Source organism: Massilia sp. Root351 (assembly GCF_001425045.1).
In the GTDB taxonomy this organism is placed as follows: domain Bacteria; phylum Pseudomonadota; class Gammaproteobacteria; order Burkholderiales; family Burkholderiaceae_D; genus Rugamonas.
This window is the reverse complement of the sequence record NZ_LMDJ01000032.1, coordinates 170765-286107: the sequence shown is the minus strand read 5'-3', so window position 1 is coordinate 286107 and position 115343 is coordinate 170765. Positions and strand designations below refer to the sequence as shown.

The window sequence follows — 115343 nt, the reverse complement described above, 5'->3', positions numbered from 1 at the left end:
AAGTTGTGGTGCACGTCCAGCACCGGCAAGGCCTGGCAGCGCAGCCGCTGCCGCACGCGCAGCGCTATCATTTTCCGGTTCAGGCGGGCGAACGCCAGCGCCGCGTCGTGCTGCAGCAGGTAAGCCTGCGCGGCCGGCGTATCCTGCTCCAGGCCGGCATGGCCGTGCACGTCCACGTGCGCGCGCAGCACCGCGCCGCCCAAGCCGCGCGAACCGCTGTGCACCACCAGCTGCAAGGCCCGGCCCACCAGCCCGGCGCCTTCGAACAGCGCCGGTTCGTCCACCTGCACCACCGCCTGCAGTTCGACGAAATGGTTGCCCAGGCCGATGGTGCCCAGCGCGCGCATGCAGGCCGGGTCCAGGCCCGCCAGCCGCAGCCGGCCCGCCAGCGCAGCCAGTTCAGCGACCAGCCAGGGCGCCACCACCTGCAGCCGGTCCAGCTCGTCCGCAGCGGGCGGCGCGTCCAGGCTGCCGATCTGCTTGTCGAGCTTGTCGAGGCTGACCTTGCCGACCGCCAGATCGGTCTGCCACAGCCCCACACCGCAGCCGATGTCGCCGCCGCACAAGGCAGGATAAAACCGTCCCACCGAGAAAAATGCCGCGCCGACCGGGTAACCGCGCCCCGGATGCAGGTCAGGCAGGCCCACTGCGCGGCGCATGCCGGGCAGCTGGGAAGTGATGGCCAGTTGCTGCAGTGCAGCATCCTCCAGCCACAGTTTGTCCGACGCGACCACGGCGGCGCGGTCGGATACCACACGAATGTATTTGCCCATTCTGTATTTCCATAAAAGATGCTCAGGAAATGGGCTGCTGGCGATGACTAGCGCGTGACGCGGAGGGATGCCAGGCCCATCGGGAAAGTATCGAGTTGTGCATGAATCATAAAAACTCCTTTCTGGGGGATAAGGGCACTGGTTGAAGGGAAGTCAATATTACCCTAGCCGCATGTGTTTGACACACCGCAGCAAAAATATTTAACAGTGTTTCATTTCCTGCCTGCCCTGACATTTTTACAAAGTTGCCCTTGTGAGTGCCGGTATTTCTTACACTGACGTCGCGAAGTTTTCCCCCGATGAACTTAACTTGATGATTATCAACATCAATTTATTTCTGGCACGGCGATTGCATAGAGTTCCGTACCCCCAACAACTGTTAATGGAACGGAACATGAAAAAACTACTCACCACCAGTGTATTGGCCGCCATCGGTTTGTTGGCTGCCCTGCCCGCATCGGCCACGACGATCGCCTACACCAGCACGGTCGCTACGACCAACACGACTTACGCGAAGACCCTGACCTTCGACATCAACAACCACGCCTTCCTCGGCAGCGGCGTGCTGGACTGGACTTTCCTGTTCAATCCAAGCTTCAGCCTGCTGGGCACCAGCATCAGTGAAGCCAAACTGTACGTCTCGGCGCGCCAGGCCACCGGCGCCAACGACTTCATGTCGGTCAACAGTTCGCCGCTGGTCGGCGCGCTGCTGGCAGGAAACGGCAACAATCCGATCGAGACCGAATACAACTTGCTCTCGCTGTTCAACACCAACAATACCTGGTCCGCCGGCAACCCGCTGTCGCTGGCGATGCAGCTGAACTATGCCCAGCCGGCCTCGCCGGACAACAAGGCGATGACGCTGGAATATGCGCGCGTCAGCCTGAAGTTCGCCGACATCACCAACAACACCAATAACAACGGCGGTGGAGGCGGCAGCGGCAACGCCGTGCCGGAACCCGGCACCGCCGCCCTGTTCGGCCTGGGCCTGGCCGGCGCCCTGCTGGCACAGCGCCGCCGCCGTCAGGCATAAGCACCTCAAGCTTGAGCGCCAAGGCCAGGCACCAGGCCTGGCACGCAGCGCTGCTGCCGCGGGAGAGGATTGTGTACAATATGCTACCCAAGTCCTCAACCTCAGCAGCAGCCCTGCGCGCAACCATGAACCAACTCGAACAGCTCAAGCAATACACCACCGTTGTTGCCGACACCGGCGATTTCCAGTCGATCAAGGCCTACACCCCGCGCGACGCCACCACCAATCCGTCGCTGATCCTGAAAGCCGTTCAGAAAGACGAGTACAAGCCGCTGCTGCAAAAAGCGGTGCAGGACAATCCGAACGCTGCCACCGGCGACATCATCGACCACCTGCTGATCGCCTTCGGCACCGAAATCCTGAAGATCATCCCGGGCCGCGTCTCCACCGAGATCGACGCCAAGCTGTCCTTCGACACCGAAGGCAATGTGGCCAAGGGCCGCGAGCTGATCGCGCTGTACGAGAAGGCCGGCATCCCGCGCGAGCGCGTGCTGATCAAGATCGCCTCCACCTGGGAAGGCATCCAGGCCGCCCGCATCCTGGAACAGGAAGGCATCCGCTGCAACATGACGCTGCTGTTCTCGCTGAGCCAGGCCATCGCCTGTGCCGAAGCGGGCGCCCAGCTGATTTCGCCTTTCGTCGGCCGCATCTACGACTGGTACAAGAAGAGCACCGGCATCGACTACGCGGGCGCGGAAGACCCGGGCGTGCAATCGGTCAAGCGCATCTACAACTACTACCGCAAGTTCGGCTACGACACCGAAGTGATGGGCGCGAGCTTCCGCAACACCGGCCAGATCCTGGAACTGGCCGGCTGCGACCTGCTGACCATCAGCCCGGACCTGCTGCAAGCGCTGGCCGACGCCAATGCACCGGTGGAGCGCAAGCTGAGCGCGGACGCCAGCGCCAACGCCACCGTCGGCAAGATCGCCGTCGATGAAAAAACCTTCCGCTTCATGATGAACGAAGACGCGATGGCCACCGAGAAGCTGGCAGAAGGCATCCGCGCCTTCTGCGCCGACTCGGGCAAACTGAAGCAGATCATTTCCGGCATGCGCTGATCGCGCGCGGCGCAATACGGCGAAAAAAGGCCAGGCCCACCGACGTGCGCCTGGCCTTTTGTATCTTTCAACGCGGAAATTTGTACAAAACGTTACATTTGACACTGTTATACAATGGCCGGCACTGCCTTTGTAAATAGAACAAGCTAAGGGCACGCACCTAGAAAACCTCAACATTACCTCCAGAGACATCTATGAGATCAGTCCCACGCTGCACTCCCGTCGCCGCCGCCATCATCACTCTCTCCATGCTGGCTGCCTGCGGAAAGAAAGATGACAAAGCCGGCGCCGCCCCACCGCCACCGCAAGTCGCCGTCTACACAGTCGCCCCCGCCACCCTCACCCTCTCCACCGAACTGCCAGGCCGCCTCGAAGCATCGCGCGTGGCGCAGGTGCGCGCGCGCACGCCCGGCATCGTGCTGCAGCGCGTGTACAAGGAGGGTTCGGACGTGAAGGCCGGCGAGATCCTGTTCCGCATCGACCCGGCGCAATTCCAGGCGTCCTACGACAGCGCTCAAGCGGCCGTGGCCAAAGCCGAAGCCAACCTGGCGCAGGCCGAGCTGAAAGTGAAACGCTACAAGCCGCTGCTGGCCGCGCAGGCCGTCAGCAACCAGGAATACGACGACGCGGTCACGGCGCAGAAACAGGCCGCCGCCGACCTGGCCACCACGCGCGCCGCCCGCACCACCGCCGGCCTGACGCTGGGCTACGCCACCGTGACCTCGCCGATCTCCGGCCGCGTGGGCCGCGCGCTGGTGACCGAGGGCGCGCTGGTGGGCCAGGGTGAAGCGACGCCGATGGCGACCGTACAGACGCTCGATCCGATCTACGTGACCATCACCCAGTCGTCCACCGAAGTGCTGCGCCTGCAGCGCGCGCTGGCGGCCGGCAAGCTCAAAGGCGCAGGCAACGGCGCCGCCAAAGTGACCCTGGTGACCGAGGACGGCCAGCCTTATCCGCAGTCGGGCAAGCTGCTGTTCTCGGACGTGGCGGTGGACGAAACCACCGGTTCGGTGGCCATGCGCGCCGAGTTCCCGAACCCCAACCGCACCCTGCTGCCGGGCATGTACGTGCGCGCGCGCCTGGAACAGGCGGTCAACGAAGCCGCGCTGCAAGTGCCGCAGCAGGCCGTGGTGCGCGGCCCGGAAGGCGCCACCGTGATGGTGGTCGGTGCGGACAACAAGGTCACCGCCGTGCCGGTCAAAGCCGATGCGGCGCAGAACGGCAGCTGGATCGTCAGCTCCGGCCTGAAAGGCGGCGAGCGCGTGATCGTGGAAGGCTTCCAGAAGACCAAGCCGGGCGGCACCGTTACGCCGGCGCCGTGGCAAGGCCCGGTTGCCGCCACGCCGGGCGGCGCGCCTGCGGCGCCAGCGCCGGCATCCGCGCCGGCAGCTGCCGCCGCGCCTGCCGCCTCCGCACCGGCCGCAGCAGCGCCGGCCGCCGGCAAGTAACCGGGAGCTCAGATGGCAAAATTCTTCATCGACCGCCCCGTCTTCGCGTGGGTGATCGCCCTGTTCATCCTGCTGGGTGGCGCACTGGCGATTACCATGCTGCCGGTGGCGCAGTACCCCACCATCGCGCCGCCGTCCATCGTCATCAGCGCCAACTACCCGGGCGCCACCGCCCAGGTGCTGGACGACGCGGTCACCAGCGTGATCGAGCAGGAAATGAACGGCGCCGACGGCTTGCAATACGTCGAATCGCAGAGCGAAGCCAATGGCTCGGTCTCGATCACCGTCACCTTCCTGCCCGGCACCAACCCCGACCTGGCCGCCGTGGACGTGCAGAACCGCATCAAGCGCGTCGAATCGCGCCTGCCGCAGGCAGTCACCCAGCAGGGCGTGCAGGTCAACAAGTCGCGCTCCAACATCCTGATGTTCGTGGGCGCCTCGTCCAGCGATGGCAAGATGGATACCGCCGCCATCGGCGACTACCTGGCGCGCAACGTGGTCAACGAGATCAAGCGCCTGCCCGGCGTGGGCCAGGCCCAGCTGTTCGGCACCGAGCGTGCCATGCGCGTGTGGGTCGATCCGGCCAAGCTGGTGGGCTACAAGCTGACCATGGCCGACGTCACCGCCGCCATCCGCGCGCAGAACGCGCAGGTCACCGCCGGTACCTTGGGCGACCTGCCTGCGCCGCGCTTCCAGACCTACTCCGCGCCCGTGGTGGTGCAGGGCCAGCTCACCTCGCCCGAGGAATTCGGCAAGGTGGTGCTGCGCGCCAGCGGCACCGGCGCCACCGTGCGCCTGTCGGACGTGGCCCGCATTGAAATGGCCGGCGCCAACTTCAACATCAGCGCGCGCCTGAACGGCAAGCCCTTCGTCGCCATCGCCGTGCAGCAGTCGCTGACCGGCAACGCGCTGGCCACTGCGGAACTGGTGCGCAACAAGATGGAAGAGCTGTCCAAGTTTTTCCCGCCCGGCCTGACCTACACCGTGCCGTACGACACCTCGCTGTTCGTCAAGATCTCGATCGAGGAAGTGGTCAAGACGCTGCTGGAAGCGGTGCTGCTGGTGTTCATCGTGATGTACGTGTTCCTGCAGAACTTCCGCTACACCCTGATCCCCACCATCGTGGTGCCGGTGGCCCTGCTGGGCACCTTCGCCGTGATGCAGCTGGCCGGCTTCTCCATCAACGTGCTGACCATGTTCGGCATGGTGCTGGCGATCGGCATCCTGGTCGATGACGCCATCGTGGTGGTCGAGAACGTGGAACGCATCATGAGCGAGGAAGGCCTGTCGCCGCGCGACGCCACGCGCAAGGCCATGTCGCAGATCACCGGCGCCATCATCGGCATCACGCTGGTGCTGATCGCCGTGTTCATCCCGATGGCCTTCTTCGGCGGCGCCGTGGGCGCGATCTACCGCCAGTTCTCGCTGTCCATGGTGTCGTCCATGGTGTTCTCGGCGCTGATGGCGCTGACGCTCACGCCGGCGCTGTGCGCCACCATCCTGAAACCGGTGGAAGCGGGCCACCACCACGAGAAGAAAGGCTTCTTCGGCTGGTTCAACCGCGGCTTCGCCAGGACCGCCACCGGCTACCAGGGCGTGATCGCGCGCATGCTGGGCCGCACCGGCCGCTACATGGTGATCTTCCTGTTGATCTGCGGCGTGGTGGGCTGGCTGTACGCGCGCCTGCCGTCGTCCTTCCTGCCGAACGAAGACCAGGGCTACATCATCACCAACGTGCAGCTGCCGCCTGGCGCTTCCAAGAGCCGCACCGAGGCGGTGCTGGCCAAGGTGGAAGAGTACATGGCCAAGCAGCCCGGCGTGGCGCGCACCATCGCCGTGGCAGGTTTCAGCTTCTCGGGCAACGGCCAGAACGCCGGCCTGGTGTTCGTGCCGCTGAAGGACTGGAGCGAGCGCGGCGCGGAAGACTCGGCCGACAAGATCGCCGGCCGCGCCTTCGGCGCGCTGTCCGGCATCGCCGACGCCATTGTCTTCCCGCTCAGCCCTCCGCCGATCCGCGAACTGGGCAACGCCACCGGCATCACGGCGCGCCTGCAGGACCGCAGTTCGCAAGGCCACGCGGCGCTGGTGGCCGCGCGCAACCAGCTGCTCGGCCTGGCCGGCAAGAGCCCCATCCTGGCCGGGGTGCGCCCCGAGGGCCTGGAAGACGCCCCGCAGCTGCAGGTGGACGTCGACCGCGACAAGGCCAACGCCCTCGGCGTGGCCTTCGCCGACATCAACAGCGCGCTGTCGGTGGCCTTTGGCTCCAGCTACGTCAACGATTTCACCAGCAGCGGGCGCCAGCAGCGCGTGGTGGTGCAGGCCGACGCGCCGCAGCGCCTGCAGCCGGAAGACCTGCTGCGCCTGAACGTGCGCTCGGCGTCCGGCTCCATGGTGCCGCTGTCCTCGTTCGCCACCTCGCGCTGGATCAACGGTCCGGTGCAGCTGGTGCGCTACAACGGCTATCCGGCCATCAAGCTGACCGGCAACGCGGCTCCCGGCCGCAGCACCGGCGAGGCGATGGACGAGCTGGAACGCCTGGCGCAGCAGCTGCCGCCCGGCTTCGGCATCGAATGGACCGGCCAGTCGCTGGAGGAAAAAACCTCCGGCTCGCAGGCGCCGGCGCTGTTCGCGCTGTCCATGCTGGCGGCCTTCCTGGTGCTGGCCGCGCTGTACGAGAGCGAATCGATCCCGGTGGCGGTGCTGCTGGTGGTGCCGCTGGGCGTGCTGGGCGCGCTGCTGGGCGCCACCATCCGCGACCTGCCGAACGACGTGTACTTCAAGGTGGGCCTGATCGCGATTATCGGGCTCTCGGCCAAGAACGCGATCCTGATCATCGAGTTCGCCAAGGACCTGCAGGCGCAGGGCAAGGGCCTGGTGGAAGCGACGCTGGAAGCGGTGCACCTGCGCTTCCGTCCCATCATCATGACCTCGCTGGCCTTCATCCTCGGCGTGCTGCCGCTGGTGGTGGCCTCCGGCGCCGGTTCGGCCAGCCAGCGCGCCATCGGCACCGGCGTGATGGGCGGCATGATCACCGCCACGGTGCTGGCGGTGTTCCTGGTGCCGGTGTTCTTCGTCGTGGTGCGCAAGATATTCAAGGGAAGCGAACGCCAGCGCCGCCTGGCCGCGCATGAACTCGACCTTCCGGAGAAAAAAGCATGATGAAAACCAAACACAAGCAAAGCGTCCTGGCTGCCGCAGCCGCGCTGCTGCTGTCGGGCTGCTCGCTGGCGCCGACCTACCAGCGCCCCGCGGCGCCGGTAGCGGCGGCCTACCCTGCCGTGCCGGCGGCCGCCGGCGCCACGGCCAACGCAGCCGCGCCGGCCAGCGCGGGCAAGCCCGCCGCCGACACCGGCTGGCGCGAGTACTTCCCCGACCAGCGCCTGCAGCAGCTGATCGCTACCGCGCTGGAATACAACCGCGACCTGCGCACGGCCGCGCTGCGCATCGAAGAGGCGCGCGCAGCCTACAATATCCAGTCGGCCGACCGCCTGCCCACCCTGAACGGCACGCTGGGCGGCACCCGCGCCCGCACCCCGCGCTCGGTGTCCGCCACCGGCCAGGACATCACCAGCAGCCGCTTCGACGCCGGCCTGGGCATTTCCGCCTTCGAGCTGGACTTCTTCGGCCGCGTGAAAAGCCTGAACGACGCCGCCCTGGCCAGCTACCTGGCCAGCGACGAAGCGCGCCAGGCGGCGCAGATCAGCGTGGTGGCCGAAGTGGCGAAGGCCTACTTCACCGAGCGCGCCTTCGCCGAGCAGTACCGGCTGGCACAGCAGACCTATGAAGCGCGCGCCCGCACCTACAAGCTCACCCAGCAGCGCATGGAAGTGGGCGCGTCCTCGCGCCTGGACCTGCGTTCGAACGAAACGCTGATGGAAACGGCGCGCGTGGCCGCGCTCACCTTGGCGCGCCAGCGCGCGCAGGCTCAAAACGCGCTGACGCTGCTGGTGGGCCGGGCCCCTGCCGCCGATGCCACCGCTGCCGGCGCCATGGCCAGCGACGCCGACATCGACGCCATGAGCGCGGTGCCGGAAGGCCTGCCGTCCGAGCTGGTGGCGCGCCGTCCCGACATCCGCGCCGCCGAGCAGCGCCTGCTGGCGGCCAACGCCAACATCGGCGCGGCGCGCGCGGCCTTCTTCCCGCGCATCAGCCTGACCGCCGCCATCGGCAGCAGCAGCCCGGACATCTCCGGCCTGTTCGACAGCGGCACCGGCAGCTGGTCCTTCGTGCCGCAGCTGGTGCTGCCCATCTTCGACGCCGGCCGCAACCGCGCCAACCTGAACCTGAGCGAAGTGCGCAAGAACATCGCCGTGGCCGACTACGAGAAGACCATCCAGACCGCCTTCCGCGAAGTGGCCGACGCGCTGGCCGCGCGCAGCTACCTGGGCGACCAGGTGGCGGCGCAGCGCGCCGTGCAGGATGCGCAGGCGGACCGCCTGAAGCTGCTGCAGCTGCGCTTCGAGAACGGCGTGGCCAGTTCGCTCGACGTGCTCGACGCGCAGCGCGAACTGTTCAGCGCCGAGCAGTCGCTGGTGCAGGCGCGCCTGCTGCGCACCACCAGCGCCATCGACCTGTACCGCGCGCTGGGAGGCGGGTTGAAATAATGGCGTCGCCCATCATCATCCGCCTCGGCGGGCGGGCGCGCCTGCGCATCGCCGCCGAAGGCATGCAGGCGGCCGACGTGGCCATCGTCCCGGCGGCGGCGGGCGGGCCGAAAGGCCTGATCCTGCACGGCCTGGACCGCTGGCTGTTCGGCGACTTCCTGAAACGGGCGCCGCGCCAGCGCCGCCTGATCGGCGCCTCCATCGGCGCCTGGCGCATGGCCGCCGCCGCCTTCGACGATCCGGACACGGCGCACAAGCGCCTGGCCCATCTGTATGCGCACCAGCGCTACCCGGCCAAGGTGGATGCGGCCTACGTCAGCAACACCTGCCGCGCCCTGCTCGACGAACTGCTGGACGGGCGCGGCGCCGAAGCGCTCGACAGCCCGCGCTACTCGCTGTCCATCATCACCGCGCGCGGCGCCGGACCGCTGGCGCAGGCGGCCGGCAGCCGCTGGCGCGAGCTGGCCGGCTTCCTGCGCGCCGCCGCCGGCAACGCCGTCTCGCGCAGCCGCCTGGCCAGCGCCATGGAACGCGTGATCTTCCACGACGCGCGCGACGGCCAGGACTGGCTGCGCCAGCGGTTCGACGCCTTCGCCAACCACTTCGTCGGCCTGTCCGAACACAACCTGCGCGACGCGCTGCTGGCCTCGGGCTCGATTCCCATGGTGCTGCAGGCGGTCTCCGGCATCGCCGGCGCACCGGCGGGCGCCTACTGGGACGGCGGCCTGATCGACTACCACCTGCACCTGCCCTACCAGCGCGACCCCGGCCTGGTGCTGTACCCGCACTTCAGCGACTACATCGTGCCCGGCTGGCTGGACAAGTCGATGCCGTGGCGCCGCGCCCGCGACGCCGCGCTGGAGAACGTGATCCTGGTCTCGCCATCGCCGGCCTTCCTGGCCACACTGCCGAACCGGAAAATGCCGGACCGCGCCGACTTCAAGTTCTACGGCCAGAACCACGACACCCGCATCCGCGACTGGACCCGCTCCATCGGCGAAAGCGAACGCATGGCCGAAGCGTTCGCGCGCTGGAGCGAGAAGCCGGACTTGTCGCAAACGTCAGCATTCTAAAAAGGCCACCCGCGCTGTTGTAAAAAGCGGCTGCGCCAGTGCGCAACAGTTGCCCCCGGCGCGGCTATCGGCGCATACTCGTCGGTGCCGGTTGGCAAGAGACACGAGGGAGCGTCCAATGAATTTCCTGACCAATATGCGTATTGCCACCCGGCTCGCGGCCGGCTTCACCATCGTGCTGGCGCTGTCGGTGGTGGCCACCGGCTACGCCCTGGTGCACGCCCGCGCCAACGCCGAGGCGACCAAGCAGATGATGGCCAACCCGCTGGCCACCGAGCGCCTGGTATCGGACTGGTACGTGCTGATCTACTCGGCCATCGCGCGCACCGCGCTGTTTTCCCGCACCACCGACGAGCAGTTGCCCGTGGTGTTCGCCGACGTGGTGGCCGACAGCACCAAGCGCGGCTCGGCACTGATCAAGAAAATCGAAGAGCTCCTCGACACCGACGAGGAACGCGAAATCATGAAGACCATCGTCGGCCTGCGCAATCAGTACCAGGACGCCAAGAACAAGGTGATGGACGCCAAGAAGGCCGGCAACGCCGCCGAGTCCGAGCGCGCCTTCAAGGAAGTGTTCTCGCCGGCGGCCGATGCCTACCAGAAGCGCGTGCTGTTCCTGCTGGAGCACCAGCGCAAGGACATCGACGACACCGCCAAGGCCATCGACGCGGCCAACAGCCGCAGCACCATGCTGATGTCCCTGATGGGCGTGCTGCTGGTGGCGGCCGGCGCCGTGGCCGCCTACATCATCTCGCGCAGCATCACCCAGCCGCTGCGCTCGGCGCTGGCGGTGGCCTCGACCGTGGCGCAGGGCGACCTGACCACCAGCTTCAGCCAGGACAAGGCGCGCGACGAAATCGGCGAGCTGATGACGGCGCTGCACACCATGAACGACGCGCTGCGCAACGTGGTCAGCCAGGTGCAGACCGGCACCAACGCCATCGCCAGCGCCTCCAGCGAGATCGCCTCCGGCAATATGGACCTGTCGACCCGCACCGAAGAACAAGCCAGCTCGCTGGAGGAAACCGCGTCGTCGATGGAGCAACTGAACGCCACCGTGCGCCAGAACGCCGACAGCGCGCGCCAGGCCAACCAGCTGGCGCAGGCCGCCTCCGAAGTGGCGGTGAAAAGCGGCGTCATCGTCGGCCAGGTGGTCGACACCATGGGCGCCATCGACGCTTCGGCGCGCAAGATCGTCGACATCATCGGCGTCATCGACGGCATCGCCTTCCAGACCAACATCCTGGCCCTGAACGCGGCGGTGGAGGCGGCGCGCGCCGGCGAGCAAGGGCGCGGCTTCGCGGTGGTGGCGTCGGAAGTGCGGCAGCTGGCGCAGCGCAGCGCGGCGGCGGCCAAGGAAATCAAGGAATTGATCGGCAACTCGGTGCAGCAGGTGAACGCCGGCACCACGCTGGTTCAGCAGGCCGGCGCCACCATGGACGAAGTGGTGTCCAGCGTGCGCCGCGTCAACGACATCATGGCCGAGATGAGCTCATCGAGCAGCGAGCAAAGCAGCGGCATCGAACAGGTGAACCGCGCCATCACGCAAATGGACCAGGTGACGCAGCAGAACGCCGCGCTGGTGGAGCAGGCCGCTGCGGCGGCGGCCAGCATGCAGGAGCAGGCCGCCAGCCTGGCCGGCGTGGCAGCGTCCTTCAAGCTGGGCAACGAGCAGCCCCGCCTCAGGATGGCAGGAACATCTGCTGCAGGTCGTTCAAGAAGCGCTGCCCTAATTCCGTCGGCTTGATCAGCTTGTAGTCGCGGTACAGCAAGCCCTTGGCCTCGGCCGCGTTAAGCTGCTGGTCGATGGCGTTGATCGGCAAGCCGGTGCGCTCGGCGAACAGGTTGGGCTCGAAGCCCTCGTGCAGGCGCAAGGTGTTGAGCATGAATTCGAAGCCCATCTCGTCGCGCCCGATCTCATATTCTTCCTGTACCGGGTTGCCGCCCCTGACCGCCTCCATGTAGGCCTTGGGCTGCTTGTAGCGCGCCTGGCGCAGCACGCGGTGCGGGAACGAGATTTTCGAGTGCGCGCCGGCGCCGATGCCGAGGTAGTCGCCGAAGTGCCAGTAGTTCAGGTTGTGTTTGGCGCGGTGGCCCGGTTGCGCATAGGCCGACACCTCGTACTGGCCGTAGCCGCCGGCGGCGGTCAGCTCGGCGATCATGTCCTGCATGTCCGCGCTGGCGTCGTCGTCCGGCAGCACCGGCGGGTACTTGGCGAACAGCGTGTTAGGCTCCATCGTCAGGTGGTACAGCGACAGGTGCGGCGGCTTGAACGACATCGCCGTTTCGATATCCTGGCGTGCCTGTTCCAGCGTCTGCGTCGGCAGCGCGTACATCAGATCGAGGTTGAAGTTGTCGAAGTTGGCCAGCGCGATTTCCACCGCGCGGCGCGCCTCGCCGCCGTCGTGGATGCGCCCCAGCGCCGACAGGTGCTCCGCGTTGAAACTCTGGATGCCGATCGACAGGCGGTTGATGCCGCTGGCGCGGTAGGACTTGAACTTCTCGGCCTCGAAGGTGCCGGGGTTGGCCTCCATCGTGATCTCGGTGTCCGCGTCCATCGGCAGCAGCGTGCGCACGTCCGACAGCAAGCGGTCCAGGCCCGCCGCCGACATCAGGCTGGGCGTGCCGCCGCCGATGAAGATGGTGTGGATGCGGCGGCCCCAGATCAGCGGCAGCGCCATTTCCAGGTCGCTGCGCAGGGAAGCGAGGTACTCCTGCTCCGGGAAACCGCCGCCCTTGGCCTCGTGCGAATTGAAGTCGCAATACGGGCACTTGCGCACGCACCACGGGAAGTGGATGTACAGCGACAGCGGCGGCAGCGCGGTCAGGTTCAGCGCGCCGGGCTGCAGGTAATGCAGCGCGCTGCCGGCGGCGGCCGCGTTGTTGGAAGCGGCGCGAGTCGCTGCCGGCTTGGCGCCGACGACCTTGATCGGGATCATTTCAGTTTCTCTACCAGTGCGCGCAGGGCCTGGCCGCGGTGGGACAGCTTGTTCTTCTCATCGGCCGTGAGCTCGGCTGCGCACTTGCCCAGTTCGGGGATGAAGAAATGCGGGTCGTAGCCGAAGCCGCCGTTGCCGCGCGCCTCGGCGATGATTTGCCCGTTCCAGCGGCCGTCCGCGATCACCGGCTGCGGATCGTCCGCATGGCGCACGAACACCAGCACACAGTAATAGTACGCCGATTTATCGGCATGGGCGGCCAGGTCGGCAATCAGCTTGGCGCTGTTGGCCGCGTCCGATTTCGGCTCGCCGGCGTAGCGCGCCGAGTAGACGCCCGGCGCGTTGCCCAGCGCCGTCACGCACACGCCCGAATCGTCAGCCAGCGCCGGCAGCCCGGTCAGGCGGGCCGCGTGGCGCGCCTTTTGCAGTGCATTTTCGACAAAAGTATGGTGCGGCTCATCCGCCTCGGGGACGTTGTACTCGCCCTGGGCGCGCACGTCGTAGCCGACCGTGGCGAGCAGTTCGTTGAATTCCTTGAGCTTGCCCGCGTTGTTCGAGGCGAGGATGAGGCGTTGGGTCATGGCGATGTCGGCTGGATTTCTGGAGCCGACATTGTAAACCAACCGCAGGATCGGGGCTCAGACCCGGCGGGCCTGCCCCCCGCGGTATCAGGCCTGCAGGCCGAGCGCCTGCTTCTGCAGCGCCACCAGCTCCTGGATGCCGCCCTCGGCCAGGTCCAGCAGGCGGTTCATGCCGGCGCGGTCGAAGGCGGCGCCCTCGGCCGTGCCTTGCACTTCGATGAAGTGGCCGGCGTCGGTCATCACCACGTTCATGTCGGTGTCGCAGTCCGAGTCCTCCACATAGTCCAGGTCCAGCACCGGCATGCCCTTGTACACGCCGACCGAGATGGCGGCCACGAAGTGCTTGACCGGCACGGCCGCGATGGCGCCGCGCGCCACCAGCGTAGAGAAGGCGTCGTAGGCGGCCACCATGGCGCCGGTGATGGCGGCGGTGCGGGTGCCGCCGTCGGCCTGGATCACGTCGCAGTCCAGGTTCAGGGTGCGCTCGCCGAACGCTTCCAGGTCGAAGGCGGCGCGCAGCGAGCGGCCGATCAGGCGCTGGATCTCCTGCGTGCGGCCGCTCTGCTTGCCGCGCGCCGCTTCGCGGTCCATGCGGCTGTGGGTCGAACGCGGCAGCATGCCATATTCCGCCGTCAGCCAGCCCTGGCCCTTGCCCTTCAGGAAGCCGGGCACCTTCTCCTCGATGCTGGCGGTGCAGATCACCTTGGTGTCGCCGCATTCGATCAGCACCGAGCCCTCGGCGTGCTTGGTATAGTGGCGCGTCAGGCGGATGGCGCGCAGCGCGTCGACCGGGCGGCCGCTGGGGCGGGATTCAAAAGTCATGGGTCAGTCTTTCCGGGTAAGTAATTGGGAGGATTTCTCGATCGCGCCGCGTATTTCCGCAATCGCGCGCTCGATCTCGTCGTCGTCGAAGGCGTCCACCGGGCCCGCCGCCCCTTCGGATGGCGCGCCGCGGCCGATGGTGGTGTTGACCTGGTCTTCGGGCAGCATTTCGGTCGAGATGATACTGGACATGCCGGCCGCCGTGGTGGGCGCCGCGTCGGCAACCGAACTGCCCTGCCACATGATGGCCAGCGCGGTGGCGTTGTCGCCGCTGGGGCCGCCGATGGCCACGGCCGCCTGCAGCATGTCCGGCACCGCCCGCACCACGGTCTGCGTGGCCAGGCGCTGCGCCAGGTCGGCGTCGCCCAGCACCGACCACAGGCCGTCCGAGCACAGCAGCATCACGTCGCCCGGCAACATGCTGGCGCGGCGCGACAGCTCCACCTTGGGCAAACTGGTCGCGCCCAGGCAGTTATACAGCTTGTTGCGGTCCGGGTGGGTGGCCCGTTCGGAAGCCGGCACCAGGCCCTTGGCGATCAGGTTCTCCACGTGCGAATGGTCGCGCGTGCGCGCCAGCACCTCGCCGCTGCGCATCCAGTACAGGCGCGAGTCGCCGCAATGCGCCCACACCGCGATATTGTGCTGGATCAGGCAGGCCACCACGGTGGTGCGCGGCGTCTCCGGCAGGTTGTGCATGGCCTTGTAGCGGTGGATCTCCTGGTGCGCGGCCATGAAGGCCTCCTCCAGGAAGCGCTCCGGCTTCTTCACATAGGGCGTGGCCTGCTGCTGGAACAGGGTGGAGATGGTCTGCATGGCGAGGGTGGCGGCCACCTCGCCGCGCAAATGGCCGCCCATGCCGTCGGCCAGCACCAGCAGCAAGGCGTCGCGCGTGAAGCTGTAGCCCATGCGGTCCTGGTTGACCTTGCGGCCGCCGATGTGGCTTTCCTGATATACGGAGAATTGCATGGTGGTCCCTGGATTGTCGTTACCGGTCAGGATTGCGTGGTCTGCGCCACGTCTTTCATACCACGGCCAAAACGGCCGAATTGCCCCAGCAGGCCGCGCACCTGCCCGCCCAGCTTTTCCAGCGCACCCGGCGCGGCCGGCGGCAGCACGGGGGTTTGCAGCACTTTCTGCATCTCAAACAGGCTTTGCGGCCGCGCCAGCGGGTCCAGCAGCAGCGCGCGGCGCACCAGCGCCACCAGTTCCGGCGTGTACATGCCGTCCAGCTTGGCGAAATGCCCCGCCATTTTATCCTCCTTGCGGCGCTGGTCGGCCGGCTGCGGCGGCGAGCCGACCATGCAGGCGAAGATCGACGCGCCGATGCTGTAGACGTCGGTCCACGGCCCCAGCGGCTCGGTCTTGACGTACAGCTCGGGCGGCGCGAAGCCGGGGGTGTACATCGGCGTCAGCTTGGGCAGGTCGCTGTTGACGGTCTGGCGCGCCGCGCCGAAATCCAGCAGCATGGGCGTGCCGTCGGTGCGCAAATAGATATTGGCCGGTTTCAGGTCCAGGTGCAGCAGCTGGTTGGCATGCACTTCGCGCAGCCCCTTGAGCACCTGGATGAAGATCTGGCGGATGAAAGCCTCGCCCGCCCGGCTGCCCCTGGCGCGCTGCCGCTGGATGTGTTCCTGCAGCGAATGGCCCGATTCGTAAGCCATTACCATGTAGACAGTCTCGTTGGCGCGGAAGAAATTCAACACTCTTACAACATTTGGATGCGAAATGCGTGCCAGCGCCCGTCCCTCCTCGAAGAAGCATTTCAGGCCGATGCGGAACACCGGCAGATTGGCTTTCGCTATGGAAGGGGCCAGTTCTCCGGGCTGGCGCAGCGCCAGCGCACTTGGCAGGTACTCCTTGAGCGCCACCGCATGGCCTTCCGCGTCATACGCCAGGTAAACAATACTGAACCCACCGGACGCAATTTTCTTTACAATGCGATATCCAGCTATTTCCAGCCCATCCGGCAGTGGAGCGTTGTTCTGTGCAGCCATAGGATTTCCTTGCTTCAACACCCGGATTGTGTGGATAAATCACTGTTTTGTAAAGTTTAAATCGGGGACATCCATTGAGCATTTCCAGCATGACAGGCTACGCGGTTGCCACCAGCGAAAGCGCGGCCGGGACACTGACAATAGAAATCAAGAGCGTCAATTCACGTTTTCTTGACTTGCAGTTTCGAATTAACGACGATTTGCGCGCGCTGGAACCCGATTTGCGCACTGCCATCATGGCGGCCATCACCCGAGGCAAAGTCGAGCTGCGCCTGAGCTTTGGCCGCAAGGCCGCCGGCGCCGGCGCCACCGCCCTGAACACCTCGCTGCTGGAGGAATTGTCCCGTTTACAAGCCGAAGTCGGCAAACATTTCGTCGCTGCCCCGGTGATGAGTGTGGCTGAATTGCTGCGCTGGCCGGGCGTGGTGGAAGAAGCCCAGATCGGCCAGGAAACCCTGCAGGCCGACGTGGCCGCGCTCACCGCGCGCACCGTGGCCGCCTTCGTCACCAGCCGCCAGCGCGAAGGCGCGGCGCTGGAGGCGATGCTGGTGTCCCGCATCGAATCCATGGAAGCGATCGTCAAGCGCATCACGCCGCTGATCCCGCAGGTGGTGGCCGCCTTCCAGCAGAAAGCCGTCGAGCGCATGCAGGAAGCGCTGGGCCTGGCCTGCCAGGGCTCGAACACCAGCCTGTCGCGCCAGGACGCGATGGAGCGCATCCGCCAGGAAGTGATCCTGTACGGCATCCGCATCGACGTGGCCGAGGAACTGGGCCGCCTGTCGGCGCACCTGACCGAAACCCGCCACATCCTGAAAAAAGGCGGCCAGGTCGGCAAGCGCCTGGACTTCATGATGCAGGAACTGAACCGCGAAGCGAACACGCTGGGCGCCAAGGCGTCCGTCAAGGAACTGGCGGACGCGTCGATGGAACTGAAGCTGCTCATCGAGCAGATGCGAGAACAGGTCCAGAACCTCGAATAAAAGTTACACGCCAAACAAATGGGGTCAGGGTTAATTATTCAGTTAATTCACCCTGGCCCCATTGTTTTGGCCCCCACCGTGCTGGCCCATTCTCTTATAATTCGGAATCCAACTACCGTTTTCTGAGCCATGTCCAAGATTCCATCCTTGAAGCTGCCTGCCGCCGCCCTGCCGGCCGAACCGAGCCAGGCCCGCAGCCGGCAGGCGCTGGAACGCTTGCTGGCCACCGGCGAGCAGCTGCTGGCGGAGAACCGCTTTGAGGAAATCGGCGTGGCCGACCTGGCGCGCCAGGCGCAAAGCTCGGTCGGCACGTTTTACCGCCTGCTGGGCGACAAGGAAACCCTGAGCCGCCTGCTGCTGGACCGCTTCTTCGGCGACCTGGTGCAGCAACTGGAAGCGCTGACCGCGCCTGCCCGCTGGGACGGCCTGCCGCTGGAGGACTTCGTGCGCGCCACCGTGGCCATGTTCGTGGCCATCAACCGCGGCCGCCAGGGCGTGCTGCGGGCCCTCATCATCCGCTCCTCGCGCGACGCGGACTTCCGCGACCGCGTGCACCAGATTAACCACCTGGTCAGCCAGCGCATCATCGCCGTGCTCCACACCAAGGCCGGCGCCATCCAGCATCCCGATCCGGCCCAGGCCATGCGCGTGCTGCCGCCGGTGCTGCTGGGGGTGCTGAACCAGCACACGCTGACCGGCTCGCTGGCCTTCCTGCCACCCGCCGAGCTGGAACAAGAGCTCACCCGCCTTGCGCTGCGCTACCTGACCTAATATTTTTTTCAAAACTATTGAAATCGGAATTCAGATTCCGTAATATGACTCCTGGACGCGGCGCAAAGCCGCGCGCGAACCGCTCCCCGGTTCGCCATAACAGGAGACGGCATGCACGAGCACGCGGCACAGGGTGACTGGCATTTCTTCGACGGCGGCCACGGCAGCATCGTACTGCTGCTGCACGGACTCGGTTCCTGCGGCGCGGACTGGGCGCCCCAGATCCAGGCGTTATTGCCGCACCACCGGGTGATCGCCCCCGACCTGCGCGGCCATGGCGCCAGCCCCGGCGCCCCCGGCCCCTGGCGCATGGCCGACCTGGCAAACGACATGCTGCGCCTGCTGGAGCGCCTCGCGCCCGGGGGCCCGGTGCACGTGGTCGGCTTTTCGCTGGGCGGCATGGTGGCGCTGGAACTGGCGCGCCGCGCGCCGCAGCGCGTGGCCTCGCTCTGCCTGATCAACTCCCTGCCGCTGCCGGCCGCCAAGCCGCCGGCCCTGCTGCTCACCTACTGGCTGCGGCGCGCCATGATCGCGCTGTTCGGCCTGGAAACGCTGGGCCGCATGCTGGGCAAAAAACTTTTTCCCCTGCCCGCCCAGCAAGATCTGCGCGAACGCTTCGCGCAGCGCATGGGCGCCATGTCGCAGACCGCCTATCTGGCCACGCTGGACGCCATCTTCCACTGGCACGGCCCCGAGCCGTCCACCCTGGCCATGCCGGTGCTGGTACTGGCCGCCGACGGCGACTACACGCCGGTGGAGCTGAAGCGCCGCTTCGCCGCCGGCCTGCCGCGCGGCCGCCTGGCCGTCATCGCCGGCTCGCGCCACGCCTCCACGCTGGACCAGCCCGCCCTGGTGAACCAATTGCTGCACGACTTTCTTACAACAAGGTGAAAAACCAAGAAGGAGACGTAATGAAGCTGACACCGATCGCCCTCGCCATCGCGGGCACGCTGTACCTGGCAAGCGCAGCACGGGCGGCCCCCGCAGAGCAGGCCGAGGCCGGGGCCGACGCCAGGGCCGAAGCGCCCCCGCCCATGGACACCGTGGTGGTTTCCGCGCGCCGCCGCGAAGAGCGCCTGCAGGACGTGCCGCTGGCGGTGACGGCCTTCGGCGCCAAGGAGCTGGAACGGCAGAACGTGCAGAACCTGGGCGACCTGCAGCAGCGCGTGCCCAACCTGACCGCCTACGCCTCGCGCGGCACCAATACCACACTGACCGCCTTCATCCGCGGCGTGGGCCAGGCCGACCCGGTGTGGGGCTCCGATCCCGGCGTCGGCATCTACATGGACGACGTCTACCTGGCGCGCCCGCAAGGCGCCCTGCTGGAGGTGTTCGACGTGCAGCGCATCGAAGTGCTGCGCGGGCCGCAGGGCACGCTGTACGGCAAGAACACCATCGGCGGCGCCATCAAATACGTGTCGCGCCCGCTCGCGCCAAGCAACGGCGGCAGCGCCGAGATCGGCATGGGCAACTACGCCCAGCGCAGCGCCAAGGCCGCGCTGAACGCCGCCAGCGAGGGCGGCGAGTGGCGCGCCCGCGTGGCGCTGGCGGCGCTGCGGCGCGACGGCTTCGGCCGCAACCTCACCACCGGCGCCGACGTCAGCGACCAGCACACCGACGCGGCGCGCGTCTCGCTCGGCTACTACGCCTCGCAGCTGCCGCTCACCGTGCTGCTCTCGGCCGACGGCGCCGACGACGATTCCCACATGCGCGGCTTCCAGCGCATGGCGCCGAACGCCTTCGATCCGCTCAAGCGCCCCGCCAGCGGCAGCCGCTACGACATCGCCAGCGGCATGCCGGACCGCAACCTGACCTACAACCGCGGCGCGGCGCTGAACGCCACCTACGCCCCGGCCGGCGCCTGGACCTGGAAAGCGATCGCCGCCAAGCGCCGCTCGCGCTCGGCCCAGACCATCGACTTCGACGGCCTGCCGCTGCCCATCGCCGACGTCTACGGCGACTCCAGCGACAGGCAGCGCAGCCTGGAACTGCAGGCGCTGCGCCAGGGCGAACTGGCCTCGGGCGTGATCGGCCTGTACCGCTTCAGCGGCTCGGCCGGCGGCCGCATTTTCAACAACTTCCTGGCGCGCCAGTTCACCGCCACCGACAGCACGGTGGACACGCGCAGCACCGCCATCTACACCGACTGGAGCGCGCGCCTGGGCGCGGACTGGGAGCTGAGCGGCGGCCTGCGCCACACGCGCGAGGAGAAGCACGCCGTGGTGCTGAACCGCGCCTTCAGCGACGCCGCCTTCCGCATCCCGGTGATGACGCTGGCCGACTTCGACAAGTCGCTCTCGGTCAGCAACACCTCGCCGCGCCTGGCGCTGGGCTACCGGGCGGCCAGCGCGGTGCGGCTGTACGCCAGCGCCTCGCGCGGCTTCAAGTCCGGCGGCTACAACGTGCGCGCCAACAACCTGGCGGTGCCCGACGCGTCCCATCCCTACCGCGACGAGAAGCTCGATGCGCTGGAACTGGGCGCCAAGTACGCCGCCGCCAGCGGCGCGCTGGACGTCAACCTGGCGCTGTTCTCCAACCGCTACCGCGACATCCAGCTGTCCGTGTTTACCAGCTACACGCAGGCCAACGGCACGCCCGGCTTCTACGGCGACTTCACCAACGCCGGGCGCGGCAAGGTGCGCGGCGCGGAGCTGGAGTTCGCCTGGCGCCCGGCGCCGCAATGGCGCGTGAACGGCTTCGCCGCCTGGATGGACGCCGGCTACGATGAATACCTCAGCGGCGGCAAGAACGTCGCCGCCCAGCAGCGCTTCTCCAACACGCCGCGCGCGCAGCTGGGCCTGAACCTCACCCACACCGCGCGCCAGGTGTTCGGCGGCGAACTGCGCACCATGCTGGGCTACGGCTACCGCAGCAAGGTCTACCCGACCACCGACCTGAGCGAGACCATCGCCCAGCCCGGCTACGGCCTGTGGCAGGCGGGCCTGACGTGGGAAGCGGGCCGCTGGAGCGTGGGCTTGCACGGCAGCAACCTGACCGACGTGCACTACCGCACGGACGGCTACAACATTCCCGCCGTGTCCGTGCTGAACGGCTTCTATGGCCCGCCACGCCAGGTGGGGGCGCGCCTCGGCTACCGCTTCTGAACCCCACTCGTCCGCCCATCCACTCATCGCCACACTCAAGGAGAACACCATGCTGCTATCGCCATTGCGTACACGCTGTATCCGCCTGCTAGCCGTGCTGGCCCTGGCGCTCCCGGCCGCCGCGCCGGCCTGGGCCGGCCAATGGGACTTCGGCGTCTATGCCAACCTGTGGGGTATCCGCGAATACCAGGTCTGGCTGCCCACCGGCTACAGCCCCGGCACGCCGCTGCCGGTGGTGCTGATGCTGCACGGCTGCGGTTCCGAGCCGAACAGCATGGCGGCCGTCAGCCGCTACAACGAACTGGCCGACCGCGAACGCTTCATCGTGCTGTATCCGCGCCAGAACGCCAGCGCCAACCCGAGCCGCTGCTGGAATTTCATGCTGGAGATTAACCAGCAGCGCGGCAGCGGCGAACCGTCGCAGCTGATGGGCATGCTGAACGCGGTCAAGGGAAGGTATAGCGTGGACGGCAGCCGCGTCTACGTCACCGGCATCTCGGCCGGCGGCGCCATGGCCGCCATCATGGCGGCCTGCTACTCGGACGTGTTTGCCGCCGTGATGGTGCATTCGGGCGGCATGTACAAGGGCGCCACCGGCCTGCTGACGGCGGCCGAATCGCTGCTGCAGGCCAGCCCCTACGATCCGGCACTGCGCGGCAAGGATGCCTGGCGCTGCTCCGGTTCGCCACGCCGGCTGATGCCGGCCATGGTGTTCCACGGCACCGCCGACATCGTCGTCAACCCGGCCAACGGCGACCAGACCATCGAACAGTTCCTGCAAACCAGCGACTGGGGCGACGACGGCGCCGACAACGACAGCGTGGCCTACCGCGCCAGCAGCATCGGGCGCTACACGGTGCCGTACGGCCGCAGCTATACGGTGGACAGCTACACCGCCAACGGCGTGCTGGTGGCGCAAAAATACACGGTGGCCGGCATGAACCACGCGTGGAGCGGCGGCCCGCCCGGCTGGCCCTTCAGCGACGAACTGGGACCGGACGCCACCGCCATCAGCTGGGCGTTCTTCAGGAACTACCGCCGCTAGCAGGGAGCGGAAGTCGACGCTTGCAAATGAGAAGTGTTATCATTCTCATTTATTTGCTATCTCCTAGCGCTCGTGCCGGCTTCCAACATGTCCAAAAATTCAACTTCCGCCCTCCCCTTCCGCCGCTCGCTGATCGCCGCCGCCGTGGCGTCGCTGTCGCTGGCGGCCCACGCGCAGCAGGCCGACAGCGCCGCCGCCCCGCTGGAATCGATCCAGATCACCGGCAGCTGGCTCGGCTCGGGCCTGCAGAACAGCGTGAAGAACTTCGCCGGCGCGCGCACCGTGCTGCAGAAGGAAGACATCGACCACACCGGCGCGGCCAGCATCGGCGACGTGCTGCGCCGCATTCCGGGCGTGCAGAGCACCGACAACTCCGGCACCGCCGGCAGCACCATCTCGCTCAACATCGGCGTGCGCGGCCTGACCGGGCGCTACTCGCCGCGCTCCACCGTGCTGCTGGACGGCATTCCGCTGGCCGTGGCGCCCTACGGCCAGCCGCAGCTGTCGTTCGCGCCGGTCAGCCTGAACAACATCGAATCGGTGGACGTGGTGCGCGGCGGCGGCGCGGTGCGCTACGGCCCGCAGAACGTGGGCGGCATCATCAACTTCCGCAGCCGCGCGGTGCCGGACGCGCCGGGGCTGACCGGCGACGCCTCGGTGCGCTACAACCACTTCGGCGAAGGCGGCCACAATACCCAGTACAGCGCCTACCTCGGCACCCAGCTGGACAACGGCCTGGGCCTGGCGCTGCTGTACTCCGGCATGGACGGCACCGAATGGCGCGCCGGCAGCGACGAGAAGGTCAACGACCTGGCGCTGAAGTTCCGCTACAAGCTGGACCCGCGCAGCGAGGTGTACGGCAAGCTGTCCTACTTCGACGTCACTTCGCGCACCCCGGGCGGCCTGACCGTGGCGCAGTACAACGCCAACCCGTTCCAGAACACCCGTCCCACCGACTTCTGGGACGGCGACCGCAAAAGCGCGGACGTGGGCTATCTGAACGCGCTGTCGGCCACCCAGGAATTCGAGATCAAGGCCTATTACAACGAGAGCGCGCGGCGCAGCGCGCTGATCAACGCGGCCAAGACCCAGATCACCTACCAGCCGCGCAACTACCAGGTGCTGGGCATCGAGCCGCGCTACACGCAGCGCTTCGCGCAAGCGATCGGCACCGGCCTGACGCACGACCTGACCGTGGGCTACCGCTTCCTGCGCGAGCGCGGCGACGACAACAACTACGTGCAGACCGTGGCCACCGGCGTGAACGGCGCCACCGCCACCTTCGTCAACGCCACCGACGCGCACTCGCTCTACATCGACGACCGCATCGCCTACGGCGCCTGGCGCGTCACCCCGGGCGTGCGCTTCGAGCGCATCAGCTCGGACCGCCTCGACGTGAGCGCCAAGCGCAGCTTCGTCACCGACAACGACAAGGCGCTGCCGTCGCTCAACGTGGCCTACCTGGTCAACCGCGCGCTGACCGTGTTCGCCAACTACCAGACTTCCTTCGGTTCGGTGCAGAACACCCAGCTCAATTCGCAGACCGCCGCCAATCCGCTCCAGCCGGAAGAGGCGAAAACGCAGGAACTGGGCGCGCGCTGGAAAAACGGCGCCATCAGCGCCGAAGCGACAGCCTTCCGCCTGAAGTTCGACAACCAGATCATCCAGGTGCCGGGCAGCACGCCGCCGGTGTTCCAGAACATCGGCGCCACCAAGCACGACGGCGTGGAAACCGCCATCGACTACACCTTTGACGAAGCCAGCGCGCTGGCCGGCCTGAACCTGTTCGCCAACTACAGCTACACCAAGGCGATCCAGGAGTCCGGCGCCACCGCCGGCAAGGACGTGCCGTTCTACTCGCGCAACACCGATACCGTGGGCGCGCGTTACCGCATCGGCGCCTGGACCATGAATCTGTCCAGCACCCACCAGGGCAAGCAGTTCTCCGACGCGGCCAACACCGTGGCCGAGGCGGCCAACGGCGGCGTGGGCCAGATCCCCGGCTTCCGCCTGTGGAACGCGCAGCTGAACTGGAAGCTGCCGGGCAAACCCGGATATGAAGTGATGGCCGGCGTGAACAACCTGGCCGACAAGCGCTACTACACCCGCAACGTGGACGGCAACCTCGGCCGCATGGTGGGCGCGCCGCGCATGGCTTACGTGCAGCTGCGCGTGGCCTACTAAACGCCGCATGCGCTGGCCGGGCGCAATGCCGGCAGTGCAGCTGCGCGACACCGCAGGTATCGGATTTCGATACTCCGTTCGGATTGATTCGGAAAAGTGACAGGGCATGGCAGCATGCGGCCATCCTTTCTCCCGGAGAATTCCATGCGCCATCTGGCAATTGCCTGCGCCGTCCTGCTGCTCAGCGCCTGCAGCACTTCCACCGTCCAGGACTACCCGGCCGCGTGGCCGCCGCTGAGCGGCATGTCGGCCGACTGCCGCGAAGTGGCGGGCGCTTACATCGATCTGAACGCGCGCCCGTGGGAGCCGGTCGATGCGGCCGGCAAGCAGCCGAACCTGTATGCCGCCTGGGCCACCTTGGGCTTTATCGAGCAGGGCAATGCGCCGGGACGCAAGCGCTCCTTCGCCCTCGCCTTCATCGACGCCGACACGCTGTTGATCAGCTATCTGATGGATAACCAGCCCGTCGCCAGCCGCCGGCTGGCGCGGAACAAATGGCGCTGCGACGCCGGCGGCCTGCACGTGACCACCATGGAACGCAGTGGCGCGCTGGTCGACAAGGTGCCCAACCACGGCGAGCTGCAGCGCACCGCGACACTGTACCGTGTCGGCAACACGCTCTACGTGCGAAGGGCCACCGACGCCCGCATCATGATGCTGCACGTGCTGCCCGAGCAGCGCTTCCGCAGCCAGTGGGAGCGCTTCCAGGCCGACTGATATGTGCTGACCTGTCAAATGCTGTCTGAATGTGTCATACACTGCGCCGGCAGCAGAACGGAGCGCGTTCCGACGGTTGATCAGTCTGCCATGCGCGGATTGGAAGCTTAATCCACGTCGCTTGAGGTCCGGCAGGTCAACCCATGATGTCTAGGCCAGCAGCGCCCGGTAAGCCAGGCGCTTGAACTCGAAGGTATAGGGATTCCAGAAGCCCATCTGGCGCTGCGCCATCAGCACGCCGGCGATGTGGTGGCGCGGATTGATCCACCACTGGGTGCCGGCGATGCCGCCCCATTCGAATTCGCCCGCGCTGTCCGGCGGATCGCCCTCGCCAGGGCGCAGCGTGACGGCGCCGCCCAGCCCGTAGCCTTTGCCGGACACCGCGCCCACCGTGGGAAAACCGATGCTCACGCCGGACGGCAGCTGGTTGCTCATCATGCCAGCCACCGTGTCCGGCCGCAGCAGTGCGGAGGAAGAGCCCGGCATCAGGCTGCGCAGCAAGGCCACCATGTCCGGCAGGCTGGACACCAGGCCGCCGCCGCCCGAATAGCGCGCCACCGGCGTCAGGTAAGCGCCCGGGTAGGGCGAGCCGGCCAGGCGGCGCAGACCGGGCGCCGTGGGGTCGCCCCGGCTGGCGCCGGCATAGTAGGCCGTCAGGCGCTCCTGTTTTTCCGGCGGGATGACGAAATACGTGTCCACCATGCCCAGCGGCGCGAACACCTCTTGCGCCAGGTAGCGGTCGAAGCGCTGGCCGCCGGCCACTTCCACCAGCCGCGCCAGCACGTCCGAGGCGATCGAATATTCCCACTGCTCGCCCGGGTGGAACGTCAGCGGCAGCGGCGCCAGCGATTCGATCAAGCCTTCCAGCGAACTGTCGGCGTGCATCACGCGGCGCGCGCTGTAGGCCTGGTAGATCAGGCTGCCAGGATCGAGGAAGCCGTAGCTCAGGCCGGAACTGTGGCACAGCAGGTGGCGCGCGGTGATGGAGCGGCGCGCCGCTTCGCTGTCATCCAGGCGGGTGGCGCCCGGCCGCAGCACGCGGCGCCGGCCCAGCGCGGGCAGATAGGTTTCCAGCGGCGCATCCAGCTGCAGGCTGCCGCGCTCCACCAGCTGCATCACCGCCACACTGGTGACCAGCTTGGTGTTCGAGAAAACGCGGAACAAATGGTCCTCGCGCAAGGGGACGCCGGCCTCCTTGTCGGCCCAGCCGGCGCAGTGGCGATCCACCACCCGGGTGCCGGACAGCAGCGCGCACGAGGCGCCCGCCAGGATTTCCGCGTCCACCCAGGCCTGCATGGCGCCGTGTACTGCCTTGAATTGTGTGCTCATGGCTGCACGGTAGCGCATGCCGGCCGCAAGCTCAAGCCTGGCCTGCTACACCGGCGGATGCGGCTGGGCCCGTTCGCGGCCGATGCCGTCGAACCAGTCCAGCGCGGCGCCCCACAGGGCTTGCGCTTGCGGGCGGAAGTAGCCCATGTGGCCGATCTTGCCGAGGCCGGACGCGGCCGGGTCGATGGTGATGCCAAACCACGGCGCGTTGCGGTAGCCGCGCATGAAGGCGTCGCGCGAGTTGGGCGGCGCCCACAAGTCGTCGATCGCGTTGACCGCCATGATGGGCGCGCGCACTGTGCCGAAACCGGCCGCCACCTGGCGCATTTGCGGGTCGTCGAAGAAGTAGTGCGGGAAGCGGCACCAGTGCTTCCACTGGCGGTACACGTCCAGCGGCAAGTCCTCGCCCATGCCCAGCTTGCTCCACGCCAGGCAGCCCTTCCAGCGCGTGAGCAGCGGGCCGATGATGTTCCACATGACCTTGACGCGCAGCCGCTCCGCCAGCGGCATCCAGCCGTGCCAGCCGGCGCCGGTGGCGAAGGTGTACAGGCCGTCCACCTTGTCGTGGTTGGGCAGCAGGCCGAAGGCATGGCCGCCGTAGGAATGGCCCACCATGTACAGCGGCACAGCCTGGCCGGGTCCGGCACCGCCCCCAACGCCATCGCCGGCCGCCACGGCTTCCACCGCCGCCGCCAGGTCGAGCCGGCCCCAGTCCAGGTAATCCATGCGGAAGCCGCGCAAGGTCGCCGGCTTGGACAGGCCGATGCCGCGGTAGTCCAGCGTCAGCACCGTGTAGCCGTTGGCGGCGGCGTACTCGGCGAAGCGGCGGTAAAAGCCCTGCGGCACGCCGGTGGCGCCGGCCACGATCAGGCGCGCCCGCTCGGGGCCGTGGCTGCGGTAGCGCAGCGCCGTCAGCGGGTAGCCGTCGGCGGCGTGCAGGGCGACACGCTCGGGCTGGCCGGCCGGGACCGGGGACACGGCCGCGACGGCGGCAGCCTGCGTCGCCTGAGCTGCGCCGGCGACATCGATGGCGGCAAGCTTGGCCTGCACGGTGCTTGGGGCGGGTACGGAGTTCATGGCTGTCCTCGTTGCAGTCAGGGTTGGGCGTCCAGCAGGGACAACAGGGCATCGGTGGCTTGCAGCATGGGCGTGGCGTCGTGCGCGACGCGCGCCTGCAGCAGGCCGCCTTCGTAGGCGGCCACGATCAGCGCGGCGAAGCCTTGCGCGCGCACTTCGCCGTGACCGGCCGCCACCAGCGCGGACCCGATGCGGGCGCGGATGGCGGCAAAACCGTCGGCCAGCGCCTGGCGCAGCGCCACGTCGGCCGCCGTCGATTCCAGCGCCACCGCCGCCAGCGGACAGCCGCGCTCGAAGCCGCTGCCGTCCAGGCCGCTCAGCGCGCGCCCGATCCACGCCTTCAAGGCGGCGCGCGCGTCCGGCTCGCTGAGCATCAGCTTGTCGAGCATGCCGCACATATAGGCCACCGTGCTTTCGATGGCGGCCACCGCCAGTTCGTTCTTACCACCCGGAAAGTGGTGGTACAGCACCCCCTTGGGCGCCTGCGCCTTGGCCAGGATGTCGCTCAGGCCGGCGCCGTGCAGGCCCGTGTAGCGCAGGGTATGGATCATGGCGCCGATCAGGCGGTCGCGGGTGGCAGGCGTTGTCATGATTGAATTCTATAGACCGGTCGGTCTAGCAGTCAAGCGCTATCTGTGGTTATCATCCATGCAAGGCGGCTAACGATCGGGGGCGGGCATGGTCAAACGGATCCGGGTGGGCATAGGCGGCTGGGACTTCGCGCCGTGGCGCGCAAGCTTCTACCCTGCCGGGCTGGCGCAAAAGCGCGCGCTGGAATACGCCAGCAGCCAGGTCACCAGCATCGAAATCAACGGCACCTATTACCGCAACGCCAAGCCGGCCCACTTCGCCAGCTGGGCCGCGCAGACGCCGGACGATTTCATGTTCGCCGTCAAAGCCAGCCGCTACTGCACCAACCGCAAGGCCCTGGGCGAGGCCGGCGAGTCCATCGGGCGTTTCATGGACAGCGGGCTGAGCGAGCTGGGCGCCAAGCTCGGCCCCATCCTGTGGCAGCTGGCGCCGACCAAGCGTTTCGACCCGGAAGAGATGGCGGCGTTCTTCCAGCTGCTGCCGGCCAAGCTGGGCACGCGCAAGCTGCGCCACGTGCTCGACACCCGGCACGCCAGCTTCATGTGCGCGGACTACCTGAAGCTGGCGCGCCAGCACAAGGTGGCCACCGTGTTTACCGATTCGGACAAATACCCGTCCTACGCCGACGCGACCGCCGATTTCGTCTACGCGCGGCTGATGTGCGCGCGCAGCGAGATCGCCACCGGCTACGGCAAGCCGGAACTGAAGCAGTGGGCCGCGCGCGCGGCGCAGTGGCAGGCCGGCGGGCAGCCGGATGACCTGCCGTACGCCGGCGCCGCCAAGACCAGGGCCGCCGGGCGCGACGTGTTCATCTACTTCATCAATGGCGCCAAGGAGCGCGCGCCGGCGGCGGCGCTCGGACTGCTGGCGGCCCTGGGGTAAAGCTGGCGCCGCCACGCGGAACGTGACTGATGGCAATGGGTATTGGTAGAATACGCCTTTGGGCGATGGAATTTGCCTCCCGCCCGCATTCGTTTTCGAAAGAACAACATGAGCCACACTACCGCCTTCTCCGGCAGCCTGTTCATGGTGGCCGCGCCCTCCGGCGCCGGCAAGTCGACGCTGGTCAACGCGCTGCTGGCGCAGGAACCCACCATCAAGCTGTCGATTTCGACCACCACCCGCGCCCCGCGTCCGGGCGAGGAACACGGCCGCGAGTATTTCTTCACCACGCCGGAAGACTTCGTGGCGCGCGCGCAAGCGGGCGAATTTCTGGAGTGGGCCGAGGTGCACGGCAATTACTACGGCACCTCGCGCATTTTCGTGGAAGAGCAAATGCGCACCGGCACCGACATCCTGCTGGAAATCGACTGGCAGGGCGCGCGCCAGGTCAAGAAGCAGTTCCCGCAGGCGGCCGGCATCTTCATCCTGCCGCCGTCCATCGCGGCGCTGGAAGAGCGCCTGCACAAGCGCGGCCAGGACGAACCGCACGTGATCACGCGCCGCCTGCTGGCGGCCGGCGGCGAAATCGCACACGCTCCGGAGTTCGAGTATGTTATTATCAATCAGGATTTTCCGGTCGCCTTGTCAGAATTGAGCGCGATTGTGAGAGCGGCCCGTTGCCGGTTTGCGCAACAAGCGGCCCGCAGTGCATCACTCTTCGCCCAGTTGGGCATCCATGCCGACCACGCTGAATAAACCGCTGAACAAGCACACGCTGTATTTTTAGGAGTTAAGATGGCCCGTATTACGATTGAAGATTGCCTGAAGAATGTACCGAACCGCTTCCAGCTGACCCTGGCCGCAACCTACCGCGCGCGCCAGCTGCTGCAAGGCCACACCCCCAAGGTGGAAGCCAAGGACAAGCCGACCGTGGTCGCACTGCGTGAAATCGCCGCCGGCAAAGTCGGCCTGGAAATGCTGAAAAAGGTTCCCATGTAAGTTGGGAGCCTGCGCTTCCTGCCCAGTGTAGTACGAGGTTCAAGCCCAAGCACACCGACACTGGACATGTATGGACCTGACTGACACCGATGTTACAGGCAAGCCCGCCAGCCGGGCCCGGCGCCCGGCCAAGATTGAGCCGGGCGTTCCCACATCTGCACCTTCCGCACCGCCACCTGTGACCTCTTCGCCACTCGCTACTCCTACTTTGACGGCGGGCGTTGCGTCCGTCACCCACCTGACTGAAAAACTGTCCGAATACATGACGGCGGCCGACCTGAAAAAGGTCAAGGAAGCCTACCGTTTCTCGGACGAGATGCACCTGGGCCAGGTGCGCAAATCCGGCGAGCCCTACATTTCGCACCCGATCGCCGTGGCCGAGATCTGCGCCGACTGGAAGCTGGACGCGCAAGCCATCATGGCCGCGCTGCTGCACGACGTGATGGAAGACCAGGACGTCAAGAAGGACGAGCTGATCGAGCGCTTCGGCGCGCCGGTGGCCAACCTGGTCGATGGCCTGTCCAAGCTGGAGAAGATCGAGTTCCAGAGCCAGATCGAGGCGCAGGCGGAAAACTTCCGCAAGATGCTGCTGGCCATGGCCTCGGACGTGCGCGTGATCCTCATCAAGCTGGCCGACCGCCTGCACAATATGCGCACGCTGGACGTGATGACGCCGGCCAAGAAGCGCCGCATCGCCAGCGAAACGATGGAAGTGTACGTGCCCATCGCGCACCGCCTGGGCCTGAACAACATCTATCGCGAACTGCAGGAAATCTCCTTCTCGCACCTGTACCCGCTGCGCTACCACGTGCTGGCCAAGGCCGTGAAGGCGGCGCGCGGCAACCGCCGCGAAGTGGTCAAGAAGATCCTCGAGTCGGTCAAGAACACGCTGGCCATGGCCGAGATCGAAGCCGAAGTGTACGGCCGCGAGAAGACCCTGTACGGCATCTACAAGAAAATGCGCAGCAAGCACCTGTCGTTCTCGCAGGTGCTGGACGTGTACGGCTTCCGCGTGGTGGTCGACAGCTTCCCCAACTGCTACGTGGCGCTGGGCACCCTGCACTCGCTGTACAAGCCGATGCCGGGCAAGTTCAAGGACTACATAGCAATCCGCAAGCTGAACGGCTACCAGTCGCTGCACACCACCCTGATCGGCCCCTACGGCACGCCGGTGGAATTTCAGATCCGCACCCAGGAAATGCACCGCACCGCCGAATCCGGCGTGGCCGCGCACTGGCTGTACAAGACCGGCGACATCAATTTGAGCGACATGCAGCAGCGTACCCACGCCTGGCTGCAGTCGCTGCTCGACATCCAGCAGCAGACCGGCGACTCGGCCGAGTTCCTGGAACACGTGAAGGTCGACCTGTTCCCGGACTCGGTGTACGTGTTCACGCCGAAATCGAAAATCATCGCGCTGCCGCGCGGCGCCACGCCGATCGATTTCGCCTATGCCATCCACACCGGCATCGGCGACCACACGGTCTCGGTCACCATCAACGGCGAGCCGTCCACCTTGCGCAGCGAACTGCGCAACGGCGACATCGTGGAAATCGTCACCGACGCGTCGTCGCGGCCGAGCCCGAGCTGGCTGTCGTTCGTGCGCACCGGCAAGGCGCGCTCGGCCATCCGCCACCACCTGCGCACCATCAACCTGCCGGAATCGATCGCGCTGGGCCGCCAGTTGCTGGCGCAGGCGCTGTCCACCGTCAACGTCGATCCGAACCTGCCGGGGCCGCTGGCCGAGCGCCTGCTGAACGAATCGAGCGCCAAATCGATGGACGAGCTGTACGCCGACATCGGCATCGGCAAGCGCATGGCCGCGCTGGTGGCGCGCCACATCTTCGGCCTGCTGGGCGGCGAATCGGCGGCGGCGCCGGTGGACCACAACAGCGCAGCCGAGCTGGACCCGGTGACCATTTGCGGCAGCGAGGGCGTGTCGGTACAGCTGGCCCAGTGCTGCCTGCCGATCCCGGGCGACGGCATCATCGGCCAGCTGCGGCGCGACCAGGGCCTGCAGGTGCACACGCTGGACTGCTCGCTGGCCAAGCGCCAGCGCCAGAAGGAGCCGGAGCGCTGGATCGCCGTCAAGTGGGGCGCGGACATCAACCGCCGCTTCGACAGCCGCATCAAGCTGCTCATCAACAATGAAAAAGGCATTCTGGCGCGGGTGGCGGCCGAAATCGGCGAGTCCGACGGCAACATCACCTTTGTCGGCATGGACGAGGACAAGGAACACGTGCTGCACCAGCTGCGCTTCACCATCCAGGTGAAGGACCGTGTGCACCTGGCCGGCCTGATGCGCAACGTGCGCCGCGTGGCCGGCGTCAACCGCATCCTGCGCGAGCGCTCGTAGTCCTGCGGCGCGGCGGCGTTACCCGTCGACGTCCTGCATGAAGCGCTCCAGCACCTGCCGGGTTTGCGTCAGCTTCGCCGCCTTCTGATCGACCAGGCGGATCTGCGCGCGCAGCGTCTCGCGCAGTTCGTCGCAGGGTTCGAAGATCCGCCCTTCCCCCCTGATGCAGGCAGAGAATTGCCGGATGGTGGCCAGCGTCATGCCGGCCGAGCCAAGCAGCTTGATCCGCTCGACAGCCTGCTCGTCCACCGGACCGTAATCGCGGTATCCCGTGCCGGTGCGGCGCGGCTTGAGCAGGCCTTGCGCTTCGTAATAGCGCAGCATGCGGATGCTCACATCGCAGCGCCTGGATAGTTCTCCGATCCTCATTTTCCCCTTGACCCTGACAGCGCTGTCAGCTTCTAGACTGCACGTTCCTTACCAACCGCAGGAGCATGCAATGTCGATTCAAGCCGCCACTAATCCAACCCTGATCAACGCCCAGCCGGCACGCGCGGCCGACCTGGCGCCCCTGGCTTTCGCCGGTTTCGCGCATTTTACCGCGCTGCAGGTCCGCGACCGCAAGGTCAAGGCAATCGACCTGCATCTGGCGCGGCTAAGGACAGCGTCCCTCAAGCTGTTCGGGGCCGCGCTGCCCGATGAGCAAGTCCTGCACAGGATCCGGCAGGCCATTGCCGCCGGTCCTGCCGATATGTCGCTGACGGCCACGGTCTACTCGCCGGACGGCGAGTTCACCGCCCGGACCGCGGGGACGGAGCCCGGCATACTGATCCGTACCGGCGCGCCCGCCGATGGCCCTGCCGGCCCGGTGCGGCTTGCCGCCGTCGCGCACGAGCGGCACCTGCCCGCGATCAAACATGTCGGCGAAGGGGCCAAGACCTACTACTTGCACCGCGCCCTGGAACAGGGGTTCGACGATGCCGCCTTCGTCGACCGGCACGGCAGGCTGGGCGAGGCGACCATCTGGAACCTGGCCTTCTGGGACGGGCATGCCGTCGTCTGGCCCCGCGCGGCAATCCTGGCCGGGACCATGATGGGCATGGTTCAGCGGCAATTGCAGCGCCTGGGCGTGCCGCAGCATCGCCGGGACATCACGCTCGCCGATCTGGCCAGCTTCTCCGGCGCCGCAATCATGAACTCCTGGACACCCGGCATTGCCGTCACCGCCCTTGGCGCGCATGCGCTGGCGGAAGCCGCGCCTTTCATGGCGCTGCTGAACAAGGCCTGCGACGCCGAACCCGCGCTGGCTGTTTAGCTATCGATTTTCCAGCGGCTCGTACCAGTAGGCCCGGTTGGCCAGCGGCGTTTGCGGCGACAGCAGCCGGTTCTCCAGCCGGAACAGGCGCCGCTTGCGCAAGCCCACTTGTGCGATCAGGCCGTCGTAAAACTGGTGGAAGATGCGGTCGAAGCTACCGTCGGCGATCATCGCGCGCAGGCCCGCCTCGATGCGCTCGGCCAGGCGCGGCTGGTCGGGCGCCACGAAGAAGTAGCGCGGCAGCGGCATATAGATGACGAAGCTGCGCTCCAGCGCCAGTTCCGGGAAAGCGCCGACGTAGGCAGCCTGCTCGTACACCGCCTCCTCCATCGAGCGCGGGAAATGCTGGAAGCGGTCGGCCGCCAGCATGCTGTGCAGGCCGGCGGTCGAATTGCCCAGCGCGACGGAAAAGCCGTCGTCCTGGAACACGGCCGTCGAACTCCACTGCCGCCCGGTTCCCAGCGGTATCCGCTTCAGCTGCGCCAGCGTGCGCACCGCGCTGAAAAACGACTGCCGGCGGCCGTCGATCAGCGAAATGCGGTAGCCGGACAGCCCCTTGTCCACCGGGATGCGGATCGGGATCAGTTTCTGCTCCCATTCGGCCGAGCTGATCTGCGCGCTGACGCCGATGCGCTTGCCATGCAGCATTTCCTGCAGCAGGCGGTCGCGCTCCATGGCCAGCGGCGCGGTGCGCAACGCGTAGGGCCCGTACTGCGCGCTGGACGCCGCCAGCGCCGCCTTCAGCACATGGTAGCTGTAGCGGTCGCGCAGGTCGGCGCGGCCGAAGTTGTGGTCGATGGTGTAGACGTCGGGCCCGCCCGCCCGGGCCAACGGCAGCGGCGGCATCAGCAGCGTGCCGAGTGCCGCCGCCAGCACACGGCGCCGTCTATTCGCTCGCAGGCGCAGGATAGCTCACCTTCAGGATGTCCAGTTCCTCCACCCCGTTCGGCGTGTGCAGCGTCACGGCGTCGCCTTCGCGCGCCTTGGTCAGCGTGCGCGCCACCGGCGAGATCCAGCTGATCTTGCCTTTCAGCGGATCGAGCTCATCGATGCCGACGATGGTGACGGTGCGCTCCTCGCCGCTGGGGTTGCTGTACGTAACGGTGGCGCCGAAAAACACCTGGTCGCTGCCGTGGTGCACGCTGGGGTTGACCACTTCAGCCAGGTCCATGCGCTTGGTCAGGAAGCGGATGCGGCGGTCGATTTCACGCAGCCGTTTCTTGCCGTAGATATAGTCGCCGTTCTCCGAGCGGTCGCCGTTGGAAGCGGCCCAGTGCACCACCCGCACCACTTCCGGCCGGTCGACGTCGATCAGCTGCAGCAGCTCGTCCTTGATGCGCTGGTAGCCGGCCGGCGTGATGTAGTTCTTGGAACCGGGCGGGATGGCCAGCGCCAGCGCCGCTGCTTCGTCGTCATCGTCGTTGTCGGTTTCTTTGGTAAATGCTTTACTCATGACTTCCACTACTTTCACGTATCATTGCCGCATGAAGCGATTGTACACACTCAAGCGCCGTTTGCCGCGCCGCCGCGCGCCATGAGCGAACAACCCGCCATCGCAGCGGCCCTGCAGCTGGCCCAGGCGCGCTTCGACGCCATCGTGCGCAACATGCCGGGCCTGGTGTACCAGTTCGAGCGCCACGCCGACGGCAGCGTGGCCTTTCCCTACCTGAGCGACGGCTGCCAGGCCCTGCTGGGCGTGACGGCCGCCGAGCTGCACGCGCAGCCGCAGCGCTTCTTCGAACTGATCCTGGAGGAAGACCGCAAGTCCTACCTGGACGCCATGCAAGCCTCGGCCGCCTCGCTGTGGAGCTGGAACTGGGAGGGCCGCATCTGGGTGGACGCCTGGAAGGACGTCAAGTGGATCAACCTGCGCTGCACGCCGCACGTGCTGCCCGGCGCCGGCACGGTGCGCTGGGAAGGCATCATGACCAATATCACGGAGAGCAAGCTGGAGCAGCTGGAGGTGCGCCAGAGCCGCGCCCGCCTGGCCGAGCTGACCGCGCACATTGAAAACGTGAAGGAGCAGGAGCGCACCCGCATCGCGCGCGAAATCCACGACGACCTGGGCGGCAACCTGACCGCCATCAAGATGGCGCTGGCCATGCTGAGCCGCCGCCTGCCGCCGGACGACGCCGCGCTGCAGGACAAGGCCGCCTACGTCGATGCGCTGGTGGACCGCACCATCGACGCGGTGCACCGCATTTCGCTCGACCTGCGCCCGTCCATCCTGGACTTCGGCCTGGTGGCGGCGCTGGAATGGCAGGCCAAGGAATTTGGCACCCAGGCCGGCATCGAGGTGGTGTTCGACAGCGCGCTGCGCGAGATCGAGCTGGACCCGGACCGCGCCAGCGCGCTGTTCCGCATCGTGCAGGAGGCGCTCAACAATATCGCCAAGCACGCGCGCGCCAGCAGGGTGGCGCTGCAGCTAAGCCGCACGCGCCAGTACATCATCCTGAAAATCAGCGACAACGGACGCGGCATTGCCCCGGCCGACCGCGCCAAGCCGCAGTCCTTCGGCCTGCGCGGCATGGCCGAGCGTGCCCGCGCGCTGGGCGGCACCCTGACACTGGGCCACGCGCCCGGCGGCGGCACGGTGGTCGCGATCAAGATAAAACGCGAAAATATGCACGCCGGTAACGGTGCACCCTCGTCCGCAACGCCCGGCGGCGCTACAATAGGGAAATGACACTTATTGCCGCAATGAAATAGTTCGGCCGCGCTTACGCCCCATGACAGACAAAGCCCTCATCAAAGTCTTCATTGCCGACGATCACGCCATTGTGCGCGAAGGCTTGAAGCAAATTTTGGCCGACACCCGCGACATCGTGGTGGCCGGCGAAGCGGAAAACGGCCTCGACGCCGTCAAGCTGTTCCGCAAATCGGGCTGCCACGTGATGCTGCTCGACATCTCCATGCCCGACCGCAGCGGCATCGAGGTGCTCAAGCAGGTAAAAAAGGACAAGCCCGAGCTGGCTGTGCTGATGCTGTCCATGCACCGCGAGGACCAGTACGCGATCCGCTCGCTCAAGGCGGGCGCGGCCGGCTACCTGACCAAACAAAGCGCTCCTAAAGAGCTAGTCACTGCGATCCGCCAGGTCGCCGGTGGGTTAAAATACATCAGTCCGGCGCTGGCGCAGGAACTGGCCAACCACGTGGGCGAGGACCACGAGGCGCCGCCGCACGAAACGCTGTCCGACCGCGAATACCAGACCCTGACCATGATCGCCTCCGGCAAGACGGTGGGCACCATCGCCAAGGAACTGTCGCTGTCGGTCAAGACCGTCAGCGAGTACCGCGCCCGCCTGCTGGCCAAGATGAAGCTGAAGAACAGCGCGGAGCTGACCCACTATGCGATCAAGAACCAGCTGATCGAATAGCGCTGAACGGAATGCAGGTTGTTGCTGGTTCGATATTGTTTCATGCTAAAAAGTAAGTGCTGTTCTGCCCGCTTATCCCCGCATCGGCGGCAACCGGCCTGAACTATCATGGAGCCAGTCAGTAAACCTAGATAAGAGGCCGTGCGTCACATGTCCAGTAAATCGTCCCCTCCCGCAGCGACCGAGCAGAACCCGGCCGAGATAGCGCGCGAAGCCTTCCGCCGCCTGGCCACGCGCCGCATTGCGCCCACGCCGGAGGCCTACCGCGACATCTACCACGAGATCGCCGGGGTCCGGCCATCCGGCACCGCGGTGCCGCCAGCCGGCCCGGTGCTGGCCGGCAGCGCCGCGCCGGCCGATCCCGGCCCCGAATTGATGCTGTACCAGTTCGCCAGCCGCCTGGGCGACCAGCCGGGCGACCTGGCCGAATTCGGCCGCCGCCTGAGCCGCGCCGTCAAGGCGCGCGACTGGGAAGGCTATGCCCGCACCCTGACCCAGCTGGCCGAGCGGCCCGCCGCGGCCAAGCGCGGCATCGACGTGGCCGACATCCCGGACGGCGAACACACCAAGGCGCTGCGCGAAATGCTCAGCCGCACGCTGAGTTTCGCGGTGGCCTCGCTGCTGAGCGGCACGCCGGCCCTGGTGGCCGAGGCCGAAGCGCTGGGCGCGGCCACCAAGGAAGCCCACACCGAGGCGGCGCTGTCGGAAATCGCGCTGCGCCTCAAGCAGCTGTGCTACCAGATCGAACTGAAGAGCGGCGACACGGCCGAGCAGCAGGAGCTGCTGCTGCGCCTGTTCCGCCTGCTGCTGGAAAACGTCAGCGAACTGCTGGACGACGATTCCTGGCTGCGCGGCCAGATCGACGCGGTGCAGGCGCTGATTTCCGGGCCGCTGGACCAGCGCGCGCTGGAGGACGCCACCCGCAGCCTGAAGGACGTGATCTACAAGCAAAGCCAGCTCAAGCACAGCCTGTCGGACGTCAAGCTCACCGTCAAGAACATGATGATGACCTTTATCGACCGCCTGGGCCAGGTGGCCGCCTCGACCGGCGACTTCCACGAGAAGATCGGCGGCTACTCGGCCAAGATCAGCCAGGCCGAGAACATCACCGAGCTGAACCAGATCCTGGACGAGGTGCTGAAGGAAACCCGCATCGTGCAAGGCGAGGCGCTCAAGGCGCGCGACAACATGGTGATGGCGCGCCAGGAAGTGCAGGACGCCGAAGCCCGCATCCACCAGCTGGAGGCGAAGCTGCAGCACATGAGCGAGCTGGTGCGCGAAGACCAGCTGACCGGCAGCCTGAACCGCCGTGGCCTGGACGACGTGTTCGAGCGCGAAACGGCGCGCGCGGACCGGCGCGGCACCCCGCTGTGCATCGCCGTGCTGGACCTGGACGATTTCAAGAAGCTGAACGACACCTACGGCCACATCGCCGGCGACGCCGCGCTCAAGCACCTGGTCAAGATCGTCAAGGACACCTTGCGCTCGATGGACGTGATCGCCCGCTTCGGCGGCGAGGAATTCCTGATCCTGCTGCCGGAGACGTCCATCGAGGCGGCCTCGCAGACCATGACGCGCCTGCAGCGCGAACTGACCCGCCACTTCTTCATGCACGACAACGAGAAAGTGCTGATCACCTTCTCGGCCGGGGTGGCGCTGCGCCGCCCGCACGAAGACCAGACCGCGCTGGTGCAGCGCGCCGACAAGGCCATGTACCAGGCCAAGCAGACCGGCAAGAACCGTGTCGTGGTTGCCGATTAATTAATTTCCCAGCTCCAACACCCCGGGCCCGCCACTGTGCGGGCTTTTTTTATGCCCGAAATAAATTATTTTTAGCCCTAAAGTTCGGCTCAAACGCGCCGCTTAAGCGTGTACTGCTGGGTGAATTTGAGGGTGAAACGAAAAAATTTAGCGTCTTTTCCTCCCTTAATTTTCCCATGGGGCAACCGTTACCAGTTACAACAGCGGCTTGATCGTCTCGGAACAGCGAGGCGGGCCAAAGTGAAATGAGCATGTAGCCCAACTAGCAGTACAAGTTTCGGAGAAACACATCATGGCACAAACCATCAACACCAACATTGCCTCGCTGAACTCGCAACGTAACCTGAATTCGTCGCAAGCCGCTCTGGGCACCTCCCTGCAACGCCTGTCGTCCGGCCTGCGCATCAACAGCGCCAAAGACGACGCTGCCGGTCTGGCAATTTCGGAACGCTTCACTTCGCAAGTTCGCGGCAACAACCAGGCAGCCCGCAACGCCAACGACGGCATCTCGCTGGCGCAAACGGCTGAAGGTGGTTTGAGCACCGCCGGCGACCTGCTGCAGCGTATCCGCGAACTGGCCGTGCAGTCGGCCAACGGCTCGAACTCCGCGTCGGACCGCAAGTCGATCCAGAACGAGGTGTCGGCCCTGTCGAAAGAACTGGACCGCGTTGCCACCAGCACCCAGTTCAACGGCCAGAACGTGCTGGACGGCTCCCTGACCAGCACCCAGTTCCAGGTTGGCGCGAACTCGAACCAGGTCATCAACATCGGCGTGCAGAGCGCCAAGGCTTCGGACATCGGCAACAACACCATCAAACCAACCGAGACCGCCACCTCGCTGTCGCAAGCGGTGGCTACCACCGCCACCAACCTGGACGACGATGTCACCACCGGTCTGGCCGACGACACGCTGTCGATCAGCTCGGGTGCCGGTGTAAAAACCGACATCTTCGTCAAAACGGCCGCCCCGACCGCGACTCCGCCTGTCATCGGCGACACCGCAAAATCGATCGCTGCGAAAGTGAACGCCACCACCCAGACCAGCGGCGTGTCGGCACAAGCCAAGACCGTTGCCACCATCTCCGACATCGAAGACGGTGCAGTGAACTTCCAGCTGCGCGGCGCGAACTCGAAAGCCAACGACGCCAACTCGAAGGCCGTGACGATTACCGCCAAAGTGGTAGGCGGCGACCTGTCTGCCCTGGCCCAGGCGGTGAATGCCCAAAGCAACACCACCAACATCACCGCAACCGTGAAGATCGACTCGGCCGGTAAGAAAGAACTGGAACTGACCGACATCACCGGTAACGACATCCAGATCGCTGCCCAAAGCGGCGATGCGGCCCTGCAAGGCACCGCACGTATCCGCGGCGCCGACGTGGGTGGCGCTCCCGGCGCCGGCCAGGTCCTGACCAGCACCGCCTCCGCCGTAGTTGGCGGCCGCGTGGAATTCTCGTCGGATTCGGGCTTCTCGATCTCCAGCACCAACAATGCAGTGACCGGCGGCACCAACGTGGGTAGCGACCTGCAAGCGGTATCGGGTCTGGACGTTAGCACCGTGGAAGGCTCGAACGCCGCGCTGCTGACCATCGACTCCGCGCTGAACGCCATCAACAGCAACCGTGCAGCACTGGGTGCGATCCAGAACCGTTTCGCGTCGACCATCTCGAACCTGCAAACGACCACGGAAAACCTGTCGGCTTCCCGTAGCCGCATCCAGGATACCGACTTCGCAGCGGAAACGGCCAGCCTGACCCGTGGCCAGATCCTGCAGCAAGCCGGCACCGCGATTCTGGCGCAAGCCAACTCGCTGCCGAACGGCGTGCTGTCCCTGCTGCGTGGCTAATCGCCGCATCAGCCGGTAATGCAATGATGGGCAACCATCATTGCCGACCAGCACCCTGGCTGACTCGTTCAGCCAGGGTTTTTTCGTAAAGGAAGCATCATGACTATCGATTCCATCAGCGCAGCTTCGCCGCTGCGCGGCACGGAGCGTCCGGTCAGTGGCGCGGAAAGCGTGGCGCCGCAGCCGGCTAGCCGCGCGCCCGCCGCCACGGTGCTGGAAACGGCGGCAGCCGTGCGCGGCGCCGAGCCGGCGCCCACGCTGGAGCAGGTCAACCAGGCAGTGTCGGACCTGAACAAGTCGCCGCTGGCCAAGTCGCAAGGCTTGGAGTTTTCCATCGACAACGACAGCAAGCGCACCATCGTCAAGGTGATCGACCAGACCACCAAGGAAGTGCTGCGCCAGATGCCCTCGCCCGAAGCATTGCAAATCGCCAAAGCGCTGGACAACACAAAAAGCCTGCTAATCAGCCAGACCGCCTGAATACGGCGCGCCGCAGAGCGCGCCGTTTTTTTTCGCACCATGCCATCATAGAGGCGGGCCGTATCGTGAACTGGCCGGTAAATCCCCTTCTCAAGTCCTCTTTGATTGTGCCGATAATGACTTAATCTATCGTTTTCACCAGGAGTACAACGTGGGCCTCTCATCACCCGGCATCGGTTCCAATCTGAACGTCAACGACATCATCAGCAGGCTGATGGCGGTCGAAGCCGCGCCGATTGCCACCCTGGACAAGAAATCGGCCAGCTACCTGGCCAAAGTGACCGCCTTCGGCACGCTCTCGGGTGCGCTGGGCACGTTCCAGAGCTCGCTCTCCAGCCTGACCTCGCTGGCCAGCTTCCAGACGCTCAGCACCAATTCCAGCAACAGCGACATCCTGACCGGCACTGCCAGCAGCAAGGCCCAGCCCGGCACATACAAAGTTGACATTACGCAAATTGCGCAAGCGCAAACGCTGGCCTCTGGCGGCTACAAGAGCACCAAGTCGGCCATCGGCCTGGGCGGAAAGACCACCATCAACATCCAGCTCGGCACGGTGGCCGGCGGCACTTTCGGCATGAGCGGCACGGCGCTGCCGAACACGGTAGTCACCGGCGGCATCACACCGGGCGGCCTGAGCATCAACAACACGGCCATCGCCACCGACAGCAGTACCCGCAGCGCGAAACTGCTGGCCGATGCCATCAATGCCAAGAGCACCACCACCGGGGTATCAGCCTCGGCCGCGCCCACCGTGACCAGCGCCACGTTGTTTGGAGGCACCGGTGCGTCCAATTACGGCGCGGTAGACACCTCCGGGGGCGGCACCTACAGCCTGAGCGTGGGCGGCGTGGAAATCGCTGCGCAGGCCAGCGGCTTGCTTCCCGGCGACGCCGGCGCAATTGACGCAGCCACGCTGGACGCGGTGCTAAGCGGCAGCAACAGCGTGACCCAGGCCCTCGCCAACGCCAACATCACGGTCCAGGGCACTGCAGCCGGCGGCGACCTGCGCTTCACCAACGCCGACGGATCCAACATCAGCATCACCGAAGCGGTAACCGGCACCGTCACCGGCGGCATCAACAATGCCGGAACGGCCAATACCGGCTACAGCAGCACCACCACCAGCTCGATCTCGCTGCAGTCGTCCAACGGCAGCCAGATCACCATAGGCGGCAGCAACCCGGCCGCCGCCGGTCTGACGGCTGGCGTTGGCGGCAGCTACCAAAACGCCACCTTCACCCAGGATGGAAGCCGCAGCAGCGGCAACATCGTGATCGACAGCAGCAACAACACGCTGCAAGGCATCCGCGACGCCATCAACAAGGCCAACTTCGGCGTCACCGCCAGCATTGTCTCGGACGGCAGCGCCAATACCCCGAACCACCTGGTGCTGACTTCCAGCGCCACCGGCGCCAACTCGAACATGCGCATCAACGTCAGCGGCGACGGCGCCGATCCGGCCGACACCGAAATTGCCAACCTGCTGAGCTATGATCCGGGCGGCGTGCAGAAGCTGAGCCAGAAGACCGCCGCGCAGGACACACTGGCCTCCGTCAACGGTATCGCCGTGCAAAGCAGCAGCACCGGCATTTCCGGCGCCGTCGAAGGCCTGACCCTGACCGCCGTCAAAGTCGGTTCGGCCAGCATTACCGTGGCCAAGGACACCGCCGGCCTGACCGCCAACATCCAGGGCTTCGTCAAGGCGTACAACGACTTGAGCAGCCAGATCAAGGCCCTCAGCGGCTACAACGAGGAAACCAAGGTCGGCGGCGATCTGCTGGGCGACTCCACCGTGCAAAACCTGCAGGCGTCGCTGCGCCGGCAGCTGACCGGCACCATCACCGGCTTGCAGGGCACCAAGCTGACCTCGTTGTCCCAGATCGGCGTCGCCTTCCAAAAGGACGGTTCGCTGACCTTGGACCAGTCCAAGCTGGGCAAAGCCATCAGCAATAACTTCAGCGACATCGCCGGCCTGTTCGCGGCGGTTGGCCGCAGTAACGACGCCGACGTCACCTTCATGAGCTCGTCAGCCGCCACCAAGGCCGGCGACTACATCGTCGATATCACGCAGCTGGCCAGCCAGGGCACTTTGACCAGTTCCGCTCCCGTGCCCGGCAGCACGGTGATTGCGGAAGACACGGTGTGGACCGTCAAGCTGAACGACTCGGTTCCCACCAACAGCAGCAACACCGCTTCAGTCAAACTGACGGCCGGCACCTATACGCCGGATGCGCTGGCCACGTTGCTGCAGGCATCGATCAACGGCGCCAGCAACTTCACCGACGCCGGCTCCACCGTCTCGGTCAGCATCAACGACGACGGCACGCTGAAACTGAATTCGACCAAGTACGGCGACAAGTCCAACATTACGCTCACCAGCGACACCGGTACCGCCGTCAGCGACGTGTTCGGCGCCGCCACGTCGGTAGATGGCGTCAACGTGGCAGGCACCATAGGCGGCTATTCGGCCGTGGGCGACGGCCAGACGCTGACCGGCGGTCCGGGCGCGCCAACCGACGGGCTGAAGCTGGAAATCAAGGGCGACACCATCGGCAGCCGTGGCACGCTGGGCTTTTCACAGGGCTACGCCTACCAGCTGAACAATCTGGCCAAGAGCTACCTGGGCGCGCAAGGCGTGCTCACCGGGCGCACCAAGGGCCTGAACGACTCGGTGAAAGACATCGCCAAGCAGAAAGACGCGTTCAATGCCAAACTGGTGGATATCGAAGCGCGCTACCGCAAGCAGTACACGGCGCTCGATACGGCGCTGTCGAGCCTGTCCACCACGGCCGCGTTCCTGACGCAGCAATTCGCAGCACTGAACAAATAAGCAACGGGAAGAGGGAGAAATAGTATGTTCGGATCAAGGCAAACCGGCGTCAATGCCTATGCAAAAGTGGGCATGGAGACTGGTGTAGTCGCAGCCAGCCCCCACAAGCTGATCGTCATGCTGTTTGACGGCGCGCTGGTGTCCATCGCCACCGCCCTGATGAATATGCGCTCTGGCAACATCGGCGAAAAGGGCAAGGCTATTTCCAAGGCCATCATGATTATCGACAGCGGCCTGCGCGCCGCGCTCGACAAGAAGGTGGGAGGGGAGATCGCCGAAGGCCTGGATGCACTGTACGAATACATGAGCAGCCGCCTGCTGACGGCCAATCTGAAGAACGACCCGGCCATCCTGGAAGAAGTGCAGCGCCTGCTGACGGAACTGCGCGACGCCTGGAACCAGATCGGCGACACCCCGGCTGTGCAAGCGCCCGCGCCCGCCGCCAACGCCAACGCCACCAAACTGATTAATAAATACGCGAGCGCCTGATCCATGATGACGAATCAAGAAGTTTTATCCGTGTACGCCGACATGGCAGCGCTGACCGAGCAGATGCTGGCGCATGCCACCCGTGGCGAATGGGACGAGCTGGTCGCGCTGGAACAGCGCTGCGCCGGCCACGTGCGCACGCTGCAGGGCCAGGAAGACCCGCGCCCGCTGCAAGGCGCCGAACGCGAGCGCAAGGTCGAGCTGATCCGCCAGATGCTGACCGCCGACCGCCAGATCCGCGACCTGGCCATGCCGTGGATGGCGCAGCTGTCCGCCCTGATCAACAGCACCGGCGCCGAGCGGCGCCTGGTGAACGCTTACGGCAGCGTCTGAAGCCGGGATAGGACCACATCATGCTGCCGCCGCGTCTGGACGCCACCGGCGTCAGGCCAGTCGGCGCATTATCGCCCGCGCCGGCGGCCATCCCTGTCAGCGACGCACGCCAGGCCGCCCTCCAGCGCTCGCTGAGCGGCCTGGTCGGCCAGCCGCTGAAGGGCGAAGTGCTGTCCAAGTATGACGACGGCAGCTACCTGGTGCGCGTGGCGGGCAATTCGGCCCGCATGGTGCTGCCCGGCGGCGCCCAGGTCGGCGCCGAAGTGCCGCTGACACTGCTCACCGTCACGCCGCGCCCCACCTTCCAGGTCGGCACCGGCACCCAGGCCCAGACCGCCCAGCTCTACACCGAGGCAGGCCTGCCGCCCGGCGACAGCCCAGACAGCGTGCCGCAAGGCCGCCTGCCCTCGCAAGACACCACCACGCTGTCGGGCCGCCAGCCGGGCGCCGGCAATCCGGCCGCCAACGCAGCCGGCGCTGGCGCCAATGCCGCAGCCAATTCCGCCGCAGGGTCGGCCGCCGGGTCCGCAGCCAGCACCGCCGCCCATCCAGCCAATGCAGCGCCTGGCTCGGCGGCCAACGCCGCGGCCAATGCGGCAGCCAACGCTGCCGCCAGCGCCGCCGTGGCCAACGCTGCCCAGGCCCGCGCCACGCTGGCAACCCAGCTGGGCGCCAGCGGGCCGGCAGGCGCCCAGGGCGCGGCACAGGCGGCGGCCGAGTCCGTCAACCAGGCCGCCGGCCAGCCCGCCGCGCAGGTCCGCCCGCACAGCCTGGCCGCCGCCCTGCTCGGGCGCGCCCCGCTGACGCCCTCCGAACAACTGCCCGATCTCGGCCGCGACGCCCCCGCCGCGACGCTGAGCCAGGCCGCCCGCACCATCGCCAGCGCCCTGGCCACCGCCTACCTGCCCCCGGGCGTGCCCGTCATCATTAACGGCAAAGCCTCGCTGATAGCGGCCGGCGTGCCCGATACCGACAAGCTGACGCACCAGCTGAAGAACGCGCTCGGCGAAAGCGGCCTGTTTTACGAATCGCATGTGGCCGAATGGGCCGAAGGCAGGCGGCCGCTGCAGGAACTGATGCGCGAGCCGCAAAACCAGCGCGCGCTCTCCATGGCGCACGCCCAGGCCGGCGGTCCGCAGACCAGCGAATCGCTGGTCCGCGCCGCCCTCGCCGGCCCGGACCTGAGCGCGGCGCAGATGATCAACCAGCAGCTGCACACGCACGAACAGCAGCGCGTGCAGTGGAACGGCCAGGCCTGGCCCGGCCAGCCCATCCAGTGGGAAGTGCAGCGCGACCAGCGCGAAGGCAGCCAGCAGCAGGCCGACGGCCGCGAACCGGACCCGGTGTGGCGCAGCGGCGTGCGCTTCCGCCTGCCGCTGCTGGGCAAGATCTCGGCGGCGGTGACGCTGGTGGGCGAACAGGTCCACATCCAGGTGCAGACCGGCGACGACGCCAGTGCCGCCACCCTGCGCGCCTGGTCCGGCCAGCTGCAGCTGGCAATGGAAGCGGCCGGCTCGCCGCTGGCCTCGCTCACCATTGCGCCCGAAGGGGACGCAGCGGTGCCGGCCGGCGCCGGCGCGGATGGCGCCGTCGCGGCCGCGGCCGCCCTGCCCGGGGGCAGCCATGGCGCATGAGGCCCCGCGCCGCCCGCTGCAAAGCGCGGTCGCCCTCACCTACCAGAACGATGCCCCAGCCCCCAAGGTGGTGGCCAAGGGGCGCGGCCTGGTGGCCGAGCAGATCATCCATGTGGCCAACGAGCACGGCGTGCACATCCACGAATCGAAGGAACTGGTGTCGCTGCTGATGGAGGTGGACCTGGACCGGCAAATTCCGCCGGCGCTCTACCGGACAATTGCGGAACTCCTAGCGTGGCTATATCATATTGAATCAGCGCAAAAATCCGGCCAGCCCCCGCCCCCGGCCCCGGACACCAGCTCTCCACATAGAGATCCAGAAGAATAATGCACCCAAACATACAAGACGCGGACCTGGAAAACTGGCACGACTTCGAAGTGGTATCGCGCAGGGAAATCATTGCGCTGCTGCGCAGCATAGGCGAAAAAAACCAGCTGATCCGCATGCTGGTGCACGGCGAGGCGGACGTGTGCGTCACCTCCATCCTGGAAGTCGACGCCGACAGCAACAGCGTCATCCTGGACTGCTCCATCAACACCGAGCAAAACCAGCGCATCCTGTCGGCCAAGTCGCTGTCCTATGAAACCACGCTGGACAAGATCCGCATCCTGTTTTCCAGCGAGCGGGTGGAGAAATGCACTTTCGAAGGCGCGCAAGCGCTGAAGATCGCCCTGCCGGCCACCCTGATCCGCCTGCAGCGGCGCGAGTATTACCGTATGAGCACGCCGGTCAGCAACCCGGTGCGGGTGGTCATCCCGCTGCCGGCCGAACTGGGCGGCGGCAGCACCAGCTTCCCGCTGGCCGACATCAGCTGCGGCGGCATCGCCATCCTGGACAACAAGCTGCTGCTGGGCGACAGCATCGGCAAGCAGTACGCGGACTGCCGCATCGAGCTGCCGGAAGTGGGTCCCATCGTCACCGGCCTGCAGATCCGCAACTGCATCGACATGACCCTGCTCAACAACAAATCCAACCGCCGCCTCGGCTGCCAGTTCACCGACATCGCGCGCGGCGCGCTCAATTCGGTGCAGCGCTACATCACCCGCCTCGAGCGCGAACGCAACGCCCGCATCGCCGGGCTGGGCTGAACCTGGCGGCTTACGCACGCCGTGCCAACCCGCCCGACGGCGTGCGACGGTGGCACGTCCGGCATCACACCTGCATATTCATGATGTCCTGGTAAGCCGACACCAGCTTGTTGCGCACCTGGATGGTGGCCTGGAAGTTGATGCTGGCTTTTTGCATCGACACCATCACGTCCGACAGGCTGACCGAATCGTCCCCCAGCTGGAAGCGCTTGCCCAGCTCCTGCGACTTGGTCTGGCTGGCCGAGACGGCGTCCAGCGCGTCCTTCAGCGCATCCGAGAACTGCACCTTGGCCGCCGGCGCCTCGGTCTGGATGGCTGGAACGCTGGACTGCGGCTTGGCCGCGTGCGCCTTCAGCTGCTCCATCATCGCTTGTATCCTGCTGCTATCTATGCCCAGGCCGCTTGTTTTCATGTGAACTCCAAATTTGTTGCTTCCGCGGAACAGTCATGCGGTGGCGCCGCGCTACAATAGGCGGCGCAATGATCAGTGCTGCCAGAATACCTGTCCGTATAGCAAGCTGCTGCCAGAAGCAGGCCGGTAAACAGCCTGCTTTTCCCGAGATGGGCCAGCGCCGCCACCGACGATAATGTGCAACAGGCCGAGACCCGGCCGACAACCGGTCCCATCCACCAACCAACGAATACACACCAGCCATGGCAGCAGCAGCCGAACAAATCGACATCGACGACGCAGCGGTCCCGGCGCAGGCCGAACCGAAGCCGCCGTTCTTCCAGACGCCGCTGGGCCGACGGGTGATGATGGGCGCCGGCGCGGCCGGCGTGGTGGCCGTCATCGTCGCGCTGTGGCTGTGGAATCAGCCGCCCGCCTACGGCGTGCTGTTTTCCAACTATACCGACCGCGACGGCGGCGCCATCACGGCGGCGCTGGACCAGATGCAGATCAAGCACAAGTTCTCGGAGGGCGGCACGGCCATCCTGGTGCCGACCGAGCAGGTGCACGACGCGCGCCTGAAGCTGGCCGCGCAGGGCTTGCCCAAGGGTGGCAATGTCGGCTTCGAGCTGATGGAGAACCAGAAGCTGGGCGTGTCCCAGTTCCTCGAGCAGGTCAATTACCAGCGCGCGCTGGAAGGCGAACTGGCGCGCTCGATCCAGTCGATCGCGGCGGTCGATTCGGCCCGTGTGCACCTGGCCATGCCGAAAGACAGCGTGTTCGTGCGCGAACAGCAGAAGCCGACCGCGTCGGTGATGCTGCACCTGCACCCCAACCGCCAGATCGAGCCGGCCCAGGTGCAGGCCATCGTGCACCTGGTGGCCTCCTCGGTGCCGCAGCTGATGCCGTCCAACGTGACGGTGGTGGACCAGGCCGGCAACCTGGTGTCGGACACCAACAAGAATGGCGCCGGCAGCAACAAGAGCCTGGACGCCAGCCAGCTGAAATACGTGCAGGAACTGCAAAAGCAGGTCATCAAGCAGGTCGAATCCATCGTGCTGCCCATCGTCGGCGAAGGCAATGTGCGCGCGGAAGCGGTGGCCGACGTGGACTTCGCCGCCGTCGAGCAGGCGGCCGAATCGTACAAGCCGAATTCGCCGCCGGAAGCGTCCGCCATCCGCAGCCAGCAAAGCAGCGAGACCAACGGCGCCGGCAACGCCAATCCGAACGGCGTGCCGGGCGCGCTGTCGAACCAGCCGCCCGGCACGGCCACCGCGCCGCTGACCACCACGCCGCCGGGTACCGCCCCCGCGCCGGGCACGCCGCCGGGCGCCGTGGCCGGCGGCGCCAACGGCTTGCCGAACCACAAGGAATCGACCACCAATTACGAAGTCGACAAGACCGTGCGCTACGAGCAGAAGGCCATGGCCGGCCTGAAGCGCATGACGGTGGGCGTGGTCATCAATTACCGCCGCATCGTCGACGCCAAGACCGGCAAGGTCACCGTCAAGCCGTTCACGCCGGAGGAAATGGCCAAGATCAACAGCCTGGTCAAGGAAGCCATGGGCTACAACCAGGAACGCGGCGACTCGCTGAGCGTGGCCAACGCGCCGTTCGACGGCGTCGACAAGCCGTTCGAGGCGCCGGTGGTGCTGGACTGGTGGCGCGATCCGGCCAACTTGCCGCTGGCCAAGGAGCTGGCCAAGTTCCTGATCACCGCGCTGATCCTGCTGTACATCCTGCTGCGCATCGTGCGGCCGATGATGCGGCCGGTGTTCAAGAAGATCGACGAGATCAACGAGCCCGAGCCTGAACCGGAAGAGCCGGTCATCGAGGAACCGGTGGGCCCGACGCCGGAAGAGATCATGGCGGAAGAACTCGCTAAAATGGAAGAAAATACCGCGCGGACATACCGCGACAACCTGGCGCTGGCGAAGAAACTGGCCGCGGACGATCCGCGCATCGTCGCCAACGTCATCAAAGCATGGATAGGCGCAAATGACTGATTCGACCGGACTGCAAAAAGCCGCCATCCTGATGCTGGCAATGGGCGAGAGCGAAGCTGCCGAGGTGATGAAATTCCTCGGCCCGCGCGAAGTGCTGAAACTGGGCGCGGCCATGGCGACAATGAAAAACGTGCCGCACGAGCAAGTGGTCGACACCCTGGACGACTTCCGCGACCAGGTGGCGGCCGCCTCCACCGTGGGCCTCGATTCGGACGAGTACATCCGCCAGGTGCTGACCAAGGCGCTGGGCGACGACAAGGCCTCGGTGCTGCTGTCGCGCATCCTGGGCGGCAAGGACGCGTCCGGCATCGAATCGCTGAAGTGGATGGATTCGCAGTCGGTGGCCGAACTGATACGCAACGAGCACCCGCAGATCATCGCCACCATCCTGGTGCACCTGGAGCGCGACCAGGCCTGCGAAATCCTGGGACACTTCACCGACCGCTTGCGCAACGACGCGGTGCTGCGCATCGCCACGCTGGACGGCGTGCAGCCGGCCGCGCTGCGCGAGCTGAACGACGTGCTGACCAAGCTGCTGTCTGGCAATGAAAACATCAAGAAATCGACGCTGGGCGGCGTGCGCGCGGCGGCCGAGATCCTGAACTTCATGAGCGGCGAGCAGGAAAATTCGGTGATGGACAACATCAAGAACTACGACAACGACATGGCGCAGAAGATCATGGACGAGATGTTCGTGTTCGACAACCTGATCGATATCGACGACCGCGGCATCCAGCTGCTGCTGCGCGAAGTGCAGTCGGAAATGCTGATCATTGCCCTGAAGGGCGCGTCGCAGGACTTGCGCGACAAGATCTTCAAGAACATGTCGGCGCGCGCCAGCGAAATGATGCGCGAGGACCTGGAATCGAAGGGGCCGGTACGCCTGTCCGAAGTGGAAACGCAGCAGAAGCAGATCCTGCAGATCGTGCGCCGGCTGGCGGACGAAGGCCAGATCGTGCTGGGCGGCAAAGGCGAAGATTCCTTCGTCTAAGTTGATAGAGTTACATGGCACATATACCCAAAGAGCAGCAAACCGCCTTCCAGCGCTGGGAAATGAAGTCCTTCGGCGACTTCCGCCCCAGCGCGGTGGCCGCGCGCGAGGCTGAAGCGGCCGCGCAAGCGGCCCTGGCACCGCCGCCGCAGCTGGAAGCGGACGAAGGACACTATCTGGAGCAGGAACCGCCTGCCCCCGCCTACCCGACCGAGGAAGAACTGGCGGCCATCCGCGAGCAGGCCCGCATCGACGGCTACGACAAGGGCTACGCGGCCGGCCACGCCGAAGGCCATGCGGACGCCATTGCCCTGGGCAAGGAAGCCACCGACCTGGAGCTGGCGCCGCTGCGCGAACTGGCCGGCAACTTCAGCACCGCGCTGCAGGACGCCGACCAGCTGATCTCGGCCGACGTGCTGGAACTGGCGCTGCAGCTGGCCAAGGGCATGCTCAAGCAGTCGCTGCAGGTCAAGCCCGAGCTGATCCTGCCCATCGTGCGCGAAGCCATCGAATACCTGCCGGTGCTGCAGCAGCCGGCGCTGCTGATGCTGAACCCGGACGACGCGAAAACCGTGCGCGAAGGCATAGGCGAGGAGCTCGACAAGGGCGGCTGGCGCGTCATCGAGGACGCGCAGATCGAACGCGGCGGCTGCAAGATCGACACCGCCAGCAACCAGATCGACGCCCAGGCGTCGGCCCGCTGGCAGCGCCTGACCTACGCGCTGGGCAAAGACGTGAGCTGGCTGGACTGACATGGCCGACGCTGCCCCATCCAACCTGCACGCCGGCCGCTGGCGCGCCTACCTGAACGACTGCGCCGCGCTGACCGAGTTCGTGGAGCCGATGCAGGTGTCGGGCCGCGTCACGCGCGTGGCCGGGCTGGTAATGGAAGCGGTGGGCCTGCGCCTGGCCGTGGGCGCGGCCTGCACCGTGCCGCTGCCGTCCGGCGGCAAGGTGGAGGCCGAAGTGGTCGGTTTTGAAGGCGACCGCCTGTTCCTGATGCCGCAAAGCGATGTCGAGGGCATCGTGCCCGGCACCCGCGTGTTCCCGATCGAACCGACGATACCGCGCCCGGGCAGCGTCACGCACCCGCGCCGCCGCCCCAGCGACCGCGCGCGCCACCTGCCGGTCGGCCCCGAACTGCTGGGCCGGGTGCTGGACGGCGCTGGCCGTCCGCTGGACAACCTGGGCCCGCTGCACACCACGGAAAGCGCGCCCATCAACGTGCGCCCGGCCAACCCGCTGGGCCGCGCGCCCATCGTGGAAACGCTGGACGTGGGCGTGCGCTCCATCAACGCCATGCTGACCGTGGGACGCGGCCAGCGCATGGGCCTGTTCGCCGGCTCCGGCGTCGGCAAGTCGGTGCTGCTGGGCATGATGGCGCGCTACACCGAGGCCGATGTGATCGTGGTCGGCCTGATCGGCGAACGGGGCCGCGAGGTCAAAGAGTTCATCGAGCAGATCCTGGGCGAGGAAGGCCTGGCGCGCTCGGTTGTCGTGGCGGCCCCGGCCGACACGCCGCCGCTGATGCGCATGCAGGGCGCGGCCTACTCCACCGCGATTGCCGAGTATTTCCGCGACCAGGGCCAGAATGTGCTGCTGATCATGGATTCGCTGACCCGCTACGCCATGGCGCAGCGCGAGATCGCACTGGCCATCGGCGAGCCGCCCGCCACCAAGGGATATCCGCCTTCCGTGTTCGCCAAGCTGCCCATCCTGGTCGAACGCGCCGGCAACGGCGAAATGGGCGGCGGCTCGATCACGGCGTTCTACACCGTGCTGACCGAGGGCGACGACCAGCAAGACCCGATCGCCGATTCGGCGCGCGCCATTTTGGACGGCCACATCGTGCTGAACCGGCGCCTGGCCGAAGCCGGCCACTACCCCGCCATCGACATCGAACAGTCGATCAGCCGCGCCATGCATTCGATCACCTCGCACGAGCACCAGACCCGCGCCCGCCACCTCAAGCAGCTGTTTTCACGCTACGAGCGCAGCCGCGACCTGATTGCCGTGGGCGCCTACAGCCCGGGCAGCGATCCGGTGCTCGACCAGGCCATCAGCTTGCATGAAAATATCGAGCATTTCCTGCAACAGCAGATCACGGAGCGGGTGGACATGCTCGAGAGTTTGGGGCAATTGTCCGCTCTGTTCGATTGATTGACCGCCGTCCAGGACGCCTATAATGAACCATCATGGCCTCCCAATCTCAACTTGAAACACTGATCGAACTGGCCCGCCGGGAAACCGACGACGCCGCCAAGCGCCTGGGCATGGCCCTGAAGGCGGTGGCGGATGCCGAGGAAAAACTGAACATGCTGGTGGGCTACCGCGACGAATACGGCAAGCGCTTCGAGGCCAGCCAGCTGGCGGGCATCACGCCGATGGCGTACCGCAACTTCCAGGCTTTCATGGAAAAACTGGACAGCGCCATCAAGGGCCAGGAAGAAGTGTTGCGCCACAGCCAGCGCAAGGGCGAGCAGGAAAAAAGCATCTGGCAGGACGCGGAACGCAAGCGCATGTCCTATTCCACGCTGAACGACCGCGCGCAGGCGCAGGCGCTCAGGCTGGAAGCCAAGCGCGACCAGAAGTCCATGGACGAACACGCCGCAAGGCAAGCATTCTATAAACGCTAATATCGGATACGGCACCATCATGCAGACACCGCTCATCAACACCACCACGGGCGCAGGCGCCAACGCCGGCACGCAGGCGGGCAAGGGCGCGTCCGCGGCGCCGGACAGCCAGTTCCAGCAGGCGCTGACGCGCCAGATCGAGCAACGCCAGGCATGGACCCGTCCGGCCGCGCCCGCCGGCGCGGCGGCCTCTTCCGCCAACCAGGCCAGCCGTGCCAGCCAGGCCAAGCCGGCTGCGCCCCAAGCCGCCGCGCGCCCCGCGCCAGCCAGCCAGAACCAGGCCGCCTCCGCAAGCGAGCAAGCCAAGCCCGCGCCGGCACACAAACCCGCCAACGCTGCCGCCGCCAGCCGCGGCGAGGATGGCAAACCGGCCGGCGCGCCTGACAAGGCCGCGCCGGCCGCCGGGGGCGCGCCCGCCCCCACCGCCGGCAGCGCCGACACCCAATCCAGCGCCGATGCCGGCACAGGCGGCGGCGCTGCCGATGCCGCCGCCTCCGCCTCCGATGCGGCCGCCGCAGCGGCCGCCGCCGCGCAGGCCGCCGATCCCATGGCCGCCATGCTGGCCCTGATGGCCGCCTTCAACCAGCCGGCCGCCGCAGCCGGCACGGTTGCCGCCGCCGGCCTGCCCGACGACACGGCCAGCCAGGCCGGCGATGGCCTCGCCGCCCTGCTGCCGGGCCCGGGTCCGGCCGCCGACCCGGACCCCGCTGCGGCCCTTGCCGCCGGCGCTGCAGCCGGTGCCACGCCCGCCACGGACGGCGCCATCGCCCTGGACGGCGAGAGCGCCGGTACTGCCGGCGCAGCCGATCCGGATGCCGCAACGCTGAAAGCGGCGCTCGATGCCGCCGCCCAGGCCATGCAGAAGCACCAGTCCGGCGCGCAAGCGCAAGCCGGCCCCGCCGCCAGCGGCCAGGCGGCAGAAGACACCGGCGCCGGCCGCGCACCGGCCGTGCTGGACGCCAGCCAGGCGCAAGCCGGCCGCGCCCAGCCCGACGCGGACGCCCAGCTGGCCGCCGCGCGCGACGCCAGGACGGACTTCGCCGCCCTGCTCAAGGAAGCCGCACCGTCCGCGCCCGCCGCCGTGGCGCCCGCCGCGCAAGCCCAGCTGGCCACGGTCCAGGCCGCCAACGCCGCCGCCGGCAACCAGCTGCAGGCGCGCGTCGGCACCGCCGCCTGGGACCAGCAAGTGGGCCAGAAGGTGGTGTGGATGGTGGGCGGCGGCGAGCAGAGCGCCACGCTGGAACTGAACCCGCCCGACCTGGGCCCGCTGCAGGTGGTGCTGAACGTGTCGAACGATGCCGCCAGCGCCAGCTTCACCTCGGCCCAGCCGGAAGTGCGCGCCGCGCTGGAAGCGGCCATGCCGCGCCTGCGTGAAATGATGAGCGAAGCCGGCATCCAGCTGGGCGAGGCCACCGTCTCGGCCGGCATGTCGGATCAAAACAACGGCTTCGACCAGGCCCGCGCTGCGCAGCAGGGCGGCGGCCGTGACGGCCGCAACGGCGGAGGCGGTGACGGCGGCGGCGACGACAGCGCCGCTGTTGCGCCGGCGCCGCGCCAGCGCGCGCTCGGCATGGTCGATACCTTCGCCTGACCATTCTGACCGGCACGCAAGGCGTGCCATAATGGCGACATGATCCACTTCAGCTGCAAGGGTAACTTTGAAAGCGAATCCTAAATTAAAAGCGGAACCGAAAGCAGAGGCTGCCGCTCCGGCCAACTCCAAGAAATTGGTGTTGATCCTCGGCCTGGTAGCCGTGCTGGCCGCTGCCGGCGGCGGCGGCGCATGGTTCATGCTGAAGGGCGGCGGCGATCACGAAGCGCCGGCCAAGCAGAAGAAGTCCGCGCCCAAGTCCGGCCCGCCAGTGTACGTGACGATAGAACCGTTCACCGTCAACCTGCAGCCGGAAAACGGCGAGCAGTACCTGCAGCTGGCCTTTACGCTGCAGGTGAGCGGCCTGGAGGAAGTGGAAGTGATCAAGAACAATATGCCCAAGGTGCGCAGCCGCCTGCTGCTGCTGCTGTCGAGCAAGAAGGCGTCGGAGATCAACACGCCGGAAGGCAAGCAGCAGCTGAGCGCCGAGATCATGGAACAGGTGCGCGCACCGTTCGAGGATCGCGGCCCGCAGCAGGATGTGACCGAGGTGCTGTTTACCTCCTTCATTATTCAGTGACCCTAGTAAAGCCCAACCAGTAGAAAGCCATGGCTGATAATTTTCTCTCCCAGGAAGAAGTTGATGCCCTTTTAAAGGGCGTCAATGGCGACCAGGACGACGCCGCGGCGCCGGAAGAAGTCGCGGGAGTCAGAACCTATAACCTGGCGACCCAGGAGCGCATCGTCCGGGGCCGGATGCCGACGCTCGAGATCATCAACGAGCGCTTCGCGCGCCTGCTGCGCGTCGGCCTGTTCAATTTCCTGCGCCGCAGCGCCGAAGTGTCGGTGGGCTCGGTGCGGGTGTCCAAGTACAGCGAATTCATCCGCAACCTGGTGGTGCCGACCAATTTGAACCTGGTGCACATGAAGCCGCTGCGCGGCACCGCGCTGATGGTGTTCGATCCGGGCCTGGTGTTCCTGCTGGTGGACAACCTGTTCGGCGGCGACGGCCGCTTCCACACCCGGGTCGAGGGCCGCGACTTCACGCAGACCGAGCAGCGCATCATCTTGCGCATTCTCGATATCGTGTTCGAGGCCTACACCAAGTCCTGGGAGCCGGTGTACCCGGTGGAGTTCGAGTACATCCGCTCGGAAATGAATACGCAGTTCGCCAACATCGCCACGCCGAACGAGGTGGTGGTGGCGTCCACCTTCACGGTGGAGCTCGGTTCGGTGTCGGGCCAGATCCACTTCTGCATGCCGTACTCGATGATCGAACCGATCCGCGACGCGCTGACCTCCTCGCTGCAGGGCGAGGCGCTGGAAGTGGACAAGCGCTGGATCCGCCTGATGACGCAGCAGATCCAGATCGCCGAGGTGGAACTGGTGGCGTCGCTGGGCACGGCCAAGGTGTCCTTCGACGAGATCCTGAACATGCGGGTGGGCGACATCATCCCGCTGAACATTCCGGCCAGCATCGAGGCGACCGTGGATGGCGTGCCCGTGCTGGACTGCACCTATGGCGTGCTGAACGGACAATACGCGTTAAAAGTAGAGAAATTGCTGGCGAACGCCGATAACACGAAGTAATACAGCGAAGTAACTGGAGAGAAATATGTCGGATAATCAAGACGATCAAAGCTTGGATGATGATTGGGGCGCTGCGATCGCCGAGCAGGCCAAGGCGGAAGCCGAAGCGCTGCAAAACCAGCAGGCCGCGCAGGCCGCCGTGTTCCAGGACTTTTCCAAGCAGCCGTCCAAGACCGAGACCCACAACGATATCGATTTCATCCTCGATATCCCGGTGCAGCTGACGGTGGAACTGGGACGTACCAAGATTGCCATCAAAAACCTGCTGCAGCTGGCGCAGGGCTCGGTGGTCGAACTGGACGGCCTGGCCGGCGAGCCGATGGACGTGCTGGTGAACGGCTGCCTGATCGCCCAGGGCGAGGTGGTGGTGGTGAACGACAAGTTCGGTATCCGCCTGACCGATATCATTACGCCTTCCGAACGCATCCGAAAACTGAATAAATGAAGCCTGCTTTCCCGTTTGCCGCGCCAGCGGCGGTCCTGGCCGCGCTGGCCGCAGCCGCCATGTTCGCCGGCGCCCCGGCGCTGGCGGCGCAAACCGCCTCCGGTTCGATTTCCTCCGCCAGCAAGCCTGCGGCCCAGCCCGACCCCGCCGCCTTGCCGGCCGCCGCAGCCCAGGCTGCGGGCGCCGCCGCCGTGGCGACCGCCGGCGTGGCGCCGCCGGCCGCTGCCGGCTCCGCCGCGCCCGCGCCTGACAGCGCCGCGGCCCCCGCATCCGCCCCTGCCGCAGTCCCAGCCACTACCGCGCCGACCGCCACGCCCGAGCAGCAGGCCGCGCTGGCCGGCGCCCGGCCGGCCCCGGCCACCGCCATCGATCCGGCGCAAGCGCCCACCGCCACCGGCAGCCTGCTGACCACCATCTTCTCGCTGATCCTGGTGCTGGGCCTGCTGATCGGCCTGGCCTGGCTGCTGAAGCGCTTCGGCCCGAAAACCATCACCGGCGGCGCGCACGTCAAGCTGGTCGGTGCGCTCAGCGTCGGCGCGCGCGAGCGCATCCTGGTGGTGGAAGTGGGCGGGCAATGGATAGTCGTGGGCGCCTCCCCCGGCCGCATGAACGCGCTGGCCACGCTGCCGCGCCCGGACGGCGCCGACGGCTTCGATGCCGGCACGGCTGCAGGCAACGCGGCATCCGGCGCGGCGCCAGGCGCCCTGCCCGGCGCCAACTTCGCCGAATGGTTCAAACAGACGATAGAAAAACGTAATGGCAAATAAGCAAGGCAAGTCCGCCGCTGTGCTGAAGTGCCTGCTTGCGGCGGGCCTGGCGGCCGTGCCGCTATGGGCCGGCGCCGACCCGACCGTTCCGGCCTTCACGGCCACCCCGGCCCCGGGCGGCGGCACCAACTACGGCCTGTCGCTGCAGACGCTGATCCTGATGACGGCGCTGACCTTCATCCCGGCCGCGCTGCTGATGATGACCAGCTTCACCCGCATCATCATCGTGCTGTCGCTGCTGCGCCAGGCCATGGGCACCCAGTCGGCGCCGCCCAACCAGGTGATGGTGGGGCTGGCGCTGTTCCTGACCCTGTTCGTGATGGGCCCGGTGCTCGACAAGATTTACGGCGAAGCCTATCTGCCGCTGCAGGAAAGCAAGATCACCATGCAGCAGGCGCTGGAAAAAGGCGCCGCGCCGCTCAAGTCCTTCATGCTCAAGCAGACCCGCCAGGCCGACCTGGCGCTGTTCGTCAAGCTGTCGCGCACGCCCGCGCTGCAGGGGCCGGAGGACGTCCCGCTGCGCGTGCTGATTCCTGCCTTCGTGACCAGCGAACTGAAGACCGCGTTCCAGATCGGCTTCGCCATCTTCATCCCCTTCCTCATCATCGACATGGTGGTGGCCTCGGTGCTGATGTCGATGGGTATGATGATGATGTCGCCGGCCGTCATTTCGCTGCCCTTCAAGCTGATGCTGTTCGTGCTGGTGGACGGCTGGCAGCTGCTGATCGGCTCGCTGGCCCAGAGTTTCTACTAGTGAAGGAGCGCCCATGACACCCGAAAGCGTCATGACGATGGGCCGCATCGCCATGGAGGTGACGCTGATGGTGGCCGCCCCCATGCTGCTGGTGGCGCTGGTGATCGGCCTGGTGGTGTCCATCTTCCAGGCCGCCACCCAGATCAACGAAGCCACGCTGTCCTTCATCCCCAAACTGGTGGGCGTGTTCGTGGCGCTGGTGGTGGCCGGGCCGTGGATGCTGTCGGTCATGCTGGACTATATGCGCAACGTCTTCACAGGCATTCCCGGCCTGGTCAACTGATGGCGGCGCACCCGTGATCACGCTGTCCACCGTCGAGATCAACACATGGATCGCTTCCCTGCTGTGGCCGCTCACCCGCATCCTCGGCCTGATTGCCGCCGCGCCCATCTTCGGCAACCGCAGCACGCCGCGCAGCGTCAAGCTGGCGCTGGGCGTGCTGCTGGCCATGGTGATCGCGCCCACCGTGCCGGCCGTGCCCGCCGCCGACCCCATGTCCTACGCCGGCCTGCTGATCCTGGCGCAGGAATTGCTGATCGGGGTGGCCATGGGCTTTACCCTGCGCATCGTGTTCGCCGCTGTCGAGATGGCCGGCGAAATCAGCAGCCTGACCATGGGCCTGGGCTTCGCCACCTTCTTCGACCCCAACACCCAGGGCCGCTCGTCGGCCATCAGCCAGTTCCTGGCGCTGCTGGCCACGCTGGCCTTCCTGTCGGTGAACGGCCACCTGGTGCTGCTGTCGGCGCTGGCCGAAAGCTTCCAGACGCTGCCGGTGTCCGGCATTCCGATTGCCGGCAGCGGCTTCAAGCACGTGGCGGACTGGGGCGGACGGGTGTTCAGCGCCGGCATGCAGCTGGCATTGCCCATCGTGGCGGCGCTGCTGATCATCAACGTGGCCTTGGGCATCCTGACCAGGGCGGCGCCGCAGCTGAACCTGTTCGGCATCGGCTTCCCGATCACGCTGGGCATCGGCTTCCTGGTGCTGGCCATGGTCCTGCCCTATATGGCCACGCCGCTGCAGAAGCTGTTCAACCAGGGCATAGAGAGCGCGCGGCAGTTTCCACGCAACTGGGCCGACCGCGAGCCGCGGCCGCCGGCGCCGCCGGCGCCGTTAAAACAAGCGCCGGGGCCGGCTGTCAATTCGCTGCCGGGTTGATTAGCTGATGAAGTTAAACAGCGACAAGCCCGTCAGCGTCTTGTAGGACTTCTGCGCCGCTTCCAGGTTGATCTGCTGCTGGGTGAACAGGGAAATGGCCTGGATGGTGTCCACTTCCATCAGGTTGGACAGGGTGGTGGCGTACTGGATGTTCAAGTCCTCGCCCGAGCTGTCCAGGTAGTCCAGCTCCTTCATGCGCGCGCCCACCGAGGCGCGCACCGCCAGCAGGTTGTCCGTCGCATTGTCGATGTTCGAGTTGGCCTGGTTCAGCGCATTGGTCAGCCGCGCCTGGCCCGCCGCGCCCTCGCCGTTCACGCGCAGCGCCTTCAGCATGTCCTGCATGGTCTCGAACACGGACTTCTTGTCGCTCGGGTCGACCGTGAAGCTGTCCAGGTCGGCCGGGTCGCCCTTGATCTCGAACTGCAGGCCGTCGAAGTTGATGCTCTTGCCGCTGGTGTAGGGAATCGGGTCGGCCGGGTCCGGCGCCGGCGGCACCGGCACGCCCAGCGTCAAGTCCATCACCGTGTAGGTGGTCACCTTGGGCACGCCCGGCGTGGCGGGCACCACCGTGAAGTTGATGGCGTACTGGTGGCCGGTGAGCGCGCTGGGGTCCGTTACCGCGCCCGGGGAAATGATGCCGGTGCCGCCACGGTCGTAATTGGCGGGATCGACGCCGGTCTGGAACTTGCTGTTGCCGGTGACGTTGTTCTCGAAGATGGCGCTGCCCGAATCGCTGATGCTGACCTTGCGCGACGAACCGATCTGCAAGGTGCGCTCGCCCTGGTCGCCCTGGTAGGTGGCGCCGGTGCCGTTCAGCGTGAACGGAATGCTGTCCTTGAAACCGGAGAAGATGTAGCCGCCCGAGCCGTCCGCCGTGTTGGCCATGCCCAGCAAGTCCTGCAAGCGCCCTTCCAGCTCCACCGCCAGCGATTCGCGGTCCTTGTTGGTCAGCGAACCGGCGCCGGCCTTGACGGCCAGCTCCTTGATGTCCTGGTACAGCGAAGTGACCGAGGTCAGCGCCACTTCCTCCTGCGACAGCGAAGCGCGCGCGTTGGCGCGGTTGGTGGCCAGCTGGGTGTTGATCGATTGCGACTGCGTCACTTCCAGCGCGCGCGCCGAGGCGATCGGGTCGTCGGCCGGGGTCAGCACGCGGCGCCCGGTGGCCAGCTGCTGCTGGGTCTTGGCGATGGCCGACTGCAGCGTGCCCAGCTGGCCCACGCCGTTGTCGAAGATGGTCTTGGAACTGATGCGCATGCTCATGATTGCATTTCCTTGCGATGTCTTTAGCGGCCCAGGCCCAGCAGCGTGTCAAACAGCGTGCTGGCGATCTGCATCACCTTGCCGGACGCCTGGTAAGCCTGCTGGTAGCGCAGCAGGTTGGCCGCTTCCTCGTCCAGGTTGACGCCGGAAACGGCTTGCTGCGCGTTCGAGGCTTGCTTGACCGCCGCCTCCGCCGCGCTGGCGCCTATCATCGTTTCGCTGGTCTTGTTGCCGACGAAGTTGACCATGGACGCGTAGGCGCTCTGGAACGTGGTCTTGCCCCCGTTCAGGATGTTCTTGGCCTGCAGGTCGCCCAGCAGCGCGCCGTTGCGGTTGTCGCGCGTGCCGCCGGTATTGGGCGCCACCGAGAAAGTGTCGCCGTTGCCCGGCGCGCCGCTGATGGCGATGTTGATGCCGCCGAAACTGATGCTGGCGCCGTCGGTGTAGGGCACGTTGGTGCCGGCCGGATAGGTGGTGCTCACGCCGTTGGCCGTCACCACCACGTCCTGCGTGGCCGGGAAACCGCTCAGCTCGCCGGTCGCCGAATCGTAGGTCAGCGTCACCGGCGCGGTCAGCGGATTGCCGGGCGTCAGGTAGTTGGCGTCGACCGTGCCGGGCGTGATCTTGCCGTTGCCGGTGTTGGCCAGCGGCGCGTTGGTGACGATGGGCGCGGCCAGCGCGATCTTGCCGACGTCGGTCAGCGCCACCTTGAAGTCGGACGCGGCCTGGAAGGTCGGGCGCACCTGGAAGTGGTCGCCCGTCTCGGGCGTGCCGGTCAGCGTATACTCCACGCCGTCCACCATTTGCGGACCGGTGGTCTGCGGGAAAGTCAGGATCGTGGCCTGGCCGTCCGAGGCGCGCGTCAGCACGTAGTTGGTGCCGTCATAGTTGAGGTCGTAGTCGCTCGAGGTCAGCGCGCTGGCGTCCTTGACCACGCCGCTTACCACCGCCGTGCTGAGCTCGGAGTTGCGGCTGTCGACGCCGATGTAGGCGTTGATGTCGGCAAAGAAATTGCCGCCCAGGTCGCCATTGCGGTCCTGGCCCAGCTTGTGCTGCGCATTGAAGCTGGCGGCCAGCCCGGCGGCCACCTGGCCCAGTTCGTTCTGCGCGCGGTCCAGCGCGCCGCTGCGGAATTCCAGCAGCCCGCCCAGCTGGCCGCCGCTCAGCGCGCCTTCCGGCAGCGGGGAAATCTGGTTGCCGGTGCTGTAGCCAACCGTCACGCGGCTGACGTCGGTCAGCGAGGTGGTGGTGGCCAGTTCGAAGTTGCGGTTGCCGATCACCAGCGGCTGGCCGGTGCCGATCGACACGGTCAGCGTGTTGGAATCGCCCTTGACCACGTTGACCTTGACCAGCTTGTTCAGTTCGCTGATCAGCTGGTCGCGCTGGTCCAGCAGGTCGTTGGGCGCCTTGGACGGGTCCACCGTCAGGCCGGCGATGTCGTTGTTCAGCTTGCCGATCTGCTCGGCATAGGAATTGATCTGCGTGACGGTGGCCGTGATCTGGCTGTTGACGCCGGCGCTGATCTCGTTGAGGCGGTCATTCAAGCCCTGGAAGCGCGCCGCCAGCGTGTTGGCGGTCGACAGCATGGCGCTGCGCGAGGCGTCGGTGGCGGCGTTGGCGGTGGCGTCCTGCACCCCCTTGAAGAAGTCCTGCAGCGCCGGCGACAGGCCGGAGGTGCTGTCGGCCAGCAAGTTGTCGATCTGGCTGATCTGGGCGTAAAAGCCGTTCAGGCTGGCCGCCTTGGTTTCCGCGCCCAGCAACTGCTTGGTCAGGAAATCGTCGTACTGGCGCTTGATCTGGGTGACCTCGGTGCCGGTGCCGATGAAATAGCCGCCGCTGCCCTGGGGCTGGGTGTTGGACTGGACCACGGTCTGGCGGCTGTAGCCGGGCACGTTGGCATTGGCGATATTGTGCCCGGTCGTGGACAAACCGACCTGCGCTGCCAATAAACCGCTTTTGCCGATGCTGAGAAGACTCATGGTGAAATACTTTCGTTATATGGTTAGTCTACGGCAGCGGCCGCCAAAACTTGAAATACGCCCCGGCAACAGTGCGCCATTTGTTGTTCTTTAGCATTCCTTGCGTATTCATTAAGCAAGGGATTGCTTGATAATCCGGGTCAGCTTGCTGGCGTATTGCGGGTCGGTGGCATAGCCGGCCTTCTGCAGACCGTGCGCGAACTTGCTGGCGTCGCCGGCGCTGGCCAGCACTTTTTCATAACGGGGGTTATTGGTCAGCAACTTCGCGTAATCCTTGAAGCTGTCGGCATAGCTGTCGTAGGCGCGGAAGCGTTCGACGCGCTGCTGCGGCTTGCCGTTGACGTACTCGGTGGTGACGGCCTCGACCGTTTTGCCTTTCCAGCCCGGCCCGGCCTTGATGCCGAACAGGTTGTTGCTGTTGCTGCCGTCGCGGCCCTTGATCTCGCGCTTGCCCCAGCCGCTCTCCAGCGCCGCCTGGCCCAGCATGAACTTGGCCGGAATGCCGGTGGCCTTGCTGGCCTCGTCCGCGTGGCTGCCCAGCTTGGACTGGAAGGCGCGCACATGGGCCGCCTGCGAACCCTTGCCGCTGTCCATGGCGGCGGCGCTGCCGCCCGGCACGTCGGCCTGGCTGGCGGCCCGGTTGGCCGCCGCCGTGCCGCCGGCCGCCTCGATGGCGCGCTGCAGCCTGGCCGCCGCCGCCGCGCTGGCCAGGTTGCCGGCGTTGGGAATGTCGGACGCGTCCGACGCGGCCGGCTCGGCGCCTAGCGCCAGCGCCTGCTCGTTCTGTTGCGACAGCTGCCGCACCAGCACGTCGGACAGGCCGATGCCCTTTTTGGCCAGGTTCTGGCTGGTCTGCTGGTCCAGCATGGAGGTGAACATCTTGCTCTGCTGATTGTCCAGCATGCCCTCGCCCGGCGACGCGTCGCGCATGCTCTTCATCATCATGTTGATAAACATGGCCTCGAACTGGGTCGCGGCGCCCTTCAGCGCGTCCCTGGAACCGCTGCCGGCGTCGCGCCGCAGCGCGGCGGCGCTCTTGACGTCGGCCGCCAGCGTGTTGTTCAGGTCGTTCGCGGGCAGCGTGGGGCTCTGGCGTATCATGGCGGCGTCCTCAAATGATCTCGAGTTCGGCGCGCAGCGAGCCGGCGGCCTTCATCGCTTGCAGGATGGCCAGCAAGTCCTGCGGCGAGGCGCCGATGGCGTTGAGCGCCTTGACCACGTCGGCCAGCTGGGCGCCGCCTTTGACCATCATGACCTTGCCGGCATCCTTCTTGATGTCGATATTGGCCGTCTGGGTAACCACGGTCTGGCCGCCGGACAGCGGCCCGGGCTGGCTGACCTGCGGGTCGGTGGACACCGACACCGTCAGGTTGCCGTGCGAAATGGCGCACGTCTCGAGCGACACCGCCTGGTTCATCACTACCGAGCCGGTGCGCGCGTTCATGATGACCTTGGCGGCCATCTGGGCCGGGTTCACCTGCAGGTTTTCCAGCGTGCCGATGAAGGCCACGCGCTGGTCGCTGCTGGAGGGCGACTGCACCCGAATCACGCGGCCGTCCAGCGCATAGGCGATGCCGGCGCCGAACTTGTCGTTGATGGCGTCCACCACCCGGCTGGCGGTGGAAAAATCGGCGCTGTGCAGTTCCAGCCGGATCTGGTTGCCCTCGCCCAGCGAGTTCGGCACGGCGCGCTCGACGGTGGCGCCGCCGGAAATGCGGCCCACGCTCAAATGGTTGACCACCACCGAGGTGCCGCCCGACTGCGCGCCGACGCCGCCCACCAGCACGTTGCCCTGCGCCATGCCGTACACCTGGCCGTCGGCGCCCTTCAGGGGCGTCATCAGCAGGGTGCCGCCGCGCAGGCTTTTCGCGTTGCCCATGGAGGACACGGTCACGTCCATCAGCTGGCCCGGCTGGGCGAACGCCGGCAGCGAGGTGGTCACCATCACGGCCGCCACGTTCTTCAGCTGCAAGGTGTTGGCGGCCGGCAGGGTGATGCCCATCTGCTGCAGCATGGACATCACGGTCTGCACCGTAAACGGGGTCTGGGTGGTCTGGTCGCCTGTGCCGTCCAGGCCGATCACCAGGCCATAGCCCATCAGCTGATTCTGGCGCACGCCGGCCACGCTGGCCAGGTCCTTGAGGCGCTCGGCGCGGGCGGCCGGCGCGGCGCCGGCCAGCAGGGCCAGCGCGGCAACGGCGGCGGCGAGGAGTCGGGTAGTGTTTTTCATGATCAGAACGGCAGCACGCTGAGGAAGAAGCGGGCCGCCATGGAATTCATTTCCGCGCGGTCGATCTTGGCGCTGGTGCGGTATTCCACGCGCGCGTCGGCCACGGCGGTCGAGGCCACGGTGTTGCCGGTGCCGATGGTGTCCGGGTTGACCATGCCGGAGAAGCGGATGTACTCCACGCCCTTGTCCAGCGCGATCTGCTTTTCGCCGGCCACGATCAGGTTGCCGTTCGGCAGGACCTCGACCACGGTGGCGCCCATGGTGCCGGTGAAGGTGTTGCTGGCGCTCTGGCTGGCGTTGTCGGCGAACTTGTTGTCGGCGGCGGCGGTAATCTGGCTGCCAAAAGTGCCGGCCAGCTGGCCCGGGGCCTTGAAGTTGATGCTGCCGGACTTGCCGCCGGCGCTGGCGCCGTTCTTGCCGGCCGAGGTGCGCTCGGTGATGACGATGTTGATCACGTCGCCCACCAGGCGTGCGCGGCGGTCTTCGAAATGCGGGCGGTAAGCCTGCGCCTGGAAGATGGCGCCGTTGCTGGGCGCGGCCATTTGCGCCTGCGTCAGCGGGCGCGCGGTGGTCTCGCCTTGCACGATGGAGGTCGGCGCGGTGCCGCAGCCGGCCAGCGCCAGGCCGGCCGCTGCCATGATGGGGAGGAGTGCTTTCATCGCGGTATTCCTTTGCTTACAGCTGCGACAGCTTGGCCAGCATCTGGTCCGACGTGGTGATGGCCTTGCTGTTGATTTCGTAGGCGCGCTGGGTCTGGATCATATTGACCATTTCCTCGACCACGTTGACGTTCGAGGTTTCCACATAGCCCTGCAGGATCACGCCGGTGCCGTTGGTGCCGGGCGTGTTGTTCTGCGCCGCGCCGGAGGCGCCGGTTTCCACGTACAGGTTCTCGCCCTTCGACTCCAGGCCGGTGGGGTTGATGAAGGTGGACAGCTGGATCGAGCCGATCTGCTGCGCGGCGGTCTGGCCCGGCAGGGTGACCGACACCGTGCCGTCGCGGCCCACGGTGATGCTGTTGGCGTTGGCGGGGATGGTGATGGCTGGCTGCAGCACGAAGCCGCTGGAGGTCACCATCTGGCCGTTGCTGTCGCGCTGGAAGGAGCCGTCGCGGGTGTAGCCGGTGGTGCCGTCGGGCAGCAGCACGTTGAAGAAGCCGTTGCCGTTGACCATCAGGTCTTTATCGTTGCCGGTCGCTTGCGGGTTGCCCTGGGTATGGATGCGCTCGATGGCCACCGGGCGCACGCCGGTGCCGACCTGCATGCCCGACGGCAGCTGCGTCTGCTGCGACGATTGCGCGCCGGGCTGGCGCACGTTCTGGTACAGCAAGTCCTCGAACACGGCGCGCGACTTCTTGAAACCGTTGGTGCTGACGTTGGCCAGGTTGTTGGCAACCGTGTCCATCGCGGTTTGCTGCGCTTCCATGCCGGTCTTGGCTATCCACAGCGATCGTATCATTTGCTTTCTCCCTTAATGGCGTGGCAGCCGAGGCTTTTTCCACGTCACCATTATGCAGGGGGCAGCGTTAAGTCAAAGCGAGGATCTGGGTGGCTTTCGCGGCGTTATTCTCGGCATTCTTCAGCAAGCTCATTTGCATGTCGAACTGGCGCCCGAGCGAAATCATGTTGACCATGGCGTCCACCGGGTTGACATTGCTGCCTTCCAGCGCGCCGTCCACCAGGCGCACGTTGACGTCGGCCGCGGCCGGCAGGCCGCTGCTCTGGCGGAACAGGCCGTCGTTGCCGCGCTCCAGGCCCTTGGTGTCCGGATTGACCAGCTTGATGCGCCCCAGCACGTTGGCCGGGCCGGGCTTGGTCTGGCTGGTGTCGATCGAGCTGACGGTGCCGTCGGAAGCGATCGCCACCTCGCTTTGCGGCGGGATCGCGATCGGGCCGTTCTCGCCCATCAAGGTCTGGCCGCTGGTGGTTTGCAGCAAGCCGTTTTCGCTCACCTTCAGGCTGCCGTTGCGGGTGTAGGCCTCGGTGCCGTCGGACGCCTGCACCGCCATCCAGCCCTCGCCGCGCAAGGCCACGTCGAGCGCGCGCCCGGTGGTCTGGATCGGCCCGGCGCGGAAATCCGCGCCGACGGTGGAATCGACCACGAAGGTGCGGGTCGGCAGCCCCTCGGACTGCACCGGCACCGCGCGGAACGAATCGAGCTGGGCGCGAAAGCCGGTGGTGGTGGCGTTGGCCAGGTTGTTCGACGCGGTGGCCTGCTGCTCCAGCACATGCCTGGCGCCGGTCATGGCGGTGTAGACGAGGCGGTCCATGGCTTGCCTTCCTATTAACGCAGGTTGACCAGCGTCTGCAGCACCTGGTCCTGGGTCTTGATGGTCTGCGAGTTGGCCTGGTAGACGCGCTGCGCGGTGATCATGTTGACCAGTTCGGCCGTCAGGTCCACGTTCGAAGTTTCCACCGAGGCCGAGCGCAGCTGGCCGTTGCTGCCGGTGCCCGGCGTGCCCACCTGCGGCGTGCCGGAGGCCGAGCTCTCCGCCCAGGCATTGTTGCCCAGCGGCGTCAGCCCGTCCGGGTTGGCGAAGTTGACCAGCACGATCTGGCCCAGCGGACGCGACTTGCCGTTGCTGTACTGGCCCAGGATCACGCCGTCGGCGCCGGCCGCGAAGCGCTCCAGGTGGCCGGACGAGTAGCCGTCCTGGGTGGACGCCTTTTCGCTGGTGGCGGTGCCGTACTGGGTGGTACCGGTAAACGAGGTTTCAATCACCAGCGGCTCGACCGAGCCGGTGTCCGGGAACAGCGGCAGCGTGATGCTGAACGGCAGCGACTGGGCCGGGGTCAGCGCGGCCATCGCCGTGGTGTTGATCGAGCCTTTCTGGTCGAACACCAGGGTGCCCACCTTGCTGGCCGGCGCGCTGATGGCAGCGGCCAGCGCCGCGTTGATCTTGTCTGGATTGGTGCCGACAATCGCGCCGACGTCGGTCGGCGCGGTGTAGGCAGCCAGCAGCCTGGCGCTCTGCGCCGGCGTGACGTTGGGCACGGCGTCCAGTGCCGCCTGCATCAAGGCGCCGGCGGCGGCCGAGTAGGCGGTGTTGGCGTCGGCGATCTGGACCGGATCGCCGGTCTGCACCGCAGCCTGGTAGGCGTCGCGCAGCGGCTTGAGGGTGGCGTCGTTGTTGACCACGGCTGCCACTGCCGCCGCCGCCTGCTCGACGCCGTCGCTGGCCACGTACACGTCCCAGGTGTTGGCGTCGGTCTTGACGTAGAACGTCGACATCACGTGCGGATTGCCCAGGCTGTCGTAGACGTCCAGCACGGTCTGCTTGTTGTAGGTCAGCGGGTCGAGCGCGTTGAACGGTACCTTTTCCGGCACCTTGCTGCGCGAGTCCAGGTTCAGCTCGAAGTTGGCCTTGGTGGTTTCCACCGGCACCAGGTCGGCGGTGTCGATCTTGATCGGGCCCGGCGCGCCCTGCAGCACCACACCGTCCTTGGTCACAGGATAGCCGGTCAGCGCATTGCCCTGGGCGTTGATGATGGTGCCGGTCTTGTCCAGCTGGAACTGGCCGTTGCGGCTGTACTGCACGCCGCCGCTGGGCGTGGTGGTGCGGAAGAAGCCGCCGCCGTTGATGGAGATGTCGAGCGGGTTGTTGGACGTTTCGATATTGCCCTGCGTGAATTGCTGCGCCAGACGCGACACCGACACGCCGATACCGGCGTTGTTGCCGCTCACGCCGTTCAGCGAGTTGGCGTACAGGTCGGCGAATTGCGCCTGCGAGCCTTTGAAACCCACGGTGCTGGCGTTGGCGATGTTGTTGCCGATGACGTCCAGCGATTTGGCTGCGGCGTTCAGGCCGCTGAGTCCTTGTTGGAACATGATTTCCCCTATGCGGTGGTGGGTGACAAAGTAATTACAGGATTTGCTTGATGTCGGACATGCTCAGCTGGCCCGAGGTGGGCACGTTGAGCTTGACGCCGCCGGCGCCGGTGGACACGCTGGCCACCACGCCGAACTGCAGGCCCAGCGCGTCTTTCAGCACCTTGCCGCCGGAGCGCGCTTCGACGCTGAACACGTAATTGCCGTTGGGCAGGGTCTTGCCGTCTGACGTCTTGCCGTCCCAGGTAATGGGCAGGGTGCCGGCCGGCTGGTCTTCCAGCTGGATGGTGTCCACTTCCTTGCCGGCGGCGGTCTTGATGACGATATTCACCGTATCGGCCGGCGTGCCCAGGTCGATGCCCAGGATGGCCTTGCCGTCAGCCAGGCCGACGTTCTTGCCCTCGGACAGCACGCCGTGGTTGATCATGCCGGCCGCCTGCACGCTCTCGGCCGACTGGTAGCTCGACTTGAGCGACTCCAGCGTGGTGTTCAGCTTGTTGACGCCGGTCACCGTCGACAGCTGCGCCAGCTGGCTGGTGATCTGCGCATTGTCCAGCGGGCTCATCGGATCCTGGTTTTTCAGCTGGGTGACCAGCAGGGTCATGAACTTGTCGGTGTCGGCCTGCACGCTGTCGGTGGCGACGGCCTTTTTCGGGTTGACGGCGTTCAGCAGCACGTCGCTGACGGGCGCGGCGGTGGTGGCGGCGGTAGGCATCGATTTCTCTCTTGTTTAAATGGGCTTATTGACCGATGGTCAGCGTTTTCAGCAGCAGGGACTTGGCCGCGTTCATGGTTTCCACGTTGGTCTGGTAGGAGCGCGACGCCGACAGCATGTTGACCATCTCGTCCACCACGTTCACGTTGGGCATGCTGACATAGCCCTTGTCGTCGGCCATGGGGTGCTTGGGGTCGTACACCTGCTTGAGCGGCGACGGATCTTCGATCACGCGCTGCACCTTGACGCCGGTGGACGCGCCGCCGTTGGCGGCCGGCTGCGCCTCGAACACCACCTGCTTGGCGCGGTAGGCCTCGCCGCTGGCGCTGGTGGCGCTGTCGGCATTGGCCAGGTTGCTGGCCACCACGTTCAGGCGCTGGGCCTGGGCGCTCATGGCCGAACCGGAAACGTTAAATATACTAAACAGCGACATGGTTATTGTCCTCCCTGGATCGCCGCCATCAATCCCTTGATCTGGGAATTGATCAGCGTAATGCCGGCTTCATAGCGCAGCGCGTTGTCGGCAAACTGGTTGCGTTCCACATCCATGTCCACCGTGTTGCCGTCCACCGCCCCCTGCACGATGCCGCGGTACTGCAGCGGCGTACCGTCCGGCAGCGTGCCAGCTCCTTGCTGGGGGACAGGGAAATGTTTCTGCGCCGTCGTCTTCAGCGGCTGGGATGCGCCGGCCATGGCGCTGGTCAGGGCGGCGGTGAAGTCGATGTCCTTGGCCTTGTAGTTCGGCGTGTCCGCATTGGCGATGTTAGACGCCAGCACGGTCTGGCGCTGCGAGCGCAGGCTCAGCGCCGTCTCGTTAAAGCGCATGAATTCGTCCAGTTTTCCTAACATCGCTACCTCCGGCCCACTTTCTATTGGTGACAGGATCGATGATACGGATGGGCATGGCGATCCGATCGCGCGAGCAGCCCCGGATTTGCCGTCTTATTCCCCGCTTCGGCCGCGCGCGCGCGGGCTATCATGGCCACATTCGAAGGGAACCGACCATGAAACGCACACTGTTGACCGCCATATTGATGCTGAGTGCCACGCTGGGCGCCGCCGCTGCCCAGGCCGTGGCCCAGCAGCCGGCCGCGCCGGCGCGCCAGGACCTGGGCGCCGTGCGCCAGGCCGTGGAGCAATTCCTGCAGACGCAGACGGTGGGACTGCCGGGCGCCGTCACGGTCAACGTGGGTGCCATCGACCAGCGCATGGCGCTGGCCCCCTGCCCCCAGCTGCAAGCCTTTTTCATGCCCGGCGCGCGCGCCTGGGGCAAGACCACGGTAGGGGTGCGCTGTGCGGCCCCTTCCGCATGGACGGTGTATATTCAAGCCAATGTGACGGTGCAGGCCGACTATGTGGCCAGCGCCGTGCCGCTGGCCCAGGGCCAGCCCATCGAGGCGGGCCAGCTGGTGCTGGTCAAGGGCGATTTGACAACATTGCCGGCCGGCATAGCCACCGACATCGGCCAGGTGGTCGGCCGCAGCGCCGGCGTATCGCTGGCGGCGGGCACGCCGATGCGGCTCGACACGCTGCGCAGCAAGCAGGTCATCACGGCCGGCCAGCTGGTGCGGGTGGTGTCCGGCGGCGCCGGTTTCCGCGTGTCGGCCGAGGCCCGCGCGGTGGCGGCCGCGTCCGAAGGACAGATCGTGCAAGTGAGGACTGCCGGGGGGCAGCAGGTCAGCGGCGTGGCGAAAGCCGGGGGCCTGGTGGAGGTGGCGTTCTAATAACGCTAAAGTTTATGATCACGGCGCCGTTAATTACTCAGATCCCGGGGTTTTTATGCCCCAAACAGATGAGGATATTGCTGTGAAAATTAACGACTCAGTCAAGAGCACGCCTGGCCTGCCGGCCTCGCCTGCCACCAGCACCACCGCGCGCGGCGCCGACAAGGCCAGTAGCGCCCCGATCAGCACCGACAGCGTGAAACTGTCGGCACAGGGCCAGGCCATGGCCGCCAGCAGCGCCAGCGGCAGCAGCGCCGTGTTCGACACGAAAAAAGTAGAACGCATCAAGCTTGCGATTGCCGATGGGCAATTCCAAGTCAATTCCGAAAAAGTGGCGGACGGCTTGCTGGAAACAGTCAAGGATCTGCTGCACTCACGTAAAAGATAGGTAAACCATGTCCTCCGTCTCCCCCATGTCCAGTCTGCGCGAAGAACAGCGCGTCATCACTGCCCTGCTGGAAGTGTTGAAGCAGGAACAGCAGCAGCTGGTGGCGGCGGACATCGATGGCCTGACGGAACTGACGCCACGGAAGTCTTCCCTGGTCAACGATATGGCCGTGCTGGCCAGCCAACGCCACAACGCGCTCGGCGCGGCAGGCTACAAGGCGGAAGAAGCCGGCATGGAAGCGTGGCTGGCCGCCAGCGGCGACCCGGAAGCGGCCCCGCTGTGGGCCCAGGTACTGGACCTGACGCGCGAAGCCAAAGAACTGAACCGCCTGAACGGCACCCTCATCAGCAAACACCTGAGCCACACCCAAGGCGCGCTGCAAGCGCTGCGGCCCCAGGCGCAAGGCAATTTCTACGGCCCCAGCGGCCAACCCACGACGGCCAACCCGCGCCGCGGCTTCCTGGCAGGTTGACAGGCGTCAATCTTCATTTGGAACAACGTTGCATTTAATGCAAACTATTGCATAATGCAACCATGCACACACATACCTGCCTTGCCGCCAGCGTCCTGACGCTGAACTTTGCCGCAGCGCTAGCGGCCACGCCCACATCCCAGGCCGCCGCGCCGTCCGTCACTGCCGCGCTCGACGGCGAGCGCCTGGGGCTGTACGACGGCAGCCAGTTCCGCTACGACGACGGCGGCTGCGGCGGCTGCGCGCCCAAACAGGCGCTGTGGTATTTCCAGGGGGAAGGCCTGGCCGTGCCGCGCCGGCCGGCCGGCCCGGCCACCACCAGCCCCGTTCCGGCCCCGGACGCTTCGCCCGCCCTGCCGGACCTCGTTTGGCTGGGCGCGCCTCAGTTGATCCGGCAGGCCACGCTGGCGCCGTCCGGCCGTACTCTGCAGGCGCCCGGCGCGGCGCCGCTGGCCATGCAACTGGCGCCCAGGATCGCTTCCAACCGCTCCTATTTCAATGCCGGCAGCCTCGACTTCTTCCGCCAGCGCGACGTGCGCGTGCGCGGCACGCTGCGCGACGTGGCAGGCAAGCCGACCTTCGAAGCGCGCACCATCTGGCCGCGCGACTTCGTCATCGACGCGGCGTCCATGCGCCGCCAACCGCTCAGTGCCGGCGACAGCCTGGCCGGCTTCGTGCGCCACGAAAACGGCGGTGCGCGCAGCGCTTACGCCACGCGGCTGATCTGGGAACGCCAGCCCGGCGCCCAGCGCGACTGGCGCGGCAAGCCGGTGCTGGCCGTCGTGCTGAACGGCGCCCAGGGCGACGACGACGAAGCCTACGGCGGCCACTTCGCTGTCGCGACCGGCCGCATGGGCCGCAACGGCGAATGGGCCGACTGGATGGTAAACAATTTCTACAACCTGGACAGCTACAGCGAGAAAGGCGTGATCGCGTCCATGGTGCCGATGGATAACTACCTGATGGACCTGAACAGCGGCCAGCAATACTACCGGCCGTCGACCATGCTGGTGGCGGTGCTGCGCGACGCGCGCACCGCGCAAGCCTTCCAGGGCAGCATGCAGGACACCTTCCGCCGCTTCTACAGGCACGACTTCCGCTACCGCCACGCCGCCGCCAACTGCGCCGGCATCAGCGTGGACGTGTTCAAGGGCCTGGGCTGGCAGCTGCCCGAGCAGGGCCCGACCAGCCGCCTGAAGGCGCTCGGCGCTTACGGCTACAAGGCCGCCAAGGACATGAGCCTGGCCAGCGGCCACAAGGCCTACGACTATTTCACCGAGGAACAGACCCGGCTCTACCCGGCGGTGGCATTCGCCGCGCTGGGCCAGGATTTGCTCAAGCTGCTCGGCGGCGGCCCGCAGGAACGCGCGCTGAGCCCGTACGAGCGCCAGCTGCAGGAGGACGTGGAAGCGCTGGTGCTGGTGCGCATCCCGCAGGTGCCGTCCAGCCGCGCGTTCGGCTCGGCGCCGGTGTTTTCCATAGACGAGTACCTTGCGCGCGCGCCGCAGGACGAGTCGCAGTGGCAGATCGTGCCGGTGCCGCCGCGCCCCTTCCCGCCCGAGCTGCGCGAGGGGCCGGCGCTGGCAGAAGAAAGCGCCCTGCCCGTCCCTGCCCCGGTGGGCGGTTTGCTGCTGGGCGTGGCGGGCGTGGGCGCCGGCTGGCACTGGCGGCGACGCAAAAACAGCCGCAGGGAGGCTTGGCAGCGCGCCGCGCCGGCGTAGCCGCACCGCTGGCCGCTTGCGCGGTGCTCGCCAGCGCTACGGCGGCGGCGCCGGGGCCGGCGGCGCGGTCGGCACTTCCGTGGACGGGTCGGGAATGCCGGACAGGATGGTGACCGCCACGCGGCGGTTGCGGGCGCGTCCGTCCGGCTGGTCGTTCGGCGCCACCGGGTGGTTGTCGGCATGGCCCACCGCCGTCAGCCGCGACGGCGCCACGCCGGCGTCGATGAACAGGCGCACCACGGCGCCGGCGCGCGAGGCCGACAGCTCCCAGTTGGACGGGAAATTGTTGTTGCGGATGGGCTGGTTGTCGGTGTGGCCTTCCACCTGCACCGCGTGCGGGTCCTCCTTCAGCAGCACCGCCACCGCCTGCAGCGCTTCGCGCGATTCGCTGGTCAGCACCGCCGCACCGGGATCGAACAGCACGCTGGCGTTGATCTCCACGCTCACGCCGCGGCTGTTCTGCGTCACCCGCACCTTGCCTTCCTTGACCAGCGGCGCCAGCGTGGACAGCAGGTCCTGCGCCAGCCTGGTCATCTGCTCCTTTTCCTTGCGCAGCAGCTCGGTGCGCCGGCGCAGCGCGGGATTGGGAATCGGCAGGTTCTGCACCTGGGTGTTGATGGGCTTGGCCGCGCCCTGGCCGCCGAAGGCGTCGCCCAGCGCGTCCGAGAAGATCTTGTACTTGCCGGTGTTGACGGCGGCGATCGAATACATCACCACGAAAAAGGCGAACAGCAGGGTGATGAAGTCGGCGTAGGAGATCAGCCAGCGCTCGTGGTTCTCGGCCTCGTCGTCGAATTTCCTGCGCGCGCGGCGTTCCATGTCAGTGGTACTCGCGCAGCAAGGTGGCGATGCGCTCGTCGATCACGCGGCTGTGGTCGCCCGTGGCGATGTCGTAGAACACGGCGGCGGCGATTTCCTGCTGGTGCACGTGCTGCGTGACGATGTTCTTCAGCTTGTTGGCGATCGGATAGAAGAACAGGTTGGCCATGCCCACGCCGTAGATGGTGGACACGAAAGCGATGGCGATACCCGAGCCCAGCTTGGCTGGATCGGCCAGGTTTTCCATCACCTGGATCAGGCCCAGCACGGCGCCCAGGATGCCGATGGTGGGCGAATAGCCGGCCGCCGATTCCCAGATCCGCACCGCCTGGCGCTCGGCGGTCTCGTAGGCCGTGATTTCGGTGTCGAGCAGGTTGCGCAGCTTGTCCGGGTTGATGCCGTCGACAATCAGGCGCAGGCCCTTGACGTTGAACTTGTCTTTCGACACCAGCATGTGGCGCTCCAGCGCCAGCATGCCGTCGCGCTTGGCGGTGGCGTTCCAGGCGCCGATTTCGCGCGCCAGCGAGATGCGCGTGTCCGGCGGCGGCGCCACGATCCACTTGGCCATGCGCAAGCCGCGCACAAAGGTGGCCGGCTTGGTCTGCAGCAGCACCGCGCCCAGGGTGCCGACCACCACGATGGCGAACGCGGCCGGCTGGAGCAGCGAGCTCAGCTTGCCCCCCTCCAGGCCCTGGCCGACCAGCACCCCGGCCACGCCCAATATCAATCCTGCTATGCTGGCCCAGTCCATGCCTGCTCCCGTAACGAGGCGCGCAGCCGCGCTACCGCTTGCGTATGCAGCTGCGATACGCGTGATTCGGACACGCCCATGACGGCGCCAATTTCCTTCAAGTTCAATTCTTCCTCGTAGTACAAGCCCATCAGCATCTTCTCGCGCGGCGGCAAGGCGTCGATGGCGTCGATCACGGCCTGGCGGAAGTCGGTGTCGAGCAGCGCGCGCAGCGGGTCGGCGTCCTCGTCGCTGTGGAAGCGGTCGAGGAAGCTCTCGCCGCCGTCGTCGTCGCGGAAGTCTTCGTAATAGATCAGCTGGTGGCCGCCGCCCTCGGACAGCATTTCCTGGTAGTCGGCCAGCGACAGCTTGAGCGACTTGGCCACTTCCGATTCGCTCGGCGGACGGCCCAGGCGCTGCTGCAGGGTGGCCATCGCGGTTTCGATCTTGCGCATGTCCTGGCGCATGCTGCGCGGCATCCAGTCGCTGTTGCGCAGCTCGTCGAGCATGGCGCCGCGGATGCGCATCACGGCATAGGTTTCAAACTGGGCGCCGTGGGTTTCTTCGTAGCGGTTGATAGCATCGAGCAAGCCGATCATGCCGGCCTGGACCAGGTCATCCACTTCCACGCTGGGTGGCAATTTGGCCTTCATATGGTGGGCCAGCCGCTTTACCAGCGGCATGTGCTCCGTCAGCAGCGAGTTCTTGTCCGCTTTCCCTTTGGCCGTGTACATATCGTTTCTAGTTTTTCTCAGACGCTAAAATGGTTGCTACTCCCCGTACGGAATTGAGGCGCACCGGCCAGCGCCAGACGGCCTGCCAGTTGCCGGAACGCGACCGATGCACCGGCCAGAGGAAAGGCATCGACCACCGCGCGCCCCAGGCGCGCCGCGCGCTGCAAGTACTCATCGGCCGGCACCGAACCCATGGAAACCAGGGTGACGGCCAGGTATCGGCTTGCCGCTTGCGCCATATTATCGTAAACCACCTTGGCTTCGGCCTCCGATGCGCCGGTGACCACGATGCCGAAGGGCCGGCGGCCCAGTTCGTGGTTCAGCCGCTTGATCATGCTGTAGGCGTTCTTGATCGAGGTGGCGCTGTTCGACACCTGCACCACGATGTCGGAACTGGCCATCACCGGCACCGGGAACGCCTCGCCGTCGAACTCGCCGTCCACGATCACCAGGCCGGTCTGCTTGGCCAGCACGTCGAAGGCCTTGGCCAGCCGGCGCGTCTCGTCCGGACCGGAGCGGGCCACGCCGCGTGTCATCGATACCACACCGAAGCCCTGCGGCACCTGGTGGATCACCTGGTTCAGGCCGCATTCCTGGCGCGCCACGTCCAGCAGGCTGGCGCCGTCGTCCACGCCCAGGCGGGAAGCGACGCCGTGCGCGCTGGCGCAGGCGTCCACCAGCAGCACGTCGTTGCCGGCGCGCGCCAGCGAGGCGCCCAGGTTGACCAGCATGGCGCCCTTGTCGTCCTGCGGGGTGGCGGAAAGGAAGGTGACGATGCGCGGCTGCGGGCCAGCCAGCATGCGGCGCAGGCCTTCGGCCTGGTCGAAATCGAAGTTAGCCAAGGCGCACCTCGCGCAGGCCGATGTCGTTGGCGGCGTAGCCGGCGGCGGCCATCACCAGCGGCAGGTCGCTGTCGGCGTACTGGCCGGCGGCGGCGCCCTGCTTGAGGCGGAAGGCGCGCTCGATCAGCGCGGCCGGGTCGGCCAGGTGCAGGTCTTCCGGCACCCGCTGGCCGCTCGAGACGTAGAACATATTCAATTTCTGGCGGATCACCACGTCCAGCAGGTTGCCGATGGAGGCGGCCTCGTCCAGCTTGGTCATGATGCAGCCGGCCAGGCCGCTGCCCTGGTAGGCGCGCACCACTTCGTTCAGGGTTTCCTGGGTCGAGGTGGCGTTCAGGCACAGCAGGCGCTTGACGTTGGCGTCGGTGCCTTGCAGCATGGCCACCTGCTCGGCCACCATGTGGTCGCGCTGGCTCACGCCGACCGTGTCGATCAGCACCGTGTGCTTGTTCCGCAATTCCTTCAGGGCGATGCGCAGGTCGGCCTCGTCCTTGACCGAGTGCACCATCACGCCCAGGATCTTGCCGTAGATGCGCAGCTGCTCGTGGGCGCCGATCCGGTAGGCGTCGGTGGTGATCAGGGCCAGCTTGTCCGGGCCGTGGCGCATCACGCAGCGCGCGGCCAGCTTGGCGGTGCTGGTGGTCTTGCCGACGCCGGTGGGGCCGACCAGCGCGAACACGCCGCCCTGCTCGATCAGCGCGTCCTCGTTGGCGATGGCCGACAGGTTGCGGGTCAGCACGGTCTTAATCCAGCGCATGCTGTCGGCGGCGTCGCGGCCGGCCGGCAGCTTGTCGATCAGGTAGCGCGCCAGGCTGGCCGAAAAGCCGGCCGCCAGCAGTTCGCGCAGCACGGCGGCCTTCTGCGGCTCGCGCTGCTGGGTCGAGCCCCAGGAGATCTCCGCCAGCTGGGTTTCCATCATGCCGCGCATGGCGCGGATTTCATTCATCATGCCGCTCATTTCGGCAGCCGCGTTGGCCTTGGCGCTGTTGACGGCGTCGGCCACCATGGCGCTGATGCGGTCCAGGTCCAGCGACGGCGCCGCAGCGGGCGCGCGCACGGCCTGGCGCACCTGCGCTTCGGCCGCGGGACGCGGCGCCGGGGCTGCGGCGCGCGGGGCCGCGGCCCCGGCCGCGCCGCGCTGGGTGGCGGCGCGCATCGCTGCGGCGTCGAGCGCCTCCATCGGCGACATCGGCTTGGCGGCGGCCACCGGAGCCAGCGGCGCAAGGTAGGACGGCGCTTCCGGCAGGTCCAGGTAAGGGTTGGGCTGCGCCATCGGCGAGTCCGGGGAAGGCTGCGCCAGCGAGGCGGCATCGTCGTTGGCGAGGGCGAGAATTTCCACTTCGCCATCGGTTGGGCGATTCGACAAGATCACCGCATCGGGCCCCAGGGCCTCGCGTACTTTGCGCAATGCTTCACGCGACGTAGGTGCAGTAAATTTTTTGACGTTCATGACCAGTTCCCCTGTTACGCAAGTGCCGCGACTTCAAGTCGGACGCGGCTCACTCTCATGCTGCCATTATTGACGATGCATCAGAGAAACGATCGGGGGAACAGGGAGGAAAACCGCCCCTTATTCCAGAATGGCAAAATCGAGCCTGGCCCCATTTTCCTGTGCGGAAAGAGGGGTCAGGCTCGATTTTGCTCGGGGGAATTACTGTGCGCCGACCAGGGCGGTGACGCGGATGGTTTTGGTTTCCGGGATTTCGGCGTGCGACAGCACCTTGAGCTGCGGCAGGGCGCGGCGCAGGAAGCGCGACAGCAGGGTGCGCAGCGGACCGGGCACCAGCAGCACCGGCGTCAGCCCCAGCGCTTCCTGCTGCGCGGCGGCGGCCTGGGCCTGCTGGGCGATGGTGTCGGCCAGGCCGGGCTCGATGCCGGCGCCTTCCGGACCGCTGGCGGCCAGCGCCTGCATCAGCAGGCGTTCCAGGCGGTTGTCCAGGGTCATGACCGACAGCTCGCCGCCGGACGGGAACAGCTGCTGCACGATGGCGCGGCCCAGCGAAATGCGCACCAGCGCGGTCAGCTCGTTCGGGTCCTGGGTGTGCACGGTGTGCTCGGCCAGGGTCTCGATGATGGAGCGCATGTCGCGGATGTGCACGCCTTCGGCCAGCAGGTTCTGCAGCACTTTCTGCAGGGTCGACAGCGACAGCATCTTCGGCACCAGGTCTTCCACCAGCTTGGGCGATTCCTTGCCCAGGTGGTCCAGCAGCGCCTGCACTTCGGCGCGGCCCAGCAGTTCGGAGGCGTGGGTGGTGATCAAATGGTTCAGATGGGTGGCCACCACGGTGCCGGCGTCCACCACGGTGTAGCCCATGGTTTGCGCCTGGTCGCGCAAGCCGGCGTCGATCCAGATGGCCGGCAGGCCGAAGGCCGGGTCTTCCGTCACCAGGCCGGGCAAGGTGCCGCTGGCCATGCCGGGATTGATGGCCAGGAACTGGCCGTTGAACGCTTCGCCGGCGCCCACTTCCACGCCCTTGAGCGCGATGCGGTAGGCCGACGGCTTCAGCTCCAGGTTGTCGCGGATGTGCACCGGCGGCGCCAGGAAGCCCACTTCCTGCGCGAACTTCTTGCGGATGCCCTTGATGCGCTTGAGCAGCTCGCCGCCCTGGGTCTTGTCGACCAGCGGAATCAGGCGGTAGCCCACTTCCAGGCCCAGTGTATCGACCGGCAGGATGTCCTGCCAGGACGCTTCTTCCTGCTCCGGCGCGCCAGCCGCGGCGCTGGCGGCCGCCGCCGCTTCCGCGGCCGGGGTGCCGGGCGCGGCCCCGTCCGCGCCGCCGGCGCGCGCCTTGGCGCGCTTGTCCATCAGGTAGCCGGCGCCGCCCAGCACGCCAGCCAGCAGCAGGAACACCAGGTTGGGCATGCCGGGAATCAGGCCCATGCCGCCGATGATGCCGGCGGTCACGTACAGCACTTGCGGCTTGGCGAACAGCTGGCCGATCACCTGGGTGCCGATGTCCTGCTCGCTGGCCACGCGCGACACCACGATACCGGCGGCGATCGAGATCACCAGCGACGGGATCTGCGCCACCAGGCCGTCGCCGATGGCCAGCAGGGTGTAGACCTTGAGCGCTTCGCCGAAGGCCAGGTCGTGCTGGATCAGGCCCACCAGCAGGCCGCCGACGATGTTAATCACCGTTACCAGGATGCCGGCGATGGCGTCGCCGCGCACGTATTTCGAGGCGCCGTCCATGGCGCCGTAGAACTCGGCTTCCATCGACACTTCGCTGCGGCGCTTGCGCGCTTCGGCTTCGCCGATCAGGCCGGCGTTCAGGTCGGCGTCGATCGCCATCTGCTTGCCCGGCATCGCGTCCAGGGCGAAGCGCGCGCCCACCTCGGCGATGCGGCCCGCGCCCTTGGTGACCACGGTGAAGTTAATGATGGTCAGGATGATGAACACCACGATACCGACCGTGTAGTTACCGCCGATCAGGAAGTGGCCGAACGCTTCGATCACCTTGCCGGCCGCGCCGGCGCCGGTGTGGCCCTCGGTCAGCACCACCCGGGTGGAGGCCACGTTCAGCGCCAGGCGCAGCATGGTCGACACCAGCAGCACGGTCGGGAAGGCCATGAAGTCGAGCGGTTTGACGGTGTACAGCGCGGTCAGCAGCACGATGATGGACAGCGCGATATTGAAGCTGAAGAACAGGTCCAGCGCGAAGGCCGGCAGCGGCAGGATCATCATCGCCAGCAGCATGATGATCAGGATAGGCGCGGCCAGGCTCTTGCTGCCGGCGCCGCTCATGCCGCCGACAGTGCGGTTCATCCATTCTGGCATTCTGATGCTGTTCATGATGCTGCTCCGTTGCTATTGTCGCGGTTCTTATCGGTTTTGTTCTGCAAGGCTTGCTGCCTGGCCAGCTTGGCCGCCTCGTAGGCCGGATGGTTGGGGTCCATATCGTTCGGCACGTCGAGCCTGGTCGGACGGTCCGGATAGCGGCCGCCCGGCTTGAAGGCGCGCAGCTGGAACACATAGGCCAGCACTTCGGCCACGGCCGCGTACAGGCGCTGCGGAATCTCGTCGCCGATGTCGCTGTGCTTGTACAGCGCACGCGCCAGCGCCGGCGCTTCCAGGATCGCCACCTTGTGCTCGCGCGCCAGCTCGCGGATCTTGGCCGCCACTTCGTCGGTGCCCATGGCCACCACTTTCGGCGCGCCCGACCCTTCGGTGTACTTCAGCGCCACCGCGTAGTGGGTCGGGTTGGTCACCACCACGTCGGCGGTCGGCACGTCGGCCATCATGCGGCGCTTGGCCATCTCGCGCTGCAGCTGGCGGATCTTGCCCTTGATCTGCGGATTGCCGTCCGACTCCTTGGACTCCTGGATCATTTCCTGGCGCGTCATTTTCAGCTTGTTGGCGTAGTGCCACATCTGGTACGGCGCGTCGATGGCGGCGATCAGGCCCAGCGAGCCGACGATGAACAAAAAGCTCATGCCCAGCATGTCCAGCATGTGGGCGCTGCCGAGCTTGAACGGCTCCATGGCCAGGCCGATCACGGCGTCTTTCTGCTTCATGACCACCAGGTAGGCGACGAAACCGACCACGATGGTCTTGACGATGGCCTTGACCAGCTCCACCAGCGCGTTGGTCGATACCATATTGCCCAGGCCGCGCATGGGGTTGAGTTTCATCAGGTTGGGCGTGACGGCCTTGCCGCTGAACAGCCAGCCGCCCACCAGCAGCGGCGACACCAGCGCCACCACCATCACCGCCACGCCCAGCGGCAGGCAAGCCAGCAGCACGCGGCCGACGTCCACGCCGACACGGGTCAGCAGCACGTCGGCATTGAAGATCTGCTCCTTGTCCAGCGCCAGGCCGGACACCATGGCCGAAGACAGGTCGCGCACCAGGCTGGAACCGAACATCCACAGCATGGCGCCGGCCGTCATCAGCACCACGAAGGTGGCCACTTCACGCGATCGGGGAACGTCGCCTTCTTCACGCGCCTGCTCGAGGCGCTTCTGTGACGCCGGTTCTGTCTTTTCGCTTTCGCTTTCTTCCGCCATGGCCGCCCCTGCGCTTCATTCAACTGTACGCAGTATGCCAGCGGCAACTTTGTTTCCATCGGTAGAACAGCAGGGAATTGGCCTGCTACTTCCGCGCCACAACTTGCTTTTTGCAATGAGAAAGATTCGATTGCCGTTGTTGAAAACGCCAATATTCGCATGCTATATTGCAAACACCCGAGCGCCCTTATCGCTCCATCCCGCCCTGGAAATAGGGCAGAAAATACGTCTGCCATGGAAATTTCCAATTCCGTCGTCACGCTCAAACCAGGCATTTACATCCTGCGCCATCCCAAGGGCAAGCTGCCGCCGCTGAGCATTTCGCGCGCGCCCGCCGACGCCTCGCACAGCGGACGGATCGAAGCCCTGTGGACGCCCGGCACCCAGGGCGCCGTGCTGCGCGACGGCAGCGACTGCATCGTCATGCACGTGCTGGACGCGCCGGTCGAGCTGCTGGTGAGCGCTTTCCTGGCCCATGCGGGCGACGCCAAGCCGGCGCTGCGGATAGACCGCGTGAGCCTGGACCAGGCGGGCGCCGAGGCGGCGCTTGCGCCGGCCGCCGCCGCCGCGCCCGCCGCGCCGCAGCCCGGCCGTCCCATCGAAATCAGTCCGCAGGGCCTGTCGCTGATCGGCCATATGGAACGCAACGGCGACGCGGTTGCCGCCGAAGGCCAATACCTGGGCAAGCCGGACGCCAACCTGCGCCTCGAGGGCTTCCAGTTGATGTGGCCCGACCGTCCGCAGGGTGTCGACCTGGCCTACAGCGTATCGCTGGAAGGCAGCGGTGCGCTGCCCACCGTCACCACCGGCCAGTTCTGCGGCACGCGCGGCAACGCGCGCCGCATCACCGAGGTCACCTTCACGCTGGTGGGCGAGCAGGCGCACCGCTTCGCGCTGCACGGCGTGGCGCATTTCTCCGGCGGTTTCATGGTGCCGGTGGTGTCGGGCCTGCCGTTGAGCGGACCGAGCGGCATGGAGCACCTGACGGCCATCAAGCTGGCGGCCCTGCCCGCAACGCAGGCCGAGGCGCAGGCACCGAATCCATGGGCGAAGTCGGCCCGCACCAAGGTTTTCAAAGCCGGCGCTACCGGCTCGGGCAAGCAAGCCGGCAAGTAGCCCAGGCAATTTGCGGTTTCCGTACTTCGTGCTCGCAACTTCAAGGAGAATGAAAGATGTACGACTCAGATACCAGTACCGTCACCAGCGCATTGCAAGGCACCAGCACGGCGGTGTTCACCGACGACACCATCGCGCGCATCCTGGCGCTGACCAGCAGCGCGGGCGACCCGGCGATCAAGATCGACAACGCTCCCACCATCGCCGCCAACGGCACGGTCACCTTCTCCGCGGGCACCGAACTGGGCTTCGTGAACGTCACCGGCACCGGCACCAACCTGAGCATCACCGGCGAGGCCAGCACCATCATCCTGGGCGGCACCGGCAGCGCCAACCTGGTGGTCGGCAATCCGAACGACACCGTGGTCAGCGGCGGCCAGCCGCCGGCCGTCACGTTCATGGGCGGTCCGCCTCCGAATGTCCCCGAGGCGCTGCTCACCGCGCTGGCCAACGTCGATCCGCAGGCGGCCCGGGTGGTGGTGGGTTCGGCCGGCAATGACAAGATTACCGTGGTCGACAAGAAGAACACGCTGACCGTGCTGGGCAGCGGCGACAGCACCGTCATCACCGGCCACGGCGTCGACACGGTCCAGGCCACGCTCGGCAACAGCACCATCATCGGCGGCAACGGCGACTACGCCGTGGTAAAGCTGGCCGGCAACTCCAGCAACTACACGATCCAGGGCACCGACGGCAGCGGCGCGACCAAGGGCCACGCGGTGCTGACCAACGCCACCACCGGCAAGACCACCAACATCTCCGGCATCCAGTTCGTCCAGCTGGACAACAGTGAATCGCTGGTGTTTGCCAAGAACCTGGTGGAAGGCCAGGCCGGCCTGATGTACCAGGCCGTGTTCGGGCGCGACGCCGACGCTTCCGGCTTCGATTTCTGGCTCGACGCCATCAAGGCCGGCACCTCGACGATCAGGCGGGTGGCGCACGACTTCGTCAATTCGCCCGAGTTCGCAGCCACGCACGCCAACCAGACCGACCAGCAATTCGTGCAGAGCCTGTACCAGAACCTGTTCGGCCGCGCCGGCAAGGCTGAAGGCGTGGCGTTCTGGACCGACGCCCTGGCGCATGGCACGACCAGGGGCGACGTGGTGGCGGACTTCACGCAAGTCGCGATCAACAACGTTGCCGGCATCATCCACACCGAAGCGCAGGTGATCGGCAACGTCACTATCGTGTCCGGCATCATCTAGGCCGGTGTCATTTTTCGGCGGGAACCATCCCGGCCGGACTTCTTTAGGCAGCGACTGTACATGACGCACCCGAAAGGGGGGCCTCCCCCCTTTTTCCTTGCTTGCTGCCCCCGCACGCGCGCCGACGCCCTGCTGGCGCGCGCAGCCGAGGCATTTCAAGCCGGCCATTACGCCGACGCGCTGATCGCAGCCGAGTCATTGTGCCGCCGCTATCCGGCGCAGCACATTCCGGCCTTGCTGCGCAGCCGCATTGTGGACATGTGCCGTCCCGAACTGGCCGCCCGTGCTTGTTACCTGGCGTGGACCACCGCGCCCGAGCTGCCCATGCTGCAGGACGCCATGCTGGGCAGCTGGCTGCGGGGCGGCGCCGCCGACAGCGTGCGCGCGCTGGGTCCGGCCTTCCTGCCCGCCCGTTGCCGCGACGGCAGCCACGCCGCCCTGGCCGCGCTGCTGCGCCAGGCCGGCCTTGGCGCGCTGGGCGCCTGCTGGAAAAACGGCGCCGCCATCGAAGGCGTGCTGCTGCCCGCCGCCGGCACGCCCGCGCAGGCGCGCCTGCTGCTGTCCGACGAGCACACCCAGTACCAGTTTCAGATCCCGGCCGACGGCCGCCGCTTCCGCCTGCCCTGCCCGCAGCCGGACGGCGTGTGGTCGCTGAGCTTTGACACCGCCGCCGGCGAAAGCGGACCGCTGCAAGGCGCGCCGCTGGTGTTCGGCCCGCCGTTCGGCTCGCCGTTCGGCTCGCCGTTCGGCCCGCCGCCCGGACCGCAAGCCGGCCGGGCCGGGCTCTCAGCGGCGCGGGCCAGCGAGCGCGCGGAGGCCGGGGCCAGGATCGAGGCACGGTCCGCAGCGCCGGCGCCGCGCATGGTCGATATCGTCATCCCCGTCTATTCCGACGCCGCGCGCACCCGGGCCTGCATCGACAGCGTGCTGGCCAGCCTGGCGCAGAACGCCACGCCGGCCGCCGTGCTGGTGGTCGACGACGCCAGCCCGGAGCCGGCGCTGTCGGCCTGGCTGGACGGCCAGGCGGCCGCCGGCCGCATCACGCTGCTGCGCAACCGCCACAACCTGGGCTTCATCGAAACCTGCAACCGCGCCATGCGCCGGCATCCCGGGCGCGACATCATGCTGCTCAACGCGGACACCCTGGTCCACGGCGACTGGCTGGACCGCCTGCGCGCCGCCCTGTACAGCGCCCCGGACCTGGCCTCGGTCACGCCCTGGTCCAACAACGGCGAAATCAGCAGCTTCCCCGCCATCGCCAACGCCGCGCGCGGTCCCGACGCGCAGCAGCTGGCCCGCATCGACCGCACGGCGGCGGCGCTGCGCGCCGGCGGCGGCACCGGCGACATCGAACTGCCCACCTGCTGCGGCTTCGCCATGCTGGTCCGGCGCAGTGTGCTCGACGAGATCGGTTTGCTGGACGGCGTGCACCTGGTGCGCGGCTACGGCGAAGAGGTCGACTGGTGCCTGCGCGCGCGCGCCGCCGGCTACCGCCACCTGCTGGCCAGCGGCGTGTTCATCGCCCACGCGGGCACGGTCTCGTTCCGCTTTGAAAAGACGCTGCGCGTGCGCCAAAACCGCGCCGTGCTCAGCGCGCGCCACCCGCGCTACCACGACGAGTACGACCGTTTCCTGGCCGACGATCCCTTGCAGGCGGCGCGCGCGGCGCTGCGTGCCGCGCTGGCGGCACAGCGCTGCCCGTGGCTGGCGGCCGCCATGCACGCGCTGCACGGCGCCGACGAACCGGCCCGCCCCGTACCCGCGCCGCTGCCCGCCTCCTGCCTGCGCATCGGCGTCTGGCAGCACCGCGCGCACCACCGCGGCAACGGCCGGCTGCTGGAACTGGCGCGGCTGATCGCCAGCCGCCCGCAGCTGTCGCTGCGCCTGCTGGTGATCGGCTACGCCAGCGAAGCGCTGTGGCGCACCGGCGTGGTGGATGCGCTGCCGTCCGGCGCCGGCAGCAACCACGCCCTGCTGGGCGACGCCGCGCTGCTCGGCATGGCCGGCTGCCCGCTCGTGCTGGCGTCGCCGGAACTGACCACGCCGGTGGGCGTGGCGCGCGTCGACCTGGACCAGGACTTCACCCCGCAAACCTGGCTGGACCGCTGGCTGGCGCACTACGCGGCGCCGGCCGCGCCGCGCGGCGCGGACCAGCCGCAATCAACCGAGACCGCCGCCGCATGAACAATGCCCCGCCTACCGGCCGCAAGCCAGGCGCCAGCAACGGCGCGCCCGCGCGCCGCACCGCGCAACGCTGGCACGGCGCGTTCGAAGGCCTGCACCGTGGCCTGGCTTACGGCTGGGCCGTCGACAGCGAACTGCCGCAGCAGTGCGTGGTACTCGAAATCCTGCGTGACGGCGAGCCGCTCGGTTCCGTGATCGCCGACGTGGCGCGCAGCGACCTGCTGGGCCGGTTCGCCGCGCACGGCGCACACGGCGCCTGCCACGGCTTTGTTGCCGACCTGGGCCACCTCGCCGCCGACGCGCAGGGCGTGCTCACCGCGCGCGTGGCCAACACCGGCTGCGTGCTGCCCGGCCACGCCGAACTGGCAAGCACCGATGCGGCCAGGCCGCCGCTGGCTATCCGCAGCGCCGTGTTCAGCGACGGCGCGCTGCGCCTGCACGGCTGGGCCGCCGACAGCCGCGACGAGCGCCGCAAGGTCACCGTGCGCGCCTACCTGGGCCAGCAACTGCTGGCGGAAACCGTCGCCGACCAGCAGCATCCAGCCACCCGCAGCGCCGGCGTGGGCGACTGCGGCTTCACGCTGGACCTGCCCCCGGCCCTGGGCGACGGCCGCAGCCACAGCGTGCGCGTGACCGGCGGCAACGGCGAGGCGCTCAATGGCAGCCCGCTCACGGTCTGCTGCTACGCGGACGGCGCCCGCGCGCTGCTGGCCGCGGACGGCGGCGCGCCGCGCGGCGGCGTGCTGGCCAGCCTGCTGGACGGCTATGAACGCAACCTGCCACGCAGCCTCGGCCTGGGCCACTACCCGCAATGGCGCACCATGTTCGAAGCGGCCGCCGCCACCGCCGCTGCGCCTGCGGCGCAGGTCGGCCTGATCGTGGCGCCCGGCGATGCGGCCGCGCTGCAGCGCACGCTGGCCAGTATCGCGCGCCAGTGCCGCGCCGGCGTGCGCGCCTTCCCGTCCGCCGCCGGCAAGCAGCAAGCCACGCAGCCCTTCGCCGCACAAGTGCAGGCTGCGCTCGGCGCCGGCTGCCAGCTGCTGGCCTGCGTGCGCGCCGGGGACGAGCTGCCGCCGCACGCGGTCGGCTGCATGCTGGAAGCGTTTGCCGCGCCGGACGTGCAGCTGGCTTACAGCGACAGCGAGCGCGCCGGCCAGCCCTGGTTCAAACCGGCCTGGAACCCCGACTACGCGCTGGCCAGCGACTACCCGCTGGACCTGCTGCTGGCCCGCGCCGATGCCGTGCGCGCCCTGCCGGAAGCGGCGCTGGAATCAGCGGCCAGCCTGGCCTGGTCGCTGCTGGCGGCGCACTGGCGCACGGCCGCGCGCGCCATCGCCCACGTGCCGCGCGTGCTGCTGCACTGCGGCGCACCGCCGGACGTGCAGGAACTGCAGCAGCGGCTCGATGCCGCCGCCGCCGCGCTGCGGTCCGTGGAACCGAAATCCACCTTGCAAGCGCTGCCCGGCGCACCAGCCGGCGCGGGCTTCCTGCCGCGCCGTGTGCTGCGCCCGCTGGGCAAACGCGAACGCCAGGCCAAGGTCAGCCTGATCATCCCCACGCGCGACCGGGTGGAACTGCTGGAACGCTGCATCGGCTCCATCCGGCGCCATACCGACTGGCCCGGCCTGGAGCTTGTCGTCATCGACAACGACTCCGCGCTGCCCCGCAGCAGGAGCTATTTCCGCAAGCTCGCCCAACAGGGCGTCATCATCCTGCCCTGCCCCGGCCCGTTCAACTTCGCCACGCTGAACAACGCCGCCGTGCACGCCGCCAGCGGCGAGATCATCGGCCTGGTCAACAACGACATCGAAGCGCTGCACGGCGGCTGGCTCGACGAGATGGTGGGCCAGCTGCTGCGCCCGGGCGTGGGCGCGGTGGGCGCCAAGCTGCTGTGGCCGAACGGCATGGTGCAGCACGGCGGCGTGCTGCTCGGCGTGGGCAATGTGGCAGGGCACTTCGGCAACCGGCTGGCCGACGCCGACTGGGGCGACCATGGCCGCAACCAGCTGCAGCAGCAAGTGAGCGCCGTCACCGCCGCCTGCCTGCTGCTGCGCAAGCGCGACTACCTGGCCGTGGGCGGCATGGACGGTGCGGCCTTCCCGGTCGCCTTCAACGACGTCGACCTGTGCCTGAAGCTGCGCCAGGCCGGCAAGGCCATCGTCTGGACCCCGCATGCGCGCCTGCTGCACGCCGAGTCCGCCAGCCGGGGCCACGAGGACACGCCGCAAAAGCGCGCCCGCGCGCTGCGCGAAATCGACCAGCTGCGCGCGCGCTGGGGCCAGGCCCTGCAGCACGACCCGGCCTACCACCCCAGCCTGAACCTGGACCCGCACAGCCACGCCTACGGCGGCCTGGCGCTGCCGCCGCGCGACCGTACTCCGCGCCTGGCCGGCCTGCGCAACGATGACAACCACGGCAGCGCCGCGCTGCCCCACCAACGGACCCCATGAGCGCCAACCCAGCCACCTTCGCATCCCCCCAGGCGCCGGCCCAGCCGCTGCTGCTGCATGTCGGCTGCGGCCACGCCCGGCCCGAACGCCTGCCGGCCTACTTCCGCGAGCGCCAGTGGCGCGAAATCCGGCTCGACATCGATCCCGGCGTGCAGCCCGACATCGTCGGCAGCATCGCCGACCTGTCCGCCATTCCATCCGCCGGCGTCGACGCGATCTGGTGCTCGCACAGCCTGGAGCACCTGCCATCGTTCGAGGTGCCGGCCGCCCTGGAAGCGTTCCGCCGCGTGCTCAAGGCGGACGGCTTCGCGCTGATCAGCGTGCCCGACCTGCGCGCCGTGGCGCGCCACATCGTCGAGGGCGACTTGCAGCAGCCGCTGTACCATGCGGCCGCCGGACCGATCAGTGCGCTCGACATCCTGTTCGGCCACCAGGCGTCTATCCGCAAAGGCAACCAGTACATGGCGCACCGCACCGGTTTCACCAGCGATACGCTGGGCGGTGCGCTGGCCGAGGCCGGCTTCGACGAAGTGCGCGTGCACGAGGGCACGCACTGGGACTTGTGGGCCGTGGCCACCATGCCGCGCACGCCCGGCGAACTGTTCAACCAGCTGGCCGGGGTGGTGCGTTGAAAGCGCTGTTCATCCACCAGAATTTTCCCGGCCAGTTCATCCATGTGTCGGCCGCGCTGGCCGCCGACAGCGGCAACCAGGTGGCGGCGCTGTCCATGGAGCGCAATCCGGCGCCCGCCGGCGTCGCCGTGCGCCACTACACGCTGCTGCGCGAGCCCGCAGAGGAGATCCACCCGCTGCTGGCGGACCAGGAAGGCATGGTGCTGCGCGCCGAAGCGTGCGCCGCAGCGGCCTTGCAGCTCAAGCGCGACGGCTTCGAGCCGGACGTCATCGTGGCCCATCCGGGCTGGGGCGAAGCGCTGTTCATCAGGGACGTGTTCCCGCGCGCCCGGCTGGTGATCTATTGCGAGTTCTACTATGCGGTGGAAGGCCGCGACGTCGGCTTCGACCCGGAAGAGCCGCCGCTGACCTTCGCCCAGCGCTGCCGCCTGCGCCTGAAAAACACCACCAACCTGCTCAGCTTGGAGCTTGCCGACGCCGCCATCTCGCCCACGCAATGGCAGAAGAGCACCTACCCCGCCTGGGCGCAGGACAAGATCACCGTGATCCACGACGGCATCGACCTGCAGCGCCTCAGGTTCAATCCGCGCGCCCGCCTGACCATCGAGGCCGCCGCCGGCGGCCACCTGACGTTGCGGCCGGGCGACGAGGTGCTGAGCTATGTGTCGCGCAGCCTGGAGGCGGTGCGCGGCTTTCACGTTTTCATGCGCGCCCTGCCGGAAGCGTTGCGCCGCCGCCCCCATGCCCACGCCGTCATCGTCGGCGGCGCCGCGCCGGGCTACGGCTGGCACGCCCCCGGCGGCCGGCCCTGGAAGGATTACATGCTGGACGAAGTGGGCGGCCGGCTGGACCTGCGGCGGGTCCATTTTGTCGGCAAGGTACCGTACCAGAGCTATCTCGACCTGCTCAGCATCAGCAAGGTGCACAGCTACTGGACCACGCCGTTCGTGCTGTCGTGGTCTTTGCTGGAAGCGGCGCTGAGCGGTGTGCCGGTGGCGGCGGCCGACACCGCGCCGGTCAGGGAGTTCGCCGGACGGCTTGGCATCCAGACCGCCGGCTTCTTCGACCATGGGCAGTTTTCCGAGCACATGGTGGCCGGCTTGAGCCAGGCCCCGGCAAGCCGGCGCGCGCCGCCGGCGATGCCCGAGCTGTCGATTGCCCACTGCGTCCGCGCGCAAAAAAAACTGCTGCGGCACTGACCCTTACACTGACCGCTACCGCGAAAGAACAGAACCATGCGAGACAAACCGCAAACCGCAGTGCCGGCCCAGGACGAGCCCGCCGGCGCACCGGACGGCGCCTCCTTTTCGGCGCGCGGCCACGTCGACACCGTGGCCCACAGCACCCTCAAAGGCTGGGCGGTCAGGAACGACAGGCAAGACATCGCGGCCACCGTCGAACTGTTCATCGACGACGTCCGGGTCGGCCTTGCCGAATGCAAGAGCTACCGCACCGACTTGCGCGACGCGCGCATCCGGGGCGGCTTTGCAGGATTCGAATTCCCGATTCCCAGCGCGTTCCTGGACGGGCTGCCGCACCGGATCCACGCCAGGGTCCCCGGTGCCAGCGACGGGCACGGGCTGCCCGGACTGGCAGAATTCTCGGACTACGATCCCACCGCCCGGCGCGACCACTTCCAGCACTACTACCGGTCCGCCGTGCTCTCGACATCCTTTCCCGGACGCTCGGCCGAGGTGCTGAAACGCATGGGCAAGCTGGCCATTTTCTGCTCTTACTTCGAACAGCCCTTCTTTTCCGCCTACCATGAACGGATGCTGGAGAGCTTGAGGAAAAGCGGCTACTGGATCCTGTGCGTCCACTCGCTGGCCGAGGACATGCCGCAGCCGGCCGCGCCGCGCCAGGCCGACGGCTACCTCGTCAAGAAGAACCATGGCTATGACTTTGGTTCCTGGCTGGCCGGGATCCACTTCCTCCAGGAATTCCTGCCCGGGCTGGAGCACATGGTGCTGATCAACGACAGCGTACTGGGTCCGTTCAATGACCTGGCTGGCCTATTCGGAAACATGGAGGCCGACCCGGCCGACTTCTGGGGCCTGATCGACAGTTTCCAGACCAACTACCACCTGCAGAGTTTTTGCCTGGGCTTCAAGAAGCGCATACTGCAAAGCAGCTTCTTCACGTCCTTCTGCTCATCGTTCAGCTTCTCCGACGACAAGGGCGTGGTCATCCAGGAAGGCGAGCTGTCGCTCACCCGCAAGCTGACGCAACAGGGATTCCTGCCGGCCACCGCGTTCAAGTACGAAGATGTGGCCAGCCACTGGGTGAAGAAATGGCGCGGCGAGCTCCACGGCAAGAAGCCGGACCGGAACGCCGCCCCGGACCTGGCCAGGAGCCGGCTGCTGGCCCTGATAGAGGACGTGGAAGCGGGCATCCCGATGAATCCGACCCACTTGTTCTGGGACAGCCTGATCGAGCTGGGCTTCCCCTTCATCAAGCGCGAACTGCTGTTCAAGAATCCGATGAACCTGCCCAATCTGCACCTGGCCAAGCGGCTCATCGCCAGCCATTCGGACTACGACCTGGCGCTGATCGAGCACGCCAGCCGCTTCTTCCCGGTCAGCCGGATCTACCTGTAAGCGATGAAAATACCGCGCCCCCTGCTCTCGTCCCTGTTCGGCAAGCAGCATGCCGTCGACCTGGAGGAATTGATCAAGAGCGTGTTCAGGGAACTGATCGGCCGCGAGGTCGAGCCGGCGTCCCTCGAATACTGGACCCAGGCCATCCAATCGGGCCTGCACAGCGTGGACTACTTCCTGCAGTTCGTCTCGACCAGCCAGGAAGCGATCGAGAACATCCCCGCCGAGAACCATGAGCACCTGCTGAAACTGATTTACCAGCGTTCCCAGGCCGGCTCGGCGAGCGGCAATCCCTATCTGATCAACGAGAGCAGGCGCAAGCTGTATTTCCTGCATATACCGAAGGCGGCGGGGATCTCGTTGACGCATTACCTGGCGCAGGACTACCATCCGCTGCAGATCAAGTCCACCGTGTTCGGCAGCACGCAACAGCACAGCTTCCACCGGTTTTTCGTCGGCCATTTTTCCATCAACGAGATTCCGGCGCACGACCACGATTCGGTCAAGCTGATTTCCATTCGCGATCCGCGCAGCCGTATCGTCAGCCTCTACCATTTTCTGACCAACGTCCCCGACGAGGACGCGACCTGGGGCAGGGCCGCGCAAGCGGCGCGCAGCGGCACGCTGGCGGAGGTGCTCAGCTGCAGCGATCCGCAGGTCAGGTTCGCATTCGACAATTACTACGTCCGCGCCCTGTCCGGGCGCGGCGTGCCGCTGTCCGCAATAGACAAGGTGATGGACCAGGACGACCTGTGCACGGCGATCGCGAACCTGGCCAGGTTCGATCACGTGGTCAGGATGGAAGACCTGACTGCCAACGGCGGCCTGGCGCCGTCCACCGTGCAGGATCTGAAAGCGCGGCTGGACCTGCAGCTGCAGCTGCCTATCGCGGAGATGAACCGGGGCGATAGAAGCAGGCCGGTCAATCTCGACGACATCCCGCAAGACATGGTCGCGCTGGACTACCAACTGCTGCAAAAATACTACGCCATACTACGTTAAGGGATCACGATGAAAGCCATCTCATTAAACGGCTACACCTTCTATTTTGAATGCGCCTCGAAATTTCATTCCTTCCTCATCATCAAGGGGCTGGTCCATTCGCAATCCGGGGCCGCGGTCAGCATCGCTTCGGTCGAGCTGAAGGGAGACGGCATCCAGTTCCAGAAAAGCGCCATCCGGGCCGAAGAGAACGGCAATAATTTCGCCTACAAATTCGAGCTGGAGGCGATCTCGCTGTCCAACGGCTACCATGCGGACATGGGCGTGGAAATCGCCATCGACGGCGTCAAGCTGTTCATCAGTATCCGGGACATCACGGCGGTCCTGCAGCACCTGGACAAGGACCTGGGGCAGCAGTTCCTCCAGCATGTCAACGAAGCGGGCAAGATCAAGCTGCTGGACATCGGCGGCCGCGCGCGCAGCGGGGTGCTGCGGGCCGACGATTTCTCCACCGTCGAGACCACCGTGATCGACATCGTCAGCGATACCGGCGTCGATATCGTGGTCGACGCCCACAATATGTCGTCCAAGCTCAACAAGGACGAGTTCGACGCCTGCATGTGCATCTCGGTGTTCGAGCACCTGATCATGCCGTGGAAAGTGGTGCTGGAAGTAAATAAAGTGATGAAGACCGGCGGCGTGTTCCTGGTCGCCACCCACCAGACCGTCGGCCTGCACGACATGCCCTGGGACTACTACCGCTTTTCCGATTCCGCGTGGGACGGCCTGTTCAACAAGTTCACCGGCTTCGAGATTGTCGGCAGGGCCATGTCCGGACTGAACTACATCACACCGTTTGCCTGGTCGGCCGACAAGAACTTCGCCGAGCGCGCCTGCGGCTACGAAAGCAGCACGGTGCTGGTGCGCAAGACCGGCGACAGCAAATTGCAATGGCCGGTGATTGCGTCCGACCTCGTGGATGACAATTATCCCGAATAAGGGCCTCGGCCCGCAACTACCAAGGAAGACATGACATGCCATCCCGTTCAGAAGACAAGGCCAACCAGATCTTGCGCGAATATCAAGCGGCATTCTCGACATTGAACGCGGGGGACTTCATCGGCGCGGACTGGGGCGCCAAGGCGCTGCTGCTGGCGCTGGAAAAGGAGAACGGCGTGCTGACCAACGAGGCGGTGCCGTTTTTCGTCGCCCTGCGCTTCGACCGCCACCTGGACGTCAACACCTTGCCGGACGTGATTTCAGGCCTGCTGTACATCCGCGGCATGGCCAATATACAGCTCGGGCACCATGCGCGCGCCCGGGAGTTTTTCTGCGCTGCCTATGAATTCGCCTTCAGGAAGCTGGTCTACAGATCCAATCCGATCGACATCTCCGAAGGCATCTTCTGGCCGGCGCTGTTCCACGAGGCGCTCAGCGCCAAGATGGACGCCAACCTGCAAGGATTGATTTATGCGCGCAGCTTGTTCGCCCATCATGCCAACAACCACCAGCTGCTCAGCTCAACGGCGCCATTCGAAGCGTCCATGCGGGAATTCAAGCTGCGCGTCGAACACGAACTGGCCTCCTGAGCGTCAGGGTCAGGCCGGCGCCAGCAGCGCCAGTTGCTCCGGCGCCAGGTAGCACCATTCGCCCTCGGCCAGGCCCAGCGATTCCAGCTGCAGCTGGCCGATGGCCGAGCGGTGCAGCGCGCTGCAATGGTTGCCGGCGGCGGCCAGCATGCGCTTGACCTGGTGGTACTTGCCCTGCTCCAGCACGATTTCCAGCTGATGCTCGCCGCGCTGCTCGCACACCAGTGCCGCCAATGGCGCCGGTTCGTCGTGCAGCTGCACGCCGGCCAGCAGCTGCGCCACCAGCTCCGGCGTCACCGGAGCTTGCGTGGTGGCCTGGTACACCTTGGGAACGTGCCGCTTCGGCGACGATTGTGCATGGATAAACGGCCCATCGTCGGACATCAGCAGCATGCCGGTGGTGTCGTGGTCGAGCCGGCCGACCGGCTGCACCTCGCGCCAGCTGAATTGCTCGGGCAGCAGCGTCAGCACGCCCGGGTGATGGCTGGGCTTGCGCGAGCATTCGTAGTTGGCCGGCTTGTTCAGCGCGATGTACAGGTGTTCGCGGTACACCCACTCTTCGTCGAAGATGGTCAGCACCAGGCCATCGGTGTCGATGCTGGCCTTGTAGTTGTCGTGGACTACGCCGGCGATGCTGACTTCGCCGTCTTCGATCAGGGCGCGGCAGTATTTGCGCGTGCCGAAACCCTGGGATTGCAGGATGCGGTCTAAGGATAATTTGCTCATAGGGCGAGACTTTACCAGATTTCAAACACAGCTTGACGCAGATCAAAGGCCCCGCAGCTTGCTCCGCTACACTAAATTTAATGTAGGAATCTACCTAGTGCCTGTCAGAAAGGATGCAAGATGAGCTCGCAAAAAATGGCTACCCGCCACCTCGCGCTGCACGCCACCCGCCTCGGCGTGGCGCGCTGGCGACTGGGCGCGGCAGGCAAGGCGCCATCCGCCATGCCGCAAGCGCACTGGCATTTGGCAGCGCAACAGCACTTCCTCGATTGGCTGGCCGGCGGCGGCATCAACTCGGAAATGGCATGCGAAAATGAAAACAGCGGCAATGACGCCGCCGTTCTCATGCCCCATTGCGGGGCTCAATGCGAGGAATTGAAATTCTCTCGGGTCCGCATCAGCGATGCGGTTGAGTAGTTCGTTTCTGACTTACGGCAAACTTGTGCAGACAACGAGTTATGCTGTTTATGCGGCCTCCCTGGGAAAGAACTACAACACCAATATAGCCCACCCCGGGAAGAATACAAGAAGAAATCAGGCCGTCTTGTCAATGTTGCACCGTGCGGTGACGCACGCAAACACGACATTTCTCTGCAATTAGCGCACTGCGGGGGCAGCGCTTTGCACTGCCGCCTTCATCACGCCGGCGCCCATGGCGGCGCCGAATTTCTTCAGCACGCGCTCAGGCAAACCCTCGTGCTGGGTGTAGTCGACGATGTCCTCGGCGTGCACCACGTCGCGCGCGACGGTATCGACCGTCCCCAGCCCGTCCGCCAGGCCCATGTCGATGGCGCGCGCGCCGGTCCAGAACAGGCCGGAGAAGGTTTCCGGGGTTTCCTTCAGGCGCTTGCCGCGTCCGGTGCGCACCACGTCGATGAACTGGCCGTGTATCTCGTTCAGCATGGTCTGCGCGTGCTGGCGGTGTTTCTCGCTCATCGGCATGAACGGGTCCAGGAAGCCTTTGTCGGCCCCGGCCGTCAGCAGGCGCCGCTCCACGCCGACCTTGTTCATGACGCCGCTGAAGCCAAACCCGTCCATCAGCACGCCGATGGAGCCGACGATGCTGGCCTTGTTGACGAAAATCTTGTCGCCGGCGGCAGCAATGTAATAGCCGCCCGAGGCGCAGATTTCGTTGACCACCACGTACAGCGGCTTGGCCGGGTAGCCCTGGCGCAGGCGGCGGATCTCGTCGACGATCATGCCAGCCTGCACCGGGCTGCCGCCCGGGCTATTTATATGCAGCACCACGGCCACCGAGCCGTGGTCGGAAAAAGCCTTGTTCAGGGCCGGGATCACCACCGCCGCCGAACCGCTGCCTTCCGTTTCGATATCGCCTTCGATCTCGATCAGGGCCGTGTGGCGGCCCAGGGTTTCGGTGTCGGCGCCGGGGAAGGTGAAATCGAAATAGGCGGCGATGGCGACAAATACCAGCACTAAGGTCATCAATTTGAAGAAGATGCCCCAGCGCCGGTTGGCGCGGCGCTCGCGCACGGTGGACAGCACCAGCTTTTCGAGTACCTCGCGCTCCCAGTTCAGCCCCGCCACCGATGGGGCGGGCGCAGGCGCCGGATTGGATGCGGCGCCGGCGGGAGTGTTGCCGCCAGCGTGATTGTTATCGCTCGTATTGTCGCTCATAAAATCTTAACTCGGGGGTGGGCGCCGCTCAGGCGCGGGCGGGCCGGATGTAGTCGTCCGGCTGCCAATAAAGGTGCTCGTCGTGCTCCACCACGGCGATCGGGCGCAGCCGGCCGCCACGGCACGGACCGCCGGCGCACTGGCCGTTGTCGGGAATGTACACCGCGCCGTGGGTCGAACACATGATGTACAGCTTGCTCGACTCGAAAAATTCGCCCTGGTTCCAGTCCAGTTCGATGGGCACGTGGGCGCACCGGTTCAGGTAGCCGTAGACCTTGCCGCCATAGCGCACCACGAAGCCGGTGGCGTCCTCGCCGCCGGCCGTGACTGGGAAGCGCACGCCGCGGCCCAGGTCCGCTACCGCGTCGGCCGCGCAGATCAGGATTTCCACGCTATCGCTCATCAGGCGTTCTCGTTCAGCCACTGGTGCAGCTCGGCCACGGTTTTGGCCGAGTACATCGGGTTGCAGGCCTGCAGCTGGTCGACCGGATGGGCGCCGTACTCGACCGCCACCCCGGCCGCACCGGCGTTGTTGGCCATCAGCAAGTCATGGCTGGTGTCGCCTATCATCAGGGTACGCTTCAAGTCCTGTCCCAGTTCACGGGTCAGTTCCTGCAGCATGGCCGGATGCGGCTTGGAGAAGGTTTCGTCCGCGCAGCGCGTGGCGTCAAACAGCGACAGCAGCCCGGCCGCATTCATCGCGCGGTTCAGGCCGACGCGGCTCTTGCCGGTCGCCACGGCCAGGAAGTACGCCTGCTGCGACAGTTCCTGCAGCATCTCGGCCACGCCCTTGAACAAGGTCAGCTCATGGTCTTTCGACAAGTAGTGGTAGCGGTAGCGCTCCACCATGCGCGGATAATATTTGGGGTCGATGTTGGGCATCACCGCCTGCATGGCCTCGTACAGGCCCAGGCCGATGACGTGCGAGGCCGCGTCCTCGCCGGGAATGGGCAGGGCCAGATCCTTGGCCGCAGCCTGGATGCAGCGCACGATTGTTGATGTGCTGTCCATCAACGTGCCGTCCCAATCAAACACGATCAGATCAAATTGCTTTCTTGCCATGTATTCCGGCGCTGCCTGCCACCGGCTCCTCTATCTATAAATTCAATGGTTTGCCCAAGCTTAGCAAGAATCGCTCGCATTCGGCGGCCAGCGGCGCGTTCAGCGTCATGGTTTTGCCCGTTTCCGGGTGGGTAAACGTGATCTGGTGGGCATGCAGGAACATGCGCTTGAGCGCGCCGCGCGTGGCGTCGGCTTTCTGGAGCGCCTTATTCAGTGCGAAATCGCCGTATTTATCGTCACCTGCGATGGGGAAGCCCGACGATGCCAGATGAACCCGGATCTGGTGGGTGCGCCCGGTTTTCAGCTCGGCTTCCAGCAGCGCGAACTGCGGATATTTTTTCAGCAAGGTAAATACCGTGTGCGAAGCCAGCCCGTCCGGGGCCACCGCCACGCGGCGCTCGCCGTCCGCAGTCGAATACTTCTTCAGCGGCGACTTGACATGCTGGCGCGCATTCTTCCAGTCGCCCACCGCCAGGGTCAGGTAGCGCTTGTCGGTATGGCCGTCGCGCATCTGCTCGTGCAGATTGGTCAGCGCCGAACGCTTCTTGGCCAGCAGCAGCAGGCCGGAAGTGTCGCGGTCCAGGCGGTGCACCAGCTCCAGGAACTTCGCGTCCGGGCGCGCGGCGCGCAGCTGCTCGATGACGCCGAAGGATACGCCCGAGCCGCCGTGCACGGCGGTGCCGGCCGGCTTGTCGATCACCAGCAGGTGCGCATCCTCGAAAATGATGGCGAACTCGGCGGCAGGCACGTTGGACTCGGCCTTTTCCGCCACGCGCACCGGCGGCACGCGCACCACGTCGCCCTGTACCAAACGGTACAGCTGATCGATGCGGCCCTTGTTCACGCGCACTTCGCCGGACCGCAGGATGCGGTAGATATGGCTTTTCGGCACACCTTTGCAAATACGCAACAGGTAGTTATCGATGCGTTGCCCGGCGTCTTCTTCGCCTATCGTCAGGAATTGTGCTTGCGGCAGGACCTGTGTGGGGACGGCGGCTTGCGGCTTTTGCGCCGCATTCTGGACCATGTTTCGGCCGTTCTTCCCAGAAAATCTCTCTAAGTCCTTCATTTTGAATATATAATCGTTTTGCCGCAGTTTAAGCTGCTGTACGTGTAAGAATAAAAGCACATTTTACACAGGGGCGTATCCGCTGGCCTCGCTTATTTAGCAAATTCAGTGGAAATAAATGTATACGCACACTCGTGCGGTCATCAGGGTGGCGACCACTGTCGCCATCGGGTAGCGCGCACGGGTGCTGGGATTAGATTGGCTGGATTGTTAGGATAAGTCCGGTGAGCAAGCACACAGTCGTTGCTCGCTGGTTGATGAAGCTGATTACGCTTGCCGTTTTCGCCAGGCACCATACAAGATGCCATGGCTCGACGCTTTGCGCACGCCTGCCTGCCCCGCCCGCCCCGGCCGAGTCACCTCGGCCGCTCGGCCCGCTGGATGAGTTGCAAGCAGTGCGCACACTCGGCATGACGCTCGGCCTCATGCGCCCTTTGCGGCCGCAACGCTACCGCGTTGCTGCGCCGCATGACGAGGCAAAACCCCTCCGCCTCCTTACTCCCGCGTATATCCCTGGTATCACGCCGTTCCCGAGGGAACGGCTAGAGATGGCCTTCGGGCCGCGGAGTTAATAAAAATGAAACGCATGTTGTTCAATGCGACGCAGCAAGAAGAGTTGCGCGTTGCCATCGTCGACGGTCAGAAACTGATCGACATCGACATCGAAACCGCTGGCCGTGAGCAGCGCAAGTCCAACATCTACAAAGGCGTCATCACCCGCATCGAACCATCGCTGGAAGCGTGCTTCGTCAGCTACGGCGAAGACCGCCACGGCTTCCTGCCGTTCAAGGAAGTGGCCCGCAGCTACTTCCGCGAAGGCGTGGACGTGCGCAATGCCTCCGTCAAGGAAGCGCTGCGCGAAGGCCAGGAAATCATGGTGCAGGTGGAAAAAGAGGAGCGCGGCAACAAGGGTGCGGCCCTGACCTCCTTCATCTCGCTGGCCGGCCGCTACCTGGTCCTGATGCCGAACAACCCGCGCGGCGGCGGCGTATCGCGCCGCGTCGAAGGCGAAGAGCGCCAGGAACTGCGCGAAACCATGGACAAGCTGGACCTGCCGCAAGGCATGTCCGTGATCGCCCGCACCGCCGGCATCGGCCGCAACGTCGAAGAGCTGCAGTGGGACTTGAACTACCTGATGCAGCTGTGGCGCGCGATCGAAGGCGCCGGCAAGGCCGCCTCGGGCGCCTTCCTGATTTACCAGGAATCGTCGCTGGTGATACGCGCCATCCGCGATTATTTCCAGCCAGACATCGGCGAAATCCTGATCGACACCGACGTCATCTACGAGCAGGCTCACCAGTTCATGAGCCACGTGATGCCGGACATGGTGCACCGCGTCAAGCGCTACAGCGACGACGTGCCGCTGTTCTCCCGCTTCCAGATCGAACACCAGATTGAAACGGCGTACTCGCGCACCGTGCCGCTGCCATCGGGCGGCGCCATCGTCATCGACCACACCGAAGCGCTGGTGTCGGTGGACGTGAACTCGGCGCGCGCCACGCGCGGTTCGGACATCGAAACCACCGCCTTCAACACCAACTGCGAAGCGGCCGAAGAAGTGGCCCGCCAGCTGCGCCTGCGCGACCTGGGCGGCCTGATCGTGATCGACTTCATCGACATGGAAGTGGCCAAGAACCAGCGCGAAGTGGAACAGCGCCTGAAGGATGCGCTGCACCACGACCGTGCCCGCGTCCAGATGGGCAAGATTTCCCGCTTCGGCCTGATGGAACTGTCGCGCCAGCGCCTGCGTCCGTCGCTGTCCGAAGGCTCGCACGTGACCTGCCCGCGCTGCTCGGGCACCGGCCACATCCGCGATACCGAATCGTCCGCCCTGCAGGTGCTGCGCATCATCCAGGAAGAGGCGATGAAGGAAAACTCGGCCACCATCCACGTGCAAGTGCCGGTGGACGTGGCGGCCTTCCTGCTGAATGAAAAGCGCGGCGAAGTGCTGAAGATCGAGAACCGCCACCGCATCAATGTGATCCTGATCCCGAACAAGCATCTGGACACGCCGCACTACAAGCTGGAGCGCATCAAGCACGACGATCCGCGCCTGGAAGACCACACCGCCAGCTACACCATGGCCGAGCAAGCTGAAACCGACATGGCCTACAACAAGCGCCAGAAGGAAGAAGCCAAGCCGCGCCAGGAAGCCGTCGTCAAGACCATCACCCCGGCCCAGCCTGCCCCGGTGGTGGAGCGCAAGCCTGCGCCGGAGCCGGTCAAGCCTGCGCCGGTGGTGGCTGCACCAGAGCAAGGTTTCTTCGCCAAGCTGTTCTCCTTCTTCTCGCCGAAGAAGGAAGAGCCGGCGGCAGCGCCTGCTCCGGCAGCGGCCGCCAAGCCGAGCGCCGAGCGCGGCGACCGCAACGCCCGTGGCCCGCGCGGCCGCAGCCGCAGCGGCAAGCCGGGCAGCCGCGAGCGTGAAGAACGCGAACCAGGCGCCCGCACCGGCGCCGACGAAGCGACCAAGCCAGTGGAAGCGCGCGAAGGCCGTCCAGCCCGTCCGCCGCGTCCACCGCGCGAGCCGCGTGAAGCGCGCGAAGGCCAGCCGGCCGACGCCCAGGCCCCGCGCCCGGAACGCGCCGAGCGTCCTGAGCGCGCAGAGCGCCCGGAACGTGCCGAACGCACGCCGCGCCCACCGCGTGAACCGCGCGCCGACAAGGCGCCGGTCGAGGTGAAAGCCGATGCGAAAGCAGACGAGCTGGCACTGACCGCAGGCGCCGCCGCAGCAGCCGTCACCCTGACCGGGGCACCGGCGGTGGCCGCGCCAGCGGGTGAAGCGCAAGTGAAAGTCCCGGCGAACGCCGGTCCTGACGGCGAAGACGGCGAAGCAGTGGACGGCGAAGAGCCGCGCCGCCGCCGCCGCCGTGGTGGCCGCAACCGCAACCGCCGCGAACGCGACGGCGCCGAAGGCGTCGAGGGCGCGGAACTGGCCGAAGGCGAGTCCGCACCGGTGATCAGCTTCACCGTCGCTCCGGCCGAAGGCGAAGCCGCGCCGGCAGCGCCTGTGGCTGTGGCCGCTCCGGCCGATCCGACCGTGCCGGCCGCGGCCCCGGTTGCCGCCGAAGCAACGGTCGCCGTGGCGGACGCGCCTGCCGCCGTGGCTGCTCCGGTCGATCCGACCGTGGCCGTGGACGCACCGGTGCCAGCTGCCGACGCGCCGCCGGCTGCCCCGGTAGTCACGCCGGCCCCGGCTATTGCTGTGGAGGCCGTAGTTGCCGCAGCGCCCGCCGAGGTTGCGCCTGCCGTGGAAGCGGCCCCTGTTGCAGAGGCGCCGGTTGCCGCCGCCCCGGCAGCAGCCGAAGCAGCCGCGGCGGCCGCCGAAGCAGTGCCTGCCGTGGCAGTTGCCGACGCAGTGCCAGCGACGCCAGAGCCGGCCCCGGCCGCCGAGTACGCTTTCGAGCAAAAGCCGCAAGCCGCTGACGCAACGCCGGCCGCAACGCCGGTTGCAACCCCGCTTGCCGCGCCGGCGGCCGAGCCTGTCGCCGAAGCGGCTCCGGCAGCAGCAACGCCAGCCGTGGCAGCAGCGCCAGCCGCCGAAGCCGCCGCACCGGTGGCAGCCGCGCCAGCGCCAGCAGCAGCGCCGGCCGCCAAGCCAGCCGACCTGAACGCGATCCTGGAAGCGGCCGGCCTGACGCTGGCAGCGACCGACCCGGCCAAGCTGCGCGCCGCGCAGGAAGCCGCCTCGCAAGCGGCCAGCACCCCGGTGCGCGTGCCGCGCGAGCGCAAGCCCTTGCCGCCGCAAGCGGACGAACCGCTGGTCCAGGTTGACACCCGCCGTTAATCGCCGGACGGTCGACTAAAAAGGGGAAGCCATGCGCTTCCCCTTTTTTATTGTAATTACATATATGCAACTATCCGCGAGCAGGCAAACTGCCGTCGTGCTATCGTATCCGCATGTCTGAAAAAATCATCCTCTTCACCGACAACCGCTCGCAAGCGGCTGTCGTGCCAGCCATCCTGCAGGCGCCCACGGGCGAGCTGCGGGACCAGCTCGCCCGTCCCCTGCACGACCTGCGCATCTCCGTCACCGACCGCTGCAATTTCCGCTGCGTCTACTGCATGCCCAAGGAAGTGTTTGACAAGGACTACCACTACCTGCCGCACTCCTCGCTGCTGAGTTTTGAGGAAATCACGCGCATCGCGAAGATCTTCATCGGGCACGGCGTCGAGAAACTGCGCCTGACCGGCGGCGAGCCGCTGCTGCGCAAGAACATCGAGAAGCTGATCGGCATGCTGGCCGAGCTGAAAACCGTGCACGGCAAGCCGCTCGACCTGACGCTCACCACCAACGGCTCGCTGCTGGCCAAGAAGGCCCAGTCGCTCAAGGACGCCGGCCTGCAGCGCGTCACCGTGTCGCTGGACGCGCTGGACGACGCCATCTTCAAGCGCATGAACGACGTCGACTTCGCCGTGGCCGACGTGCTGCACGGCCTGGACGTGGCGCACGGCGTGGGCCTGGGGCCGATCAAGGTCAACATGGTGGTCAAGGGCGGCATGAACGACCAGGAAATCCTGCCGATGGCGCGCTACTTCAAGAACACCCCCTACATCCTGCGCTTCATCGAATACATGGACGTGGGCGCCTCGAACGGCTGGAAGCTGGACGAGGTGGTGCCGTCGGCCGAAGTGGCGCGCCGCATCGGCGCCGAACTGCCGCTGGAACCTGTCGCCGCCAATTACACCGGCGAAACCGCCGCGCGCTGGCGCTACCTCGACGGCGGCGGCGAGATCGGGCTGATTTCGAGTGTAACCCAGGCATTTTGCCACGACTGTACCCGCGCCCGCCTGTCCACCGAGGGTAAGCTGTACACCTGTTTGTTTGCCACGCGCGGCCACGACCTGCGCGCCCTGCTGCGCAACGGCAGCAGCGACGCGCAGATTTCCGGCGCCGTCAGCCACCTGTGGCAGGCGCGCGGCGACCGCTACTCCGCACTGCGCACCAGCCAGACGGAGGGCATAGACCAGCGTCAAAAAGTCGAGATGTCTTATATCGGGGGATAGTTTGAGCTTGAAGAACGAGGTTACCGGCCTGATCCTGGCCGGCGGACGCGGCACCCGCATGGGCCGCGTCGACAAAGGATTGCAGCCCTTCCATGGCAGCACCCTGGCAGCCCATGTGCTGCAGCGGCTGGCGCCGCAGGTGGCCAGCGTGGCCATCAGCGCCAACCGCAACCTGGCAAGCTATGAAGCCATGGGCGTGCCGGTCTGGCCCGACCAGCTGAGCGGCTTCGAAGGCCCGCTGGCCGGCCTGCAGACGGCGCTGCGCAACTGCACCACCGAGCTGCTGCTGACGGCCCCCTGCGACTCCCCCTTCCTGCCGGCCGACCTGGCCGGGCGCCTGCACGCCGCCCTGCGCGAACAGGACGCCGACCTGGCGGTGGCCGTCACCGCCGAGGCGGACGAGAGCGGCGACAGCTACCAGCGCGTGCATCCGGTGTTCAGCCTGATGAAAGCCAGCGTGCTGCCGCAGCTCAGCGCCTATCTCGACACCGGCGCGCGCCGCATGGACGGCTGGTACAAATCGGTGCGCGTGGCCGAAGTGCTGTTCAGCGACGCTGGCGCCTTCCGCAACATCAACACGCTGGGCGACCTGAAAGACATGGAAGCGCTGGCGGCGCGGGGCCGCGGCCCCGCCGCCGCCGGCTACACGCCGGACGCCATGCCTGTCGAGCAGGCGCAAGCCATCATCCGCAGCCTGGTGCAGCAGATGCCGCCGGCGCCGCTGGCTGAACGGGTCGGCCTGCGCAGCGCGCTGGACCGGGTGCTGGCCGCCGACATCATCTCCCCCATCGACGTGCCCGCGCACGACAACTCCGCCATGGACGGCTACGCCTTCCGCGGCGCCGAGCTGCAGCCCGGCGCCGCCACCACCTTCAAGGTGGTGGCCACCGCCTATGCCGGCCGGCCCGCCGCCGTGCCGGCCGGTCCCGGCGAATGCGTGCGCATCATGACGGGCGCTGTCATGCCGGCCGGCCTGGACACCGTGCTGCCGCAGGAACTGGCCGCCGCCGCCGGCGACGGCAGCGTCACCGTGGCGGCCGGCAGCATCGCGCCCGGCGCCAACCGCCGCTTCCGGGGCGAGGACCTGGCGGCGGGCGCGCCCGCGCTGCGCAAGGGCAAGCGGATCAGCCCGGCCGACCTGGGCCTGATCGCCTCGCTGGGCATTGCCGAAGTGGCGGTGCAGAGCCGCCTGCGGGTGGCGTACTTCTCCACCGGCGACGAACTGCGCTCGGTCGGCGAGCCGCTCGACGCCGGCAGCATCTACGATAGCAACCGCTACACCCTGTTCGGCATGCTGCGGCGGCTCGGCTGCGAAGCCATCGACATGGGCAGCGTGAAGGACGACCCGGACACACTGCGCGCCACCTTGCGCATGGCGTGCGAGCGGGCCGACGTGGTGCTGACCACCGGCGGCGTGTCGGCCGGCGCGGCCGACTACATCCGCCAGATCATGGCCGAACTGGGCGACGTGGCGTTCTGGAAAATGGAAATGCGGCCCGGCCGGCCCATGGCTTTCGGCCGCATCGCCTCCAACGGCCGCAGCGCGCTGCTGTTCGGCCTGCCCGGCAATCCGGTGGCGGCCATGGTGGCGTTCTACTTCTTCGCGCGCGGCGCGCTGCTGCAGCTGATGGGGGCCGATGCGGCGCGCCAGGCGCTGCCGGTGATGCGCGCGCGCAGCGCGGCCGCCATCCGCAAAAAGCCGGGGCGCACCGAATACCAGCGCGGCATCCTGAGCGTGAACGGCAACGGCGAACAGGAAGTACGCATCACCGGCGCGCAGGGCTCGGGCATCCTGCGCTCCATGTCGGAAGCCAATTGCATGGTGGTGCTGGCGGCCAGCCAGGGCGATGCCGCCCCGGGCGACCTGGTGGACGTGGTGCTGTTCGACGGGCTGGCCTGAGCACGCCTGGCAGATGGTGCGGCCCGCGGCCGCCGGCCCGCGCTAGGCGTCCGGCAGCTCCGCATCGGTGTCCGGCCCCAGCATCAGCTGGGCCGCTTCGCTGGGCAGCGCTTCCACGGTCTTGAGCTTGCGCGCCATCTGGCGGCTGCGCACCTCCGCCGTCTCGATGTTGCGGGCGGCCTTTTCCAGGGTCAGCTTGGTGGCGGCCAGCACGTCGCCGAACTTGCCGAACTCCGTCTTCACCGCCCCCAGCACCTGCCACACTTCGGACGAGCGCTTTTCCAGCGCCAGGGTGCGAAAGCCCATCTGCAAGCTGTTCAGCAAAGCCATCAAGGTCGACGGCCCCGCGATGCTGACCCGGTTGACGCGCTGCAGCTCGTCGGCCAGCCCAGGCCTGCGCATCACTTCCGCGTACAGGCCCTCGGTGGGCAGGAACAGGATGGCGAAATCGGTGGTCTGTGGCGGCGCCAGGTACTTGTCGGCAATAGTCCTGGCCTCGCCGCGCACGGCGCGTTCCAGTTCGCGCCCGGCCGTCGCCACGCCCTCCGCGTCGGCCCGCTCGGCGGCCTCCAGCAGGCGCTCGTACTGCTCTTTCGGGAACTTGGCGTCGATCGGCATCCACACCGGCGCCCCGCCCGCCACCTGGCCCGGCAGCTTGAGCGCGAATTCCACGCGCGCATTGCTGCCCGCCACCGTCTCCACATTCTTCGCGTACTGGTCCGGCGTGAGCACCTGCTCCAGCAGCATTTCCAGCTGCACCTCACCCCAGGTGCCGCGCGTTTTCACGTTGGTGAGCACGCGCTTCAGGTCGCCCACGCCCTGCGCCAGCAGCTGCATCTCGCCCAGCCCCTGGTGCACCCGCTCCAGCCGTTCCGACACTTGCTGGAACGACGCGCTCAGGCGCGCCTCGAGCGTGGCGTGCAGCTTCTCGTCGACCGTCTTGCGCATTTCCTCCAGGCGGGCACCGTTATCGGTCTGCAATTCGCGCATCTTCACTTCCAGCGTGGCGCGCACCTCCAGCAGGCGCCGCGCGTTCGATTCGGTCAGCACCTCGATCTGGCGCCGCATCCCATCCAGCTGCTGCACCGTGGCTGCATGCGATTGCGACAGCGTCTGCCCCATTTCCTGGCGCGACGCCTGCGCCGTGGCCTGCAGCTGCATGCGCACTTCGCGTTCCACCCGTTCGATGTGGGAAGCCAGTTCGGCGTGGCCGCCGCCCTGGCCACGGCTACGCAGCAGCAACAGGATTTGCAGCACCAGCAGGACGGCGCCCAGCGCCAGCAGGACCAGGAATTCGATATGCGTCATAAGCTCAAGTGAATGCGGACTCAGTGCGGATGGTTACGCATCCAGTCCGCCGTTTGGTAGAAGGACTCCATCAGCCGCACGCGCAGCGGCTCGGCGATGCCGACATCCTCCATGGCCCAGGCCATGGCGCGCAGCCACTGGTCGCGCTCGCTGGTGCCGATGGGAAACGGCAAATGGCGCGCGCGCAGGCGCGGGTGGCCGAAGCGCTCGACAAAGGCGTCCGGCCCGCCCATCCAGCCGGACAGGAACCAGAACAGCTTGTCGCGCGAGCCGTCGGTGCTGGGCGGATGCAGGGCGCGGATGCCGGCGAATTCCGGTTCCAGTTCCATCAAATCGTAAAAGCGGTCCACCATTTCGCGCAGCTTGGCTTCACCGCCGATGGTTTCATAAAGGGAGTGTGGCTCATTCATAGACTCCATCATAGCTTACACAGCCAAAGCTTGATATTCGTCAAATGTTAAAGCACTATTTCAGGCGAAACTTCATCTTTGATCAAGAGTTCCAATGCAATGAAACTGCCCATTTACGCCCACCCCACGGTCACCGTCCTGGTGGACGACCACAGTTCATTTCTGCAGAACCTGCCTGTGCCGCCCCACGCGCGCAAGATTTTTCACCGCTCCGACGAGGCCCTGGCATGGATGATGGAGAGTCCGCGGCATGCGCGCGCGCCGCTGCGCGTCAACCATGACTTGCCGGCCTGCAGCGTAACGGTGGACGTGGAAGGCATCTTCCGCATCTGCAGCCAGCGCGAGCGTTTTTCGGTGCCGTCGGTGCTGGTGGTGGATTTCTACATGCCGCGCCTGAACGGCCTGGACTTCTGCCGCGCGCTGCAATACCTGCCTTGCAAGAAGATTCTGCTGGCCGGGCCGGCAGAGGAACGGCTGGCCATGGAAGCCATGAACGACGGCCTGATCGACCGTTATGTGCGCAAGCAGGACGACGACGCGCCGCAGCAGCTGGAACGCCAGATCGCGCAGATGCAGCAGGCCTGGTTCCTCGACCAGGAAAGGGTGGCGCATGACTTGCTGGCCATGCACGAATACAGCTTCCTGCAATGCCGCCGCGTGGCCGAAGTGGTGCGGCAGCTGTACCTGCGGCACGGCTTCGTGGAGCACTACGTGTTCCCGCAGCCGAACGGCATCCTGCTGATCGACACCGCCGGCGACGCGCAGCTGATGGTGGTGGAGACCGAGGCCGGCATGCAGGCGCAGTTCGAAATCGCGCGCGACAGCGGCGCGCCACTGTCGCTGCTGCAGGCGCTCGAGCAGCGCCACGTGCTGCCCTTTTTCAATCACATGGGCCACGACGGCATGTACGACAAGGCTGTCGGCGGCAACTGGCAGCGCTACTGCCAGGAGCCGCAGGTGTGCCATGGCGAAGAGACCTACTACTGGGCGCTGTTCGGGGTGCCGCCCAGCTACCTGCGCGAGCAGCCCTACACGCACGCGCAGTACGTGCGGGAAGCCGCCTGAGGGCGGCTTAGGCTTCCCGCAGGGTCTGCAGCGGCGGGCGGCTCAGCACGCCGCGCAGGCCCAGCCAGCCGCCCGCGATGGCGCACAGCGCGCCCACCGCCAGCCCGGCCAGCCACACGCCCGGATTGAAGGCCCACTCGAACTTGAACTGATAGGTCGCCAGGCCCCAGCCCATGGCCGCCGCGCCGCTGGCCGCCAGCAGGCCGGCCAGCGCGCCCACCAGGGTGAACTCGATCAGCTGCGCCTGGGACAGCTGCTTGCGGGTCGCGCCCAGCGCCCGCAGCAGGCCGGCCTCGCGGGTACGCTCGTCCTGCGACCCCATCAGCGCCGCGTACAGCACCAGCACGCCGGACAGCAGCGTGAACGCGAACAGGAACTCCACCGCCATGATCACCTGGTCCAGCACCGACTGCACCTGGCGCAGCACGCTGCCCACGTCGACGATGGTCAGGTTGGGATAGTCGCGCGTCAGGGCGTTGCCCAGCGCCGCCTGCGCTTTCGGCAGGTGGAAGGCGGTGATCCAGCTTTGCGGCGCGTCGGCCATCGCTTGCGGGTTGATGATGACGAAGAAATTCACCCGCATCGAGCCCCATTCCAGCTTGCGCAGGCTGGTGATTTTCGCCTCCACCGGCGAGCCGGCGATATCGAAGCGCATGGTGTCGCCCAGCTTCAGGCGCAAGGTCTTGGCGATGCCCTCCTCCACCGACGCTTCCGCCATGCCTGCCGGCACGGCCCTGTCGCCGAACCACTTGCCGGCCGCGATGCGGTTGCCCTCCTGCATGGTGTCCATGGTCGACAGATTGAACTCGCGGTCGGCCAGGCCCCGCGCGCGGTCCTCCGTGTAGGTGGCGGCGGTGATGGCCTGGCCGTTCACCGCCACCAGGCGGCCCCGTATCATGGGATACAGCGGCGCGTTCACCACGCCGGCGCTGGCCAGGCGCTGCGCGATCGCCTCCTTCTGCTCGGGCTGGATATTGATGATGAAGCGGTTCGGCGCATCGGCCGGCGTGGCGTTGCGCCAGGCCGTCATCAGGTCGCCGCGCACCACGGTCAACAGCAGCAGCGCCATCAGGCCCAGCGCCAGCGACACGATCTGGATCACGGTGGCGCCGGGGCGGCGCTGCAGCGACGTGACCGCGAAGCGCCAGGCCTGGTGGCTGAACGCGCCGCGCACGGACTGCAGCGATTTCAGGCCCAGCCAGCCCACCAGCGCGAACGCGGCGAAGGCGCCCAGGAAGCCGAGCGCCGTCATCAGCGCCAGCTTGGCGTCGCCGGCCTGCCACAGCAACAGCAGCACGAAGCTGCCCAGGCCCAGGCCGTAGGTGGCCAGCGCCATCGGCTGCGGCGCGGCCGCCTCGCGGCGGATCACGCGGTTATGCGGCACGTTGCGCAGCTGGAGGATGGGCGGCAGCGCGAACCCGGCCAGCAGCAGCATGCCGGTGGCCACGCCTTGCAGCGCCGGGCCGATGGAGGCCGGCGGCAGGTCGTTGGCCACCAGCTTGCCGAGCGCCTCGAGCAGCACGAAGTGGCTGCCGAAACCGATTGCCACGCCGATCACGCTGCCGGCCAGGCCCACCAGCAGGAACTCGATCAGGTACATGGACGTGGCCTGGTTCTGGGTCAGGCCCAGGCAGCGCAGCATGGCGCAGGCGTCCAGGTGGCGCGTCATGAAGCGGCGCGCCGCCATGGCCACGGCCACTGCCGCCAGCATGGCCGACAGCAGGCCCACCAGCGACAGGAAGCGGTCGGCGCGCTCCAGCGTCGAGCGCATCTCGGGGCGGCCCGCCTCCAGCGAATCGACGCGCACGCCTTTTACGCCGCTCTTCTCGATCTGGGCGCGCAGCCAGGTTTCGTACGCCTTGACGTCGCCGCCGCGCTGCGGCGGCGCGGCCAGCAGCAGGCGGTAGGTGACGCGCGCGCCGGGCTGCACCAGGTTGGTGGCCGCCAGGTCCGGCAGCGGCAGCATCACGCGCGGCGCGAAATGCATGAAGGATGCGCCCCGGTCCGGCTCGGCCGCGATCAGGCGCGCCACCTGGAAGCGCCTGTCGCCCAGCTTGATGTCGCCGCCCACGCCCACTTGCAGCGCGGTCAGCAGGCCGGCGTCGACCCAGGCCGTGCCGGGCTGCGGCACGTCGCTGGCGGCCACGCCGACGCCGTCGTTGGCCTGTTCGGGATCGGTGCTGGTCTTGACGCGGCCGCGCAGCGGATACGCGCTGCTGACCGCCTTCAGCGACACCAGCTGCGACAGGACCGCCTCGCCCTCGCCCGCCTGCGCCATGCTGGGGAACACCACCGTATCGGCCATCGCCAGGCCGCGCCGCTGGGCCTCGGCGCGCCAGGCCGGCTCCAGCGGCTGGTCGGCCGCGACCACCATGTCCGCGCCCAGCAGCTGGTGCGCGTCGCGCTCCAGCGCCGCGCGCAGGCGGTCGATGAAAAAGCCGGACGCCGACAGCGCGGCCACGGCCACGATCAGCGCCACCAGCAAGAAGCGCAACTGTCCCGCACGCCAATCGCGCAAGGTCATACGTAAAGCCAGATTCAACATGGAACTCTCCAGATACTCCAACGAACTGAGCCGCATTCCCTGCACTTCGGGGTCAGACCCCGAAGGCGCGGAAAATGCGGCTCAGGCTGCTTCCGAACGGCAAACAAATTTGAGGCGGATTGATTGCAATCAGGCAGGAACGGCGACGCCGAAAACGCGCGCCCCGGCCATGAATTTGTACTGCTGGCCAGTCAAGCGAGGCTGTTAGTAAAGGCGGTTCAAACATAAAACGCTCCAGGTACTCTAGCGAACTGAGCCGCATTTCCGTGACACCGGGGTCTGACCCCGAAGTGGTGGGAAATGCGGCACAGGCTGCTTCTGCGTGGCATGCGAAGTGGGGACGGATGTGTTGTCCTCAGGCAGGGACGGCGGCGAAGAAGGCGTCGACTTCGGCGAGGAATCGTTGCTTTTGCTCGGCCGGGAGGAAGGCGGCCTGGAAGCTGTTGCGCGCCAGCCGCTGGGCGTGCGCCAGCGTCAGCGGCAGCGCTTCGAAGGTGGCGATGAAGTTGTCGTTCATGTAGCCGCCGAAGTAGGCCGGGTCGTCCGAGTTCACCGTGGCCAGCAGGCCGGCGTCGAGCAGCTGCACCAGGTTGTGGTCCTGCATCCGGTCGAATACGCGCAGCTTGGTGTTCGACAGCGGGCACACCGTCAGCGCGATCTGCTCGCGCGCCACGCGCGCCGTCAGCGCCGCGTCTTCCAGTACGCGCACGCCGTGGTCGATGCGCTCGACATGCAGCACGTCCAGCGCGGACTGGATGTAGGCCGGCGGCCCTTCTTCGCCGGCGTGCGCCACCAGGTGCAGGCCCAGCTCCTTGCAGCGGGCGAACACGCGCGCGAATTTCTCCGGCGGGTGGCCCACTTCGGACGAGTCCAGCCCGACGCCGATAATCTTGTCCAGGTAGGGCAGCGCGCCGTCCAGCGTGGCCAGCGCGTCCTCTTCCGGCAGATGGCGCAGGAAGCACATGATCAGCGTGGCGCTGACCGGGCTGTCCTGGCAGGCGCGGTGGATGCCGTTGAAGACTGTCTCCATGTCCACGCCGCGCGCAGTGTGGGTCTGCGGGTCGAAGAAAATCTCGGTGTGGCGCACATGGTCTTCTTCGGCTTTTTTCAGGTAGGCCGCCGTCATGTCGTAGAAGTCCTGCTCCTGCAGCAGCACGCTGGCGCCGGCGTAGTAGATGTCGAGGAAGGATTGCAGGTCGGTGAAGGCGTAGGCGGCGCGCAGCGCGTCCACCGAGGCGTACGGCAGCGCCACGCCGTTGCGCGCGGCCAGCGCGAAGATCAGTTCCGGTTCGAGCGAACCTTCGATGTGGATGTGCAGTTCGGCTTTCGGCATGGCTTGCACTGCCGTGCGCAGCTGGTCGTTCATGTGGTTTCTTCCGTGAGGTTCGCGATGCGGCCATCTTAACGGCAAAGCAAAATGCGCGCACGGTTTGCATGGGTGTCGGCATGACCGCTTCAGCCGTGCTAATGTGGCACAAAAGCACCGGAAAAGCGCCGTAAAAACCACTGAAAATTTATGTTTTTACACATTTTTCCGCTTTAAAATCAATAAGTTGCACAAACTAATTAAGTAAATTACGACATACCTTTTGACTTCCTGATCCAATAGAGCAATAATAAATTTCATAGACGTAAGATGCGTTTCGACATACACACAAACATGCCGGCAAAAGTCCACCGCACGGCCACAAAGTTCAGCTCCGAGGTACGGGCAATCCGTACCAGCGCAGGCAGCTGGCAAGCACAACTAAGAACACAAACAAAAATAATGCAGGGAGTGAGCATCGATTAAGGCAAGGGCCAGCAGCCGTCTTGACTGCCGACCAGGTGACTAGCAGGTTTACATCAAAGGACATTCAAATGACCATTTTTGACAACTACGCAGCACGGTACGAGCGCACCAAGGAAGAGGAAATGTCGATGACAGAGTACCTCGCGCTATGCAAGAAGGACAGGCTGACCTACGCCACCGCGCCGGAGCGCATGCTGGCCGCGATCGGCGAGCCGACCCTGGTCGACACGCGCAACGACACGCGGCTGTCGCGCATCTTCGCCAACAAGGTCATCAAGATTTACCCCGCCTTCCGCGAGTTCTACGGCACCGAGGAAGTGATCGAGCAAGTGGTGTCCTTCTTCCGCCACGCCGCGCAAGGCCTGGAGGAGCGCAAGCAGATCCTGTACCTGCTGGGGCCGGTGGGCGGCGGCAAGTCGTCGATCGCCGAGAAGCTCAAGTCGCTGATGGAACAGGTGCCCTTCTACTGCCTGAAAGGCTCGCCCGTCAACGAGTCGCCGCTGGGCCTGTTCAACGAGGCCGAGGACGGCACCATCCTGGAAGAGGACTACGGCATCCCGCGCCGCTACCTGCGCAACATCCCCAGCCCGTGGGCGGTCAAGCGCCTGCACGAGTTCAACGGCGACATCAACCAGTTCCGCGTGGTCAAGCGCTACCCGTCCATCCTGAAGCAGATCGCGATTTCGAAAACCGAGCCGGGCGACGAGAACAACCAGGACATTTCCTCGCTGGTGGGCAAGGTCGACATCCGCAAGCTGGAGGACTACGCGCAGGACGACCCGGACGCCTACAGCTATTCCGGCGGCCTGTGCCTGGCCAACCAGGGCCTGATGGAATTCGTCGAGATGTTCAAGGCGCCCATCAAGGTGCTGCACCCGCTGCTGACCGCCACCCAGGAGGGCAACTACAAGGGCACCGAGGGCTTCGGCGCCATCCCCTTCGACGGCATCATCCTGGCGCACTCCAACGAGTCCGAATGGAAGGCCTTCAAGAACAACCGCAACAACGAGGCATTCCTCGACCGTATCTATATAGTGAAGGTGCCGTACTGCCTGCGCGTGACCGACGAGATCAAGATCTACGACAAGCTGCTGGTCAATTCCTCGCTGGAGAAGGCGCCGTGCGCGCCGGGCACCTTGAAGATGATGGCGCAGTTCGCCATCCTGTCGCGCCTGAAGGACCCCGAGAACTCGTCCATCTTCAGCAAGATGCTGGTGTACGACGGCGAGAACCTGAAGGACACCGACCCGAAAGCGAAGTCCATCCACGAGTACGTGGACTACGCCGGGGTGGACGAGGGCATGAGCGGGCTGTCGACGCGCTTTGCCTTCAAGATCCTGTCCAAGGTGTTCAACTTCGACACCACCGAAGTGGCCGCCAACCCGGTGCACCTGCTCTACGTGCTGGAGCAGCAGGTCGAGCGCGAGCAGTTCCCGCCGGAAACCGAACAGAAATACTTCTCCTATATCAAGGAGCACCTGGCGCAGCGCTACGTGGAGTTCATCGGCAAGGAGATCCAGACCGCCTACCTGGAGAGCTATTCCGAGTACGGCCAGAACATCTTCGACCGCTACGTGACGTTTGCCGACTTCTGGATCCAGGACCAGGAATACCGCGATCCGGACACCGGCGAGAGCTTCGACCGCGAGTCGCTGAACAACGAGCTGGAGAAGATCGAGAAGCCGGCCGGGATTTCGAACCCGAAAGACTTCCGCAACGAGATCGTCAACTTCGGCTTGCGCGCGCGCGCCAACAACGGCGGCAAGAATCCGGCCTGGACCAGCTACGAGAAGTTCCGCACCGTGATCGAGAAGAAGATGTTCTCGAATACCGAGGAGCTGCTGCCGGTGATCTCCTTCAACGCCAAGGCCAGCG

The 115343-nt window shown here is 66.5% G+C and carries 103 protein-coding genes (2 of these 103 running past the window's edge); 63 read left to right on the top strand and 40 right to left on the bottom strand.

Features of this window, described 5'->3' with window-relative positions:
- Positions 1–773, bottom strand: partial view of an RNA ligase RtcB family protein gene (locus ASD15_RS24200; RefSeq protein ID WP_057157596.1) — the 5' portion only. The gene continues 421 nt to the left of window position 1, outside the view; the window shows 773 of its 1194 coding nt (coding positions 1–773); the start codon lies at positions 771–773; its stop codon lies off the left edge, out of view.
- Between the two features lie 394 nt (positions 774–1167).
- On the opposite strand from ASD15_RS24200, the gene ASD15_RS24195 reads away from it, so the two are divergent.
- The 7 genes from ASD15_RS24195 (at position 1168) to ASD15_RS24165 (ending at position 11742) form a co-directional block, all read left to right on the top strand.
- Entirely contained in the window at positions 1168–1806 is a 639-nt protein-coding gene (locus ASD15_RS24195) for a PEP-CTERM sorting domain-containing protein (protein ID WP_229418317.1), read from the top strand.
- Positions 1807–1931: 125 nt separating this feature from the next.
- A complete protein-coding gene (tal, locus tag ASD15_RS24190) occupies positions 1932–2867 on the top strand; it encodes a transaldolase (RefSeq protein ID WP_057157594.1) in 936 nt (311 codons plus the stop codon).
- A 194-nt stretch (positions 2868–3061) separates the two neighbouring features.
- The gene (locus ASD15_RS24185; RefSeq protein WP_057157593.1) at positions 3062–4318 is read left to right on the top strand and encodes an efflux RND transporter periplasmic adaptor subunit; all 1257 of its coding nucleotides are present in this window, start codon (positions 3062–3064) and stop codon (positions 4316–4318) included.
- A 12-nt stretch (positions 4319–4330) separates the two neighbouring features.
- A complete protein-coding gene (locus ASD15_RS24180) occupies positions 4331–7477 on the top strand; it encodes an efflux RND transporter permease subunit (protein ID WP_057157592.1) in 3147 nt (1048 codons plus the stop codon).
- Positions 7474–8922, top strand: a complete 1449-nt coding sequence (locus tag ASD15_RS24175; protein ID WP_057157591.1) for an efflux transporter outer membrane subunit — start codon at positions 7474–7476, stop codon at positions 8920–8922. Before ASD15_RS24180 ends, ASD15_RS24175 begins: the two co-directional genes overlap by 4 nt.
- Entirely contained in the window at positions 8922–9995 is a 1074-nt protein-coding gene (locus ASD15_RS24170) for a hypothetical protein (protein ID WP_057157590.1), read from the top strand. The genes ASD15_RS24175 and ASD15_RS24170 overlap by 1 nt, the downstream gene beginning before the upstream one ends.
- Positions 9996–10113: 118 nt before the next feature.
- A complete protein-coding gene (locus ASD15_RS24165) occupies positions 10114–11742 on the top strand; it encodes a methyl-accepting chemotaxis protein (RefSeq protein ID WP_057157589.1) in 1629 nt (542 codons plus the stop codon).
- On the opposite strand, the gene hemW is transcribed toward ASD15_RS24165, so the two are convergent.
- From hemW to ASD15_RS24140, 5 genes are all read right to left on the bottom strand, one after another.
- Positions 11678–12934, bottom strand: a complete 1257-nt coding sequence (hemW, locus tag ASD15_RS24160) for a radical SAM family heme chaperone HemW (RefSeq protein ID WP_057157588.1) — start codon at positions 12932–12934, stop codon at positions 11678–11680. The genes ASD15_RS24165 and hemW overlap by 65 nt on opposite strands.
- Entirely contained in the window at positions 12931–13515 is a 585-nt protein-coding gene (gene rdgB, locus ASD15_RS24155) for an RdgB/HAM1 family non-canonical purine NTP pyrophosphatase (protein ID WP_057157587.1), read from the bottom strand. Before rdgB ends, hemW begins: the two co-directional genes overlap by 4 nt.
- An 87-nt stretch (positions 13516–13602) precedes the next feature.
- A complete protein-coding gene (gene rph / locus ASD15_RS24150) occupies positions 13603–14337 on the bottom strand; it encodes a ribonuclease PH (protein WP_057157586.1) in 735 nt (244 codons plus the stop codon).
- 3 nt (positions 14338–14340) lie between these two features.
- Positions 14341–15303 carry a PP2C family serine/threonine-protein phosphatase gene (locus ASD15_RS24145; protein ID WP_057157585.1) on the bottom strand — a complete coding sequence of 321 codons (963 nt, stop codon included), beginning with the start codon at positions 15301–15303 and terminating at the stop codon, positions 14341–14343.
- Between the two features lie 26 nt (positions 15304–15329).
- The gene (locus tag ASD15_RS24140; RefSeq protein WP_057157584.1) at positions 15330–16331 is read right to left on the bottom strand and encodes a serine/threonine-protein kinase; all 1002 of its coding nucleotides are present in this window, start codon (positions 16329–16331) and stop codon (positions 15330–15332) included.
- An 89-nt stretch (positions 16332–16420) separates the two neighbouring features.
- Between ASD15_RS24140 and ASD15_RS24135 the strand changes: the two genes are divergently transcribed.
- The 7 genes from ASD15_RS24135 to ASD15_RS24105 all read left to right on the top strand — a co-directional run bounded on the left by ASD15_RS24135 (position 16421) and on the right by ASD15_RS24105 (position 25132).
- Entirely contained in the window at positions 16421–17311 is an 891-nt protein-coding gene (locus tag ASD15_RS24135; RefSeq protein ID WP_057157583.1) for a YicC/YloC family endoribonuclease, read from the top strand.
- 129 nt (positions 17312–17440) lie between these two features.
- Positions 17441–18082 carry a TetR/AcrR family transcriptional regulator gene (locus tag ASD15_RS24130; protein ID WP_057157582.1) on the top strand — a complete coding sequence of 214 codons (642 nt, stop codon included), beginning with the start codon at positions 17441–17443 and terminating at the stop codon, positions 18080–18082.
- Positions 18083–18193: 111 nt separating this feature from the next.
- Positions 18194–18973: an alpha/beta fold hydrolase gene (locus tag ASD15_RS24125; RefSeq protein WP_057157581.1), complete on the top strand. Its 780-nt coding sequence runs from the start codon at positions 18194–18196 to the stop codon at positions 18971–18973.
- Positions 18974–18993: 20 nt separating this feature from the next.
- On the top strand, positions 18994–21186 hold the full coding sequence (locus tag ASD15_RS24120; RefSeq protein WP_082552113.1) for a TonB-dependent receptor: 2193 nt from the start codon (positions 18994–18996) through the stop codon (positions 21184–21186).
- A 49-nt stretch (positions 21187–21235) separates the two neighbouring features.
- The gene (locus ASD15_RS24115; RefSeq protein WP_057157580.1) at positions 21236–22231 is read left to right on the top strand and encodes a PHB depolymerase family esterase; all 996 of its coding nucleotides are present in this window, start codon (positions 21236–21238) and stop codon (positions 22229–22231) included.
- Positions 22232–22318: 87 nt separating this feature from the next.
- Complete coding sequence (locus ASD15_RS24110; protein WP_057157579.1) at positions 22319–24415, top strand: TonB-dependent siderophore receptor; 2097 nt, start codon at positions 22319–22321, stop codon at positions 24413–24415.
- Between the two features lie 144 nt (positions 24416–24559).
- Positions 24560–25132: a hypothetical protein gene (locus ASD15_RS24105; protein ID WP_057157578.1), complete on the top strand. Its 573-nt coding sequence runs from the start codon at positions 24560–24562 to the stop codon at positions 25130–25132.
- A gap of 150 nt (positions 25133–25282) precedes the next feature.
- Here ASD15_RS24105 and ASD15_RS24100 read toward each other — a convergent pair whose 3' ends face one another.
- The 3 genes from ASD15_RS24100 to ASD15_RS24090 are packed head-to-tail and all read right to left on the bottom strand — an operon-like array spanning position 25283 to position 28128.
- Complete coding sequence (locus tag ASD15_RS24100; RefSeq protein ID WP_200954075.1) at positions 25283–26461, bottom strand: serine hydrolase; 1179 nt, start codon at positions 26459–26461, stop codon at positions 25283–25285.
- A gap of 45 nt (positions 26462–26506) precedes the next feature.
- Complete coding sequence (locus ASD15_RS24095) at positions 26507–27538, bottom strand: serine aminopeptidase domain-containing protein (RefSeq protein WP_082552112.1); 1032 nt, start codon at positions 27536–27538, stop codon at positions 26507–26509.
- Positions 27539–27555: 17 nt separating this feature from the next.
- On the bottom strand, positions 27556–28128 hold the full coding sequence (locus ASD15_RS24090; protein ID WP_057157577.1) for a TetR/AcrR family transcriptional regulator: 573 nt from the start codon (positions 28126–28128) through the stop codon (positions 27556–27558).
- Positions 28129–28216: 88 nt separating this feature from the next.
- Here ASD15_RS24090 and ASD15_RS24085 point away from each other — a divergent pair, with 88 nt between their 5' ends.
- From ASD15_RS24085 to ASD15_RS24070, 4 genes are all read left to right on the top strand, one after another.
- Positions 28217–29011: a DUF72 domain-containing protein gene (locus ASD15_RS24085; RefSeq protein WP_082552111.1), complete on the top strand. Its 795-nt coding sequence runs from the start codon at positions 28217–28219 to the stop codon at positions 29009–29011.
- A gap of 108 nt (positions 29012–29119) precedes the next feature.
- Complete coding sequence (gmk, locus tag ASD15_RS24080; protein WP_057157576.1) at positions 29120–29767, top strand: guanylate kinase; 648 nt, start codon at positions 29120–29122, stop codon at positions 29765–29767.
- 39 nt (positions 29768–29806) lie between these two features.
- Positions 29807–30010 carry a DNA-directed RNA polymerase subunit omega gene (rpoZ, locus tag ASD15_RS24075; protein WP_005665923.1) on the top strand — a complete coding sequence of 68 codons (204 nt, stop codon included), beginning with the start codon at positions 29807–29809 and terminating at the stop codon, positions 30008–30010.
- A gap of 70 nt (positions 30011–30080) precedes the next feature.
- Positions 30081–32366 (top strand): bifunctional (p)ppGpp synthetase/guanosine-3',5'-bis(diphosphate) 3'-pyrophosphohydrolase, encoded by a 2286-nt coding sequence (locus ASD15_RS24070; protein ID WP_057157575.1) that lies wholly within the window; start codon positions 30081–30083, stop codon positions 32364–32366.
- A gap of 18 nt (positions 32367–32384) precedes the next feature.
- Here ASD15_RS24070 and ASD15_RS24065 read toward each other — a convergent pair whose 3' ends face one another.
- Positions 32385–32735: a MerR family transcriptional regulator gene (locus tag ASD15_RS24065; RefSeq protein ID WP_057157574.1), complete on the bottom strand. Its 351-nt coding sequence runs from the start codon at positions 32733–32735 to the stop codon at positions 32385–32387.
- A gap of 70 nt (positions 32736–32805) precedes the next feature.
- Between ASD15_RS24065 and ASD15_RS24060 the strand changes: the two genes are divergently transcribed.
- On the top strand, positions 32806–33621 hold the full coding sequence (locus ASD15_RS24060) for an aminotransferase class IV family protein (protein WP_057157573.1): 816 nt from the start codon (positions 32806–32808) through the stop codon (positions 33619–33621).
- Here the strand turns inward: ASD15_RS24060 and ASD15_RS24055 are convergent, their stop codons facing one another.
- A complete protein-coding gene (locus ASD15_RS24055; protein ID WP_229418316.1) occupies positions 33622–34497 on the bottom strand; it encodes a hypothetical protein in 876 nt (291 codons plus the stop codon).
- 10 nt (positions 34498–34507) lie between these two features.
- Complete coding sequence (gene greB / locus ASD15_RS24050; RefSeq protein ID WP_057157572.1) at positions 34508–35074, bottom strand: transcription elongation factor GreB; 567 nt, start codon at positions 35072–35074, stop codon at positions 34508–34510.
- Between the two features lie 81 nt (positions 35075–35155).
- Here greB and ASD15_RS24045 point away from each other — a divergent pair, with 81 nt between their 5' ends.
- From ASD15_RS24045 to ASD15_RS23995, 11 genes are all read left to right on the top strand, one after another.
- Positions 35156–36307, top strand: a complete 1152-nt coding sequence (locus tag ASD15_RS24045) for a sensor histidine kinase (protein WP_082552110.1) — start codon at positions 35156–35158, stop codon at positions 36305–36307.
- Between the two features lie 43 nt (positions 36308–36350).
- Entirely contained in the window at positions 36351–36998 is a 648-nt protein-coding gene (locus tag ASD15_RS24040; protein WP_057157571.1) for a response regulator transcription factor, read from the top strand.
- A gap of 150 nt (positions 36999–37148) precedes the next feature.
- Positions 37149–38759, top strand: a complete 1611-nt coding sequence (locus tag ASD15_RS24035; RefSeq protein WP_057157570.1) for a GGDEF domain-containing protein — start codon at positions 37149–37151, stop codon at positions 38757–38759.
- 292 nt (positions 38760–39051) lie between these two features.
- Positions 39052–40605 (top strand): flagellin, encoded by a 1554-nt coding sequence (locus ASD15_RS24030; protein WP_057157569.1) that lies wholly within the window; start codon positions 39052–39054, stop codon positions 40603–40605.
- A gap of 99 nt (positions 40606–40704) precedes the next feature.
- Positions 40705–41085 carry a flagellar protein FlaG gene (locus tag ASD15_RS24025; RefSeq protein WP_057157568.1) on the top strand — a complete coding sequence of 127 codons (381 nt, stop codon included), beginning with the start codon at positions 40705–40707 and terminating at the stop codon, positions 41083–41085.
- 151 nt (positions 41086–41236) lie between these two features.
- A complete protein-coding gene (fliD, locus tag ASD15_RS24020) occupies positions 41237–43915 on the top strand; it encodes a flagellar filament capping protein FliD (protein WP_057157567.1) in 2679 nt (892 codons plus the stop codon).
- 24 nt (positions 43916–43939) lie between these two features.
- The gene (gene fliS / locus ASD15_RS24015; RefSeq protein WP_057157566.1) at positions 43940–44404 is read left to right on the top strand and encodes a flagellar export chaperone FliS; all 465 of its coding nucleotides are present in this window, start codon (positions 43940–43942) and stop codon (positions 44402–44404) included.
- 3 nt (positions 44405–44407) lie between these two features.
- On the top strand, positions 44408–44737 hold the full coding sequence (locus ASD15_RS24010; protein ID WP_057157564.1) for a flagellar protein FliT: 330 nt from the start codon (positions 44408–44410) through the stop codon (positions 44735–44737).
- 20 nt (positions 44738–44757) lie between these two features.
- Positions 44758–46371: a flagellar hook-length control protein FliK gene (locus tag ASD15_RS24005; protein WP_082552109.1), complete on the top strand. Its 1614-nt coding sequence runs from the start codon at positions 44758–44760 to the stop codon at positions 46369–46371.
- Positions 46361–46699 (top strand): EscU/YscU/HrcU family type III secretion system export apparatus switch protein, encoded by a 339-nt coding sequence (locus ASD15_RS24000; protein ID WP_057157740.1) that lies wholly within the window; start codon positions 46361–46363, stop codon positions 46697–46699. The genes ASD15_RS24005 and ASD15_RS24000 overlap by 11 nt, the downstream gene beginning before the upstream one ends.
- Positions 46699–47460, top strand: coding sequence for a flagellar brake protein (locus tag ASD15_RS23995; RefSeq protein ID WP_057157562.1), 762 nt, complete (start codon positions 46699–46701; stop codon positions 47458–47460). Before ASD15_RS24000 ends, ASD15_RS23995 begins: the two co-directional genes overlap by 1 nt.
- Positions 47461–47524: 64 nt before the next feature.
- Here the strand turns inward: ASD15_RS23995 and fliE are convergent, their stop codons facing one another.
- A complete protein-coding gene (gene fliE / locus ASD15_RS23990) occupies positions 47525–47872 on the bottom strand; it encodes a flagellar hook-basal body complex protein FliE (protein ID WP_057157560.1) in 348 nt (115 codons plus the stop codon).
- 242 nt (positions 47873–48114) lie between these two features.
- Here fliE and fliF point away from each other — a divergent pair, with 242 nt between their 5' ends.
- The 13 genes from fliF (at position 48115) to fliR (ending at position 59788) form a co-directional block, all read left to right on the top strand.
- Positions 48115–49857, top strand: coding sequence for a flagellar basal-body MS-ring/collar protein FliF (gene fliF, locus ASD15_RS23985; protein WP_057157558.1), 1743 nt, complete (start codon positions 48115–48117; stop codon positions 49855–49857).
- Complete coding sequence (gene fliG / locus ASD15_RS23980) at positions 49850–50848, top strand: flagellar motor switch protein FliG (RefSeq protein WP_057157557.1); 999 nt, start codon at positions 49850–49852, stop codon at positions 50846–50848. Before fliF ends, fliG begins: the two co-directional genes overlap by 8 nt.
- Positions 50849–50862: 14 nt before the next feature.
- Complete coding sequence (locus ASD15_RS23975; RefSeq protein WP_057157555.1) at positions 50863–51600, top strand: flagellar assembly protein FliH; 738 nt, start codon at positions 50863–50865, stop codon at positions 51598–51600.
- A 1-nt stretch (position 51601) separates the two neighbouring features.
- Positions 51602–53008 carry a flagellar protein export ATPase FliI gene (gene fliI / locus ASD15_RS23970; protein WP_057157553.1) on the top strand — a complete coding sequence of 469 codons (1407 nt, stop codon included), beginning with the start codon at positions 51602–51604 and terminating at the stop codon, positions 53006–53008.
- 35 nt (positions 53009–53043) lie between these two features.
- Positions 53044–53484, top strand: coding sequence for a flagellar export protein FliJ (gene fliJ, locus ASD15_RS23965; protein WP_057157552.1), 441 nt, complete (start codon positions 53044–53046; stop codon positions 53482–53484).
- A 19-nt stretch (positions 53485–53503) separates the two neighbouring features.
- Positions 53504–55075: a flagellar hook-length control protein FliK gene (locus ASD15_RS33575; protein ID WP_057157551.1), complete on the top strand. Its 1572-nt coding sequence runs from the start codon at positions 53504–53506 to the stop codon at positions 55073–55075.
- A 67-nt stretch (positions 55076–55142) separates the two neighbouring features.
- A complete protein-coding gene (gene fliL / locus ASD15_RS23955; protein WP_057157549.1) occupies positions 55143–55655 on the top strand; it encodes a flagellar basal body-associated protein FliL in 513 nt (170 codons plus the stop codon).
- 29 nt (positions 55656–55684) lie between these two features.
- Complete coding sequence (gene fliM / locus ASD15_RS23950; protein ID WP_056393971.1) at positions 55685–56665, top strand: flagellar motor switch protein FliM; 981 nt, start codon at positions 55685–55687, stop codon at positions 56663–56665.
- Between the two features lie 25 nt (positions 56666–56690).
- Positions 56691–57110 (top strand): flagellar motor switch protein FliN, encoded by a 420-nt coding sequence (gene fliN, locus ASD15_RS23945; protein ID WP_056393969.1) that lies wholly within the window; start codon positions 56691–56693, stop codon positions 57108–57110.
- On the top strand, positions 57107–57877 hold the full coding sequence (fliO, locus tag ASD15_RS23940; RefSeq protein WP_229418314.1) for a flagellar biosynthetic protein FliO: 771 nt from the start codon (positions 57107–57109) through the stop codon (positions 57875–57877). The genes fliN and fliO overlap by 4 nt, the downstream gene beginning before the upstream one ends.
- Positions 57867–58631 (top strand): flagellar type III secretion system pore protein FliP, encoded by a 765-nt coding sequence (fliP, locus tag ASD15_RS23935; protein ID WP_057157547.1) that lies wholly within the window; start codon positions 57867–57869, stop codon positions 58629–58631. Before fliO ends, fliP begins: the two co-directional genes overlap by 11 nt.
- A 13-nt stretch (positions 58632–58644) precedes the next feature.
- Positions 58645–58914 (top strand): flagellar biosynthesis protein FliQ, encoded by a 270-nt coding sequence (fliQ, locus tag ASD15_RS23930; protein ID WP_025595552.1) that lies wholly within the window; start codon positions 58645–58647, stop codon positions 58912–58914.
- A gap of 13 nt (positions 58915–58927) precedes the next feature.
- Positions 58928–59788 (top strand): flagellar biosynthetic protein FliR, encoded by an 861-nt coding sequence (fliR, locus tag ASD15_RS23925; protein WP_057157546.1) that lies wholly within the window; start codon positions 58928–58930, stop codon positions 59786–59788.
- On the opposite strand, the gene flgL is transcribed toward fliR, so the two are convergent.
- The 11 genes from flgL to flgB form a co-directional block, all read right to left on the bottom strand.
- The gene (gene flgL, locus ASD15_RS23920; RefSeq protein WP_082552108.1) at positions 59789–61048 is read right to left on the bottom strand and encodes a flagellar hook-associated protein FlgL; all 1260 of its coding nucleotides are present in this window, start codon (positions 61046–61048) and stop codon (positions 59789–59791) included.
- 23 nt (positions 61049–61071) lie between these two features.
- The gene (flgK, locus tag ASD15_RS23915) at positions 61072–63027 is read right to left on the bottom strand and encodes a flagellar hook-associated protein FlgK (protein WP_057157545.1); all 1956 of its coding nucleotides are present in this window, start codon (positions 63025–63027) and stop codon (positions 61072–61074) included.
- Positions 63028–63138: 111 nt separating this feature from the next.
- On the bottom strand, positions 63139–64128 hold the full coding sequence (flgJ, locus tag ASD15_RS23910; RefSeq protein WP_057157543.1) for a flagellar assembly peptidoglycan hydrolase FlgJ: 990 nt from the start codon (positions 64126–64128) through the stop codon (positions 63139–63141).
- Positions 64129–64138: 10 nt separating this feature from the next.
- Positions 64139–65257, bottom strand: a complete 1119-nt coding sequence (locus ASD15_RS23905) for a flagellar basal body P-ring protein FlgI (RefSeq protein ID WP_057157542.1) — start codon at positions 65255–65257, stop codon at positions 64139–64141.
- A 2-nt stretch (positions 65258–65259) separates the two neighbouring features.
- A complete protein-coding gene (locus tag ASD15_RS23900; RefSeq protein ID WP_057157540.1) occupies positions 65260–65916 on the bottom strand; it encodes a flagellar basal body L-ring protein FlgH in 657 nt (218 codons plus the stop codon).
- 16 nt (positions 65917–65932) lie between these two features.
- On the bottom strand, positions 65933–66715 hold the full coding sequence (gene flgG, locus ASD15_RS23895; protein WP_057157539.1) for a flagellar basal-body rod protein FlgG: 783 nt from the start codon (positions 66713–66715) through the stop codon (positions 65933–65935).
- A gap of 67 nt (positions 66716–66782) precedes the next feature.
- The gene (gene flgF, locus ASD15_RS23890) at positions 66783–67526 is read right to left on the bottom strand and encodes a flagellar basal-body rod protein FlgF (protein WP_057157537.1); all 744 of its coding nucleotides are present in this window, start codon (positions 67524–67526) and stop codon (positions 66783–66785) included.
- Between the two features lie 14 nt (positions 67527–67540).
- Complete coding sequence (locus tag ASD15_RS23885; protein WP_057157536.1) at positions 67541–69085, bottom strand: flagellar hook protein FlgE; 1545 nt, start codon at positions 69083–69085, stop codon at positions 67541–67543.
- A gap of 34 nt (positions 69086–69119) precedes the next feature.
- Positions 69120–69800, bottom strand: a complete 681-nt coding sequence (locus tag ASD15_RS23880) for a flagellar hook assembly protein FlgD (RefSeq protein WP_057157535.1) — start codon at positions 69798–69800, stop codon at positions 69120–69122.
- A gap of 25 nt (positions 69801–69825) precedes the next feature.
- On the bottom strand, positions 69826–70233 hold the full coding sequence (gene flgC / locus ASD15_RS23875; protein ID WP_057157534.1) for a flagellar basal body rod protein FlgC: 408 nt from the start codon (positions 70231–70233) through the stop codon (positions 69826–69828).
- A gap of 2 nt (positions 70234–70235) precedes the next feature.
- On the bottom strand, positions 70236–70649 hold the full coding sequence (gene flgB / locus ASD15_RS23870) for a flagellar basal body rod protein FlgB (RefSeq protein WP_057157533.1): 414 nt from the start codon (positions 70647–70649) through the stop codon (positions 70236–70238).
- A 155-nt stretch (positions 70650–70804) separates the two neighbouring features.
- Between flgB and flgA the strand changes: the two genes are divergently transcribed.
- From flgA to ASD15_RS23850, 4 genes are all read left to right on the top strand, one after another.
- Positions 70805–71524 (top strand): flagellar basal body P-ring formation chaperone FlgA, encoded by a 720-nt coding sequence (flgA, locus tag ASD15_RS23865; RefSeq protein ID WP_057157532.1) that lies wholly within the window; start codon positions 70805–70807, stop codon positions 71522–71524.
- A gap of 82 nt (positions 71525–71606) precedes the next feature.
- On the top strand, positions 71607–71912 hold the full coding sequence (gene flgM, locus ASD15_RS23860) for a flagellar biosynthesis anti-sigma factor FlgM (protein WP_057157531.1): 306 nt from the start codon (positions 71607–71609) through the stop codon (positions 71910–71912).
- 7 nt (positions 71913–71919) lie between these two features.
- The gene (locus ASD15_RS23855) at positions 71920–72384 is read left to right on the top strand and encodes a flagella synthesis protein FlgN (RefSeq protein ID WP_057157530.1); all 465 of its coding nucleotides are present in this window, start codon (positions 71920–71922) and stop codon (positions 72382–72384) included.
- 62 nt (positions 72385–72446) lie between these two features.
- Complete coding sequence (locus ASD15_RS23850) at positions 72447–74105, top strand: hypothetical protein (protein WP_057157529.1); 1659 nt, start codon at positions 72447–72449, stop codon at positions 74103–74105.
- Positions 74106–74141: 36 nt separating this feature from the next.
- Here the strand turns inward: ASD15_RS23850 and motD are convergent, their stop codons facing one another.
- The 7 genes from motD to flhB all read right to left on the bottom strand — a co-directional run bounded on the left by motD (position 74142) and on the right by flhB (position 82237).
- Positions 74142–74924 carry a flagellar motor protein MotD gene (gene motD / locus ASD15_RS23845; protein WP_057157528.1) on the bottom strand — a complete coding sequence of 261 codons (783 nt, stop codon included), beginning with the start codon at positions 74922–74924 and terminating at the stop codon, positions 74142–74144.
- A gap of 1 nt (position 74925) precedes the next feature.
- Positions 74926–75675: a flagellar motor protein gene (locus tag ASD15_RS23840; RefSeq protein WP_057157527.1), complete on the bottom strand. Its 750-nt coding sequence runs from the start codon at positions 75673–75675 to the stop codon at positions 74926–74928.
- A complete protein-coding gene (locus ASD15_RS23835; RefSeq protein ID WP_056393936.1) occupies positions 75657–76388 on the bottom strand; it encodes an RNA polymerase sigma factor FliA in 732 nt (243 codons plus the stop codon). Before ASD15_RS23835 ends, ASD15_RS23840 begins: the two co-directional genes overlap by 19 nt.
- Before the next feature lie 17 nt (positions 76389–76405).
- Entirely contained in the window at positions 76406–77230 is an 825-nt protein-coding gene (locus ASD15_RS23830) for a hypothetical protein (protein WP_057157526.1), read from the bottom strand.
- Positions 77223–78680, bottom strand: coding sequence for a flagellar biosynthesis protein FlhF (flhF, locus tag ASD15_RS23825; RefSeq protein ID WP_057157525.1), 1458 nt, complete (start codon positions 78678–78680; stop codon positions 77223–77225). Before flhF ends, ASD15_RS23830 begins: the two co-directional genes overlap by 8 nt.
- 201 nt (positions 78681–78881) lie before the next feature.
- The gene (gene flhA, locus ASD15_RS23820) at positions 78882–81023 is read right to left on the bottom strand and encodes a flagellar biosynthesis protein FlhA (RefSeq protein WP_057157524.1); all 2142 of its coding nucleotides are present in this window, start codon (positions 81021–81023) and stop codon (positions 78882–78884) included.
- Entirely contained in the window at positions 81020–82237 is a 1218-nt protein-coding gene (gene flhB / locus ASD15_RS23815) for a flagellar biosynthesis protein FlhB (protein ID WP_082552107.1), read from the bottom strand. The genes flhA and flhB overlap by 4 nt, the downstream gene beginning before the upstream one ends.
- A 234-nt stretch (positions 82238–82471) precedes the next feature.
- Between flhB and ASD15_RS23810 the strand changes: the two genes are divergently transcribed.
- From ASD15_RS23810 to ASD15_RS23765, 10 genes are read left to right on the top strand one after another with little or no spacing between them, the layout of a single operon-like run.
- Entirely contained in the window at positions 82472–83353 is an 882-nt protein-coding gene (locus ASD15_RS23810) for a hypothetical protein (protein ID WP_057157523.1), read from the top strand.
- A 56-nt stretch (positions 83354–83409) separates the two neighbouring features.
- A complete protein-coding gene (locus ASD15_RS23805; RefSeq protein ID WP_057157522.1) occupies positions 83410–84558 on the top strand; it encodes a DUF4214 domain-containing protein in 1149 nt (382 codons plus the stop codon).
- 60 nt (positions 84559–84618) lie between these two features.
- On the top strand, positions 84619–86742 hold the full coding sequence (locus ASD15_RS23800) for a glycosyltransferase (protein ID WP_082552106.1): 2124 nt from the start codon (positions 84619–84621) through the stop codon (positions 86740–86742).
- A complete protein-coding gene (locus ASD15_RS23795) occupies positions 86739–89192 on the top strand; it encodes a glycosyltransferase (RefSeq protein WP_057157520.1) in 2454 nt (817 codons plus the stop codon). Before ASD15_RS23800 ends, ASD15_RS23795 begins: the two co-directional genes overlap by 4 nt.
- Entirely contained in the window at positions 89189–89824 is a 636-nt protein-coding gene (locus ASD15_RS23790; protein ID WP_057157519.1) for a methyltransferase domain-containing protein, read from the top strand. The genes ASD15_RS23795 and ASD15_RS23790 overlap by 4 nt, the downstream gene beginning before the upstream one ends.
- Complete coding sequence (locus ASD15_RS23785; protein ID WP_057157518.1) at positions 89821–91023, top strand: glycosyltransferase; 1203 nt, start codon at positions 89821–89823, stop codon at positions 91021–91023. Before ASD15_RS23790 ends, ASD15_RS23785 begins: the two co-directional genes overlap by 4 nt.
- A gap of 36 nt (positions 91024–91059) precedes the next feature.
- Complete coding sequence (locus ASD15_RS23780; protein WP_082552105.1) at positions 91060–92421, top strand: rhamnan synthesis F family protein; 1362 nt, start codon at positions 91060–91062, stop codon at positions 92419–92421.
- Positions 92422–92424: 3 nt separating this feature from the next.
- Entirely contained in the window at positions 92425–93423 is a 999-nt protein-coding gene (locus ASD15_RS23775; protein WP_057157516.1) for a sulfotransferase family 2 domain-containing protein, read from the top strand.
- Positions 93424–93432: 9 nt separating this feature from the next.
- Positions 93433–94362: a methyltransferase domain-containing protein gene (locus ASD15_RS23770; RefSeq protein ID WP_057157515.1), complete on the top strand. Its 930-nt coding sequence runs from the start codon at positions 93433–93435 to the stop codon at positions 94360–94362.
- A gap of 35 nt (positions 94363–94397) precedes the next feature.
- Positions 94398–94952: a hypothetical protein gene (locus ASD15_RS23765; protein WP_057157514.1), complete on the top strand. Its 555-nt coding sequence runs from the start codon at positions 94398–94400 to the stop codon at positions 94950–94952.
- Positions 94953–94961: 9 nt separating this feature from the next.
- On the opposite strand, the gene ASD15_RS23760 is transcribed toward ASD15_RS23765, so the two are convergent.
- Positions 94962–95678 (bottom strand): pseudouridine synthase, encoded by a 717-nt coding sequence (locus ASD15_RS23760; RefSeq protein ID WP_057157513.1) that lies wholly within the window; start codon positions 95676–95678, stop codon positions 94962–94964.
- Between the two features lie 120 nt (positions 95679–95798).
- Here ASD15_RS23760 and ASD15_RS23755 point away from each other — a divergent pair, with 120 nt between their 5' ends.
- Positions 95799–96095 (top strand): hypothetical protein, encoded by a 297-nt coding sequence (locus ASD15_RS23755; RefSeq protein WP_057157512.1) that lies wholly within the window; start codon positions 95799–95801, stop codon positions 96093–96095.
- 180 nt (positions 96096–96275) lie between these two features.
- On the opposite strand, the gene ASD15_RS23750 is transcribed toward ASD15_RS23755, so the two are convergent.
- Genes ASD15_RS23750 through ASD15_RS23735 form a run of 4 tightly spaced genes read right to left on the bottom strand, consistent with a single transcriptional unit; the run spans position 96276 to position 99444 of the window.
- Positions 96276–97313: a S49 family peptidase gene (locus tag ASD15_RS23750; RefSeq protein WP_057157511.1), complete on the bottom strand. Its 1038-nt coding sequence runs from the start codon at positions 97311–97313 to the stop codon at positions 96276–96278.
- Between the two features lie 28 nt (positions 97314–97341).
- Positions 97342–97716: a Rieske 2Fe-2S domain-containing protein gene (locus ASD15_RS23745; protein ID WP_057157510.1), complete on the bottom strand. Its 375-nt coding sequence runs from the start codon at positions 97714–97716 to the stop codon at positions 97342–97344.
- Positions 97716–98375 (bottom strand): HAD-IIIA family hydrolase, encoded by a 660-nt coding sequence (locus ASD15_RS23740; RefSeq protein ID WP_057157509.1) that lies wholly within the window; start codon positions 98373–98375, stop codon positions 97716–97718. Before ASD15_RS23740 ends, ASD15_RS23745 begins: the two co-directional genes overlap by 1 nt.
- A 34-nt stretch (positions 98376–98409) precedes the next feature.
- Complete coding sequence (locus ASD15_RS23735; RefSeq protein ID WP_057157508.1) at positions 98410–99444, bottom strand: RluA family pseudouridine synthase; 1035 nt, start codon at positions 99442–99444, stop codon at positions 98410–98412.
- Between the two features lie 577 nt (positions 99445–100021).
- Between ASD15_RS23735 and ASD15_RS23730 the strand changes: the two genes are divergently transcribed.
- The 3 genes from ASD15_RS23730 (at position 100022) to glp (ending at position 106348) form a co-directional block, all read left to right on the top strand.
- Positions 100022–103228 (top strand): Rne/Rng family ribonuclease, encoded by a 3207-nt coding sequence (locus ASD15_RS23730; RefSeq protein WP_057157507.1) that lies wholly within the window; start codon positions 100022–100024, stop codon positions 103226–103228.
- A 113-nt stretch (positions 103229–103341) separates the two neighbouring features.
- Complete coding sequence (moaA, locus tag ASD15_RS23725; protein WP_057157506.1) at positions 103342–104448, top strand: GTP 3',8-cyclase MoaA; 1107 nt, start codon at positions 103342–103344, stop codon at positions 104446–104448.
- Positions 104449–104455: 7 nt separating this feature from the next.
- Positions 104456–106348 (top strand): gephyrin-like molybdotransferase Glp, encoded by a 1893-nt coding sequence (glp, locus tag ASD15_RS23720; RefSeq protein ID WP_307188302.1) that lies wholly within the window; start codon positions 104456–104458, stop codon positions 106346–106348.
- A gap of 42 nt (positions 106349–106390) precedes the next feature.
- Here the strand turns inward: glp and ASD15_RS23715 are convergent, their stop codons facing one another.
- Together ASD15_RS23715 and ASD15_RS23710 are read right to left on the bottom strand one after the other, a co-directional pair.
- On the bottom strand, positions 106391–107656 hold the full coding sequence (locus ASD15_RS23715; RefSeq protein WP_057157505.1) for a DNA recombination protein RmuC: 1266 nt from the start codon (positions 107654–107656) through the stop codon (positions 106391–106393).
- A 20-nt stretch (positions 107657–107676) separates the two neighbouring features.
- Positions 107677–108075 carry a group II truncated hemoglobin gene (locus ASD15_RS23710; protein ID WP_057157736.1) on the bottom strand — a complete coding sequence of 133 codons (399 nt, stop codon included), beginning with the start codon at positions 108073–108075 and terminating at the stop codon, positions 107677–107679.
- A 90-nt stretch (positions 108076–108165) separates the two neighbouring features.
- Between ASD15_RS23710 and ASD15_RS23705 the strand changes: the two genes are divergently transcribed.
- Positions 108166–109131, top strand: a complete 966-nt coding sequence (locus ASD15_RS23705; RefSeq protein WP_057157504.1) for a response regulator — start codon at positions 108166–108168, stop codon at positions 109129–109131.
- A gap of 7 nt (positions 109132–109138) precedes the next feature.
- Here ASD15_RS23705 and ASD15_RS23700 read toward each other — a convergent pair whose 3' ends face one another.
- Positions 109139–111676 carry an ABC transporter permease gene (locus tag ASD15_RS23700; protein WP_057157503.1) on the bottom strand — a complete coding sequence of 846 codons (2538 nt, stop codon included), beginning with the start codon at positions 111674–111676 and terminating at the stop codon, positions 109139–109141.
- Positions 111677–112031: 355 nt separating this feature from the next.
- Positions 112032–113042, bottom strand: a complete 1011-nt coding sequence (locus ASD15_RS23695; RefSeq protein WP_057157502.1) for an adenosine deaminase — start codon at positions 113040–113042, stop codon at positions 112032–112034.
- Positions 113043–113536: 494 nt separating this feature from the next.
- Between ASD15_RS23695 and ASD15_RS23690 the strand changes: the two genes are divergently transcribed.
- Positions 113537–115343, top strand: partial view of a PrkA family serine protein kinase gene (locus ASD15_RS23690; protein ID WP_025595594.1) — the 5' portion only. The gene runs 116 nt beyond the window's last position; the window shows 1807 of its 1923 coding nt (coding positions 1–1807); it begins with the start codon at positions 113537–113539; its stop codon lies beyond the right edge, outside the window.

Excerpts from the sequence above, each read along its gene's own strand:
- ASD15_RS24195 (WP_229418317.1), top strand. The coding sequence starts at position 1,168 with ATGAAAAAACTACTCACCACCAGTGTATTGGCCGCCATCGGTTTGTTG.
- tal (WP_057157594.1), top strand. The coding sequence starts at position 1,932 with ATGAACCAACTCGAACAGCTCAAGCAATACACCACCGTTGTTGCCGAC.
- ASD15_RS24185 (WP_057157593.1), top strand. The coding sequence starts at position 3,062 with ATGAGATCAGTCCCACGCTGCACTCCCGTCGCCGCCGCCATCATCACT.
- ASD15_RS24180 (WP_057157592.1), top strand. The coding sequence starts at position 4,331 with ATGGCAAAATTCTTCATCGACCGCCCCGTCTTCGCGTGGGTGATCGCC.
- ASD15_RS24175 (WP_057157591.1), top strand. The coding sequence starts at position 7,474 with ATGATGAAAACCAAACACAAGCAAAGCGTCCTGGCTGCCGCAGCCGCG.
- ASD15_RS24170 (WP_057157590.1), top strand. The coding sequence starts at position 8,922 with ATGGCGTCGCCCATCATCATCCGCCTCGGCGGGCGGGCGCGCCTGCGC.
- ASD15_RS24165 (WP_057157589.1), top strand. The coding sequence starts at position 10,114 with ATGAATTTCCTGACCAATATGCGTATTGCCACCCGGCTCGCGGCCGGC.
- hemW (WP_057157588.1), bottom strand. The coding sequence starts at position 12,934 with ATGATCCCGATCAAGGTCGTCGGCGCCAAGCCGGCAGCGACTCGCGCC.
- rdgB (WP_057157587.1), bottom strand. The coding sequence starts at position 13,515 with ATGACCCAACGCCTCATCCTCGCCTCGAACAACGCGGGCAAGCTCAAG.
- rph (WP_057157586.1), bottom strand. The coding sequence starts at position 14,337 with ATGACTTTTGAATCCCGCCCCAGCGGCCGCCCGGTCGACGCGCTGCGC.
- ASD15_RS24145 (WP_057157585.1), bottom strand. The coding sequence starts at position 15,303 with ATGCAATTCTCCGTATATCAGGAAAGCCACATCGGCGGCCGCAAGGTC.
- ASD15_RS24140 (WP_057157584.1), bottom strand. The coding sequence starts at position 16,331 with ATGGCTGCACAGAACAACGCTCCACTGCCGGATGGGCTGGAAATAGCT.
- ASD15_RS24135 (WP_057157583.1), top strand. The coding sequence starts at position 16,421 with ATGACAGGCTACGCGGTTGCCACCAGCGAAAGCGCGGCCGGGACACTG.
- ASD15_RS24130 (WP_057157582.1), top strand. The coding sequence starts at position 17,441 with ATGTCCAAGATTCCATCCTTGAAGCTGCCTGCCGCCGCCCTGCCGGCC.
- ASD15_RS24125 (WP_057157581.1), top strand. The coding sequence starts at position 18,194 with ATGCACGAGCACGCGGCACAGGGTGACTGGCATTTCTTCGACGGCGGC.
- ASD15_RS24120 (WP_082552113.1), top strand. The coding sequence starts at position 18,994 with ATGAAGCTGACACCGATCGCCCTCGCCATCGCGGGCACGCTGTACCTG.
- ASD15_RS24115 (WP_057157580.1), top strand. The coding sequence starts at position 21,236 with ATGCTGCTATCGCCATTGCGTACACGCTGTATCCGCCTGCTAGCCGTG.
- ASD15_RS24110 (WP_057157579.1), top strand. The coding sequence starts at position 22,319 with ATGTCCAAAAATTCAACTTCCGCCCTCCCCTTCCGCCGCTCGCTGATC.
- ASD15_RS24105 (WP_057157578.1), top strand. The coding sequence starts at position 24,560 with ATGCGCCATCTGGCAATTGCCTGCGCCGTCCTGCTGCTCAGCGCCTGC.
- ASD15_RS24100 (WP_200954075.1), bottom strand. The coding sequence starts at position 26,461 with ATGAGCACACAATTCAAGGCAGTACACGGCGCCATGCAGGCCTGGGTG.
- ASD15_RS24095 (WP_082552112.1), bottom strand. The coding sequence starts at position 27,538 with ATGAACTCCGTACCCGCCCCAAGCACCGTGCAGGCCAAGCTTGCCGCC.
- ASD15_RS24090 (WP_057157577.1), bottom strand. The coding sequence starts at position 28,128 with ATGACAACGCCTGCCACCCGCGACCGCCTGATCGGCGCCATGATCCAT.
- ASD15_RS24085 (WP_082552111.1), top strand. The coding sequence starts at position 28,217 with ATGGTCAAACGGATCCGGGTGGGCATAGGCGGCTGGGACTTCGCGCCG.
- gmk (WP_057157576.1), top strand. The coding sequence starts at position 29,120 with ATGAGCCACACTACCGCCTTCTCCGGCAGCCTGTTCATGGTGGCCGCG.
- rpoZ (WP_005665923.1), top strand. The coding sequence starts at position 29,807 with ATGGCCCGTATTACGATTGAAGATTGCCTGAAGAATGTACCGAACCGC.
- ASD15_RS24070 (WP_057157575.1), top strand. The coding sequence starts at position 30,081 with ATGGACCTGACTGACACCGATGTTACAGGCAAGCCCGCCAGCCGGGCC.
- ASD15_RS24065 (WP_057157574.1), bottom strand. The coding sequence starts at position 32,735 with ATGAGGATCGGAGAACTATCCAGGCGCTGCGATGTGAGCATCCGCATG.
- ASD15_RS24060 (WP_057157573.1), top strand. The coding sequence starts at position 32,806 with ATGTCGATTCAAGCCGCCACTAATCCAACCCTGATCAACGCCCAGCCG.
- greB (WP_057157572.1), bottom strand. The coding sequence starts at position 35,074 with ATGAGTAAAGCATTTACCAAAGAAACCGACAACGACGATGACGACGAA.
- ASD15_RS24045 (WP_082552110.1), top strand. The coding sequence starts at position 35,156 with ATGAGCGAACAACCCGCCATCGCAGCGGCCCTGCAGCTGGCCCAGGCG.
- ASD15_RS24040 (WP_057157571.1), top strand. The coding sequence starts at position 36,351 with ATGACAGACAAAGCCCTCATCAAAGTCTTCATTGCCGACGATCACGCC.
- ASD15_RS24035 (WP_057157570.1), top strand. The coding sequence starts at position 37,149 with ATGTCCAGTAAATCGTCCCCTCCCGCAGCGACCGAGCAGAACCCGGCC.
- ASD15_RS24030 (WP_057157569.1), top strand. The coding sequence starts at position 39,052 with ATGGCACAAACCATCAACACCAACATTGCCTCGCTGAACTCGCAACGT.
- ASD15_RS24025 (WP_057157568.1), top strand. The coding sequence starts at position 40,705 with ATGACTATCGATTCCATCAGCGCAGCTTCGCCGCTGCGCGGCACGGAG.
- fliS (WP_057157566.1), top strand. The coding sequence starts at position 43,940 with ATGTTCGGATCAAGGCAAACCGGCGTCAATGCCTATGCAAAAGTGGGC.
- ASD15_RS24010 (WP_057157564.1), top strand. The coding sequence starts at position 44,408 with ATGATGACGAATCAAGAAGTTTTATCCGTGTACGCCGACATGGCAGCG.
- ASD15_RS24005 (WP_082552109.1), top strand. The coding sequence starts at position 44,758 with ATGCTGCCGCCGCGTCTGGACGCCACCGGCGTCAGGCCAGTCGGCGCA.
- ASD15_RS24000 (WP_057157740.1), top strand. The coding sequence starts at position 46,361 with ATGGCGCATGAGGCCCCGCGCCGCCCGCTGCAAAGCGCGGTCGCCCTC.
- ASD15_RS23995 (WP_057157562.1), top strand. The coding sequence starts at position 46,699 with ATGCACCCAAACATACAAGACGCGGACCTGGAAAACTGGCACGACTTC.
- fliE (WP_057157560.1), bottom strand. The coding sequence starts at position 47,872 with ATGAAAACAAGCGGCCTGGGCATAGATAGCAGCAGGATACAAGCGATG.
- fliF (WP_057157558.1), top strand. The coding sequence starts at position 48,115 with ATGGCAGCAGCAGCCGAACAAATCGACATCGACGACGCAGCGGTCCCG.
- fliG (WP_057157557.1), top strand. The coding sequence starts at position 49,850 with ATGACTGATTCGACCGGACTGCAAAAAGCCGCCATCCTGATGCTGGCA.
- ASD15_RS23975 (WP_057157555.1), top strand. The coding sequence starts at position 50,863 with ATGGCACATATACCCAAAGAGCAGCAAACCGCCTTCCAGCGCTGGGAA.
- fliI (WP_057157553.1), top strand. The coding sequence starts at position 51,602 with ATGGCCGACGCTGCCCCATCCAACCTGCACGCCGGCCGCTGGCGCGCC.
- fliJ (WP_057157552.1), top strand. The coding sequence starts at position 53,044 with ATGGCCTCCCAATCTCAACTTGAAACACTGATCGAACTGGCCCGCCGG.
- ASD15_RS33575 (WP_057157551.1), top strand. The coding sequence starts at position 53,504 with ATGCAGACACCGCTCATCAACACCACCACGGGCGCAGGCGCCAACGCC.
- fliM (WP_056393971.1), top strand. The coding sequence starts at position 55,685 with ATGGCTGATAATTTTCTCTCCCAGGAAGAAGTTGATGCCCTTTTAAAG.
- fliN (WP_056393969.1), top strand. The coding sequence starts at position 56,691 with ATGTCGGATAATCAAGACGATCAAAGCTTGGATGATGATTGGGGCGCT.
- fliO (WP_229418314.1), top strand. The coding sequence starts at position 57,107 with ATGAAGCCTGCTTTCCCGTTTGCCGCGCCAGCGGCGGTCCTGGCCGCG.
- fliP (WP_057157547.1), top strand. The coding sequence starts at position 57,867 with ATGGCAAATAAGCAAGGCAAGTCCGCCGCTGTGCTGAAGTGCCTGCTT.
- fliQ (WP_025595552.1), top strand. The coding sequence starts at position 58,645 with ATGACACCCGAAAGCGTCATGACGATGGGCCGCATCGCCATGGAGGTG.
- flgL (WP_082552108.1), bottom strand. The coding sequence starts at position 61,048 with ATGAGCATGCGCATCAGTTCCAAGACCATCTTCGACAACGGCGTGGGC.
- flgK (WP_057157545.1), bottom strand. The coding sequence starts at position 63,027 with ATGAGTCTTCTCAGCATCGGCAAAAGCGGTTTATTGGCAGCGCAGGTC.
- flgJ (WP_057157543.1), bottom strand. The coding sequence starts at position 64,128 with ATGATACGCCAGAGCCCCACGCTGCCCGCGAACGACCTGAACAACACG.
- ASD15_RS23905 (WP_057157542.1), bottom strand. The coding sequence starts at position 65,257 with ATGAAAAACACTACCCGACTCCTCGCCGCCGCCGTTGCCGCGCTGGCC.
- ASD15_RS23900 (WP_057157540.1), bottom strand. The coding sequence starts at position 65,916 with ATGAAAGCACTCCTCCCCATCATGGCAGCGGCCGGCCTGGCGCTGGCC.
- flgG (WP_057157539.1), bottom strand. The coding sequence starts at position 66,715 with ATGATACGATCGCTGTGGATAGCCAAGACCGGCATGGAAGCGCAGCAA.
- flgF (WP_057157537.1), bottom strand. The coding sequence starts at position 67,526 with ATGGACCGCCTCGTCTACACCGCCATGACCGGCGCCAGGCATGTGCTG.
- ASD15_RS23885 (WP_057157536.1), bottom strand. The coding sequence starts at position 69,085 with ATGTTCCAACAAGGACTCAGCGGCCTGAACGCCGCAGCCAAATCGCTG.
- ASD15_RS23880 (WP_057157535.1), bottom strand. The coding sequence starts at position 69,800 with ATGCCTACCGCCGCCACCACCGCCGCGCCCGTCAGCGACGTGCTGCTG.
- flgC (WP_057157534.1), bottom strand. The coding sequence starts at position 70,233 with ATGTCGCTGTTTAGTATATTTAACGTTTCCGGTTCGGCCATGAGCGCC.
- flgB (WP_057157533.1), bottom strand. The coding sequence starts at position 70,649 with ATGTTAGGAAAACTGGACGAATTCATGCGCTTTAACGAGACGGCGCTG.
- flgA (WP_057157532.1), top strand. The coding sequence starts at position 70,805 with ATGAAACGCACACTGTTGACCGCCATATTGATGCTGAGTGCCACGCTG.
- ASD15_RS23855 (WP_057157530.1), top strand. The coding sequence starts at position 71,920 with ATGTCCTCCGTCTCCCCCATGTCCAGTCTGCGCGAAGAACAGCGCGTC.
- ASD15_RS23850 (WP_057157529.1), top strand. The coding sequence starts at position 72,447 with ATGCACACACATACCTGCCTTGCCGCCAGCGTCCTGACGCTGAACTTT.
- motD (WP_057157528.1), bottom strand. The coding sequence starts at position 74,924 with ATGGAACGCCGCGCGCGCAGGAAATTCGACGACGAGGCCGAGAACCAC.
- ASD15_RS23840 (WP_057157527.1), bottom strand. The coding sequence starts at position 75,675 with ATGGACTGGGCCAGCATAGCAGGATTGATATTGGGCGTGGCCGGGGTG.
- ASD15_RS23835 (WP_056393936.1), bottom strand. The coding sequence starts at position 76,388 with ATGTACACGGCCAAAGGGAAAGCGGACAAGAACTCGCTGCTGACGGAG.
- flhF (WP_057157525.1), bottom strand. The coding sequence starts at position 78,680 with ATGAACGTCAAAAAATTTACTGCACCTACGTCGCGTGAAGCATTGCGC.
- flhA (WP_057157524.1), bottom strand. The coding sequence starts at position 81,023 with ATGAACAGCATCAGAATGCCAGAATGGATGAACCGCACTGTCGGCGGC.
- flhB (WP_082552107.1), bottom strand. The coding sequence starts at position 82,237 with ATGGCGGAAGAAAGCGAAAGCGAAAAGACAGAACCGGCGTCACAGAAG.
- ASD15_RS23810 (WP_057157523.1), top strand. The coding sequence starts at position 82,472 with ATGGAAATTTCCAATTCCGTCGTCACGCTCAAACCAGGCATTTACATC.
- ASD15_RS23805 (WP_057157522.1), top strand. The coding sequence starts at position 83,410 with ATGTACGACTCAGATACCAGTACCGTCACCAGCGCATTGCAAGGCACC.
- ASD15_RS23800 (WP_082552106.1), top strand. The coding sequence starts at position 84,619 with ATGACGCACCCGAAAGGGGGGCCTCCCCCCTTTTTCCTTGCTTGCTGC.
- ASD15_RS23795 (WP_057157520.1), top strand. The coding sequence starts at position 86,739 with ATGAACAATGCCCCGCCTACCGGCCGCAAGCCAGGCGCCAGCAACGGC.
- ASD15_RS23790 (WP_057157519.1), top strand. The coding sequence starts at position 89,189 with ATGAGCGCCAACCCAGCCACCTTCGCATCCCCCCAGGCGCCGGCCCAG.
- ASD15_RS23780 (WP_082552105.1), top strand. The coding sequence starts at position 91,060 with ATGCGAGACAAACCGCAAACCGCAGTGCCGGCCCAGGACGAGCCCGCC.
- ASD15_RS23775 (WP_057157516.1), top strand. The coding sequence starts at position 92,425 with ATGAAAATACCGCGCCCCCTGCTCTCGTCCCTGTTCGGCAAGCAGCAT.
- ASD15_RS23770 (WP_057157515.1), top strand. The coding sequence starts at position 93,433 with ATGAAAGCCATCTCATTAAACGGCTACACCTTCTATTTTGAATGCGCC.
- ASD15_RS23765 (WP_057157514.1), top strand. The coding sequence starts at position 94,398 with ATGCCATCCCGTTCAGAAGACAAGGCCAACCAGATCTTGCGCGAATAT.
- ASD15_RS23760 (WP_057157513.1), bottom strand. The coding sequence starts at position 95,678 with ATGAGCAAATTATCCTTAGACCGCATCCTGCAATCCCAGGGTTTCGGC.
- ASD15_RS23755 (WP_057157512.1), top strand. The coding sequence starts at position 95,799 with ATGAGCTCGCAAAAAATGGCTACCCGCCACCTCGCGCTGCACGCCACC.
- ASD15_RS23750 (WP_057157511.1), bottom strand. The coding sequence starts at position 97,313 with ATGAGCGACAATACGAGCGATAACAATCACGCTGGCGGCAACACTCCC.
- ASD15_RS23745 (WP_057157510.1), bottom strand. The coding sequence starts at position 97,716 with ATGAGCGATAGCGTGGAAATCCTGATCTGCGCGGCCGACGCGGTAGCG.
- ASD15_RS23740 (WP_057157509.1), bottom strand. The coding sequence starts at position 98,375 with ATGGCAAGAAAGCAATTTGATCTGATCGTGTTTGATTGGGACGGCACG.
- ASD15_RS23735 (WP_057157508.1), bottom strand. The coding sequence starts at position 99,444 with ATGAAGGACTTAGAGAGATTTTCTGGGAAGAACGGCCGAAACATGGTC.
- ASD15_RS23730 (WP_057157507.1), top strand. The coding sequence starts at position 100,022 with ATGAAACGCATGTTGTTCAATGCGACGCAGCAAGAAGAGTTGCGCGTT.
- moaA (WP_057157506.1), top strand. The coding sequence starts at position 103,342 with ATGTCTGAAAAAATCATCCTCTTCACCGACAACCGCTCGCAAGCGGCT.
- ASD15_RS23715 (WP_057157505.1), bottom strand. The coding sequence starts at position 107,656 with ATGACGCATATCGAATTCCTGGTCCTGCTGGCGCTGGGCGCCGTCCTG.
- ASD15_RS23710 (WP_057157736.1), bottom strand. The coding sequence starts at position 108,075 with ATGGAGTCTATGAATGAGCCACACTCCCTTTATGAAACCATCGGCGGT.
- ASD15_RS23705 (WP_057157504.1), top strand. The coding sequence starts at position 108,166 with ATGAAACTGCCCATTTACGCCCACCCCACGGTCACCGTCCTGGTGGAC.
- ASD15_RS23700 (WP_057157503.1), bottom strand. The coding sequence starts at position 111,676 with ATGTTGAATCTGGCTTTACGTATGACCTTGCGCGATTGGCGTGCGGGA.
- ASD15_RS23695 (WP_057157502.1), bottom strand. The coding sequence starts at position 113,042 with ATGAACGACCAGCTGCGCACGGCAGTGCAAGCCATGCCGAAAGCCGAA.